This window comes from Flavobacterium sp. (assembly GCF_027490375.1).
Lineage (GTDB): Bacteria > Bacteroidota > Bacteroidia > Flavobacteriales > Flavobacteriaceae > Flavobacterium.
In genome coordinates, this window is the sequence record NZ_JAIXYH010000059.1 from 1 (window position 1) to 112,703 (window position 112,703).

The 112,703-nt window shown below is 39.5% G+C and carries 105 protein-coding genes and 3 tRNA genes; 78 read left to right on the forward strand and 30 right to left on the reverse strand.

All coding sequences use genetic code 11. The features are described from left to right. The first annotated feature begins 525 nt into the window (after positions 1 to 525). The 11 genes from Q0064_RS14740 to Q0064_RS07320 all read left to right on the forward strand — a co-directional run bounded on the left by Q0064_RS14740 (position 526) and on the right by Q0064_RS07320 (position 14,995). Complete coding sequence (locus Q0064_RS14740; protein WP_366094963.1) at positions 526 to 603, forward strand: potassium-transporting ATPase subunit F; 78 nt, start codon at positions 526 to 528, stop codon at positions 601 to 603. Between the two features lie 20 nt (positions 604 to 623). Then, positions 624 to 2,327, forward strand: coding sequence for a potassium-transporting ATPase subunit KdpA (kdpA, locus tag Q0064_RS07275; RefSeq protein WP_298146471.1), 1,704 nt, complete (start codon positions 624 to 626; stop codon positions 2,325 to 2,327). A 6-nt stretch (positions 2,328 to 2,333) separates the two neighbouring features. Then, entirely contained in the window at positions 2,334 to 4,370 is a 2,037-nt protein-coding gene (kdpB, locus tag Q0064_RS07280; RefSeq protein ID WP_298146475.1) for a potassium-transporting ATPase subunit KdpB, read from the forward strand. 8 nt (positions 4,371 to 4,378) lie between these two features. Continuing rightward, positions 4,379 to 4,930: a potassium-transporting ATPase subunit C gene (locus Q0064_RS07285; RefSeq protein WP_298146478.1), complete on the forward strand. Its 552-nt coding sequence runs from the start codon at positions 4,379 to 4,381 to the stop codon at positions 4,928 to 4,930. 4 nt (positions 4,931 to 4,934) lie between these two features. After that, positions 4,935 to 6,011, forward strand: coding sequence for a porin (locus Q0064_RS07290; RefSeq protein WP_298146481.1), 1,077 nt, complete (start codon positions 4,935 to 4,937; stop codon positions 6,009 to 6,011). A gap of 1 nt (position 6,012) precedes the next feature. Then, a complete protein-coding gene (locus Q0064_RS07295) occupies positions 6,013 to 7,137 on the forward strand; it encodes a sensor protein KdpD (RefSeq protein ID WP_298146484.1) in 1,125 nt (374 codons plus the stop codon). Then, positions 7,138 to 8,868 (forward strand): ATP-binding protein, encoded by a 1,731-nt coding sequence (locus tag Q0064_RS07300; RefSeq protein ID WP_298146487.1) that lies wholly within the window; start codon positions 7,138 to 7,140, stop codon positions 8,866 to 8,868. Between the two features lie 110 nt (positions 8,869 to 8,978). Next, the gene (locus Q0064_RS07305; RefSeq protein WP_298146490.1) at positions 8,979 to 9,257 is read left to right on the forward strand and encodes a GNAT family N-acetyltransferase; all 279 of its coding nucleotides are present in this window, start codon (positions 8,979 to 8,981) and stop codon (positions 9,255 to 9,257) included. A gap of 277 nt (positions 9,258 to 9,534) precedes the next feature. Further along, positions 9,535 to 10,602 (forward strand): efflux RND transporter periplasmic adaptor subunit, encoded by a 1,068-nt coding sequence (locus Q0064_RS07310; protein WP_298146493.1) that lies wholly within the window; start codon positions 9,535 to 9,537, stop codon positions 10,600 to 10,602. Further along, entirely contained in the window at positions 10,599 to 13,682 is a 3,084-nt protein-coding gene (locus Q0064_RS07315; RefSeq protein WP_298146495.1) for an efflux RND transporter permease subunit, read from the forward strand. The genes Q0064_RS07310 and Q0064_RS07315 overlap by 4 nt, the downstream gene beginning before the upstream one ends. A gap of 2 nt (positions 13,683 to 13,684) precedes the next feature. Next, positions 13,685 to 14,995, forward strand: coding sequence for a TolC family protein (locus Q0064_RS07320; protein WP_298146497.1), 1,311 nt, complete (start codon positions 13,685 to 13,687; stop codon positions 14,993 to 14,995). A gap of 14 nt (positions 14,996 to 15,009) precedes the next feature. On the opposite strand, the gene Q0064_RS07325 is transcribed toward Q0064_RS07320, so the two are convergent. After that, positions 15,010 to 15,276 (reverse strand): DUF3276 family protein, encoded by a 267-nt coding sequence (locus tag Q0064_RS07325; protein ID WP_298146499.1) that lies wholly within the window; start codon positions 15,274 to 15,276, stop codon positions 15,010 to 15,012. Between the two features lie 893 nt (positions 15,277 to 16,169). On the opposite strand from Q0064_RS07325, the gene Q0064_RS07330 reads away from it, so the two are divergent. The 10 genes from Q0064_RS07330 (at position 16,170) to Q0064_RS07375 (ending at position 26,319) form a co-directional block, all read left to right on the forward strand. Further along, the gene (locus Q0064_RS07330) at positions 16,170 to 18,212 is read left to right on the forward strand and encodes a T9SS type B sorting domain-containing protein (RefSeq protein WP_298146502.1); all 2,043 of its coding nucleotides are present in this window, start codon (positions 16,170 to 16,172) and stop codon (positions 18,210 to 18,212) included. Between the two features lie 456 nt (positions 18,213 to 18,668). After that, positions 18,669 to 19,514 carry a hypothetical protein gene (locus tag Q0064_RS07335; RefSeq protein WP_298146504.1) on the forward strand — a complete coding sequence of 282 codons (846 nt, stop codon included), beginning with the start codon at positions 18,669 to 18,671 and terminating at the stop codon, positions 19,512 to 19,514. Between the two features lie 221 nt (positions 19,515 to 19,735). Continuing rightward, a complete protein-coding gene (locus tag Q0064_RS07340; protein WP_298146506.1) occupies positions 19,736 to 20,323 on the forward strand; it encodes a hypothetical protein in 588 nt (195 codons plus the stop codon). Between the two features lie 802 nt (positions 20,324 to 21,125). After that, positions 21,126 to 21,674: a hypothetical protein gene (locus Q0064_RS07345; protein WP_298146509.1), complete on the forward strand. Its 549-nt coding sequence runs from the start codon at positions 21,126 to 21,128 to the stop codon at positions 21,672 to 21,674. Further along, positions 21,671 to 22,264, forward strand: a complete 594-nt coding sequence (locus Q0064_RS07350; RefSeq protein WP_298146511.1) for a Crp/Fnr family transcriptional regulator — start codon at positions 21,671 to 21,673, stop codon at positions 22,262 to 22,264. Before Q0064_RS07345 ends, Q0064_RS07350 begins: the two co-directional genes overlap by 4 nt. A 309-nt stretch (positions 22,265 to 22,573) precedes the next feature. Next, entirely contained in the window at positions 22,574 to 23,407 is an 834-nt protein-coding gene (locus Q0064_RS07355) for an SDR family NAD(P)-dependent oxidoreductase (RefSeq protein WP_298146514.1), read from the forward strand. Further along, positions 23,404 to 24,321, forward strand: a complete 918-nt coding sequence (locus Q0064_RS07360) for an AraC family transcriptional regulator (RefSeq protein WP_298146517.1) — start codon at positions 23,404 to 23,406, stop codon at positions 24,319 to 24,321. The genes Q0064_RS07355 and Q0064_RS07360 overlap by 4 nt, the downstream gene beginning before the upstream one ends. 343 nt (positions 24,322 to 24,664) lie before the next feature. After that, positions 24,665 to 25,498: a helix-turn-helix domain-containing protein gene (locus tag Q0064_RS07365; RefSeq protein WP_298146520.1), complete on the forward strand. Its 834-nt coding sequence runs from the start codon at positions 24,665 to 24,667 to the stop codon at positions 25,496 to 25,498. A gap of 85 nt (positions 25,499 to 25,583) precedes the next feature. Then, positions 25,584 to 25,958, forward strand: a complete 375-nt coding sequence (locus Q0064_RS07370; protein WP_298146525.1) for a VOC family protein — start codon at positions 25,584 to 25,586, stop codon at positions 25,956 to 25,958. A 7-nt stretch (positions 25,959 to 25,965) separates the two neighbouring features. Next, positions 25,966 to 26,319 carry a TfoX/Sxy family protein gene (locus Q0064_RS07375; RefSeq protein ID WP_298146528.1) on the forward strand — a complete coding sequence of 118 codons (354 nt, stop codon included), beginning with the start codon at positions 25,966 to 25,968 and terminating at the stop codon, positions 26,317 to 26,319. A gap of 296 nt (positions 26,320 to 26,615) precedes the next feature. On the opposite strand, the gene Q0064_RS07380 is transcribed toward Q0064_RS07375, so the two are convergent. The 6 genes from Q0064_RS07380 to Q0064_RS07405 form a co-directional block, all read right to left on the reverse strand. Further along, positions 26,616 to 27,053, reverse strand: a complete 438-nt coding sequence (locus tag Q0064_RS07380; RefSeq protein WP_298146531.1) for a DoxX family protein — start codon at positions 27,051 to 27,053, stop codon at positions 26,616 to 26,618. A 2-nt stretch (positions 27,054 to 27,055) separates the two neighbouring features. After that, positions 27,056 to 27,616, reverse strand: a complete 561-nt coding sequence (locus tag Q0064_RS07385; protein ID WP_298146534.1) for a flavodoxin family protein — start codon at positions 27,614 to 27,616, stop codon at positions 27,056 to 27,058. 100 nt (positions 27,617 to 27,716) lie between these two features. Next, positions 27,717 to 28,325, reverse strand: coding sequence for a Crp/Fnr family transcriptional regulator (locus Q0064_RS07390; protein ID WP_298146537.1), 609 nt, complete (start codon positions 28,323 to 28,325; stop codon positions 27,717 to 27,719). Between the two features lie 37 nt (positions 28,326 to 28,362). Continuing rightward, positions 28,363 to 28,734, reverse strand: coding sequence for a VOC family protein (locus tag Q0064_RS07395; protein ID WP_298146540.1), 372 nt, complete (start codon positions 28,732 to 28,734; stop codon positions 28,363 to 28,365). 149 nt (positions 28,735 to 28,883) lie between these two features. Next, a complete protein-coding gene (gene creD, locus Q0064_RS07400) occupies positions 28,884 to 30,248 on the reverse strand; it encodes a cell envelope integrity protein CreD (protein WP_298146543.1) in 1,365 nt (454 codons plus the stop codon). 76 nt (positions 30,249 to 30,324) lie between these two features. Further along, on the reverse strand, positions 30,325 to 30,768 hold the full coding sequence (locus tag Q0064_RS07405; protein ID WP_298146546.1) for a 2-dehydro-3-deoxyphosphooctonate aldolase: 444 nt from the start codon (positions 30,766 to 30,768) through the stop codon (positions 30,325 to 30,327). A 301-nt stretch (positions 30,769 to 31,069) separates the two neighbouring features. Here Q0064_RS07405 and Q0064_RS07410 point away from each other — a divergent pair, with 301 nt between their 5' ends. Further along, the gene (locus Q0064_RS07410; protein WP_298146548.1) at positions 31,070 to 31,279 is read left to right on the forward strand and encodes a hypothetical protein; all 210 of its coding nucleotides are present in this window, start codon (positions 31,070 to 31,072) and stop codon (positions 31,277 to 31,279) included. Positions 31,280 to 31,314: 35 nt separating this feature from the next. Here Q0064_RS07410 and Q0064_RS07415 read toward each other — a convergent pair whose 3' ends face one another. Then, a complete protein-coding gene (locus Q0064_RS07415) occupies positions 31,315 to 32,490 on the reverse strand; it encodes a proline dehydrogenase family protein (RefSeq protein ID WP_298146551.1) in 1,176 nt (391 codons plus the stop codon). Positions 32,491 to 32,617: 127 nt separating this feature from the next. Between Q0064_RS07415 and aroB the strand changes: the two genes are divergently transcribed. From aroB to Q0064_RS07565, 30 genes are all read left to right on the forward strand, one after another. Further along, positions 32,618 to 33,688, forward strand: a complete 1,071-nt coding sequence (gene aroB / locus Q0064_RS07420; protein ID WP_298146554.1) for a 3-dehydroquinate synthase — start codon at positions 32,618 to 32,620, stop codon at positions 33,686 to 33,688. 287 nt (positions 33,689 to 33,975) lie between these two features. Next, on the forward strand, positions 33,976 to 35,370 hold the full coding sequence (locus tag Q0064_RS07425; RefSeq protein ID WP_298146556.1) for an arginine decarboxylase: 1,395 nt from the start codon (positions 33,976 to 33,978) through the stop codon (positions 35,368 to 35,370). A 19-nt stretch (positions 35,371 to 35,389) separates the two neighbouring features. Continuing rightward, complete coding sequence (locus Q0064_RS07430; protein WP_298146559.1) at positions 35,390 to 36,361, forward strand: deoxyhypusine synthase family protein; 972 nt, start codon at positions 35,390 to 35,392, stop codon at positions 36,359 to 36,361. Between the two features lie 37 nt (positions 36,362 to 36,398). Further along, complete coding sequence (locus tag Q0064_RS07435) at positions 36,399 to 36,800, forward strand: DNA primase (RefSeq protein ID WP_298146563.1); 402 nt, start codon at positions 36,399 to 36,401, stop codon at positions 36,798 to 36,800. Between the two features lie 216 nt (positions 36,801 to 37,016). After that, positions 37,017 to 37,616, forward strand: coding sequence for a Crp/Fnr family transcriptional regulator (locus Q0064_RS07440; protein WP_298146565.1), 600 nt, complete (start codon positions 37,017 to 37,019; stop codon positions 37,614 to 37,616). Between the two features lie 122 nt (positions 37,617 to 37,738). Next, the gene (locus Q0064_RS07445) at positions 37,739 to 38,287 is read left to right on the forward strand and encodes a carboxymuconolactone decarboxylase family protein (RefSeq protein ID WP_298146568.1); all 549 of its coding nucleotides are present in this window, start codon (positions 37,739 to 37,741) and stop codon (positions 38,285 to 38,287) included. Between the two features lie 51 nt (positions 38,288 to 38,338). Continuing rightward, entirely contained in the window at positions 38,339 to 39,358 is a 1,020-nt protein-coding gene (locus Q0064_RS07450) for a hypothetical protein (RefSeq protein WP_298146570.1), read from the forward strand. A 54-nt stretch (positions 39,359 to 39,412) separates the two neighbouring features. Further along, positions 39,413 to 39,805 (forward strand): OsmC family protein, encoded by a 393-nt coding sequence (locus Q0064_RS07455; RefSeq protein ID WP_298146573.1) that lies wholly within the window; start codon positions 39,413 to 39,415, stop codon positions 39,803 to 39,805. A gap of 11 nt (positions 39,806 to 39,816) precedes the next feature. Further along, positions 39,817 to 40,476: a peroxiredoxin-like family protein gene (locus tag Q0064_RS07460; protein WP_298146575.1), complete on the forward strand. Its 660-nt coding sequence runs from the start codon at positions 39,817 to 39,819 to the stop codon at positions 40,474 to 40,476. A gap of 19 nt (positions 40,477 to 40,495) precedes the next feature. After that, positions 40,496 to 41,254, forward strand: a complete 759-nt coding sequence (locus Q0064_RS07465; RefSeq protein ID WP_298146578.1) for an SDR family oxidoreductase — start codon at positions 40,496 to 40,498, stop codon at positions 41,252 to 41,254. Between the two features lie 96 nt (positions 41,255 to 41,350). Beyond that, complete coding sequence (locus tag Q0064_RS07470; protein ID WP_298146581.1) at positions 41,351 to 41,824, forward strand: YHS domain-containing (seleno)protein; 474 nt, start codon at positions 41,351 to 41,353, stop codon at positions 41,822 to 41,824. Next, complete coding sequence (locus Q0064_RS07475; RefSeq protein WP_298146584.1) at positions 41,821 to 42,210, forward strand: DoxX family protein; 390 nt, start codon at positions 41,821 to 41,823, stop codon at positions 42,208 to 42,210. The genes Q0064_RS07470 and Q0064_RS07475 overlap by 4 nt, the downstream gene beginning before the upstream one ends. A 377-nt stretch (positions 42,211 to 42,587) precedes the next feature. Then, positions 42,588 to 43,001, forward strand: a complete 414-nt coding sequence (locus tag Q0064_RS07480) for a DM13 domain-containing protein (protein WP_298146587.1) — start codon at positions 42,588 to 42,590, stop codon at positions 42,999 to 43,001. 4 nt (positions 43,002 to 43,005) lie between these two features. After that, complete coding sequence (locus Q0064_RS07485) at positions 43,006 to 43,905, forward strand: hypothetical protein (protein WP_298146590.1); 900 nt, start codon at positions 43,006 to 43,008, stop codon at positions 43,903 to 43,905. A 17-nt stretch (positions 43,906 to 43,922) separates the two neighbouring features. Then, positions 43,923 to 44,351: a YHS domain-containing (seleno)protein gene (locus Q0064_RS07490; RefSeq protein ID WP_298146593.1), complete on the forward strand. Its 429-nt coding sequence runs from the start codon at positions 43,923 to 43,925 to the stop codon at positions 44,349 to 44,351. Positions 44,352 to 44,498: 147 nt separating this feature from the next. Further along, a complete protein-coding gene (locus Q0064_RS07495; protein WP_298146595.1) occupies positions 44,499 to 45,581 on the forward strand; it encodes a YARHG domain-containing protein in 1,083 nt (360 codons plus the stop codon). Between the two features lie 9 nt (positions 45,582 to 45,590). Continuing rightward, on the forward strand, positions 45,591 to 46,118 hold the full coding sequence (locus Q0064_RS07500; RefSeq protein ID WP_298146598.1) for a hypothetical protein: 528 nt from the start codon (positions 45,591 to 45,593) through the stop codon (positions 46,116 to 46,118). Between the two features lie 2 nt (positions 46,119 to 46,120). Beyond that, positions 46,121 to 46,516, forward strand: coding sequence for a DUF1801 domain-containing protein (locus tag Q0064_RS07505; RefSeq protein WP_298146601.1), 396 nt, complete (start codon positions 46,121 to 46,123; stop codon positions 46,514 to 46,516). A gap of 492 nt (positions 46,517 to 47,008) precedes the next feature. After that, positions 47,009 to 48,652, forward strand: coding sequence for an AAA family ATPase (locus tag Q0064_RS07510; RefSeq protein WP_298146604.1), 1,644 nt, complete (start codon positions 47,009 to 47,011; stop codon positions 48,650 to 48,652). Beyond that, a complete protein-coding gene (locus tag Q0064_RS07515) occupies positions 48,633 to 49,811 on the forward strand; it encodes a UvrD-helicase domain-containing protein (protein WP_298146607.1) in 1,179 nt (392 codons plus the stop codon). Before Q0064_RS07510 ends, Q0064_RS07515 begins: the two co-directional genes overlap by 20 nt. Before the next feature lie 165 nt (positions 49,812 to 49,976). Next, entirely contained in the window at positions 49,977 to 50,606 is a 630-nt protein-coding gene (locus Q0064_RS07520; protein WP_298146610.1) for a hypothetical protein, read from the forward strand. Positions 50,607 to 50,765: 159 nt separating this feature from the next. Further along, positions 50,766 to 51,359 (forward strand): hypothetical protein, encoded by a 594-nt coding sequence (locus Q0064_RS07525; protein WP_298146613.1) that lies wholly within the window; start codon positions 50,766 to 50,768, stop codon positions 51,357 to 51,359. Positions 51,360 to 51,506: 147 nt separating this feature from the next. Next, positions 51,507 to 52,133 carry a hypothetical protein gene (locus Q0064_RS07530; RefSeq protein WP_298146617.1) on the forward strand — a complete coding sequence of 209 codons (627 nt, stop codon included), beginning with the start codon at positions 51,507 to 51,509 and terminating at the stop codon, positions 52,131 to 52,133. Between the two features lie 155 nt (positions 52,134 to 52,288). Next, positions 52,289 to 52,831, forward strand: a complete 543-nt coding sequence (locus tag Q0064_RS07535) for a hypothetical protein (protein ID WP_298146620.1) — start codon at positions 52,289 to 52,291, stop codon at positions 52,829 to 52,831. 203 nt (positions 52,832 to 53,034) lie between these two features. Next, positions 53,035 to 53,355, forward strand: coding sequence for a hypothetical protein (locus tag Q0064_RS07540; protein ID WP_298146623.1), 321 nt, complete (start codon positions 53,035 to 53,037; stop codon positions 53,353 to 53,355). Positions 53,356 to 53,894: 539 nt separating this feature from the next. Continuing rightward, positions 53,895 to 54,791, forward strand: a complete 897-nt coding sequence (locus tag Q0064_RS07545; protein WP_298146625.1) for an AraC family transcriptional regulator — start codon at positions 53,895 to 53,897, stop codon at positions 54,789 to 54,791. A 70-nt stretch (positions 54,792 to 54,861) separates the two neighbouring features. Continuing rightward, the gene (locus Q0064_RS07550; RefSeq protein WP_298146628.1) at positions 54,862 to 55,404 is read left to right on the forward strand and encodes a YceI family protein; all 543 of its coding nucleotides are present in this window, start codon (positions 54,862 to 54,864) and stop codon (positions 55,402 to 55,404) included. Between the two features lie 2 nt (positions 55,405 to 55,406). Beyond that, entirely contained in the window at positions 55,407 to 56,240 is an 834-nt protein-coding gene (locus tag Q0064_RS07555; protein ID WP_298146630.1) for an oxidoreductase, read from the forward strand. Positions 56,241 to 56,448: 208 nt separating this feature from the next. Then, complete coding sequence (locus tag Q0064_RS07560) at positions 56,449 to 56,667, forward strand: hypothetical protein (protein ID WP_298146633.1); 219 nt, start codon at positions 56,449 to 56,451, stop codon at positions 56,665 to 56,667. Between the two features lie 68 nt (positions 56,668 to 56,735). Next, complete coding sequence (locus Q0064_RS07565) at positions 56,736 to 57,038, forward strand: nucleotidyltransferase domain-containing protein (RefSeq protein WP_298146635.1); 303 nt, start codon at positions 56,736 to 56,738, stop codon at positions 57,036 to 57,038. Between the two features lie 484 nt (positions 57,039 to 57,522). Here the strand turns inward: Q0064_RS07565 and Q0064_RS07570 are convergent, their stop codons facing one another. Continuing rightward, the gene (locus Q0064_RS07570; protein WP_298146638.1) at positions 57,523 to 57,975 is read right to left on the reverse strand and encodes a hypothetical protein; all 453 of its coding nucleotides are present in this window, start codon (positions 57,973 to 57,975) and stop codon (positions 57,523 to 57,525) included. A 456-nt stretch (positions 57,976 to 58,431) separates the two neighbouring features. Between Q0064_RS07570 and Q0064_RS07575 the strand changes: the two genes are divergently transcribed. Beyond that, positions 58,432 to 59,616, forward strand: a complete 1,185-nt coding sequence (locus Q0064_RS07575; protein ID WP_298146640.1) for a cytochrome c peroxidase — start codon at positions 58,432 to 58,434, stop codon at positions 59,614 to 59,616. An 87-nt stretch (positions 59,617 to 59,703) separates the two neighbouring features. Here the strand turns inward: Q0064_RS07575 and Q0064_RS07580 are convergent, their stop codons facing one another. From Q0064_RS07580 to Q0064_RS07595, 4 genes are all read right to left on the reverse strand, one after another. After that, positions 59,704 to 60,555: a BadF/BadG/BcrA/BcrD ATPase family protein gene (locus Q0064_RS07580; protein ID WP_298146644.1), complete on the reverse strand. Its 852-nt coding sequence runs from the start codon at positions 60,553 to 60,555 to the stop codon at positions 59,704 to 59,706. 167 nt (positions 60,556 to 60,722) lie between these two features. Then, positions 60,723 to 61,724 (reverse strand): type I glyceraldehyde-3-phosphate dehydrogenase, encoded by a 1,002-nt coding sequence (gene gap / locus Q0064_RS07585; RefSeq protein ID WP_298146647.1) that lies wholly within the window; start codon positions 61,722 to 61,724, stop codon positions 60,723 to 60,725. Between the two features lie 31 nt (positions 61,725 to 61,755). Continuing rightward, complete coding sequence (gene pfkA / locus Q0064_RS07590; protein ID WP_298146649.1) at positions 61,756 to 62,742, reverse strand: 6-phosphofructokinase; 987 nt, start codon at positions 62,740 to 62,742, stop codon at positions 61,756 to 61,758. A 125-nt stretch (positions 62,743 to 62,867) separates the two neighbouring features. Continuing rightward, entirely contained in the window at positions 62,868 to 67,391 is a 4,524-nt protein-coding gene (locus Q0064_RS07595; RefSeq protein ID WP_298146652.1) for a translocation/assembly module TamB domain-containing protein, read from the reverse strand. A 121-nt stretch (positions 67,392 to 67,512) separates the two neighbouring features. Between Q0064_RS07595 and tsaD the strand changes: the two genes are divergently transcribed. Genes tsaD through Q0064_RS07625 form a run of 6 tightly spaced genes read left to right on the forward strand, consistent with a single transcriptional unit; the run spans position 67,513 to position 72,711 of the window. Continuing rightward, complete coding sequence (gene tsaD / locus Q0064_RS07600; RefSeq protein ID WP_298146655.1) at positions 67,513 to 68,535, forward strand: tRNA (adenosine(37)-N6)-threonylcarbamoyltransferase complex transferase subunit TsaD; 1,023 nt, start codon at positions 67,513 to 67,515, stop codon at positions 68,533 to 68,535. Beyond that, complete coding sequence (locus tag Q0064_RS07605) at positions 68,535 to 69,242, forward strand: 16S rRNA (uracil(1498)-N(3))-methyltransferase (RefSeq protein ID WP_298146658.1); 708 nt, start codon at positions 68,535 to 68,537, stop codon at positions 69,240 to 69,242. The genes tsaD and Q0064_RS07605 overlap by 1 nt, the downstream gene beginning before the upstream one ends. Further along, a complete protein-coding gene (locus Q0064_RS07610; protein WP_298146660.1) occupies positions 69,239 to 69,883 on the forward strand; it encodes a DUF4159 domain-containing protein in 645 nt (214 codons plus the stop codon). The genes Q0064_RS07605 and Q0064_RS07610 overlap by 4 nt, the downstream gene beginning before the upstream one ends. A 1-nt stretch (position 69,884) precedes the next feature. Then, complete coding sequence (locus tag Q0064_RS07615; protein WP_298146664.1) at positions 69,885 to 70,973, forward strand: AI-2E family transporter; 1,089 nt, start codon at positions 69,885 to 69,887, stop codon at positions 70,971 to 70,973. Next, the gene (locus tag Q0064_RS07620; protein ID WP_298146667.1) at positions 70,973 to 72,142 is read left to right on the forward strand and encodes a class I SAM-dependent methyltransferase; all 1,170 of its coding nucleotides are present in this window, start codon (positions 70,973 to 70,975) and stop codon (positions 72,140 to 72,142) included. The genes Q0064_RS07615 and Q0064_RS07620 overlap by 1 nt, the downstream gene beginning before the upstream one ends. Beyond that, on the forward strand, positions 72,139 to 72,711 hold the full coding sequence (locus Q0064_RS07625; RefSeq protein WP_298146669.1) for a hypothetical protein: 573 nt from the start codon (positions 72,139 to 72,141) through the stop codon (positions 72,709 to 72,711). The genes Q0064_RS07620 and Q0064_RS07625 overlap by 4 nt, the downstream gene beginning before the upstream one ends. On the opposite strand, the gene Q0064_RS07630 is transcribed toward Q0064_RS07625, so the two are convergent. Continuing rightward, the gene (locus tag Q0064_RS07630; RefSeq protein ID WP_298146671.1) at positions 72,677 to 73,324 is read right to left on the reverse strand and encodes a M15 family metallopeptidase; all 648 of its coding nucleotides are present in this window, start codon (positions 73,322 to 73,324) and stop codon (positions 72,677 to 72,679) included. The genes Q0064_RS07625 and Q0064_RS07630 overlap by 35 nt on opposite strands. Before the next feature lie 50 nt (positions 73,325 to 73,374). On the opposite strand from Q0064_RS07630, the gene Q0064_RS07635 reads away from it, so the two are divergent. The 5 genes from Q0064_RS07635 to Q0064_RS07655 all read left to right on the forward strand — a co-directional run bounded on the left by Q0064_RS07635 (position 73,375) and on the right by Q0064_RS07655 (position 75,424). Beyond that, a complete protein-coding gene (locus tag Q0064_RS07635) occupies positions 73,375 to 73,833 on the forward strand; it encodes a hypothetical protein (RefSeq protein WP_298146674.1) in 459 nt (152 codons plus the stop codon). A 144-nt stretch (positions 73,834 to 73,977) separates the two neighbouring features. After that, positions 73,978 to 74,064 (forward strand) — tRNA-Ser (locus Q0064_RS07640). 4 nt (positions 74,065 to 74,068) lie between these two features. Then, positions 74,069 to 74,143 (forward strand) — tRNA-Pro (locus tag Q0064_RS07645). 17 nt (positions 74,144 to 74,160) lie between these two features. Beyond that, positions 74,161 to 74,234, forward strand: a tRNA-Arg gene (locus Q0064_RS07650). Positions 74,235 to 74,947: 713 nt separating this feature from the next. Continuing rightward, positions 74,948 to 75,424 (forward strand): TerB family tellurite resistance protein, encoded by a 477-nt coding sequence (locus Q0064_RS07655; protein ID WP_298146676.1) that lies wholly within the window; start codon positions 74,948 to 74,950, stop codon positions 75,422 to 75,424. Between the two features lie 71 nt (positions 75,425 to 75,495). Here the strand turns inward: Q0064_RS07655 and Q0064_RS07660 are convergent, their stop codons facing one another. Both Q0064_RS07660 and Q0064_RS07665 read right to left on the reverse strand, forming a co-directional pair. Next, on the reverse strand, positions 75,496 to 77,343 hold the full coding sequence (locus tag Q0064_RS07660; protein ID WP_298146679.1) for a tetratricopeptide repeat protein: 1,848 nt from the start codon (positions 77,341 to 77,343) through the stop codon (positions 75,496 to 75,498). Next, positions 77,340 to 78,083 carry a LytTR family DNA-binding domain-containing protein gene (locus Q0064_RS07665; protein ID WP_298146682.1) on the reverse strand — a complete coding sequence of 248 codons (744 nt, stop codon included), beginning with the start codon at positions 78,081 to 78,083 and terminating at the stop codon, positions 77,340 to 77,342. Before Q0064_RS07665 ends, Q0064_RS07660 begins: the two co-directional genes overlap by 4 nt. Positions 78,084 to 78,227: 144 nt before the next feature. Here Q0064_RS07665 and Q0064_RS07670 point away from each other — a divergent pair, with 144 nt between their 5' ends. Beyond that, positions 78,228 to 80,693, forward strand: a complete 2,466-nt coding sequence (locus Q0064_RS07670) for a LamG-like jellyroll fold domain-containing protein (RefSeq protein WP_298146685.1) — start codon at positions 78,228 to 78,230, stop codon at positions 80,691 to 80,693. 729 nt (positions 80,694 to 81,422) lie between these two features. Here the strand turns inward: Q0064_RS07670 and Q0064_RS07675 are convergent. The 4 genes from Q0064_RS07675 to Q0064_RS07690 all read right to left on the reverse strand — a co-directional run bounded on the left by Q0064_RS07675 (position 81,423) and on the right by Q0064_RS07690 (position 86,508). Next, on the reverse strand, positions 81,423 to 81,797 hold the full coding sequence (locus Q0064_RS07675; RefSeq protein WP_094485152.1) for a PH domain-containing protein: 375 nt from the start codon (positions 81,795 to 81,797) through the stop codon (positions 81,423 to 81,425). Between the two features lie 81 nt (positions 81,798 to 81,878). Then, complete coding sequence (locus tag Q0064_RS07680) at positions 81,879 to 82,235, reverse strand: VOC family protein (RefSeq protein ID WP_298146688.1); 357 nt, start codon at positions 82,233 to 82,235, stop codon at positions 81,879 to 81,881. Between the two features lie 12 nt (positions 82,236 to 82,247). After that, a complete protein-coding gene (locus Q0064_RS07685) occupies positions 82,248 to 83,534 on the reverse strand; it encodes an amidohydrolase family protein (RefSeq protein ID WP_298146691.1) in 1,287 nt (428 codons plus the stop codon). Between the two features lies 1 nt (position 83,535). Continuing rightward, the gene (locus Q0064_RS07690; RefSeq protein ID WP_298146694.1) at positions 83,536 to 86,508 is read right to left on the reverse strand and encodes an amidohydrolase family protein; all 2,973 of its coding nucleotides are present in this window, start codon (positions 86,506 to 86,508) and stop codon (positions 83,536 to 83,538) included. Positions 86,509 to 86,672: 164 nt separating this feature from the next. On the opposite strand from Q0064_RS07690, the gene Q0064_RS07695 reads away from it, so the two are divergent. Then, positions 86,673 to 88,208, forward strand: a complete 1,536-nt coding sequence (locus tag Q0064_RS07695; RefSeq protein WP_298146696.1) for a YifB family Mg chelatase-like AAA ATPase — start codon at positions 86,673 to 86,675, stop codon at positions 88,206 to 88,208. 131 nt (positions 88,209 to 88,339) lie between these two features. Here Q0064_RS07695 and Q0064_RS07700 read toward each other — a convergent pair whose 3' ends face one another. From Q0064_RS07700 to Q0064_RS07715, 4 genes are all read right to left on the reverse strand, one after another. Beyond that, positions 88,340 to 92,296, reverse strand: a complete 3,957-nt coding sequence (locus Q0064_RS07700; RefSeq protein WP_298146699.1) for a PAS domain S-box protein — start codon at positions 92,294 to 92,296, stop codon at positions 88,340 to 88,342. 109 nt (positions 92,297 to 92,405) lie between these two features. Beyond that, positions 92,406 to 93,191, reverse strand: a complete 786-nt coding sequence (locus tag Q0064_RS07705; protein WP_298146702.1) for a hypothetical protein — start codon at positions 93,189 to 93,191, stop codon at positions 92,406 to 92,408. A gap of 70 nt (positions 93,192 to 93,261) precedes the next feature. After that, positions 93,262 to 94,599 carry an aldehyde dehydrogenase family protein gene (locus Q0064_RS07710; protein ID WP_298146705.1) on the reverse strand — a complete coding sequence of 446 codons (1,338 nt, stop codon included), beginning with the start codon at positions 94,597 to 94,599 and terminating at the stop codon, positions 93,262 to 93,264. A gap of 3 nt (positions 94,600 to 94,602) precedes the next feature. Beyond that, positions 94,603 to 95,973 (reverse strand): hypothetical protein, encoded by a 1,371-nt coding sequence (locus Q0064_RS07715; RefSeq protein ID WP_298146708.1) that lies wholly within the window; start codon positions 95,971 to 95,973, stop codon positions 94,603 to 94,605. A 541-nt stretch (positions 95,974 to 96,514) separates the two neighbouring features. Here Q0064_RS07715 and Q0064_RS07720 point away from each other — a divergent pair. From Q0064_RS07720 to Q0064_RS07740, 5 genes are all read left to right on the forward strand, one after another. Further along, entirely contained in the window at positions 96,515 to 96,991 is a 477-nt protein-coding gene (locus Q0064_RS07720; protein WP_298146711.1) for a helix-hairpin-helix domain-containing protein, read from the forward strand. A 205-nt stretch (positions 96,992 to 97,196) separates the two neighbouring features. Continuing rightward, positions 97,197 to 97,787, forward strand: a complete 591-nt coding sequence (locus Q0064_RS07725) for a hypothetical protein (protein WP_298146714.1) — start codon at positions 97,197 to 97,199, stop codon at positions 97,785 to 97,787. A gap of 81 nt (positions 97,788 to 97,868) precedes the next feature. Continuing rightward, positions 97,869 to 98,942 carry a hypothetical protein gene (locus Q0064_RS07730; protein ID WP_298146717.1) on the forward strand — a complete coding sequence of 358 codons (1,074 nt, stop codon included), beginning with the start codon at positions 97,869 to 97,871 and terminating at the stop codon, positions 98,940 to 98,942. Positions 98,943 to 100,220: 1,278 nt separating this feature from the next. Next, a complete protein-coding gene (locus tag Q0064_RS07735; RefSeq protein WP_298146721.1) occupies positions 100,221 to 100,790 on the forward strand; it encodes a DUF2199 domain-containing protein in 570 nt (189 codons plus the stop codon). Between the two features lie 239 nt (positions 100,791 to 101,029). After that, positions 101,030 to 102,025 carry a hypothetical protein gene (locus Q0064_RS07740; RefSeq protein WP_298146725.1) on the forward strand — a complete coding sequence of 332 codons (996 nt, stop codon included), beginning with the start codon at positions 101,030 to 101,032 and terminating at the stop codon, positions 102,023 to 102,025. Positions 102,026 to 102,104: 79 nt separating this feature from the next. On the opposite strand, the gene Q0064_RS07745 is transcribed toward Q0064_RS07740, so the two are convergent. After that, positions 102,105 to 102,284, reverse strand: a complete 180-nt coding sequence (locus Q0064_RS07745) for a hypothetical protein (RefSeq protein ID WP_298146728.1) — start codon at positions 102,282 to 102,284, stop codon at positions 102,105 to 102,107. 415 nt (positions 102,285 to 102,699) lie between these two features. Here Q0064_RS07745 and Q0064_RS07750 point away from each other — a divergent pair, with 415 nt between their 5' ends. From Q0064_RS07750 to Q0064_RS07770, 5 genes are all read left to right on the forward strand, one after another. Beyond that, positions 102,700 to 103,002, forward strand: coding sequence for a type II toxin-antitoxin system RelE/ParE family toxin (locus tag Q0064_RS07750; RefSeq protein ID WP_298146731.1), 303 nt, complete (start codon positions 102,700 to 102,702; stop codon positions 103,000 to 103,002). A 43-nt stretch (positions 103,003 to 103,045) separates the two neighbouring features. Continuing rightward, the gene (locus Q0064_RS07755) at positions 103,046 to 103,372 is read left to right on the forward strand and encodes a helix-turn-helix transcriptional regulator (protein WP_298146734.1); all 327 of its coding nucleotides are present in this window, start codon (positions 103,046 to 103,048) and stop codon (positions 103,370 to 103,372) included. Between the two features lie 620 nt (positions 103,373 to 103,992). Beyond that, entirely contained in the window at positions 103,993 to 105,735 is a 1,743-nt protein-coding gene (locus Q0064_RS07760) for a DUF262 domain-containing HNH endonuclease family protein (RefSeq protein WP_298146739.1), read from the forward strand. A 255-nt stretch (positions 105,736 to 105,990) separates the two neighbouring features. Then, positions 105,991 to 106,455 carry a type II toxin-antitoxin system VapC family toxin gene (locus Q0064_RS07765; RefSeq protein ID WP_298146742.1) on the forward strand — a complete coding sequence of 155 codons (465 nt, stop codon included), beginning with the start codon at positions 105,991 to 105,993 and terminating at the stop codon, positions 106,453 to 106,455. Further along, positions 106,445 to 106,597, forward strand: coding sequence for a hypothetical protein (locus Q0064_RS07770; RefSeq protein ID WP_298146745.1), 153 nt, complete (start codon positions 106,445 to 106,447; stop codon positions 106,595 to 106,597). The genes Q0064_RS07765 and Q0064_RS07770 overlap by 11 nt, the downstream gene beginning before the upstream one ends. Before the next feature lie 315 nt (positions 106,598 to 106,912). Here Q0064_RS07770 and Q0064_RS07775 read toward each other — a convergent pair whose 3' ends face one another. Next, positions 106,913 to 107,599, reverse strand: coding sequence for an RluA family pseudouridine synthase (locus Q0064_RS07775; RefSeq protein ID WP_298146748.1), 687 nt, complete (start codon positions 107,597 to 107,599; stop codon positions 106,913 to 106,915). Beyond that, positions 107,599 to 108,417, reverse strand: a complete 819-nt coding sequence (gene panB / locus Q0064_RS07780; protein ID WP_298146751.1) for a 3-methyl-2-oxobutanoate hydroxymethyltransferase — start codon at positions 108,415 to 108,417, stop codon at positions 107,599 to 107,601. Before panB ends, Q0064_RS07775 begins: the two co-directional genes overlap by 1 nt. A 95-nt stretch (positions 108,418 to 108,512) precedes the next feature. Between panB and Q0064_RS07785 the strand changes: the two genes are divergently transcribed. Next, on the forward strand, positions 108,513 to 108,956 hold the full coding sequence (locus Q0064_RS07785; RefSeq protein ID WP_298146754.1) for a hypothetical protein: 444 nt from the start codon (positions 108,513 to 108,515) through the stop codon (positions 108,954 to 108,956). Between the two features lie 3 nt (positions 108,957 to 108,959). Here the strand turns inward: Q0064_RS07785 and Q0064_RS07790 are convergent, their stop codons facing one another. From Q0064_RS07790 to Q0064_RS07800, 3 genes are read right to left on the reverse strand one after another with little or no spacing between them, the layout of a single operon-like run. Further along, entirely contained in the window at positions 108,960 to 110,384 is a 1,425-nt protein-coding gene (locus Q0064_RS07790; protein ID WP_298146757.1) for an L-serine ammonia-lyase, read from the reverse strand. Between the two features lie 9 nt (positions 110,385 to 110,393). Next, a complete protein-coding gene (locus Q0064_RS07795; RefSeq protein WP_298146759.1) occupies positions 110,394 to 111,665 on the reverse strand; it encodes an adenylosuccinate synthase in 1,272 nt (423 codons plus the stop codon). Further along, positions 111,665 to 112,177 carry a transcriptional repressor gene (locus Q0064_RS07800; protein WP_094485635.1) on the reverse strand — a complete coding sequence of 171 codons (513 nt, stop codon included), beginning with the start codon at positions 112,175 to 112,177 and terminating at the stop codon, positions 111,665 to 111,667. The genes Q0064_RS07795 and Q0064_RS07800 overlap by 1 nt, the downstream gene beginning before the upstream one ends. Positions 112,178 to 112,341: 164 nt before the next feature. On the opposite strand from Q0064_RS07800, the gene Q0064_RS07805 reads away from it, so the two are divergent. Further along, the coding region (locus Q0064_RS07805) for a DUF4140 domain-containing protein (protein WP_298146767.1) at positions 112,342 to 112,703 on the forward strand (362 nt) is incomplete at its 3' end.

Here is a 112,703-nt window from a genome sequence, read left to right on the forward strand (position 1 = left end):
TAGTTATGTGCCTATGTGGTCAGCATTTTACACCACATAGACACATAGGTTTTTTTGCGAGAAGGAGCTAGTTATGTGCCTATGTGGTCAGTATTTTAAACTACATAGACAAATAGGTTTTGTTGCGAGAAGTAGCTAGTTATGTGCCTATATGGTCAGTTTTTCATAGGGCGGGCATGAGGGAGGTTAATTGCAAAACGATACGACCGACCCTTTCAAAATGATAGGGTTTTTACATTAAGTTCTATTATGTGAAATTCCAAGTGGTTGTAATTCATTATTTTATATTTCTGTAGAATAAACGGATAGCTTTTTGCCAAACTCCCAACATTCTAAATTATTTCAAATGAAAAATCGAATTACAATGGTTGGTCGTTCAAAAGCGACTTTTCAAATGTTTCCTTCCAGTTCCTTTCTAAATCTAAAACCCTAAATCATGCCAGTTTTACTTTTCACTACGCTTGGCGTACTTATTTACGCCATTTTGTTTAAATCAATCGACTGGTTCGATAAAATCTAAATCCCATGTTAGCACTTTTCATCATCGCTATAGCCACATTCGTATATATGTGTTATGTGCTGCTTAAACCCGAAAAATTCTAAAAACACTTCAATATAAAATTATGAATTCAGAAATATTTGGAGCGCTTTTAATGTTTGTAGCCGTAGTAATACTTGCATTTCCGCTCGGTAGCTACATCGCAAGAGTTTTTAACTTCGAGAAAACCTGGCTTGATCGAATCTTTAATCCGCTCGACAAAGTAATCTACAAACTTTCAGGTATAAATCCTTGCGTGGAAATGACCTATAAGCAGCAGCTTATAGCCCTATTATCCATTAACGTTACCTGGTTTATCCTATCCATGCTCGTTCTAACAAACATGAGTAATTTACCACTAAATCCAGATAATAATCCTTCCATGTCGGCCGACTTGGCGTTCAATACCGCCATAAGTTTTGTTACCAATACCAATCTTCAGCATTACTCGGGCGAAACCGGACTTTCTTATCTCGGACAGTTACTGCTCATGTTGTGGCAGTTTATCAGCGCAGCCTGCGGTATTGCCATCAGTGCGGCCGTTTTCAAATCTATGCGGGAGCGCAGCACTACAACGCTGGGCAATTTCTATGCGTTCTTCGTACGGAGCAGCACCAGAATTTTACTTCCCTTATCGATTATCGTAGCAACAATCTTGGTTTTTAACGGAACTCCAATGACATTCGATGGAAAAGATACCGTAAGAACTCTCGAAGGTGCCGAACAACAAGTTAGCCGCGGACCTGTTGCTGCTTTCGTTGCCATCAAACAGCTCGGCACGAACGGAGGCGGATTTTACGGTCCGAACTCGGCGAACCCCATGGAAAATCCGAGCTACTTTACCAATATCGTAGAAACTGTATCTATTTTGTTAATTCCGATGGCACTGATAATCGCAATGGGAATTTATGTGAATAAGCGAAAATTCTCTTACATAGTTTTTGGTGTAATGACACTGGGATTTCTGATTTTAGCGCTCCCGTCGGTTTATTTTGAAATGCAAGGAAATAGCGCTGTTGCGGATCTTGGCGTGAGTCAGCCGCTCGGAAGCATGGAAGGTAAAGAAGTTCGTTTTGGTTCTGCAGCATCGGCCACTTGGGCCATTTTCACTACCTGCACCAGTAACGGATCCGTAAATTCTATGCACGACAGCCTAACGCCGTTAACAGGTTCATTCGCGATGTTAGGAATGATGATAAATTGTTTCTTTGGTGGAGTAGGAGTAGGATTTCTCAATTTCTATATCTTCATAATCCTTGCGGTTTTTATTAGTGGTTTGATGGTCGGAAGAACGCCGGAATTTCTTGGAAAGAAAATCGAAACCAAAGAAATGAAAATTGCTATGGTTATTGCCCTTTTACATCCGCTGCTAATCTTAACAGGAACGGCTGTTGCAAGCGCGGTATTTACTTCCGATCCCGAAACTTATTCCGCTTGGCTGGCAAATCCAGGTTATCACGGCTTTAGCGAAATGTTATACGAGTTTACCTCGTCTAGTGCCAATAACGGCAGCGGTTTCGAAGGTTTAGGAGACAACACACCATTTTGGAATATCGCCTGCGGAATTGTCATGCTGTTGGCACGCTATCTTCCTATCATCGGGCCCGTTGCCATCGCCGGAATTCTGGCTTCAAAAAACTACATTCCGGAAAGCGCTGGTACGCTGAAAACAGATACTGCAACTTTTGGTTTAATGACTTTCGCGGTAATCGCCATATTAGCAGCGCTAGCCTTTTTCCCAGCGCTAACTCTTGGTCCACTCGCCGAGTATTTTTCAATGTCTAAATAACGTCTCATGGCAAAAAATGCATCTTTATATGAAAGAGCTTTCTTAATAGAAGCTTTAAAACAATCGTTCATCAAACTCAATCCAATCAAAATGTTTCGCAATCCGGTGATGTTTACCGTCGAAATCGGAACTGCTGTGATGTTTGCAGTTTGTTTGTGGATTATCGCTGGCGCAGAATCTCAAGGCTCATTGGCGTACAATTTAACTGTTTTTGTTGTCCTCTTCCTTACGCTGTTATTTGCCAATTTTGCCGAAGCTCTCGCCGAAGCGCGTGGGAAAGCACAAGCCGATAGTTTGCGAAAAACACGTGCTGAAACGCCGGCAAAACGCTTACGGAATTTTACGAATTCGGATAAAATTGAACTAGAAGAAATTCAATCGTCTGATCTCCAAAAAAATGATGTCTTTATTTCCGAAGCCGGCGATATCATTCCTGCGGATGGTGAAATTATTGAAGGTTTAGCCACAATCGATGAAAGCGCCATTACTGGTGAATCGGCTCCGGTAATTCGCGAGGCTGGTGGCGATAAAAGTTCGGTGACTGGTGGAACAAAAGTGCTTTCCGACAAGATTATAGTGCGTGTAACTACCGAACAAGGCGAGAGTTTTCTCGATAAAATGATTGCTTTAGTGGAAGGCGCAAGTCGGCAAAAAACGCCGAACGAAATTGCGTTAACCATTTTACTTGCCGGATTTACACTCGTTTTTATAATCGTAACAGTAACTTTAAAACCTTTTGCCGATTATGCCAATACGCCAATCACCATCGCAGCATTTATTTCGCTTTTTGTGTGTTTGATTCCAACGACGATCGGCGGACTCTTATCTGCAATCGGAATTGCGGGTATGGATCGTGCGCTTCGTGCTAACGTAATCACTAAAAGTGGAAAAGCCGTAGAAACAGCAGGCGATGTCGATGTATTGCTACTCGATAAAACAGGAACGATTACCATCGGAAACAGAAAGGCAACGCGATTTTATCCAGCAATCGGCGTTTCAGACGATGCTTTTAAAGAAGCGGTAGTTCTAAGTTCATTGGCCGATGAAACGCCCGAGGGAAAGTCGATTATCGAATTGGCAAATGTTAACAAACACGATTTTTATTCTGCCGAAGCTCGTTTTATAAACTTTACCGCCGAAACGCGCAGCAGTGGCGTTGATTTAGGAAACAAACGCATTCGAAAAGGTGCTGCCGATGCCATTCGGAAATTGTGTGAAGCTGCTGGAAATGAATTTCCTAAAGAAATTCTCGATCAAGTGACAGCCATTTCGGCTAACGGTGGTACGCCCTTGGTTGTGTCGGTAAACGAAATTCCTTTTGGTGTTGTAGAACTTCAAGACATCATTAAACCCGGAATCCAAGAACGATTCGAGCGCTTACGCAGAATGGGAATCAAAACGGTAATGGTTACAGGCGATAATCCGCTTACGGCAAAGTTCATAGCTGAAAAAGCGGGCGTCGATGATTTTATCGCAGAAGCAAAACCCGAAGATAAGATGAACTACATCAAGAAAGAACAGGCCAACGGTCGCTTGGTAGCGATGATGGGCGACGGAACCAACGACGCTCCTGCCTTAGCTCAGGCCGATGTGGGTGTAGCTATGAATAGCGGAACACAAGCGGCCAAAGAAGCTGGAAATATGGTCGATTTGGATAACGATCCGACAAAATTGATTGAAATCGTAGAAATTGGTAAACAATTGCTTATGACACGCGGAACTTTAACCACATTTAGTATCGCAAACGACGTGGCTAAGTACTTCGCAATCATTCCCGCTTTGTTCATTATGGGCATTCCGGCTTTGCAAGGGCTAAACATCATGCAATTGCACAGTCCCGAAAGTGCGATTTTATCTGCGGTGATTTTTAATGCCATTATTATTCCTATGCTAATTCCGCTTGCGCTGAAAGGAGTAGCGTACAAACCAATTGGTGCCAGCGCATTACTTCGACGAAATTTATTGATTTACGGACTCGGAGGCGTAATCGTTCCTTTCATCGGAATTAAAGCCATCGATCTTCTTGTTTCACTTTTCATCTAATTACCGTCATGAAAAAATCATTTTTAATAGGGTTACGACTAACAGCCGTTTGTGCCGTTTTATTTTGCGGATTCTACCTATTGTCTATTTTGGGAATTTCAAAATTAGTTCCCGAAGACAAAGCATTTACTAAGAACGAGCATGGATTTTACGAAAACGTAGGTCAAGCTTTTACCAGCGATCGTTACTTTTGGTCCAGACCGTCTGCCGTTGATTACAATGCCGCAGGATCAGGCGGAAGTAATAAAGGACCTTCAAACCCAGAGTATTTAGCTATTGTTCAAGCTCGAATTGATACACTTTTAGTGCATAATCCCGGTATTAAAAAGAGCGATATTCCTTCTGATTTAGTTACAGCCAGCGGAAGTGGATTAGATGCCAATATTTCAGTTCCTGCGGCGCAAATTCAAGTAAATCGCATCGCAAAAGTTCGTAACATTGAAATCGAAAAATTGAAAAAATTGGTCGAAGCACATATCGAAAAGCCGTTTTTAGGTGTTTTCGGAACCACAAAAATCAACGTTGTTAAATTAAACGCAGCACTCGACAAGCTGAAATAAAATCATGAGAAAATTAATTTTACCTATATTTTTGGCGCTAAGCGGAAGTTTGTACTCGCAAACCGACTCCAAATCTTCAAACCTAACATTTAGCGGATATCTGGAAACCTACTACGGTTACGATTTTGCAAACCCAGACGATCATCTGCGTTCAGCGGGAGTGTATTCCCACAACAAACACAACGAAGTAAATCTGAATTTAGGATTTGTGAAGGCTGCGTATTCATCCGAACGCTTACGCGGAAATTTAGCTGTGATGGCAGGAACGTATGCCGATGCAAACCTAGCTTCCGAGTCGCCTACTTTACAGAACATCTTTGAAGCAAACGTCGGAGTTAAGCTATCCGAAAACAAAAATTTGTGGATCGATGCAGGGATTTTTGCTTCGCACATCGGTTTTGAAAGTGCCGTTGGAAAAGACTGTTGGAATCTAACGCGCAGTATTCTCGCCGATAATTCTCCGTATTACGAAAGTGGTGTCAAGGTTTCCTATACTTCCCCGTCAGGGAAATGGTTTGTAAGTGGCTTGTTGCTAAACGGTTGGCAACGTATTCAGCGTGTGGAAGGCAATAACACGTTAGCGTTCGGACACCAAATTACCTTCAAACCCAGTGCGAAAGTTACGCTCAATAGCAGTTCTTTTGTGGGAAGCGATTCACCAGATATTGACCGTAAAATGCGCTACTTCCACAACTTCTACGGACAATTTCAACTCACAGATAAATTCGGATTGATTGCAGGTTTTGATATTGGCGCACAGCAAACAGCCAAAAAAAGCAAAACCTATCACGCGTGGTATTCGCCAGTTTTAATCGGAAAATATGTGCTAAGTTCAAAGTCGACACTCGCTGCACGAGCCGAATATTACAACGATGAAGATCAAGTAATTATCGCTACCACTTCACCAAACGGTTTTCAAACGGCAAGTTATTCCGTAAATTACGATTATCAAATTACGACCAATGCTGTTTGGCGTATCGAAGCACGCGGATTTAGTTCTAAAGATCGGATTTATACCTACGATGACGCTCCAGCTCCGCAAAACTATCTTATTACCACAGCTTTAGCATTTTCTTTTTGATATGACCGAAAAAGATAAAACCGTACAGCATTTCCTTGACTTGATTAAAAAATCTCGGAAGGGAAAGTTCAAAATTTACATCGGAATGAGTGCCGGTGTAGGTAAAACGTATCGGATGCTGCAAGAAGCTAAAACGTTGATGACGAACGGTATCGATGTTAAAATAGGTTTTATCGAAACGCACAACCGCAAAGAAACACACGAATTACTTGAGGGTTTAACACTAATTCCGCGACGTAAAATTTTCTACAAAGGCAAAGAATTAGAAGAACTCGACGTGCAGGCAATCATTAATTTACGGCCTGAAGTGGTTATAGTCGATGAGTTGGCGCACACCAATGTGGAAGGAAGTAAAAACGAAAAGCGCTGGCAAGACGTTCTTGAGATAATCTCCGCCGGAATTAATGTTATTTCGGCGGTGAATATTCAACACATTGAAAGTTTGCATCAGGAAATCAAGGAAATCACGAGTGTAGATGTTAAAGAACGCGTGCCAGACAGCGTTTTGGCTCAAGCCGATGAGGTCGTAAACATCGATTTAACCGCCGATGAATTGATCACGCGACTGAAAGAAGGAAAGATTTATACCGCAGAGAAAATTCCTTGGGCGCTCAATAACTTTTTTAAAAGCGAACATATTTTGCAGCTCCGCGAACTCGCTCTCAAGGAAGTAGCTTCGCAAGTCGAACGAAAAGTTGAAACTGAAATTACCAAACCAAATTCCATAAAACACGAACGCTTTATGGCTTGTATCAGCAGTAACGACAAAACAGCCAAAACTGTAATCCGAAAAACCGCGCGTCTGGCCAATTACTACCACAGCAAATGGTACGTGCTGTATGTGCAAACACCTGCTGAAAGTTCGAGTAAAATACCGCTCGACAAGCAACGACATTTAATCAATCATTTTAAATTAGCGACCGAATTAAAAGCCGACATCATTAAAATTGAAAGTGCTTCGGTTGCCAAAACCATCATCGAACAAGCAGAATTGCGCAAGATTACAACCGTTTGTATCGGAAAGCCTCATTTTAGCTTGCTGCGCATTATTTTGTCGACCAATGTTTTTAATCAGTTGCTTAAGAAGTTGTCTTCCAGCCATATCGATCTCGTTATACTTTCGTAGATGAAAATTAAAACCAAACTTACGTTAGGTGTAGGCCTACTTTTTATTTTGATTGTGGTGTTGAGTTTAGTTGGCGCTCGAAACATCAATGCGCTGAAAACCGACACCGAGTCTATTTTAGATGCCAATTACAACACACTCGAATACTCTAGGAATATGCTCATTTCTTTGGAAGATCGTTCGGAAGTGGCGCTCGATATCTTTGAAACAAACCTTCGAAATCAGGAAAAGAACATCACTGAAATCGGTGAACGCGAGGCAACAAACCTAATTCGCGTCAAGTTTAATGCGTTGAAAAACAGCTCAGAACAAGATATTATTAAAAGTGATATTCGAGCGGGAATTTATGTTTTAATGGACTTGAACATGCATGCCATCGCACGTAAGAGTCAGATTGCCAGCACCACAGCCAACGAGGCTATTACTTGGATTGCGATAACGGGAACGCTTTGCTTTGTAATTGCTTTTACCCTTTTGGTGAATTTACCTTCGCACATTGCCAATCCGATTCGTGAAATTACCGACAGCATTCGAAATATCGCCGCACAGCAGTATTCGCAACGGGTTCGTTTTGAAAGTCATAGCGAATTTGGCCAATTAGCAAAATCGTTTAACACGATGGCCGAAAAGCTCGAGGAGTACAACAACAGTAATTTGGCGAAGTTAATGATGGAGAAACGCCGGATTGAAACACTCATCAATAACATGAATGATCCGGTTATTGGTCTAGATGAAAGAATGCAAATCATTTTCGCAAACGAACAAGCTATTAAAATCTCGGGGTTAAAAACTGCCGACGTCATCGGTAAACCTGCAAAGGACTTAGCAGTTTCAAACGATTTAATTCGAACACTTATTCAGGATTTAGAACTCGCGCAAACCGATACGTACAAGCGTCAAGTTCCCATGAAAATCTTCGCCGAAAACAAAGAAAGTTATTTTGAAAAAGAAACTATTCCGATCGCAATACAACCTACGGGCGAGGCCGAATCGAAGCTAGTCGGTCACGTCGTTTTTCTACGAAATGTAACTTCATACAAAGAACTCGATTCGGCTAAAACAAACTTTATTGCGACGGTTTCACACGAATTTAAAACGCCAATTTCTTCAGTAAAGATGAGTCTGCAATTACTCGAAAACGAACAAATTGGAACATTAAATGCCGAGCAAAAGAATCTAGTCGACAGCATAAAAGACGATACAAACCGACTCCTAAAAATAACGAGCGAATTGCTCAACATTACGCAGGTGGAAAGTGGAAATGTTCAATTAACGCTTATGCCCGAGCAGCCGTCGGAGATTGTTCGTTACGCAATCGATGCTACCAAAACGCAGGCAGAACAGAAACAAATAGCAGTGGTTTTTTCTGATACTGCTGAAAACAGTAAAGTGCTGATTGATCATGAAAAAACCGCTTGGGTGCTTACTAACTTGGTTTCGAATGCCATTCGATATTCACATGAAAATGCACAGGTTACGATTCGCATTTTCCATTCAGCTACTACTTTAGCGATTGCCGTTCAAGATACCGGACAAGGAATCGCTCCACAGTATATCGACAAAATTTTCGACCGGTATTTTCGCGTTCCGGGTACCGAAACAGAAGGTACAGGCTTGGGTTTGGCAATTAGTAAAGAATTTATTGAGGCTCAAGGCGGAAGCATCAGCGTTGAAAGCGATTACGGTTCTGGAAGTACGTTCACAATCCGACTTCAAAAAGCAAGTGTTTGAAAAATGCTGAAAGTCAGCAGCTTAAATCATGGACAGTCATAAATTTCTTTTAACGACGACTTTCGGCTGATTGTTTCTGTGTACTTTTCCATAAATAAATCAATGACAGCATGGAAATAAAACAACACGACGATGGTAAAAAAGGCAAGTTCTTCATTGAAGTTGCCGGAAAAGAAGAAGCCGAGATGACCTATGTTTGGGCGGGCTCGGATAAAATAATTATCGATCATACTGCCGTTTCCGAAGTTCTTAAAGGTCAGAATGCCGGAAAGCAATTGGTGGCAGCAGCCGTAAACTTTGCAAGAGAAAAGCAAATAAAAATTTTACCACTGTGTCCGTTCGCAAAAGCAGTTATTCAAAAAAATGCCGATTACCACGATATTTTATAGCGGTAAGTAAATCTATAACAATCAGAATTTTACTTTTAAATCCTGCGTTTTTATTTTCTATAAAAGAAGAATAATACCTCCGTCTAAACTAATCTTGCAATAGTTAAAAACGATTGCAGCTCAGGTTTAGGCGGATTTTTTATTTGCACCTTTGCTTCACGAAATAGGCCAGCTATTTGAATTTTTTAGATTTAATTAACGTCGCATCTGTAAATTATACAAAATCGGACTGCAAAAAAGCCTGTTTCTTTGCAATCTCAAAAATCCTATCTCGTTTATGAAGATAAAAAACCTTGTATTTGTAGTTCTTGGATTACTTCTTATATATCTTATTGTCAGTAGAATAAATACAAATAAGGAAGCCTATACCGGTTCAAAAGGCGGTGGTCCAAAATCAGATAAACCCATTCCCGTTCAAGCAATTATAGCCGCAGCCGAACCATTTTCAGAACAACTTGCCGTTGCTGGAAACATTGAAGCTAACGAAACCATTGAAATACGTCCGGAAGTTTCGGGTATCGTTACCGGAATTTACTTTGAAGAAGGCAGCAGCGTGCGTGCAGGACAACTCTTGATTAAAATTAACGACGTCGATTTGCGCGCACAACTCGGTTCGGCACAAACAAAAATGAAGCTAGCATCAGAAACCTTGCGACGTGCCAAATTGTTGTTCGAAAAAGAAGCCATCAGTAAAGAAGAGCTGGACGTAGCAAATTCGGATTTTGAAATGGCAAAATCGGCTACCGAACTCATTCGCGCACAAATTCAAAAAACAAGTATTATCGCGCCGTTTTCGGGTAAAATTGGTCTGCGATCGATATCCAAAGGCGCATACGTAACACCACAAACGCTAATCGGAAAATTAGTGCAATCGAATACGGTGAAACTTACTTTCGCCATTCCAGAAAAATACAGTTCGCTGCTGCAGAATAACAGCAACATTCAATTTCGCATTGCTGGAATCAAAGACACATTAACGGCGCGTATTTATGCCATAGAACCAGAAATTGCCACCGAAACGCGAGCCATGAAAATCCGTGCAAAAGCAGATAACAAAACAGGAAAACTGTTTCCGGGAACCTTTGCTGATGTATTGCTCAATATCGGTGAAAACCAAAAAGCAATTTTCGTTCCTACAGAAGCTGTAATTCCAATTCAAAACGGCCAGAAAGTTTTTGTGGCTAAGAACGGAAAAGCCACCGAAAAGCAAATCGAAAGTATTAGTCGCGACAACCAAAGAGTTGCTGTAGCTTCTGGATTAACCGCGGGCGACACAGTAATTGTTTCGGGTGTTATGGCTTTAAAAGAAGGTAGTTTAGTTAAACCAGCAATCGTTATAAAATGAGTCTTTCTACACTAAGTATCCGCCGTCCGGTTCTTACGATTGTACTCAATTTATTGATTGTACTTTTCGGAATAATCGGATATACCTTTCTGGGCATTCGGGAATTTCCTTCGATCGATCCCGCTCAAATTTCCGTACAAACAAATTACGCAGGTGCAAACGCAGATATTATCGAATCGCAAATCACCGAACCCCTCGAGAAAGCAATTAATGCCGTCGACGGTATTCGAAATATTTCCAGTACCAGCGCGCAAGGAACCAGTATTATTACGATAGAGTTCAATCTCGATAAAAACCTAGAAGAAGCGGCAAACGATGTACGCGATAAAGTTTCGCAGGCCGTTCGAAATCTGCCGCAAGATTTAACAGCACCGCCCGTGGTTTCTAAAGCCGACGCGAATTCGGATCCGATTTTAACAATGACGATGAAAAGCGATTCGAAAAACGTGTTGGAACTCACCGATTATGCCGACAACGTTTTAGCGCAACGCCTACAAACCATTCCCGGCGTTAGTAGCGTTCAAATTTGGGGACAGCGAAAATACGCCATGCGATTGTGGATTGATCCTGTGAAATTAGCCGCCTACGGTCTTACCGTTCAAGACGTACAAAACGCATTGACCAGCCAAAATGTGGAGCTGCCGAGCGGGAAATTAACAGGCGCAAACACTGAACTTACCGTGAAAACGCTCGGTAATTTAGAGAAAGAAACCGATTTTGAGAATCTGATTATCAAAAATTCGGGAACGCAAACCGTTCGTTTTGCCGACGTAGGAAATGCCAGCTTGGAAGCCGAAAATCTAGAAACACGTTTGAGTGATTCCGGACAAACCATGGTAGCACTTTCGTTAATACCACAACCCGGAACAAACTACCTAGATATTGCCGAAGCTTTTTATAAGCAATACGAACAGTTTAAAAAAGATTTACCAAAAGGTTTTGAAATCGACGTCGCAATCGACCAAACCTTGTTCATCAAAAAAGCCATCCTTGAAGTAGCCGAAACATTAATCATTGCATTACTTCTGGTAACGCTGGTTATCTATTTGTTTTTCCGCGATTGGGCCATTGCGTTCCGACCGCTTATCGATATTCCGGTTTCGCTAATCGCCACCTTTTTCATCATGTATTTGTGCGGTTTTTCGATTAATGTACTCACTTTATTGGCCATTGTGTTAGCTACAGGCTTGGTTGTTGACGATGGAATTGTAGTTACCGAAAATATCTTTAAAAAAGTAGAGGAGGGGATGACACCCGTGGAAGCCGCTATTAAAGGAAGTAACGAAATTTTCTTTGCCGTAATTTCTATTTCCATAACCTTGGCAGCGGTTTTTCTACCCGTGATTTTTTTAGAAGGATTTGTTGGCCGTTTGTTTAGGGAATTCGGAATCGTAATTGGTGCCGCAGTGCTTATCTCTGCGTTTGTGTCGCTTACCCTAACGCCCATGCTTAATGCCTATTTAATGAAGGGCGGCGAACAAAAACGCAGTAAATTTTATGTACTTACCGAACCCTTTTTCGTGAATTTGAATCGTTCGTACCATCAGAGTTTAGAGGGTTTTATGAAGCGAAAATGGTTGAGCTTCCCGATCTTACTCGGATGTTTAGGATTATCGTATTTATTCTATCAAATCTTACCTAAAGAAACGGCACCGTACGACGATCGGAGTATGATTCTTCTTAACATTACTGGGCCAGAAGGCGCAACCTACGATTACATGGACCGTTCGATGCAAGAAATCGCGAATTTAATCAACGATTCGATTCCTGAAAAGAAAGTGAGTTTAGTTGTTACCTCACCCGGATTTGGCGCTGGCGCTGTAAACCGTGGTTTTGTGCGTTTATCACTACTGGAGCCCGATGAGCGCGGCGATTCGAAAGCGCAAAAAGATATCGCGCAAGATTTAACGAAATGGACCAAGAAATATTCCGACATCAAGACAGCCGTTTCGGAACAACCAACGATTTCCGTGAATCGGCGTGGTGGTTTGCCTGTGCAGTACATTATTCAAGCCAAGAATTTCGATATGTTAAAGGAGAAAGTTCCGGCATTTATGGAAGAAATTTCCAAAGATCCAACGTTTTCCATCACCGATGTGAATTTAAAATTCAACAAACCAGAAATCTACGTAACTATTAATCGCGAAAAAGCCGAATCGCTCGGAATTTCGGTTTTAGATATTGCACAAACCTTACAATTATCGCTTAGCGGGCAACGATTTGGTTACTTTCTGATGAACGGCAGGCAATATCAAGTAATCGGACAATTCGATAAAGCTGATCGCGACACGCCCATCGATTTAGCGTCTATTTATGTGCGAAATGCCAGCGGACAGTTAATCCAAATGGATAACGTGGTTTCGATTGAGGAAAAAAGTAGTCCGCCGCAATTGTTCCACAACAACCGTTACATGTCGGCTACCGTTTCCGCGGGTTTAGCGCCCGGCAAAAGTATGAGCGACGGCATTGCCGCGATGGAAGCCGCGAAAGCAAAAGTACTCGACGATACATTTACAACCGATTTAGGTGGTGAGAGTCGCGATTTTGCCGAAAGTAATTCGAACACCAGCTTTGCATTTGGATTGGCGCTGTTGCTAATTTTCTTGATTTTAGCCGCGCAATTTGAAAGTTTCATCGATCCGTTTATCATCATTTTAACGGTTCCAATGGCTGTAGCCGGAGCACTATTCTCGTTGTGGTTGTTTGGCCAAACTTGGAACATCTTCAGTCAGATTGGAACGGTGATGTTAATTGGATTAGTAACGAAAAACGGCATTTTAATTGTTGAATTTGCGAATCAATTGCGAGAAGAAGGCAAATCAAAATGGGAAGCCATTATGGAAGCTTCGGAATCGCGTTTGCGACCCATTTTAATGACGAGTCTGACGCTTGCTCTGGGAGCCTTGCCGATTGCCATTTCTTTAGGCGCCGCCTCGAAAAGCCGTATGGGAATGGGAATTGTAATTGTTGGTGGAACCATCTTTTCTTTGATTTTAACCTTGTATGTAATTCCGGCCGTGTATTATATGTGGTCACGAAAAAGAGTGATACGCCCAGAATTTCAGAACCTTAAAGATTAAGTATGCGAAAACTTGTATTTGTGCTGTATTTAAGTTTGCTCGGCCTCGCTGTGCCTGAAACTTTTAGTCAGCAAGTTTTGCCTCTAGATAAAGCCGTTGCCGAGCTTTTGTCGGCTAATTTTGAAATCAATATATCGAAGAAGTTAGCGGTAGTCGACTCGCTAAACGTGACCGCCGGAAATGCCGGAATGTTGCCTCAAATTGCCGCTGTAGTTACCAATAACAACACGGTTTTGAACCAAACTCAATCGCAAGCCAACGGAAATGAAATTGAAATCGACGGTGCTAAAAACCTAAACATCAATTACGGAGTTGCGCTCGACTGGACCGTTTTCGATGGTTTTAGAATGTTTTCTCGCAAAAAAGAACTCGCCGAAATCCGTAATCAAGGAACTGCCGAGTTTAAAGCAGCTGTTCTCGACCGATTGGCAGCGCTTTACAATGCGTATTTTACCGTATCGGTGCTGCAAACGCAAGTTGCTACGCTCGATGAGGTGATTCGCGTATCGGAAGAGCGTTTGCGCATTGTTCAAGCTCGTTTTCAAATTGGTAAAGCCGCACGTTTAGAAGTGCTTAACGCCGAAGTTGATTTAAACGCTGACAGGTCGCAACGCCTCGAGTTACAACAAGTTTTGAGCGATACGAAAGTTAGCTTATCAGGCATTTTAGGCCGACGCGATTTTGTAGATTTCACCGTTGAAAACCTACCGCAACAGTTACTTACGTTGGATAAAGAAGCGCTTAGAGCAAAAATGATTGCTGAGAATCCAACTTTGCAACTAGGACAAATAAACAAGCGTATTGCCGAGCAGCAACTTCGACAGGCGAAAAGCTCGCGGTATCCGACACTTAGTGTAAATACGGGTTACAATTTAATCCGAAATCAAACGCCGTTTGGATTCGTTACCGAGTCAACTGGACGAAATTTCACTTACGGTTTTACCGCCCGTCTTAACTTATTCGATGGTTTTAACCAAAATCGGTTGGAGCGCGTAGCTAAAACTCAAGTCGAAATCGCACGTTTGGCGGAAGATCAAGTGCTTGTGCAATTGCAAGCGCAGTTTGATCAGCTTTTTTCTCGCTATCTGTTTGCGATTGAGCGTTTAGGAGTTGAGCGTGAGAACGAAACCCTTGCAGCCCGAAACTTAGAAATCACCGACGATAAGTTTAAGATCGGAACGGTCTCAGCTATTGAATATCGCACTGCTCAAAACAACTTCTCTCAGGCAAAATTACGTTTGGCAGATGCAGCCCTCGACGTCGAGTTACTGGTTGTAGCTATCGAGCAATTGTGCGGAACCTTGAAGGTATAGAAATACCGCAGCAATTACCTTTTTTGAGTTTTCCGTTTCTTTTCTGAATGTCGTTGTTCCGAAATTTTACGTAGGGCGTACTTCGCTTTAGCAAGTTCGTCGGTAAAATTGTCTAAACTCTCAGCAAAGACGCTTAGTCGTTGGTGTTCAAATTGATCATCTACGAGTTTGCTTTCCGAAATTTGCAGGTAAACAATTCCCGATACGGTTTCTTTAATATCGAAGAAAAATGTGCGGTTTGAACGAGAAAAACGAGCGGAGTAGAGTTCCTTTTTTTTCATAATAAATCTATTTGGCGTTTATAAATACAGTTGCAAAATACTAAAAGGTGAGTAGATAGAGAAAATAAAAAGAATGGAAAAAATAGAAAAAATGGAAAAAATAGAAGAAAGCGAAAAATTTCCCCTTTGCGAACTTTGCGTAAATCTTTGCGAACTTTTCGGTTAGCCTTCGACAAGATCATACACTAGCTTTTATTCGCACAGAAAACACGGAACCGCACAGAATTAGGCGGGAAATTTAGCTGTTGAGGAAAACACAGAACGTATCAAATCGCCTGAAAAATTGCACCGCTCTTCGACAGGATCAAGCTCCGACGATACGTGGGTTAGGGCGGGAACATGAAACGTAAAATGGTGAACATCGAAAAGTCTTAATATTCAAATCTTAATACTAAAAAGTCTTTCTTCTCTGCCTTCAACAGGCTCAGGCACCGACGATACGGGGGGTATGTAGGGCAAAAAGATACGTTAGGTGGGAACTCATCGGAGTCTATCCCGATAGCTATCGGGACTAGTTTCCCCAAAAAATGATACGTGAAGTGGCAAACGTCACCACGTCCTTCCACTAAACGCCTAGCCCCGATGGCAGTGGAAAGCCCGTACGAGCGGCAACGTGTGCGCACGCTGTTTTGGTGGCGACCACCGGAAGCCGCAAAAAACCGCAGTGCAAACCGTTGCCGAGCGGCGGACTTGCAACGAACAGCGGGAATAGCTACCAAATAGTCGTAAAATCTTTGGGATTTCCAACAAACGTTAAGTATTTTGTTAATCTTGAACGGGTGATTTCGTTAAACAAGCGGATTTAGGTAATTTTCCGCTCGTAAAATTTTGTTCCTTTACGCGCCTTTAGGTACAACTTTGCGTAAACCGCAGTTTACATGCCAAAAAATCCTATGAAAATTGTATCCGTACTCATATTGCTATTTCTTTCTTTACCGCTAGCGGCGCAAAACCAAGCGCCTGTTTTAGCTGCAACCGGACAAGGAACGCATTGCCGCAACTTTGCCAGTCCGATTGTGCAAACTTTTACCATAACCGATCCCGATGATACGGCGATCGACGCCCTTTACATTCAAATTACGACCAATTACACCGCCGGCGAAGATTTGCTAAGCTTAACAGGTTCGCATCCCAATATCGTTGCTTCTTGGAGTCAGCAGGAAGGCAAGTTAAGTCTTACGGGCATTGGTGGTCCGGCTTTATACACCGATTTAATTGCGGCTGTTTTCGATGTGCGTTACACCAACAGCAATTTATCGGCCAGCGGTACACGTACGTTTTCGATTACTATAGGTCAGGCGAATTACCTTCCCTCAACCGGACATTACTACCGCTATGTAGCACAAGAAAATATTACTTGGCCGCAAGCCCGAAATGCTGCACAAGCCAGTACATACTATGGTTTACAAGGGTATTTGGCTACGCTAGCATCGGCCGAAGAAGCGCAGTTGGCGGGCGAGCAAGCATCGGGAACCGGCTGGATTGGCGCGAGCGATGCCGAGGAAGAAGGCGTTTGGAAATGGGTAACCGGACCCGAAACCGGACAAACGTTTTGGAACGGTGGCCCAAACGGAAGCGCTATTGGCTTTGCTTTCTGGAATGCCGGTGAACCCAATAATGCCAACGACGAAGATTACGCGCACATTACCTTTCCAGGCGTTGGATTGCCCGGTTCTTGGAACGATTTGCGACCTACAGCCGAAACCACTGGAGCATACCGAGCGCTGGGCTACGTAATTGAATACGGCGGTACTCCCGGCGATCCAACCTTGCAAATTGCCACCAGCACCACGATCGATTTACCGGAATTTCCGGTAGTTGCCAACGCCTCGGTTTGTGGCAGCGATTCGGTAATCTTACAATCTACAACGGCTAACACCTTTTGGTTTTCAACGTCTACCGGAGGTACGCCATTGGCCACCGGAAGCAGTTTTACCACGCCCGAATTAACGGCAAGCACCACGTATTATGTGAGTCCGTTTAACGGCGCTTGCACCTCTGCTCCGCGTATTCCGGTTACTGTAACGGTTTTGCCCGAGCCAGCTATTACCGCAGCGCCTGTATTTACCGTTTGCGAACGCAGTGCTGTAACGTTAACCGCTCAGGCTGGGTCGAACACGGTGCGCTGGTACGATTCGGAAACATCGACAACCGTATTAGCCGAAGGCGATTACACGATCAGTAACGCAACCGCAAATGCAACGTATTACGTGGCAGCCTGGAACGGGACTTGTTCGAGCACGCGCATTCCTGTGCAGTTAAGCGTGATTGAAGTTCCGGAAAATGCAACGATCAATCAAACGATTTGTCGGGGCGATGATACGCTTCTTGAAGCAAGCGCAGGAAGTTCGTATGTGTGGAGTACGGGAAGCACGGCGCGGCAAATTCGCATTAGCGAAGGAGGTACGTTTAGTGTAGTTATCACGTTGCCAACAGCTTGTAGTTATGAAGAGCGCTTTGAAGTTACGGCAAACCCGATTCCAGATGTACCCATTTTATCATTTACAGACAACATTTTGCAGTTTAGCCTTCCTAATGTTACTGATTTTGAGTATAGCTTAGACAATTTGAATTTTCAGAATTCAACAGAGTTTGCCTTGGGTCGCGGTGGCGAGTACGTGTTATACATTCGCGATTTAGCGCGCTGCCAGGTGCACGAGTTTCCGTTTGTATGGTTGCGTGCGCCGCGGTTTTTTTCGCCCAACGGCGATTCGTTCAACGATCTGTGGACGGTTGAGGGAATGGTTTTTTACCCCGAATCGAAAGTGCGCATTTTCAATAAGTTCGGTAAGTTATTGTACGAGCTCAACGCGCAAAATCCGAGTTGGGACGGCACGCTTTCTAGGAATCCGCTTCCGGCAAGCGATTATTGGTTCGAGGCTACTTTTGGATCGCGTTCATTACCCATCCGCGGACATTTTAGTTTGCTGCGCTAGTTTTTCAGTGGTTTTGAGAAGCTAATCCCGTTTTTCGCTATAGTCCTCAAAAAATACGCCACGTTCAGTCGGCAGGTGTTGGGCTTCTTGGGTCGCCCACACCCGCCGCTTCACGCAGCCGTCTTTTTTTGCGGGCTGCCGCTGCAACCGGGGCTAGGGCATACGTTACCCACAAATGGTGGAAAAAATACCTATAAGTAGGTAGGTGAGGGAGTGGGGAAGTGCGTATTTTAGCAGAGAAGAAAAAGTGATTTTTTTTGTTTATAACACAAAAGGCGAAAGAAGTGTCTGCTTTAACATATAAAAATACGTATATATTTATTGTCACAATGTGCTGTAAGTAAATAATTTACGAATTTTTTTTAAAGTTGAAATAAATGTGAGAACTTCGCCAATTGTTGAGTTAGCGGTAACCGTATGAAGACGACATTATACATATTAACATTCGTACTTTTGATGACATTTTTTTCGTGCGGACAGCCAAACAAGAAAAAAAATGTTGCTGTGATTACAAATGCTACTTTGCAGACCAACCTTGGCAAAAACGAAAAAGAGCGTTTAGAGCAAAGAAAGAAAATTGAAGAACAAGGCAATTCAGACAGTTTAAGGCTCGACAAAATTCTGCAAGATGCTTTGAAAATTGCAAATCAAAATTTTGGCAAGGACAGTTTTATTGAAAAATATGAAGTTTCAACCGATAGTATTCCCGTAAATGTTGAAATTACTTTAGACTACTACTTTACAAAAGCAAACCCTCACTTAATAATACGAAGAAACGACCCAGGTGCCATTCATATCGACATTTATTCAAAGTGTGACAATAGATTTGAAAAAGTAGTTTCTCACGAGCAGTGGCCAATGACTTACGTGAATGATACAATTAGAGACATAAATGGTGACGGACTTAATAACTTTGTTGTTAACTGGTATGGGGCAAATGGTTGTTGTTTAAAAGCGTTCAGTAATGTTTATCTTTTAAGACAAGACAAAAAAGCATTTTCCGAGAACTTTGAATTTATAAATCCGACCTTTTCACCAAAAGAGAAAATAGTAAGAGGTGTATGTTACGGGCATCCGGGCGAAACAGAAATGTATAAATACAAATGGAATGGAGAAAAAGTAGACACGTTGGAATATGTTTCATATGAAAAAAACGAGAAAGGAAAAACGGGAAAGATTATAATTTCAACAGACAGTCCATATAGTGACAAATTCAAAAAGCTAAAAGTTTTAAATTCTGTGCCGACAGAATATAAGACAATTGAAGGCTATAACTGGTTTACAGGAAACGTAGATGAATAAAAGGCTAACCGCTAACACCCGTAACCCTTGCACAACCCCCTGTTTCGAAAGAACCCCAAGTTTCTCAACCAAACTAGCCAAATGTAAATAGTTTTAAGGCGCTGTTTTTTGGACTGTTGTTACCAATTCTTAAAAATAACTAGGCCTAAAACCGCATCTTTTGAAGTTAAAAAAGGCATTTTATAAAACAGAAATTTTAAAAAATCTAATCAAACGAAAAAATGTTTAAATTCCTAACTTTACTAATATTAGGTTTCTCTTTTTCAATGGTTGCGCAAAGTTCAATCCATAGTGAAAATTATTATTCCTACTACAAAGACCATACTGACTACAAAAAATACCAACCCAAAAAGCTATCGACAGCAAGATTAAATGAACTGGAGGTTGCTGCAATTTTACACCAAGAAATGAAATTAGCGGGGTTTGAATGGCTGAGCCTTTTCAGAATTGTACATTTAGATGACGAAAAGCACATCGTTTCCATTTGTTATTCTGAAAAGTCAAAATTTGGATTTGTTTTTGACGGCTCCTTTAATGCTATTCCCGATAAGAAAGTTCGAGACTTAGCTAAACACAGCAAAAATGACGAAGGATATGAATACGTAGAGAAAATAGTAGGTCTCAAAGGCAACTCTAAATTTATCAAAGTCAGTCAACTACCTGAAAATTTATACCTCATTAGAAGTGATATTTATTGGTATCAAGAAAGTGAAAATGAACCGTTAAATAAAACGATTGTTACTAAAGACATTATAACACAAATTCTAAGGGAGGATATTAGAATCATCTTGAAGTCGGTGAAGAAGTAAGAAATAAAGCTTTTTGTAAGGGCTAAAAAGTGGTTTTTAGATTTGTTTGTACTTTTCCTTTTATCGTAGCAACAACTTCGGCTTGCGATACGGGTTTGCGGGTGATGAATTTGAGGTTTTCTTTAGGTGATAAGTTAATGCTACCATGAGCACCCGCGCTCTCCAAACCCTCCCAACTGTTACGTTACCACATAAAATACGCAAACCTTGAAATCGCACTTCGCTGCCGAGCAACTGCATATACCACCCAAACTGGAGCTAGGGCGCAAGTTATCTACCAATGGTGGAAAAAAAATCTATAAGTAGGAGGAAAGAATATCTAATTTTACGTTATGAAGATAAACTATTTGCATATTTATTATTAAAGCTTTTGTATTTATTTATCCAATTATTTTTTATTGGAGTGCTGTCACTGAATGCTAGTCATTGAGCTTTTAAGTTGCTTTCAATTTAATTGATTGATTAATTCGAAAAATTCGGAGTTAAAGAAGCTAATGAATAGCTTCCTTCAGAGAGTTTATTGCGCAATCATGTTTATATTTTAGAATTACCCGCCGTAGCTCACGAAGCTGGCTACAATGAATATAACCAAGTCGTAATTGATAAGTAGTTAGACTGTACAAAGTAGAATCAGCACCGGTAATTTCCTTTAGCCTGATAGACAGTGTGTAGCGGGGAAGAGAGCCGGAAATTTCTTAAAAGAAAATTTATTGCCAAATGACAATTATATAAAAGTTAATAATAACGAATTTTACAACATTAAGTTATTATTAGCAATATTATGCATATAATTTTTAGATTTATGATCACAACTTCAATGGTAGCAACAACAGCAAGCGGACAAATTCCTTCGAATTGGGTTCAGCACACAGTAGAAGATACAATAAATGTACCTATAGAAATTTATTGGGAATTATCATTCAAACTGAACTTAGAAGAAATTGGTAGTGTGGGAAACTATGATAATTTGCCAAAAATCGTTAAGACAACACCAGTGAGTGGCAACTTTTCAAAAGTTGGAGACAGCAGGCGAGTACACTTTAATACTGGTCAAACCTTGCTTGAATCAATCATCGAATGGCAGAACCCTAAAAGTTTTGCTTATGAATTAACCGAGCTGGAAATAGACTTAAAAAGAGTGGCGAAACGTGCAAGAGGTCATTTCAGTCATCATGCTCTTTCTGATGGTAGAACTAGGATAATATGGACTTATGGTTTTGATCAAAAAAACTTCTTATTCAAGTGGCTAATCAAAAATTACATCAAAACTACCCACCGCTTCTGGATGACAGATACCTTAAAAGAAATAAAACGACAAACAGAAAGTATGTTTAATGAATTGAAGAAATGACAAATAGCGTTTTCATAGATTATCTTCAACAATTTAATTCCCTAAATCAGCAACAAATTGAATTGATTAACTCCCATCTTATCTGCAATCAATACAAAGAAGGGGAGTATTTTTTGGAAGCTGGAAAAATATCCGATCAAGTTGGCTTTATAGTAGATGGAGTTTTCAGAGTTTGTTACTACAGCAACAAGGGTAACGAGATTACTAGATATTTCTTGCATGAAATCAACTTTATCGTTGACTTGAATAGTTATAACAAGGGTATTCCATCTTCAGAGTATATTCAATCAGTAACTGACAGTTCTGTAGTAATACTTAGAAAAAAATCAATGGAAGAACTCTCAAAGACCATAATTGGATGGGATGCTCTACTTTCTAAGATTACTGCTATATCACTATCTGAAAAAGTGGCGAGAGTTAGTTTGATGATCCCACAAGATGCTGCTGAAAGGTACGACTTTTTTTTAGAGAGCTTCCCGAAAATTGCGAATAGAGTTCCTTTGCAGTATATTGCTTCGTACATCGGTGTGACTAAATCGTCTTTGAGCAGACTCAGAAGGGTAAATGTTAAAAAGAGAGCAAGCAAGTAACACAAGGTAAATCATTTGGTGATAAAAGTTATTCTGAGCTTTTAGTAATTCAATAATTCTTAAAATCCTTAATCTCGTTATTCTAATTTCCTTTTTACGTCAATTTTTACATAGTTATTAAATTGTCGACACTGTAGGGCGCAAGCAATTGTTTTCACCATGTTAATAAGGAGACTATTGGACAGCAGACGTGACTTAACCAAATTTTAACATCCATAAAAAGTATACAATAAACCCGCTTTTGTATAATTTGACCACAGAACTACAAACGACTTTTGCGGTGTCATTTAACATTTAAATCTAAGTAAAATGAAAAAAGTAGTTTTAATTACGGGTGCATCTTCAGGAATTGGTAAAGAAACCGCCAAACTGTTTGAGCAAAATGGGTTTCAAGTAATTGCAGTGGCACGAAATGTAGAAAAAATGAAGGACCTAAAATATTTGGGCTGTTCTGTATTTCAAATGGATTTATCTGACGAACAAAGTATTCAAACAGCTTTCAATAAAATTTATGCAGAGTTCAAATACATTGATATTTTGATTAACAATGCGGGCTATGCACAAAACGGCTTCATGGAAGAGCTAATGATGAGCCAACTGAAAAATCAGTTTGAAGTAAATGTTTTTGGCTTAATTCGAGTGACTCAAATGGTTCTACCAAAAATGAGAGAAAAACGTAACGGACATATTATCAATATTGGTTCGGTCGGTGGCGATTTCACAACAGCAGGCGCAGGCGCTTATCACGCTAGCAAATATGCAGTTGAAAGTTTCACCGACGCTTTAAGACAGGAATTGAGTAATTTCAACATTAAAGTATCTATAGTTAAGCCTGGAGGTGTAGAAACAGCATTTGTTGAAAATTCTACCTATCCTGAAGCTATCGTTGGAAATCCTTACGCAAAAATGCGAACCAATTTTTTAAATATGTTGGCAAATATTTTGAAGTCGGATAACAGTTCTTTCCCAATTTTAAAACCAATTGAGGTAGCGAACGCTATTTTAGAAACAGCAAAATCGGATAACCCCAAAACAAGAATTAGAGTTGGAAGAACTGCTAAAATGATGCCGGTAATAAAAATGCTTATGAGCGACAAAGCGTTTGATAAAATGATTATGAACCAACTCGGATTATTAAAATGAGTAAGCATTTCTTAGAAATTAAGTCCATTAGCCAACTACACGAGTTGCTTGGGTATGAAAAACCTAAGCATCCTCTTGTTACGATAATAGATTACTCAAAATTAAAACTGAATAAAGAACACTTTGACATAAAAATTCTGACCAATTTTTACATCATAAGTCTAAAAGATCCTGCCCCTAAATCAGTGCAGTACGGACGGCACTATTATGATTTTGCAGAAGGTACTTTGATGTTCATTTCACCAAGTCAGGTATTTTCGATAAGTGAGTTTGATAAACATGAAAAAACGAGCTATCAAGGTTGGGGCGTATACTTTCATACAGATTTAATTGCAAATTCATCCTTGTATGATAAAATGCAAGATTTTACTTTTTTTTCTTACGCTGTTAGCGAAGCGCTTCACGTTTCCGAAGATGAAAAGCAAACATTAAATAATCTGGTTGACGCTATTAAAAAAGAATACCAGTCGGGCATCGACAATTACAGCAAAGACGTTATAATTACTGGAATTGAACAATTATTGAATTATTCAAAGCGTTTTTACAGTCGACAATTCATTACAAGACAGAAACAGAATAGCGACGTAGTAACGAAATTTGAGAAGCTGCTGAAGCAATATTTTAAAATTGACAAATTAGAAGAAGAAGGTATTCCAAATGTTGACTATTTTTCAAGTAATCTTAATCTTTCATCTAGCTATCTTAGCGATTTGCTCAAAAAAGAAACTGGTAAAACAATAAAAGACTACATTCAATTTGAAATTTTAGAGTTAGCAAAACATCGACTATTAAACTCAAATCAAACAGTTAATGAAATTGCGTACAGTTTGGGTTTTGATTACCCCCAATACTTTAATAGACTTTTCAAATCCAAGATAGGCATGACGCCAGTAGAGTATAGACTGCTAAATTAGCAGAGAAAACAATATAGTACCACGCACCACAAAACCTCTTTGTTTCACAACTATTTTTTCAAAAAGCAAGTACAGATTCCAAAATTCCAGAATTGTTTACGTGTTGTTAAACGAGGTTTGTTTTTAACTGATAGTTTATTTGTAGCTAGCCGTATATATTACCGTTTTTAATTGATCGCAATAAGTTGTAAAAAAGGCAAATTTAGAAGCGGCTATGGCTCGATTTTCTTCGCATCCAGCCTATTTTCGAGAAAAGCAATTATCTTAGTGCAGGTTAAACCTTTCGCTTCATAGCGACGTTTGGCTGTTCGCTAAACGTAAGCTATTATTGTAAAACGACATCATGCGAAAACATATAATGGATTTAAATCCGAAAACATACGAGCCAATTAATCAACTCACAGAGTTCGTTAAACGGTATTGGACATTAGATGGTGAAAAAGAAAATATACCTCTCAAAAACACCATAGTGCCAGACGGAACCATGAAATTGATTTTTCATTATGGCGATACTTACAAGCATCATGCGCAAAATGGCGAGATAACACTTCTACCAAAGTGCTTTTTAATCGGACAGTTAACAAAGCCCTATGTGATTGAACCCGTAGGCGTAACTGGCAGTTTTGTGGTACAATTTAAACCAAACGGTTTTTTGCCTTTTACATCAATTCCAATAAAGGAAATGGAAAATAGGGCAATTCCCCTAGACATTTTATTTGGACAAGAAGGCATAAAACTTAGCAATCAAATTTTAAATGCAAATTCTACAAGCGAAAGAATTCAAATTATTGAAGCTTTTCTATTCAAACAATTAGCTGATAGAAAGTGTATTGACCATATCGTAAAATCAACTGTTGAAACAATCTTAAATACAAATGGACAGTTTTCTGTAAATGAATTTTCGAAAAATAACAACATAAACCGAAGACAATTAGCACGAAAATTTTCTTCAACAATTGGGTTAAGTCCAAAGCAACTTGCAAAAACGATTAGAATTCAAACGACATTGAAGGTATTATTAAATGAAGAGGTTACAAGCCTAACTGACTTGGCCTATGAAAGCGAGTATTTTGACCAAGCCCATTTTATAAAAGAATTCAAGGAATTCACAGGATTGACACCAAAAGAGTTTTTTGGCGACGATCTTAAAATGTCATTGATTTTTGACAAAAAATAGCCTTGTCCCATTTTTACAATTTTGCCTAATTCGTTGATTCTACTTTTGCATTGCAATAGTGCAAAAACTTAAAAATAATAGCAAAATGGCAAATGTAAATCCAGTTGGTTGGTTTGATATCAATGTAGCAAACTTAGATCGGGCAAAAAAATTCTACGAAACTGTTTTCAATGTTAAGCTTACAGATGCGCCTGTTGAATGGGGTAAACAATCATTCTTCCCTTTCAGTCCGGAAAGCCAAGACATTTCAGGTGCATTAGTGGAAAAAGCCGATTTTGTTCCAAGTAGCAATAATACGGTTGTCTATTTTGAAACTGAAGAAATCACCGCAGAAGAACAAAAAATTGCATCAGCCGGCGGAAAAGTAATACAACCTAAAATGAACATTGGAGAGTTTGGCTTTATCTCTATATTTATAGATACAGAAGGGAACATAGTTGGACTTCATTCACGCAATTAATTTTCAAATGCGATACAACACGAATCTTGCAGATAGAGTTAGAGAGTATCTCGCTGAAAAACCAAATCTAGAAATTGAAGAAAAAGAAATGTTCAATGTTTTAAACTTTATGGTTAATAACAAGACGTGTGTTGGTATAAGCGGTGAGAAGTTAATGCTACGTTTTGATCCAAGCCGACAAGAAGAACTTTACGAGAAAGATGGTTATGAGACCATGTTGATGAAAGGCAAAGAATACACAGGATACTGTTACATAAATCCTGATGGGTTTAAAGACAGAAAGGACTTCGAATTTTTCTTAGAATTATGCCTTGAATACAATAAAGTTGCGAAATCATCCAAAAAGCGAAAGACGAAATAAAACAATGAACTACGAGCAGGGTAAATCGGTAGGTAACTGCGCACCACAAAACCTCCTTGTTTCACAACCGTCTTTTCAAAAAACTAGTACACATTCCAAAATTCAAACCTCGTTTAAGCACTGTTAAACGAGGTTTGTGTTATAATCTGTGAAAATTTGATATTATGAATTTTGCAAACACAAAAAATACCAGAATAAAGCACTTTTATTTTCCTGAATTTAAGGGTACATAATACGTACTGTTTTCAACGGAGTTTCCAATTTCCGCAATCAAATCCAACTTGTAACAATAAATTTTAGGCGCTTTTTTTCTGGTCTAAACCCAACTTTCCGCTTCCATTCAACAATAAAGCTAAGGCCAATCCAATTATTAAAAGATGAAATTCGTAGCCTTCTCCTTTCTGGTTGCCAAACCAATTCATAAAAAAGCCGTATGCTATATGCGATGTTAGAATAATGCCGCTGAATAAGACAACGATGGCGGCTGCCCATATTCGAACGGCAAAACCTAACAGTATCGAGATTGCTCCCACAAATTCAATGACGATCACCAAAAACCCGATAATCCACGGCAAGTGAAGCGTTTCTGTAAAAAAGTTCATGGTTCCCGTAAAGCCGTAGCCGCCAAACCAACCCAACATTTTTTGCGCGCCGTGAGGCAAAACAATACCACCTAAGCTTAAGCGGATAATCAAGCCAACATAGTTGTCTGCTGTTTTAAAAATAGCTTTCATTCTTACTTTTTTAAATTTATTTTTTCGTTTACTAGCTCGGCAATCCTCTTTCCAAAAAGTTCTGCCGTGTGCATGTCTTTCGGAGTGTTCACTTGATGATGCGCGTTATCCGACAGCGTCATAAGTCCTAAGTAACTGGCAAGTCCGTTCGGTTCGTCCAACTGAATGTCGTTCTCAAATTTGGGTAGTATTCCCAACGAAATCCAAAGCATGCTGTGCTGTGCTGCGAAAAGTGCGAGTTGCTGTATGGTGTTTAGCTTATCTCCATTCAGCGTAGAGGAATTGGTAAATCCGGCAGCTAATTTGTCTTTCCATTTCTGTTGATACCAAAATGCCCCCGTCGCTTCCATAAATTTCTTGAATTCAGCGCTTACAGTTCCCATGTACGTTGGCGTTCCAAAAACAAGCGCATCGGCTTCGTGGAGAATCTCGAAATTGGCTTGCGCTTCCAGGGTCGAAACCAATTTAGCATCCGCACTGCGCTCGAGTGCTCCCTTTTGGATGTGTTCGGCAACAATCTTGGTGTGTCCGTAGCCGCTGTGGTATACAATTACGATACTCATAAGTAGTTGTTTTAAAATTCACCACAAAGCAACTACGGCGGAAGCGATAAAAAATTAAACTAGTTTAATTTCGAACAGCTACGGTTCAACCTTCTGGGTTTTAACGCTGCGTCAAACGTTTTCGAAGCATACTTAAAAATACGGGAGTGATTCCGAGGTAAGCGGCAACTTGCTTTTGGGAGAGACGTTGTTCTAACGATGGATATTTTTGTACAAAATCGAGATAGCGCTCTTCGGCGGTTAGTGCCAACGTTTGCTGAATGCGCTTTTGTTGGGCGATAAATGCATTTTGCAATAAAATCCTGAAAAAACGTTCAAATTTGGGCACTCTAGCGTATAAAGTATCGAGGTCGGATTTGGATATTTGAAGTATTTCGGTCTCCTCTAACGCTTCGATGTAGTAAGTCGACGGAGTTTGGCTTAAAAAGCTATATAAATCGCCAATCCACCAATCTTCGACTCCAAACATGACGATGTGTTCTGCTCCGAGTTCGTTTAAGGTATAAGTCTTTGTACAACCACAAATAATAAAGTTTTCGGTACGACAAATCTCACTCGGTCGTAAAATGAACTCCTTTTTTTTAAACGTTTTGTATTGTAAAAGGCTTAAAAAATAGTCGACCTCCGTTCGATCTAAATGGATGTGCTTGTTTACATTAGCAAGAATAATTTCGAATTTTGGCGTGATCAAGTGGTTTAATTGCTGCAATCTACTTTTGCGAAAGTAACAAAGATTATGCTGAAATCTACCGGTGCTGGTCAATCAAAATTACATTCCCATCGGGATCCGAAAGAAAAATACTACCCGGTCCGGTCGTTTGTTCGTCGACTTCTGCCGTAAGGCCAATACCACTGGCTTTTAATTGCGACTGAATCGCGCGAACGTCGTCAAACGGATCGGTTTGCTGCCCGTTTTCGTCCCAGCCCGGATTAAAGGTAAGCAGGTTTCCTTCGAACATTCCTTGAAACAAACCGATTAACGCATTTTCGTTTTTTAAGATCAAATAATTTTGCTCGAAACTTCCCGCAAGGACGGTAAAACCCAACTTTTGATAAAATTCGTGCGATGCCGCCAAATCGGTAACGCTTAAGCTAATTGAAAAAGCTCCTAGTTTCATATTGTTTGCGTTTACTCATTTATCACGCCTTTCTTTCGCTACGTTTAAACAACTACAGCAGGCGCAACAAAATGCTTCTTGAAACAAATATAAAAACTTGGAGCCTTTTTTTATGCTAATTCCTAAAAATCAGGCATTTAAATTTTTGATTATTCGTTTTTATTAACTTTTTCGGTCAAGTTTAAATTGTACCAGTCGATCTGACGTGAAAAGTACATCGACAAGGCTAAGATTACGAAAATTCCGATACTTCCAATTAACAACGCATAATCTTGCAGTTGGATGATCACAAAAATGAAAGCATATAAAATAACGAGAATAGCCGATAATAACAGCGTTAATTTGCTCGATTTTAAAATTGCTCGAACGTATCCAGCAATCAGTAACAAGGTGGATAACGCGGAGACAATAAAGGCAAGGTCAAACGATATATGTTCCGATATCGAAAGAAGTAGTGTGTAAAAGACTATCAGCGCAACACCAACCAAGATGTATTGTATCGGGTGGATGAAGACTTTATTTAAAACTTCAATAAAGAAGAAAACTAAAAAGGTAAATCCAATAAACAAGATCGCGTATTGAACCGAACGATACGCTTTTTGATAATTATCTACCGGTAACAGTAGGTCGATTCCAAAAGCAGATGCGTCTAAATCAAATCGACTGCCGGTCCACATTTGCGGATAGTTTCTGTTTAGGTGCAAAACGTTCCAATTGGCTTTAAAACCGTTTTCCGCTACGCTTCTGGAATCAGGTAGGAAAGCTCCCGTGAAACTTGGGTTTGGCCAGGAAGAACTGAGTTTTACATCGGTTACCTTTCCAACAGGAACGAAATATAAATTCTGACTTCCTTTCAGGTCGAGTGTTAGTTTAAAGCGATAGTTTTCTTTCTGTAGCGGATCAACCAAAACAGCAGCATTTATGCCGGATGCAACCACATCTGTTGACGACACGCCCGGATTAAAAAACAACTGTTGATTGTTCCACTGTAATTCAACCTGTTTTTCAATGCCGCGCAAATCATCGATTCCTACAACAAACTCGGCTTTATCTAATTTTATATTTTGTGGTAGAATATCTAATGCGGAAAAGTCGAGCGCTTTAAAGGTTCCCGTAATCTCTACTTTTGAATTGTACACAACGATGTCGTAGATACCGCGGTTTCTCTTCTCCGGATTTATAGTGCCGGTTATTTCAAGGTTGTCGGGAAGGATGTGAATGTAGTCTTTAACAGCAACAATTTTCTCAGTTGTATCTTTTTTAGACGTTTCACGAACATACTTGATGTAAGGAATAGATAAAATAGGCGCAACTAAGGTTTGTGCTCCAGCCCATTTCGAACTTACTTCTTCAATAGCTTGATTTTGCGTTTGTTCGCGCTCTTGAATTAAATTGTGAACCATTGCGGTCGGAACAAGCAAAAGCAAAACAATGATGATTATGGTCGTTATCTTAAAATAAACGTTGTTCTTCAAGCTTTTTTTAGGGGTTTGCTGTAATTGGCTGCTTTCCATGCTGGGAGTTTTGATTTGTTTTGTGAGTTATGCGAGTTCTATTTTTTTACGTGAGTTCGTTAAAATCTACTTTTTGTCATTTTGCTTTAAAACCTACAGGAATTAGAAGATTGCCCGCATCGTACATATTCAAATACAAGACAATTTCTTTTTCAAGGCCCGCATACGTAATTTTATACTTGTCGAGCATGCCGCTGCCATACGGACTATTTTTCGATTCAAATAAACAGCAACTTCCCATTCTAACATAACTGATGGTTTCGCCATTTGGTCCTGTAAGCGAATTGAGGTATTTGCGTTCGTTCGCGGGTCCGTTGCCAACACCTCCAACCAGAATCGGATTTTTCTCGGTATAACCATACGTTTTATCCGTGCTGTATTTTGAAAGTACAAAAGCAGTACCGTCAGTATTCGAAATAGGGAGTTGGATATTCGCAACACTAGTATTTACCGTACCTTTTGTCGAGGTACACGCAAAAAGTAAAGCACTTACGGCGGTTGTGATAAGTTGTCGTCGCATAGTAATTTGTTTTTAGGTTGTTAAAGATAAATCGATTAAAGAAAACAGAATTCTAATTTACACTATAACGACGTAGCAGTTGCAATATTGTGTGCAAAGATTTTGTTTAAGATTTAACTTTAAGAAAGTGAACTACAAATCTTTCTTTGCGCGATACTTTTGATAACTTGCATAGCCTAAGCTAATTACAGAGTGAGCGAACATGCTCAGATACAGATAACCAAGTAGCTTTAAGCCATAAGGATCTGAGAAAAACTTAGCCTGTGAAAGGAAGATTAAAAGCGAGAAATAAATGGCAAAAATGAACACATTAATGCCAAACCAATACCAAAATGTTTTGGGTCTAGGCCATAGGTACAAGCTTCCGAAAATAAAAGCACCAGGCAGCAGTATGCAGATAAGCGTTAAAAACATAAATCAGCGGTATGAGGAACTACATTTACACCAATGGCTACAAGAATATTTGCTTCAAAAGAAATTAAAAGCACTTCACTATGGCGTGTATTTTTAATCATCTGCCAGATGCCTATTAGCAGTAGCAAGCAGCTATCTTCCTACTGTTTTTCTCCGATCGCGCTCTTTCTTTAATAAATTTAATTCGCGACTGGTTTGCCCGGCTACCGAAGTATTTTCTTCTGCACGTCGAATCAAGTACGGCATAACATCACGTACGGGTCCGAAAGGCAAGTATTTCGCTACATTGTAGCCGTGTGCGGCCAAATTATAACTAATGTTGTCGCTCATTCCGTACAATTGTCCGAAAAATACACGTGTATCATTCTTAGCAATTCCGTGTTCGTCCATCAATTGCATTAAGCGGTATGAGCTCGATTCGTTGTGCGTTCCCGCAAAAATTGCCATGTGCTCTAAATGTTCCATCATGTAGTGCACAGCTGCATCAAAATTCGCATCGGTTGCGGCTTTATCTTTGCAAATCGGAGTAGGGTAGCCCAACTCTTCGGCGCGCTTGTTTTCTTTTTCCATGTATGCGCCGCGCACGAGTTTCATTCCAATATGAAATCCGTCTGCTTTAGCTCTCTCGTGCAATTGCTTCAAATACGGAACACGATCATGACGATAAAGTTGTAAGGTGTTAAAAACTACTGCTTTTTCTTTATTGTATTTGCGCATCATTTGTTCCACAAGATCGTCGGCGGCGTCTTGCATCCAACTCTCTTCACCGTCTATTAAAAGCATCACATTTCCTTGATGTGCTGCGCTGCAAACTCGGTCAAATCGTTCAATAACGCGGTTCCATTCTGCCTGCTCCTCCGAAGTTAAGGATTCTTTTCGGCCTAGTTTTTCATACAGTTCGAATCGGCCAAAGCCCGTTGGTTTAAAGACAGCGAACGGTATGGCTTCGCGAGCAATCGCAAAATCTATGGTGCGTAAAGTCATCGCCAAAGCTGCGTCGAATTGGGCTTCGTCTTCTTTTCCTTCCACCGAATAATCTAAAACCGACGCTACGCCTTTGGTATACATTTTATCAACCACAGGCAAACAATCTTGTTCGTTTACACCACCACAAAAATGATCGAAAACGGTGGCTCTAATCAAACCCTCAACAGGTAAATGTGCTTTGATGGCAAAGTTGGTAACCGCAGTGCCAATGCGAACTAAAGGTTCGTTAGCAATCATCTTGAAAAGAAAATACGCGCGGTCGAGTTCTGTATCGGTTTTTAGAGCAAATGCCGTTTCGGTGTTGTCAAACAATTTTTCCATCGTAATTTTTATGCGTCACAAAGATAACGAGAACGTTTGCGTAGGCAATATTTTTATCGCTTTCTTCACGATTATTTAGGGCGATTTCTCTCGGAAATGTTGCAATTTTGTTCCGTAAAAGTAAAAAATGACATTCCTCAACCATTCCGAACCGGTGCACGATATCTTTGAAGGCGAAAACGGCTATGCAGCTTTAAACGCACTCATCGAAAAAAACAAGTATTCTAAAATTGTGCTGTTTTCAGACGAAGTAGTTTATGATTTGTGGGCAGGTAAATTGCTGCAAGAATTATATGCTGCTCAAGACATCCATACCATTGTGATTGAAGCCGGCGAAGAGCAAAAGCAGTTGGAAATTTGTCGGTTTATCTATGAAGAATTAGCCGATATCGAAGCAGACAAAAGTACCTTGATGATCAACTTTGGCGGTGGAGTAGTAACCGATATCGGCGGATTTATCGCAGCGACATTTAAGCGCGGAATCGACTTTGTGAATGTGCCTACTACACTTTTAGGAATGGTCGATGCTGCTTTGGGTGGTAAAAACGGCATCGATTTAGGTGCGGTGAAAAATCAGATTGGAACAACGGCCATGCCGCAACTGGTTCTTATCGATTGCGCTTTCGCGGAAAGTTTAGAACCCGAAGAAATCTTATCGGGCTTGGCTGAGATGATTAAACACGGCGCTATTGCCGACGCCGCAGTTTTTGAACGATTTGAGCAAGCCTCGTCGTTTTCCATGGCAGCCGATAGCCAGAGCATTTTAGAGTCGGCACAGATAAAAATGCGGATTGTTAGTGAAGATCCGTTTGAAAATGGACTCCGGAAAGTTCTAAATTTTGGACACAGTATTGGTCACGCGCTCGAATCGTATTTGCTGGAAAGCAGTGAAGAACGTGTTTATCACGGTTATTGCGTGGCTGCGGGAATGATCATGGAAAGCCATATGGCCTGGCAAAGCGGATTATTAGCAGAAACCGATTTTAAGCGATTAGTTGCCGTGATCGATCGGTTTTTTGATCGCATAATCATTCCACAAAATGCCGTTCCAAAACTGCTGGAGTTGATGCGTCACGACAAAAAAAATAGGGATGGAAACCTGCGCTATGCACCAATTACCGCCATTGGTTTTGCGAAAGATACGTATATAGCTGATTCACAACAAATTGAAAATGCGATACAATTTTATAATTCCTAACATTAAATTAAATAAATGTAAAGAGTGTTACTTCAATATTTTTTTACATTTGCTGCAATGAAAAGAAACGAAAATTTTGCTAGCAAACCGCATCATTGCAAGGATTCACGGCAGTTTAAACGCCGGTTTTTGGATTTAATAGCCACTAAATTTTCTTTATTGCATTTATTTGACAGTTCGTTGCTGCAATATGCGAGTGCCGAATTGCAAATTATCTACGCCAATATTAGGGTTTGAGAAAGCTGTTTTACACAGTTTTATTGTTCAAATCTTAATTTCTCGCTTTCATGAATACAAAATACTTCGACCTTATCAATCAAACGTACTACTTTCCACAAGAAGAGTTTACGCTTAACAAAGACAATCTCCAATTTCACAACATCGATTTGATGAAGTTGGTGGAGCAATACGGTACGCCATTGAAATTTACGTACTTACCGCAAATTTCAAACAACATCAAGCGCGCGAAAAATTGGTTTCGTAACGCTATGGAAAAGAATAAATACGAAGGCAAGTACTACTACTGCTACTGTACTAAAAGTTCGCACTTTGAATATGTGATGAACGAAGCGTTTAAAAACAATATCCATATTGAAACCTCATCGGCTTTCGACATCAATATTGTAGAACGTTTAATGGAAACCGGTAAAATCAATAAAAATACGTTTATCATTTGTAACGGTTTTAAACGCGACCAGTACATTTCGAATATTGCGCGCTTAATTAATAGCGGACACAAAAACTGTATTCCGATTATCGATAATTACGAAGAATTGGATTTGTTGCAAGCCGAAATTAAAGGAAAGTTTAAAATCGGAATTCGTATTGCCGCCGAGGAAGAACCGAAGTTCGAATTTTATACGTCGCGCTTGGGTATTGGGTACAAGAATATTCTGGCTTTCTACAAGAAGCAAATTCAAGACAATAAAAAGGTGGAATTGAAAATGCTCCACTTTTTCATCAATACCGGTATTAACGACAACGCCTACTACTGGAACGAGTTGGTCAAATGTATTAAGGTGTATATCGCTTTGAAGAAAGAATGCCCGTCGCTCGATGGTTTGAATATTGGAGGCGGATTTCCGATTAAAAATTCGTTAGCCTTTGAGTACGATTATCAGTATATGATCGACGAAATCATCAACCAAATTAAAATTGCATGCGACGAAGCTGAGGTTGATGTTCCGAACATTTTTACAGAGTTTGGTTCGTTTACGGTGGGCGAAAGCGGCGGAGCGATTTACCAGATTTTGTACCAAAAGCAACAAAACGACCGTGAGAAGTGGAATATGATCGATTCGTCGTTTATTACTACTTTGCCAGATACTTGGGCCATCAACAAGCGTTTTATTATGTTGGCCATAAATCGTTGGAACGACACCTACGAACGTGTACTTTTGGGCGGCATGACTTGTGATAGCGACGATTATTACAACTCGGAACAAAACATGAACGCCATTTATTTGCCGAAATACAATAAAGAGAAACCGCTTTACATTGGGTTTTTCAATATTGGAGCGTATCAAGAAACCATTGGTGGTTACGGCGGATTGCATCACTGTTTAATTCCGCAGCCCAAGCACATTTTGATTGATCGCGATGAAAACGGCATATTAGCAACCGAAGTTTTTTCGGAACAACAAACGTCAGATCAAGTACTTAGTATACTTGGTTATAAATAAAAGAAATTAAATTTGAGATATGAATAAGGGACCGATTAGCCAGTTTATTACGAAGCATTATTTGCACTTTAATTCAGCTGCTTTAGTTGATGCTGCCAAAGCGTACGAAGCACAATTAGAGAATGGTGCGAAGATGATGGTAACTTTGGCGGGAGCTATGAGTACAGCCGAAATCGGTAAGATTTTTGCAGAAATGATTCGCCGTGATAAAGTACAGATTATTTCATGTACAGGTGCGAACTTAGAAGAAGATATTATGAATTTGGTAGCGCACTCACACTACGAGCGCGTGCCAAACTACCGCGATTTAACGCCGGAACAAGAATGGGATTTGTTGGAACGTGGTTTAAATCGCGTTACCGATACCTGTATCCCAGAACACGAAGCGTTTAGACGTTTGCAAAAGCACATTTATAAAATTTGGAAAGATGCCGACGATAAGGGAGAACGTTACTTTCCGCACGAATTCATGTACAAAATGTTGTTGTCGGGCGTTTTGGAAGAATATTACGAAATTGATTTGAAAGACAGTTGGATGTACGCTGCCGCGGAAAAGAACTTGCCTATTATTGTTCCAGGTTGGGAAGACAGCACGATGGGTAATATTTTCGCCTCGTATGTTATCAAAGGCGATTTAAAAGCCTCGACAATGAAAAGCGGGATTGAATACATGACGTTCTTGGCCGATTGGTACACGAAAAACAGCAAATCGGGCGTAGGTTTCTTCCAGATTGGTGGAGGTATTGCGGGCGATTTCCCAATTTGTGTCGTACCGATGTTGTACCAAGATATGGAAATGCACGATGTTCCGTTTTGGAGCTATTTCTGTCAAATCTCCGACAGTACAACCAGTTACGGTTCGTATTCTGGAGCGGTACCGAACGAAAAAATTACTTGGGGAAAATTAGATATAACAACTCCAAAATTTATCATAGAATCTGATGCTACAATCGTTGCGCCTCTTATTTTTGCGTACTTGTTAGATATGTAAAGTTAAAAAGCAAACGCCCTTTCCTATTTATAAAGCGATGAAAAGAATTATTGTTGATTACTCCAAACTTACAAACGAGATTTTGAATTTGCTGGTCGAGAAATTTCCCGACGGCTACGACGATTCAAACATTATTCGATTTAAAAACCACAAAGGCGAAACCATCGAAGCGGTGGAAGTACGCACGGAAGACACCATTTATTTGGTGAAAATTTCGACTAAATTGGCCGATAGAATGGTGAATTTTGAAGATGAAGAAGATGTAGTAGTGCCGTTAGAGCCAATTAAAGGCATTGATTTGGGCGATGATGCGGATGATGTAGATGCAGACGATGATGCCGACGACGATGTTAACAACGATCGTCCGGAATTTGATGATGAAGACGATTTCGATTCCGATCCGGCTGATGTGGCCGACGACGAAGACGACGAAGAATAATTAGTATAAAAATCCGATGCCAAAAACATCGGATTTTTTTTTGCTTGTACTTTCAGCCAGAACTGCCGAAACGATTTTCGAATGAAGCACAAAAGTTGGAAGGGAACGCTTAATGAGAGAAAAGAATTCAATATTAAACTACTTACTCGCTCACGGCGATTCGAAAATTTTAAAGTTTAGAAATATTGCCTTATTTTTCGGCTTCGATATCGAATTATGATGGAAACACACGCCGCTTTATTGGCGCACTTGCGCGGGAAAATCGACTTTAGCGAGTCGGAATTACTTGATTTCGCATCGTTTTTTAAGCGTACGACTATTAAAAAGCGGCAATTTATTATACAGCCGGACTTCACCGCAAAATACCGAAATTATGTTGTTCAAGGAGCTTTTAGAGCGTATGTAGTTGGCGACTTTGGCGAAGAGCATACCATACAATTTGCCGTGGAAGATTGGTGGATCTCGGATTACAACAGCTATATATTTCAGCAACCCGCATCAATGTTTGTTGTGGCTTTAGAAGATAGTGTTGTTTTGCAAATCGATTACGAGTCGGAACAAATGCTTAAAGCCAAGCACCACAAATACGAGACGTTTTTTAGAATTATGGCCGAACGTTCGTTTGCCGGTTTACAGCGTCGTTTGATTATTAATTTAACTAAAACCGCCGAGGAACGTTACACCGAATTTGAGACAAAATACCCAAATATTGCCAATCGGGTGCCGCAATATGCGCTGGCATCTTTTCTGGGAATGACAACTCAATACTTATCAAAGCTAAGAAACACGCGGGTTCAGTCGAAAAAGTTAATCTAGTTTACTTTTTTTTCTTCACTTAGTTTCACTTGATTTCCTCAACTAGTTGATTGTGTTCAGCTGCCTTGTTGGCGCAACTTTGTCTTGTCAATATCGACATAACATTCTTAAAACAAAGTATTATGAACACAACAGCAAAAAGAACATTTTCAGTTCCACAACGCGAGGAAGTCTCAACCGTTAATCAAGGCATTTTCGACAATCTGCACAAAATGATTGGTTTTGTGCCCAATTTGTATGCTTTTTATGCACACAACGAAACGGCTTTGTCTGATTATCTAGCGCTCCAAAATCGCAAAAGCACCCTTACGGGTAAACAACGTGAAGTAATCAATTTGGTTACGAGTCAGATTAACGGTTGTCGCTACTGCCAATCGGCACACAGTGTATTCGGAAAATATGCCGGATTAAGTGAAGAGCAAATTTTGGAAGTGCGCGGCGGTTCGGCCTCCTTTGATCCGAAGTTGGATGCTTTGGTGCGCTTTACAGCAGAAGTGGTTAGCAACCGAGGTAAAGTAAGCGAAGACGCTAAAGAACTTTTCTTTCAAGCCGGTTATAGCGTTGCCAACTTAATTGATGTGGTGATTGTGGTAGGCGATAAAATCATCAGCAACTACTTACACAATTTGACCGGAATTGAAATCGACTGGCCATTGGCTGATCAGCTTTAATCAGCAATCGCGAATCTAAAAAAATCTAAAAATCTAAAAATCCCAGAAATCATGAAAACTCAAAATTTTATAGCAGCAATTTTATTTGCAACAGCGTCGATTACAGCAGTGGCGCAACAAAACAAAACCGTTAACACTATCTCATTAAAAGGAGATAAATTATTTCCGGAAGGAATACACACCTTACCCAATGGCGACTTATTAGTAGGCGGATTTGGCGACGGTTCGATACAACGAATCGACAGTAAAGATCAGATTTCTTATTTCAGCGCTCCTGGTCAGAACGGTTTGGTAATCGCTGTAGGTATGGCCGTTGACGAGAAAAACAACCGTCTTTGGGTAGCAAACTTCAACTTCAAGACGTCAAGCGGCAATCCGGGCAGCAATTTTAAAGTTTTTGATTTAAAAAGTGGAAAATTGCTGAAAACGATCCCCGAAAACTTTATTGATGGAGCTTTTTTCAACGAAGTAACCTTAGATCCTCAAGGTAATGCCTATGTATCGGATACCTTCGGACCTAATATTTGGAAGACTTCCTTTGCAGACAGTAAGCCCGAAGTGTTTGTGAGCGATCCGTTGTTAAAAAATCCGGCGCCAGACCAACCTTTTGGATTGAATGGTCTGACAATTACACCAGATTCGAAGTATTTAATTGCATCGGTTATGAACCGAACAATAAAAGGAGGCGGAACCTTGGTAAGAATACATTTAGGAACTAAAGAAGTAACACCAATAAAGTTACAAGACGATAATGCCACAAAATCATTTTCAGGATCCGATGGTATGTTTTTTTACAAGGGTCGGCTATTAATGGTTAATGTTTATTCGCAAGCTGGAGCAATATTCTCAGCTCAATTTAACAAAGACTACACTCAAGCCACGCTAACGATACACGACAAATTTCAATCGGTTTACGACAGACCAACTGCTTCTGCGATACGAAACGGCAAATTGTACACGGTAAACAGTCAGTTAAATCACATTATTGACGATAAAGACGGAAAGCTTAACACACCTCCAGTACTGCCATTTAAAGTAGTGAGTGTACCCTTAAACGAATTGTTGAAATAAAAAGCAAAGGCCATTCTGAAGGAAAAAGAGTGGCCTTTTAATGCCCAACTAGCAATGGAAACCACTACTATAAATTCAAAATTTGAGGGAAGTAATTACGCTACTGTCATAAGCAATGGTAAACATCAAATTATTAATGATGAACCCATCGAGGACGGTGGCCAGGATAAAGGACTAAACCCTTATGAGTTAATACTCGCTGGACTCGCAACTTGTACCACTGCAACTGTAAAAATGTATGCTGATCGAAAAGGTTGGAAAATTGGTAAAATGAGCATTACCGCGATCTTAGAAGAGAACAATGTTAGTCGTATCATTAAAACAACTATTGAGATTACGGGGAACATTACTGAAGAACAGAAAAGCAGATTGTTATTGATAGCCAAAAAATGTCCTGTACACAAACTGTTATCAGCGGGTAATCAAATAGAGACAATTCTTAATTAAAAAGACTTAACATGATACTTAGTAACATTCAATCATTAGAAGATCAATTAAACGATTTTAAAGAAAAGTGGATTTCTGAAGTAGATTCGACTGTTTCGGATACTTTTCAAAAAGGTATCGATGAATTAGTTGAAAATCAAATGAGTAGCAACGCGTTGCGTCAAGGAGATTATTCAATCGATTTTATGCTAAAAGATGCAGCCGGAAATACGGTTTCGCTTAAAGAAAAATTAAAACAGGGAAGGGTAGTGCTTACGTGGTATCGCGGAGGTTGGTGTCCGTATTGCAATTTAACCTTAAGAAATCTGCAAAGCTTCATCCCTGAATTTGAAAAACGAAACACCAAATTAGTGGCATTAACGCCAGAACTTCCCGACCATTCGCTGACTACCAAAGAAAAAAATGAGCTGACATTCGATGTGTTAACCGATATTAACAACGAAGTAGCCAGAAAATACGGTTTGGTTTTCAAAGTTAGCGATGAAGTAAATTCATTTTACAAGAAATTCCACGATTTACTGGACTTTAATGGAGGAAGCGGAGATGAATTACCCTTGACAGCTACGTACGTAATCGAACAAAATGGATTAATTAGTTACAGTTTTGTTGATGTTGATTACCGCAAAAGAGCTGAACCAGCAGAAATAGTTGCGCATTTGCAGAATAATTAAAAACCTAAAACGAATTCAGATGTTTCATTTAAATAATTTTAAAGTACTGATTACTGGCGGTAGCAAAGGAATTGGTAAAGCTTCGGTTGAGCTTTTCCTGGAGCTAGGAGCAACGGTTTTATTCACAGCTCGCAACGAAAACGACGTTCGTGACTTAGAAGAAAATTTGCTCAATAAATACAATTCCGTAAAAGGATTGGTAGCTGATGTAACTAACTCGGTCGATATAGAAAAAGTTAAACAATATATCCAAAGCAACTGGGGTTCACTGGATGTTCTGGTCAATAATGCCGGTACGAACTTAAGAAAGCCAACTGTTGACTACACCGAAAGTGAATACCAATTTGTAGTTGATACCAATATCAAAGCGCCATTTATGATGAGCAAATCCTTGTATCCCTTGTTGCAAAAATCGGATTATCCCTCAATCATTAACGTAGCTTCTATTGCGGGTTTATTGGATGTTCGTACGGGTTCTCCTTACGGCATTTCTAAAGCCGGTATCTTGCAATTTACGCGCAATCTGGCAGTTGAGTGGGCGATCGACAAGATAAGAGTAAATGCAGTATCGCCTTGGTTTACCGAAACGCCACTTACCGCCGGATTGTTAGAAGACACCGCTAAAGTACAGGAGGTAATTTCAAGAACCCCGCTACGGAGAGTTGCAAAACCCCTAGAAATGGCCCATGCTATTGCTTTTTTAGCAATGCCAGCGTCATCATACATCACCGGTCAAAATCTGATTGTTGATGGCGGAATGTCGGTCAATGCGCTGTAGCAGACTTAGTCAAAAAAAATAGACGAAAGTGCCTATCAAAAAAAACACTTAAAAAAACATTAATCAATTGTTACACAAATTTAAAGAAGAATAAAAATGAGAAATTTAGCTTTATTATTGTTTGTTGTTGTATTATCTACAACAAGCTTTGCACAATCAGCTGCTAAAAGAAAAGCAGCTTTCAATTTAGAAAATAATGTTGCCATTCAGGGCTATGATCCGGTGGCATATTTTACACAAAAGAAGGCCGTAAAAGGAAAATCTTCGATAGCAACCCAATACGAAGGAGTAACCTATTATTTTGCCACACCAGCCAATAAAGATTTGTTCCTGAAAAACCCCGACCAATACGAACCACAGTACGGCGGATGGTGCGCATATGCCATGGGTGCAACCGGAGAAAAAGTTGAAGTTGATCCGGAAACATTTAAAATTGTTAACGGCAAATTGAATCTGTTTTACAATGCATTTTTTAATAATACGCTGAAATCTTGGAATAAAGATGAAGCCAACCTAAAGGCTAAAGCGGATGCGAACTGGAAAAAAATTATAAAAAAAATAACGATATGAAAACGAATGTAACAACACTGATTGCCAAAGGAATAATAGTGGTAATTTTACTTCAAACCTTATTTTTCAAATTTTCTGCGGCCCAAGAAAGCGTCTATATCTTTACGACACTTGGCATAGAACCTTATGGCAGAATTGGATCTGGTATTGTTGAACTTATTGCATCCATACTAATACTCGTGCCAAGAACAACACTAATCGGAGCTTTATTGGCTTTAGGTACCATGAGTGGAGCTATACTTTCGCACCTTTTGTTTTTAGGCATTGAAGTAAAAGGCGACGGCGGACTTTTATTTATTCTTGCAACCGTTACTTTTGCTTCTAGTTTGTACTTGATTTTTAAGGAAAGAAGCAAAATACCAGATCTTTTAAAATTAAAAATCTAATTTGATTGATCCGACAGTTAACCGGAGCTGTCATCCCGTTACAGCGGTTTTAGTCTATTCACGTTCAAAGAACTCTAAAGTTGGCAAACGCTTGATAAGCAAAAGCACATTCGCTTATCCACGTTTTTTTCCGGTAACGATTTTCCAGCCCCGATGGCAGTGAAAAGCCCGGAAATGCGAAAACGTTGCTGGCGTTGCGTGGCAGCGGCGACCGGCAGGAAGCCAATGCCGAGCGTACGACAGCCGTTTTGGCATTGAGGACTTGCAACGAACAGCGGGAATTGCTGGCCCAAAAAACAAATCGATGGTAAATGTAAGCTAGCCGACATTTTAGCTTGGGGCGCTGCAGTAGTTTTGACCTTAATAAACTTAGTATCATGAGAACATTAGTGCTGATTGTTTGTAGTTTTTTACTTTTTGGCTGTTCGGAAGAAGGCGTACTTACCTCGGGCCGCGTTGCAGAAGAAATTGCACCCGACGCTACGCTGCAATACGCGGGGAATTTTGCTCCAACCTCAGGAATTACCGTTTCTGGTGGTGCGCAAATTTACTTCTCGGAAGGCACTTATAAGTTGCAACTAACGGATTTTTCGATTTCAAACGGACCCGATTTAAAAGTGTATTTATCGCAAGCGGCCGTTCCGAGCAACTTTGTAAATCTCGGCAATTTAAGTGCGCAAACGGTTTATGAAATCCCCAATTCGGTAGTGGTTTCCGACTACGATTACGTACTTATTCATTGCCAACAATACAATCATTTATTTGCGGTAACTGCTTTAACTCAAAACTAAGACTATGAAAAAGTTAATGCTTGTTGCCTTTTTGTTCTTTGGGAGTAAAGCACTGTTTGCCCAAGGTTGTAGCGACGCGGGAATTTGTTCGATTGATAAGGGTTTTGACACAGAAACCGACTCGGTTCGCCATGTGATCGAAACAGCCGTGGTTTACAGTTTGGGAGAAGCCGATGTAAAGTACGTGTCGCCATACGTAGCTTACACGAAGCATTTTTCATCGAAGTTTTCGTTTACGGCGCGCGTTACGTATTCGACAGCTACTGGAAGTTTTGGAACGCGATCGCAATTTGGCGATGCTTTTCTAATCGGAAACTATCGTTTTAAACCGACGAAGCAAAAGCAATGGAGCGCACTTTTGGGATTTAAGTTTCCGTTTACCGCTTCGAATCTGAAAATTAACGGCTATTCGTTGCCGCTCGATTACCAATCGAGTTTAGGAACCATAGATGTTTTGGCGGGAACAACCTTAAAGACAGGTAGTTTCGATTGGCAATTGGCTGTACAAGTGCCTGTGGTGAATTTGAATCGCAATTCGTATTTCAGTGAATACAGCGGTACGACCGATTTTCCGTCGACTAATTTATTCGAGCGGAAACCCGATGCGCTTTTTAGAGCTACGTACACCTGGCAAACGCCTTCGCGGAAGCTGAGTTTTAGACCAAATGTGTTGTTTATTTATCACTTGGGTGAAGATACGTATGAGAATATTTTTAGTGAACGCGTGCCGATTGCAGGTTCAGACGGATTGACCGTAAATTTAAACGGCGCGGCGAGTTATCGGTTAACCCGCAAACAGCAATTGGAAGTGTCGGTGGCGGCTCCAGTTGTGGTTCGAGATGTGCGCCCCGACGGATTGACGCGGAGTTTTGTACTGGGCGTTAGTTACCAATATTCATTTTAAAATTAGAGAAATAAAGTATGAGAAAGTTCATTTTTAAGATGATGCTTTTATATGCATCGTTTTTGCAAGCACAAACCAATCAGAAGAATGGTGTTGCTATCGAAGGTCACGATCCAGTGGCGTATTTTACCCTAAGTAAAGCAGTAAAGGGAAGCAAGCAATTGCAAGCCAAATTTGAAGACGCTACGTATTATTTTGCCACGGCTGAGAACAAGCAACTATTTGAGGAAAATCCGCGCAAGTATATTCCGCAATACGGCGGATACTGCGCCTACGGGATGTCGAATGGATATAAAGCACCCATTCAGCCGGAAGCGTTTACGATTGTCGACGGCAAGTTGTATTTGAATTACAACACAGAAGTTCGCACGGAATGGCAAAAGGAACGAGACGTGCGAATAACGCGAGCCAACGAAAATTGGAGTAAAATGCATAAAGCAAAATAAGCAAAGAAACAGGGTTAATTTTCTATGTGTGTTTGGTTGGGGATTATCGGTTAGCGGTAGTCCCTTTTTGGTTTTTGCGCATTTTTGATCAATCGATTTTTTAAAATATTTGGCTACATTAGTTTATCTAAACTTAGCCTTCATCAGATGACTAAAGCAGCCACTTCTATTTTACTTTTTTTTACGACTTTTTTTTCGTTCGCCAACGATGGTGCTTATTTCGGAAGCGGCAATCATTTAGTTCCGATAAATGAATCAAGTATAAGCGTTAAGAAAGAAATTCTAACCTTGAAAAAGCGTAATAACTTGCAAATGGAAGTCACAGTGTATTACGAGTTCTACAATCCTGGCCAAGGGAAAAATCTAAAAGTAGGATTTGAAGCTTTCGCACCGCAAGGAGATGCTACAAAGATTAATGAATCCAAACGTCATCCTTACATGCATAATTTTACTGTAGAGTTGAATTCTGCCATTTTAGGATACGATGTTTCTTATTTGCCTCGTGAAAATCCGCTGAACGAAGATTCGTTAGGAAAAAGCATGGACTTTCAAACAATTAAAAATCAAGTAAATGAAGGCGAGTTTGATTTTATTTACGTGTATCATTTCGATGCATTTTTAAAAAATGGCTTAAATATTATAAAGCATACTTATACAGTTGATCTTTCAAATTCGGTTGAATATCTTTATTCGTTTAGTTACATACTCACGGCAGCAAAACGCTGGGCGAATAAACAAATCGACGATTTTACCTTGATAATTGACATGGGAGCATTCGAAGCTTTTACACTGAATAAAACCTTCTTTGATCGTGCCGATGAATGGATTTTAAACGGAATTGGACGATTTGAAAACACGACAGCATCTGAAAATCAGCCAGCAGTTAATTTTTACATGCAAAATGGCACATTACAGTTTCAGAAAACCAATTTCAAAATTCAAGGTGATTTGTTTTTAAGTAGTGAAAAACGATATGGATTTACGGAAAATAGCTTTTTATCATTTTCGTATCGGATTCATGAATTTCCGCCTACTCCAAAAACACCTTTGGAACGAAGAATTTATAGAAATTTGCCTTATGCCAGACGAGGTTATGTGTTTAAAAATCAGGAATTAGCTACATTTTACAAGAAGTTTGTTTGGTATATTCCCGATCCCAATTTTATCCCAGATTTTAACGCACTTTCCGAGATCGAAAAAGCATGGATTAACAAACTAGGCAACGAATAATAGTATTTAATGAGCATGATCAAGAAAATTGCCGTTTGTTTCGCGTGTACTTTGCTGGCTGTATTATTGGCTGCGATTTACGGTGCTTTACACGATCAAATTACGTATTCAATTGCTATCGAATATTTTACCGTTTTTAAATTTGATCAGTTTGGTTTTTCAGATTTGGGCATGCAATCACCGCGATTAACAACGGCATGGATTGGCATTTTAGCCACTTGGTGGATGGGACTTATTCTCGGCGCATTCTTGAGTATATTAGGATTAATTCACAGCGATTATAAAACGATGTTTCGGTTCGTGATGCGTTCTATTTACATTACTTTTATAGTTACAATTCTTTCTGGAGTTTTGGGCTACGTCGTCGGATGGTTTGATACCGAAACGTATAAGTCGTGCTGCTTTCCGTACAACATCCAAGATCCGATTAATTTTACTTTAGTGGGCAGTATACACAGTTATGGCTATGCAGGTGCGCCAATAGGTGCAGTGTTGGGAATTCTTTATCAAATAATTATGAAGAAAAAGAACGTATAGTTTTGGCAAACCCACAAAAAATAAAATTCAAATCGGTAGCCGATTTTTTAAAAAGTTTGCCTTCCGGCGAATGGGAAATAGTTGAATTACTTCGCGAATTAATCGTAGAAACCGTTCCAGATGTGCAGGAACGACTCGCGTATAACGTTCCGTTTTACTATCGGAATCGCAGAATAGCGTTTATTTGGCCGGCATCGGTGCCTTGCGGAAATATCAAAGAAGGTGTTGCATTAGGATTTGTAGCTGGTAATGCTTTGTTGAAAACCGATGTAAATGCCGATTCTAAAGTTGAACGTATCGTTTTTAAATCGGTTTCCGAAATTGATCCCGAATGGGTTCGACAACTGTTGTACGAAGCGATTTTAGTTGATGATCAGTTTAACATTGATCGAAAGTAGTGAGCTGCTTTTTATGTTGTAAGTTCCCAACGCTCGGCAACGACTACTTATCCTTAGCCACACCATTTTCGCTTTAATTTTCAGAAGCTATTCCCGCTTTTCGCTGTAGTCCTCAAAAAATACGCTGTTTTCACACGTGCGTCATCCGGCTTCTTGTGGCGCCGTATGCCGCACGGTTCAAACAAGCGTCTTTTTCTCCGGGCTGCCGCTCCATTCGGGGCTAGGAAATACGTTACTAACGTTTGGTGGAAAAAGTGTATATTCGTAAGTGACAAAAGGCGAAACAATTGTACAATTTAACATCTTAAAAATACGCAAAACTTTTTAAACGCAAAGCGCTGTAATTAAATAGTTTATCATCGTTTTTGAAAATTGAAAAAGGTGCATTAACTTCGTCAATTGTCAAGTTGGCGGCAACTGTAAGAACGACCACTAAAAAGCAACTTCGAAGACGAAAAAAAAGTGAATTTAACCAAGACATTGAAATAACAAATGAACATTACTAAGGTCCACATAGAGAATTTTAAAACCTATAAAGGTTCATTTGAACTCACTTTAAACAAAGGTTTAAACATTCTTGTAGGCGATAATGAAGCGGGTAAGTCAACAATAATTGAAGCAATACATCTTGCTTTGACAGGTTTGCATAACGGCAAATATCTTAAGAATGAACTAACGCAATATGTATTTAACAAGGACATTGTTGCTGACTATATTCAAAGCTTAGAAGAAGGTAAACCAGCAGAATTGCCCAGAATACTGATAGAAATATTTATCGAAGGTGAAGAAACCGCAGAATTTGAGGGAAATGGAAGTTTAGGTGAGAAAGGGCAAAAGGTTTGCGGATTCTCGTTTAAAGTTGAATTTGATGAACTAAACTACAGGACAGAATATGAGGATTTGGTAAAATTGGGGGGCATAAAAACACTACCTATTGAGTATTACAATGTTTCGTGGAGTAGTTTTGCTCGTGATGAAAGCATTACAACAAGAACAATTCCTATAAAATCAGCTCTAATTGATTCTTCAAGTAACAAATTGCAAAATGGCTCTAATATTTACATTTCCCGAATTGTGAAGGAGTTTTTAGAATCAAACGAAATTGTTGAAATATCACAAGCCCACAGAAGAATGAAAGAAACTTTTATGGGTGAAGAAGCAATAAAAAAGATAAATGAAAAGATAAAATATGCTTCAAATATTTCAGATAAAAAAGTTGAACTTTCTGTTGAGTTATCTTCAAAAAATGCTTGGGAAAGCAGCCTAATGACATACCTTGAAGATGTACCCTTTCATTATATCGGTAAAGGAGAGCAGTGTTTGGTAAAAACCAAATTGGCGTTAGGTCACAAAAAAGCAAAAGAAGCGAATATCATCTTACTAGAAGAGCCTGAAAATCACTTATCTCATTCCAAACTCAACCAATTAATCAGAGATATAAAAAGTGACAGCGGAGATAAACAAATTTTGATTTCTACTCACAGCAGTTTTGTAGCAAACAAATTGGGACTTGAACACTTGATTTTGTTGAACGACAAGAAAACGGTTAAACTGAATGAACTATCGGTTGACACTTACAAGTTTTTTGAAAAACTGTCAGGTTATGACACATTACGATTAATTTTATGCAAGAAAGCAATTCTAGTAGAGGGTGACTCAGACGAATTAGTTGTTCAAAAAGCATATATGCTTAATAACGACAATAAACTACCTATAGAATATAGAATTGATATTATTTCTGTTGGAACTTCATTTTTAAGGTTTTTAGAAATAGCAGAAAAAATCGGGTCAAAAGTTGCTGTTGTTACTGACAATGACGGAAATATTGAAGCGGTTAAGAAAAAGTATAAAAACTACTTAGGTGAAAATGCCAAACATAACATCAAAATTTGTTTTGATTCAAGTGTTGATGCGGGCGATATGCAAGATTTCAATTACAACACCCTAGAGCCAAAATTACTGAAAGTAAATAGCCGTGATGTATTGAATAATATTTTTGAAACAAACTATCAGAATGATGAAGATTTATTAAAGTATATGAAATCAAATAAAACCGAATGTGCTTTAAGAATATTTGACACAGATAATTCAATAAATTTTCCTGACTACATTTTAGATGCAATTAAAGAAGATTAACAATAAACTAACCATTGCTGCCGCAGGTTCGGGAAAAACGACTTACTTGGTGGAAGAAGCCCTAAAGCAAAAGGAGGGTAAAATTCTTATTACCACATATACACAAGCAAATGAAGCAGAAATAAGAAAAAAAATAGTCGAAAAAAACATATGCATTCCTCAAAACGTAATCGTTCAAACTTGGTTTTCTTTTTTGCTACAACACGGGGTTAGGCCATATCAAGGTGTTTTATTTGAGAAGAAGATAAATGGACTGATTCTAGTAAATAGTCAATCAGGTTTAAAAGCATATAGAAAACCTTGCAAAGAATGTAAGGCTGAAAGTGTTGTTAAAGCAGATTGTTATAAATGTAAAGAACCTATCTTCTTTGGGGAGGATAAGGAATTTGAACAACATTATTTTACCAAAGGCCTTAAAATCTATTCCGACAAACTTTCAAAATTTGTATTTCGTTGCAACGAAGTATCTGATGGAAGTGTAATAGACAGAATTTCAAGAATTTATTCTCACATCTTCATTGACGAGATACAAGATTTAGCAGGTTATGATTTAGAGCTTTTAAAACTATTCTTTGATTGCCCTTCTTCCATTCAATTAGTAGGAGACCCAAGACAAGGAACATATTCAACAAATAGTGCCCCCAAAAACAAGCAATTTAAGAAAGCGAATATTGTAAACTTTTTCACCGACAAAATTGACAACTTAATAAAAGACGATACTTCATTATTAGTTAATTATAGATGTAATGAGAAGATTTGTGAGCTATCAAATAAGTTATTCCCCAATTTTCAGGCGACAACTTCAGGTAATAATGAAATAACAGAACACAGTGGGGTGTTTTTAATTAAAGAAGCGGACGTTGATGAGTATCTCAAAAAATACGAACCAATGCAACTTCGTGAAAATAAAAAGACAACCGTGAACAAAAATTACAGAGTTATGAATTTTGGTGAAGCAAAAGGATTATCATTTGAAAGAGTTTTAATATACCCGACAAGCCCTTTTATTGAATGGCTAAAAGACAATAAGTCTGAATTAAAAGAAACAAGTCGTTCTAAACTTTATGTTGCTATTACAAGAGCACGACATAGTGTAGCTTTCGTCTGTAAAACTAAATTGACTATACCCGGAATATCAAACTATGAGACAGAAAAATAACAGCAGCCGCCAACAGCCTTTTTGCAAAAGCAGGGGTTTCGTGCTTCTATGACAGTGAAGTACTAAATTTAAGCTTTGTGCATCTAATGAAGTTTAGTGCTTAAAATCCCCGCATTCGCAAAGCGGCAAAATGTTACAGGCAATTTTTAACAAACAACAACATAAATGGACAGCAATAACTTCTTCGAATTGATTTTTAACAAGGAACAATTTATCTCCATCTTCACTGTGGTCTTTACTGTTGTGTATGCGTTTGCTGCAACATACCTATTAAAAAGTATTAGAGAGCGAAAGGCACAACGAAAGAACACCTTCATCGAGACTTTCATTAAAGGCATATCCGAAAATACAATTGAGAATTCGGAAGACTTGCTAAATATTTATTCTGGAATAACAAATTTGAGCACGGAAGATTTGACAAATAAGCAAGACTTGAACAGATGGCTTAGAGAGATTTTAGCAAAGTTGGTGAACAAGGAAGTTGGGAAAGATTTTAGTGTAGAACAGACAATTCAAATTAAGTCGAAAATCACTGAATTCATTAAAAGAAATGAAACGACAACACCATTTACAGATTTACCTGACACTGAAAGGAACATAATTAATGACATCAGTACTTACAACAAAGCTGGAGACAAAGAATCAATAAATAGGAAGATAAATGAACTAAGTAGTGTGATAATCACGAGACACGAACAACAAAAGAAAATCGAGAGTTTGAATAAGTGGTCAATTCCACTTGCTGTCATTGGATTAATACTAACAGTCATATTTGGAATCCTATCAATCATATAAAACTGGCTGTAACACGGGTTTGGCAAAAGTGGCGGTTCAGTACTCCGCAGACACATTTGTGGTTAATCAAAGTTTGGTGCTCCGCATCAACAATTGTGGTGAAAATCGCCACCTTCGTCAATCCCGAAAACGTTACACGTCATTTAAATGACCTTTGAAATGAATAAAAAAGATAACAACACCGGAGAGGACAGAGTTGAAAATATTTTTACCAATGAGAGCCTTCCAGCACTATTCGCTGACTCCTTTAGAGAGTTGGATTTGAAATGGAACAAAGTTGAAGGTGTAAACTTTGAAATTCTTGGACGCGTCTTAAGTTGCCACTTAATTATTGAACACTATTTAACAGTGTTTATTGAATTAGAAATTAGCAGCAGACTAAATTTAGACAAACTGCGCTTAACATTCAGTCAAAAATTAAAATTGATTGAAGATAATCAGGCATTAAAAGAAGAAGGTATAATTAAGGGCATTGAAATTCTTAATAGAATACGTAACAAGTTTTCACACAATCTCAAGGTTAAAATTGATGAAAAGGATATTGAATACTTGAAAAAAGTAGTAGATAAAATTTATAAAAAAGAAGGCAAAGAAGTTGACAATAAAATATACTCAGATGTAGCAATTATTGAAATTTTCACTTCTATGACGTGTGCATTTATCGCTGGATATTTGACATATTCTGTTCAAAGACTCAAAGAATTACAGAAAATCCTTGATGTTATAAATGAAAAAACTGGTCGAACAAAATAAACGACCGCATAACAGGCGTTTGGCTCAATGGCGGTTGACCTGGTTAATTGAACACTCTACCTCGCATCAACTTTTGTGGTGTATTGACAGTTATGTACTCCGAAATCCGCCACTGCGCCAGTCGCCAAAACGTTGTGCGTCATTTTAATGAAAGACCTGCTAAACATAATAATTGCCGAAAGACAGACACTTTTACGTGGACTGACAATCTTGTTTTTACTTGTTTTTCCGTTCACTTTCTTGCCGACAATAATTAGTAACGGTTGGACTTTACAACCAATTATTCAAAGAATTCCAGACTCGACACTTTATGCTTTTGGTTTTTCATTTATAGTGGTAGTTGCTTCTGTGCTTCATAATTACAATAACCTCGTTGACAGGAAAAGGATATTTGACAAACCAGCTTTTAAAAAACTTGACTTCTATGGACGACTTGACGGTTTAGGAAGCATAGTAAGCGAACTTGAAACATTCCTTTTAGGTAAAATTGACAAATACTACTACCGACTAAATATCATTGACCCTGACCTAAAGAAATTTAAAGTTGAAATCATACCGTTAATAGACTTCACAGACAACGAAGAATTGAAAGAAATACTAAAAAAGGAGCACAATTTCAGAGAAGACTTGTTAGTTGGACAACTCATAAATCTAACAGAACAAGACCTTGAAAATGAAAATTTACTTTGGGACAGATTATTAAATTTGGACAAAATATTAACAGAATTAGGAGCAGTGGAACTTGACATTAACGAAGATGACCTTGAAGACTAGAGAAGAAAAACGAACGCACAACAGCCGTTTTGCAAAAGCGGGGGTTTCGTGCTTCTATGAAAGTGAAGTGCTTAATTCAAGCTTTGTGCATCTAATGAAGTCTAGTGGTAAAAACGCCTATCTTCGCAAAGTGAAAAAAGGTTATCGGCAATAATATGACGACAGATTACATTAAATATTACGACCTTGAAAATTACGTTCTGACAGACGTTCGGGACAACTTTGACCGTGATGGACATTTGACAGCGTTTGACTTTTTCTGTATTGTGATTTGGAAAGCAAACAGAGCAAAAACAAAAATCGCACAACGACTTTTAAATTACAATCCAGACTTAGAACAAAGCGTTAAGTACTTGACGAGCAAAATTTTCACCGCAACTGACGACAAACAAAAACTTAAAGTTCTCATTGACGACTATAAGTTCCGACTTCCAATGAGTTCAGCAATTTTATCGTTGCTGTATCCAGACAACTTCACAATTTATGATGTTAGGGTTTGCGACACCTTGACTAATTTCAAAGGGCTAAACAACATCACCAATTTTGAAAATCTGTGGTTAGGCTACAAGGACTATATAGACAGTGTAAAAAAATTTGAGCCTCAAAATTTATCACTTCGGGACAAAGACCGTTTTCTTTGGGGCAAATCATTTTTCGAGCAATTAAACAACGACTTAAAAAACGAATTTCAAAAATAAAATATGGAAGATGATAACTTTGGCGAAGCACGCCCGCTAACCACGCATTTGCAATAGGCATGGTTTCGTCTCCGCTTGACAGTTTTATGGTAGCCGAAAGTTCAGTTCTCCGAACAAACTTTTGTACTGAAAAGCCCGGCCGTCGAAAATATGCAAACGTTAGGCGGGATGCGGAAACCTAAACCTTAAAATACAAATTAAAAATGAGTATTGAGAATTACGAAGTAACTAGAAAGATGTTGATACTAACTCCAATCTTTTTATTTATATCAATACTTCTTGGTGGAAATGGACACGGTTATTTTTTTCCAATTTTTGTTCTTTTTCCAACGGCAACTTTTACTTGTATTTGGATGATGAAGTTAACAGTGATAAATTTAATACTTGCTGTTTTTCAATTTCCAGCTTATGGAATAATTATAGACAAAACTTCAAATAAAAAAAGAACCATAATATCATTATTTATAATACATGTTATGCTGACAATACTTATTCTAAAGTTTGCAGATGAAAATTGGAAATAAATGCACGACGCTCCATAAACGCACCCGACCTTAAGGCATATTGCCCAAGTTACTTAAAACGAATTCGCTTTCCCCAAACACCGCTCCGCAGTCTTCCGGCTTTAAGCCACACCATTTTCGCTTTAATTTTCAGTAGCTATTCCCGCTTTTCGCTGTAGTCCTCAAAAAATACGCTGTTTTCACACGTTCGTCATCCGGCTTCTTGTGGCGCCGTATGCCGCACGGTTCAAACAAGCGTCTTTTTCTCCGGGCTGCCGCTTCACTCGGGGCTAGGAAATACGTTACTAACGTTTAGTGGAAAAAGTGTATATTCGTGAGATTATAAACGAAACGAGTGTCCTACTTAATAGATTTAAAATACGAAAGTTTACAAAAGTTTAGCAAACAAAAAAAGGGTTTTTTCCAGTATTTACGCGTGTTTTCACGAATAACGCAGTGATATTTGAGATGAAAACTTTCGTATTTTTGGGAGTTACCTGCAATGCTAAGATCGACCGTGCTAATTTCAACTGACAGACAACAATTTCGACATATTTCGAATGAAAGAACTTTTTGCTCATTATAATATTGGACACTTTATAAACCAACCAACGAACCGAACAGAATTTGAAATAATGCGGTTTGAGGAAATGGACGAACCAGAAGTGGATGACATTCATAAGCATACTTTTTACGAGATTTTATGGACTGAAAAAGGAATTAGCAAACAAACCATTGACTACAAAGAGTATGAAGTTTTACCAAACAGTTTGTTTTTTATTTCACCCAATCAGGTACATCAATTTGAAGAATGGAAACCCCTTCAAGGCGGAACAATATTGTTTACCGAAGATTTCTTTTTGCTAAACCACAATAATAAAGACAAACTTTTTGAATTGAGTTTCTTAGATAACTTCTATGCAAATCCTTGTATTGAACTATCAAAAACAAATTTTGAAGAAATAAAACAAACCATTGACTTAATCATTATCGAACAAAGACGAACCGATAAAAGTCAAGCAATTACACAATCATTGCTGCATATATTATTGACACAAGTTCAGCGTTGCATAGACACTGACACAGAGAAACCACTTTCAAAAAAGTATTTGGTAGTTTACAAACAGTTTAAAAATTTGTTAGACAAACACTTTACAGAAAATAAAACCGTTTCATTTTATGCAAGTCAATTGCATATAACGGCACATCACTTAAATCTTATAAACAAAGAAGTTACAGGCAAAACAGCAAGCGAAGTAATTAGAGCAAGAAGCATTTTAGAAGCAAAGCGACTTTTGACTTTCACCGATAAAACAGTTTCGGAAATTGCTTTTGAACTAAATTATACAGACAGTTCATACTTTGCAAAAGCCTTTAAAATAGAAACGAACCTTTCACCGATTGCTTTTAAAACTGAAATGTCCGAAAAATACCGAACTAGTAAGGTTTCGTCTTAACACCACCCCTAAATCTTAGCTCATCTTTGCATTGTCAATAATGACAAATAACAATTTAAATTTAAATACAATGCAAGAGCAACAAAAATGGGTTTTAGACCCCAGCCACACCAAGGTAGGATTTAGCGTTAGACACTTTGGAATTTCTGAAACCGATGGTTTTTTTAAAAACTATTCTGGAACTGTTAAAACAGAAAAAGAAGACTTTTCTGATTTACAAGTAAACGTAACTGTGCAAATTGACAGCATAGACACCAATGATGCTCAGAGAGATGCACACTTAAAAGCAGACGATTTTTTTAACGCTGAAAAGTTTCCAGAGATGAAATTTGAAAGCACAACATTAGAAAAAACTGCTATTGCAAACGAATACAAAATGCACGGTAATTTAACAATTCGTGACATCACAAAACCAGTCATTTTTGATTTAGAATATGCAGGTACTGTTCCGCAAGACCCATTTGGCAATACAAAAGCAGGTTTCTTCATTTCGGGTAGTATCAACCGACAAGATTTTGGGCTTTCGTTTAATGTTTTGTTGGGTACGGGAAATTTAGCAGTTTCTGATAAAGTGAAAATCAGTATTCCTGTTCAACTTTTAAAAGTAGCATAACTATGAAAAATAAAATTTGGTTTATAACAGGAATTTCAAGCGGTTTGGGTAAAGCACTTGCCCAAACTGTTATTGGCCAAGGCGATTTTGTAATAGGTACATTTCGCAATCAAACACAAGCCGACATATTCAACAATGAACATAAGGACGATGCTTTGGGCTTGATTTTGGACGTTACAAAATCCGAAGAAATTGGAAAAGTATTTGAAACCATCAAACATAAATTTGGTAAAATAGACTTATTGGTTAACAATGCAGGTTTTGGTTTTGCGGGAGCAATTGAGGAAACAAGCAATGAAGAGACGAGAGAAATTTTTGAAGCCAATTTCTTTGGAGCTTTACAAGTTACTCAAATGGCTTTACCCATTTTTCGCGAACAAAAAAGCGGACATATTATTCAAATTTCTTCTCACGGTGGCTTCAAAGCATTTCAGGGTTTTGGAATTTACAATGCAAGTAAATTTGCAGTAGAAGGATTTAGCGAATCCTTGGCACAGGAAATTGCACCATTGGGAATTAAACTGACCATAGTCGAACCTGGACCATTTAGAACAAACTTTGCAGGTGACAATTTCCGTCAAGCAGAAAAAAAAATTGATGACTACAACGAAACAGCAGGAGTTTTTAGACAACGAATAAAAGGAGTTGACGGCAAACAAGAAGGCGACCCAACGAAAGCCTCAAAAGCAATTTTTGATATTACAAATTTAGAAAACCCACCTTTAAGATTACCGTTAGGGAAAATTGCAATTGCATCTTTAACAGCAAAGTTAGATTGCGTAACGAAAGACTTAAACGACTTTAAAACTGTTGCCGAAAGTGTGGTTTATTTATAGGTAAAAAAGAAATCCCAGCAGGTAACAACTTTAGCTATTCCACAACTTTACCCCAACACCCAATTTCTCAAAATCATTCCAAAAACCAACCTACAAAAAGCGGTTTTAAGGCATTCATATTGCCCTTTGCTTTCCCGAAACGCTAAAATTTAAAGGCTAGAAAAAGCTTCTTTTTGCTACGGGAAAGGCGTTTTTCAAATAGGTGGAAGTGAGATTTCCAAAAAATACAGCAAAACCGATAGCTATCGGTTATAAAGATTTATGTGTATTTTTAAACGCTTGCTATCGGTTGTGCCCGCATGCGCCTTGTTCGAAACAAGCACAGCCGTTTGGCTCAATGGCGGGTGAAATTCCAAATTTAGCATGTGGTTTTCAAATGAATTTTTGTGCTATTTTGAAAGTATGTGCTTTTAAATCTGCAACTTAGGTAATTCAAAAAACGTTACGCCCAAAAATGTTTTGGCGAACTGTCCTGAAAAAGGTTATTTTTGACTTATGAAAATTGAGCAACCTAAAATAGACCAGATTCAGGAACTTTGTAAAACAAACAAAGTAAAGACCTTATTTGCTTTTGGCTCAGTGACAAGGGACGACTTTAACGACACATCAGACATTGACCTTGTTGTTGACATCGACGAGAAAGACCCGTTTAAATACACAGATATTTACTTCAACCTCAAGTCAAAACTAGAAGACATTTTTAAACGACAAGTTGATTTGCTCGAAGAAAGAGCGATCAAAAACAGTCTTTTCAGACGAGAGCTTGACAAGACCAAAGTGAAAATTTATGGATATTAAAATTCAGGTTTGGTTGTTAGACATCCCACTCCACAAACCCTCCCGACTTTAAGGCATATTGCCGAAGTTACTTAAAACGTATTCGCTTTTCCCAAACACCCGATTTTCACAAAGAAATCCAGTTTCAAAGAATACTCGTTTAATTACGCACGTTTTCGCGCTAAGGATGGTAGCACAATTTCATTCTTAGCTAGAAATTCTTCTCAAAGTCGTGAGAATTAGCAGAGCACGAGGATTTACATTAGTTATGGAAGGAGTTTAAAATCTTATATTCAATATTCGTGTTTGTAACTTTTATAACTTCTAGGCGAAGTCCTTTTATACCAACAATATTTCCTTCTGATAAATCATATTGTAAATCTTGAGAATATGCAGGTCGTGCCATATTTCCAATATATTCTCGGTAAACAAATTTTAAAGCGTTACCAACTTTTCCATTAAAAACAAATTCTCTTTTAATGCATTTATTACAATCTTGTTCAACTTAAGTTGTTGGTTCTGCTGCAAATCCCTCTATATGTTTTTCCTTAAATCCATTAACTGATTTTGCATAAGGAACGTAAGTTCCTTTAATAGTATCTTTTGAAATACCAATTGTATAACTTGGCATGCTACTATAAGTAATTATCTTAGATTCGTCGTAATAAAATTCTCTACTCTTATATTTCATTCCTAAATAGAGTATATCTCCAACCTTGTAAGGAAATTCTAAAAGCGTTATGCTGAAATTCTTTGGAATGTTTGTTATTCGATAAGCATCTTGAAAGTACTCAATGCCGCTTTCTATTAGCTTTTCTCCTATCTCTGCACTAAGATTTGTATTTAAAGATACGTTAGTATATTCTCTATGTTTCAGACTAACTGCTTTTGCTTGAGCTGTCGAAACATTATTACTAGCTATTAATAAAAATAAACTTAGTAGACTTTTAACTTTCATAACATTATAATGATTACTTCAAATGTAATGAAAACCCCACGCTCCACAAACCCTCCCGACTTTAAGGCATATTGCCCAAGTTACTTAAAACGTATTCGCTTTTCCCAAACACCCGATTTTCACTAAGAAATCCAATTTCACAAAATACTCATTTAATAAGGCAGGCTTTAGCGCAAAACATAACAGCGAAAATACTGTCGCAAGTGTGGGTATTCCTCAAACTCACCAAATTTAACGAAACACAATCGCTTCAAATACAAGGCTTTTCAAACGCAAAAAGATACCATTAAACCTTTTTGAAAAATGCCAGTCTTATTTTAAGATGCTCACAGATAATGAGTCGTAGTGCTGTAGTTTTCAGTTGGCGTTAAGTCGCTGTTTGGCATTTTACGAAATAGTATTCTTTGCAGATCCAAAACAACCAAAAACAAAACCAGTAACCCTTAACCAACCCGTATGTTTAAAAAAACCATTGCCTTATTGTTCCTGGCTGCCGCATTTTCGTGTGGAAGCGATGAAAACAACGAGTATGTTCCTGTAGGAATGTACCCGAATGTCGAAGCTGCTTTTGGAAGCAACGTCGATTTAACTAATCTTGCCAATTACGCCAATCAAACGGTGCCGCCTTACATCACTAAAAGTAATGTGGGAACGAATACCATTACCGATAAAGGCGCCACGCTGGGTAGAGTATTGTTTTACGACAAAAATCTATCTTCTAACAACACCATTTCGTGCTCGAGTTGCCACCAACAAGCCAACGCTTTTAGCGATCTTGCCGTGTCGAGTTCGGGCGTAAATGGCAATACAGGCCGACACTCCATGCGATTGGTTAACAACCGTTTTGCCAACGAAGCAAAGTTTTTTTGGAACGAACGTGCTGTAAATTTAGAAACGCAAACCACCATGCCAATCAAAGATCACGGTGAAATGGGTTTCAGCGGAACGGATGGCGACGAACCTTTCTCGGGTTTAATTACCAAGCTATCAGAAATAGGATACTACAAGGAGCTTTTTAAATTTGTGTATGGTTCCGAAGAAATTACCGAGAACAAAATTCAATTAGCATTAGCGCAATTCATAAAAAGCATTCAATCGTTTGATTCAAAGTACGATGCAGGCAGAGCTCTAGCCGCCAACGATGGTCAACCGTTTACGAATTTTACGCCACAGGAAAATCAAGGAAAGAATTTGTTTTTAGCACCACCGGTTTTTGATGCCACAGGAAACAGAACCGCCGGCGGATTAGGTTGTGCGGGCTGTCATGCTGCTCCTGAATTTGATATCGATCCGAATTCGCGCAATAACGGCATCATTGGTAACATTAGCGGACTTGGAATTGATATTGCCAACACACGTGCACCTTCACTCCGAGATTTAGTTAAAGTAAATGGCGAGACAAACGGACCCATGATGCACACAGGTGTTATCACAACGTTGCAAGCTGCAATTGGTCATTACGGAACCATAAATTTGGCGCCCGGCAACACTAATTTAGATCCACGGTTACGACCCAACGGATTTAGTCAGCAATTACATTTAACCGCTCCTGAAGTTAATGCGGTAATAGCTTTCTTGAGAACGCTCTCCGGAACAAATGTTTACGTAGATCGCAAATGGTCTGATCCGTTTTTGGATTAAGGGACTCATCGTTTTAAAAAAGACCGTTACTTCAAATAAAAAATGCCAGACATTTCCATCTGGCATTTTTACTAATTTTATGTTTCGTTATTTATTTAACGAATGGTATTGGATGAGTCCGTCGATGGGGCGACGCAGTACGTTACCCAATTTTAGGCCGTGTTTGTTTAAGGTTGCTTCCAGTTCGTCGCGGAGGTAAAAAGCGATCGAACCAATGAAGTGTATCGGATATTGTTTTGCTTCTTCGTACTGCAAAATGTAAAACTCTACGAATTTTTCCATCTCTGCATGAATCAATTCCTGGCAAAAATCGCTGTCTTTGTGTTTGATTAAAAACTTCGCGAAAGTTGCCAAATACGCGTTCGGGTTTGGTTCTTTGTACAAATTGTGTTTGATGAAATCGGGATCCACATTGTACTCTTTTTCGAACTCCTTTGCGAGTAACGACGGCATTTTATTGAAGAAATACCCGCGAAGCAGATACCTTCCGAAACGGTTTCCGCTGCAATCGTCCATGGCAATATAACCTAACGATTGTACTTTTTGATGCAACACGTTTCCGTCGAAATAGCTGCAATTACTGCCGGTTCCGAGGATGCAAACCACTGCTTTTTCGCCTTTGGGAGTCGTAGCGTACACGGCAGCGTAGGTATCTTCCTGAACACTGATGTACGCTTTTGGAAAATATTTGGTAAAAACGTCGGCGAGATAGTTTTTCATACGTTCGGTACCGCAACCGGCACCGTAGAAATACAAATGCGTGACGTTGTTTTTGTTGTGTGAGATGTCGAAACGATCGTTCAAACGTTCAACAACTTCTTCTTTGGTAAGCACTTCCGGATTGAGTCCGAGCGATTGCGTGGTGAAAAGAACCTTGCCGTTGTCGTCAATGGCAATCCAATCTGCTTTGGTTGAACCGCTATCTACAAGTAATTTCATATGGTTTTGTTAGCTTTTGGTTTTGGTGCCCTAGCCCTGATTGAAGCGGAAATCTTTTGCTGTGGTGGCGTTTAAGCCACAGCACAAATTGCAGCGAAAAGCAGGAAATAGCTTCTAAAAATAAAAAAACCGACGCAGAAACAAGCGCCGGTTTTCAAATTCGTGATTTATAATTTTGAAATGTGTACTGCCAAGTCGATTAATTTGCTTGAATACCCGTACTCATTGTCGTACCAAGATACAATTTTAAAGAAGGTGCTGTTTAAGCCAATACCTGCTTTTGCATCGACGATTGATGTTCTTGAATCTCCGATAAAATCTTGCGAAACCACGTCGTCTTCGGTATAGCCTAAAATTCCTTTGTAGTTTGTTTCAGATTCTGTTTTCAAAACCGCCATGATATCGTCGTAGCTGGTTTCTTTCGCTAATTTCACGGTTAAATCGACTACAGAAACGTCGGCGTTTGGAACACGCATCGACATACCGGTTAATTTTCCGTTCAATTCTGGAATTACTTTTCCAACGGCTTTTGCGGCACCGGTTGAAGCCGGAATGATGTTAAGCAAAGCTGCACGTCCGCCGCGGAAATCTTTTCTTGAAGGTCCGTCTACAGTAAGTTGTGTAGCTGTTGTGGCGTGAACGGTTGTCATTAAACCTTCTACGATTCCGAAATGATCGTTCAAAACTTTTGCCAAAGGAGCCAAGCAGTTTGTGGTACACGAAGCGTTCGAAACAATGGTATCGGCAGCTGTGGCTTTGGTGTGGTTTACGCCCATTACAAACATCGGTGCATCGGCAGAAGGAGCAGAGATTACTACTTTTTTAGCACCGCCGCGAATGTGTGCTTGAGCGGTTTCTAAAGTGGTAAAAATTCCGGTAGATTCGGCAACGATTTCAGCGCCCACTTCGTCCCATTTCAAGATTGAAGGATCTTTCTCTGCGGTTACGCGAATGTTACGACCATCTACATACAATTTACCGTCTTTCACTTCTACATTTCCTTCGAAACGTCCGTGAACTGAATCGTATTTCAATAAGTACGCCAAGTGATCTACATCTAATAAATCGTTGATGGCTACTACTTCTACGTTATCTCTTTTATAAGCTTCTCTAAAAACAATTCGACCAATACGGCCAAATCCGTTAATTCCCAATTTCACTTTTGACATAGTCTGTTATTAATTTAAATGATGGTTTGTTTTAAGTCGACATAATATCGCTTACGCGGAGGAGTTCGCGGTCGATTTCCGTATGTCCTTTTATGGCTTGTTCTAGTGGCGTGAGTGCTACTGTATCGTTTAGGATTCCTACCATGAAGTTGGATTTTCCTTCGAGTAGCGATTCTACGGCTTTCACACCTAACCGACTAGCCAAAACACGGTCGTAGCACGAAGGAGCGCCGCCGCGTTGCATGTGTCCGAGTACCGAAACGCGCACGTCGTATTCGGGTAAATTCTCTTCTACATAATCTTTAAGTTCGAAAACATTTTTTCCGATTTTATCGCCTTCGGCAATCACGACAATACTCGATGATTTCCCGGAAGCCTTACTTTTCTTTAGCGAATCGAGCAAACGTTCGAGTCCGAGATCTTCTTCAGGAATCAAAATTTCTTCTGCTCCGGCGCCAATTCCGGCGTTAAGTGCAATATGTCCGGCATCACGACCCATAACTTCTACGAAGAAAAGTCGGTTGTGCGAAGATGCGGTATCGCGAATTTTATCGATGGCTTCAACTACGGTATTTAGTGCGGTATCGTAGCCCAGTGTGTGGCTGGTTCCGTAAATATCGTTGTCGATTGTTCCTGGAATTCCCATTACTGGGAAACCGAATTCGGCGTTAAAAACTTCGGCACCGGTGAAACTGCCGTCGCCACCGATAACAACAAGTGCATCGACACCTGCTTTTACGAGATTTTCGTGTGCTTTTTTACGACCTTCTGAGGTCATGAATTCTTTTGAGCGCGCCGATTTAAGAATCGTTCCTCCTTTATTAACGATGTTGTTTACGGAACGTGGCCCCATTTCTTTGAAGTCGCCCTCAATCATTCCCTGGTACCCGCGGTAAATTCCGATACATTCAATATTGTGGTAAGCACAGGTTCTGACTACTGAACGAATAGCGGCATTCATGCCTGGACTGTCGCCACCGGAAGTTAAAACACCAATCTTACGTATTTGATTTGACATTTTTAGGTCTTTAAAAATGCTAAATTAGCAAAGTTCGACCGCTACAAACACGCTAAATTCAGTAATTTAGCAAAGCTTTTGCAATTCAAACGTTTTCGTTAATAAGTTTTTTTAGATTGCCGCTTTTAATCTTCTTTTGATGGGATGGCTTCGCCTTTTGGGCGTTCTTTTTTGCTGTCGGAATTCGAATTATCGTCGGTTCCGTCGTTAAAATTGAGGTAATCGGGTGTTTCAATATCCGAATCGTGGAGGTAATCTGTAGTTCGTTCGCGATCTAACAGTTTCTTTTTGAATATTTTATTGATGAATTCTTTAAATGTGTCGAAATTCACTTCGTAAGTCACACCAATTCCTTGGGTGTATCCAATACCCTCTCCTAGATAATTAATATCGTTTTCGCGGTTAAAGAAGCGCAAATTCATGGTTCCGTCTTCGTTCACGCGGTATTGAACTTCTACATTTCCGACCAAAGCCGATTCGTTGATGCCGCCAATAGGCACACCAACTTTTCCGTTCACGGTGATCCGATCGTTGATTTGCGTCGAGATATTAAATCCGATACTGCCATCGGTTTGCTGCCCCGGCGTTCGTTCGGCTGAAACGATATCCAGACCTACCTTTACTTTATCATCTGAATTTTGGAATAAGTTGTCGAAAATACCCGTTGCCGTTTCGAATAGGTTTTGGGTGAGCGCACTTTGCGTTACGCCGTCTGGAGATAAGAATCCACCGGTTGAAAGCAAGGTAAGTGCCTGCGTTTGTCGGGTATCACGGTCGCTTAGTCGGGTTTCGATTTCCGAACGCAAAACCGAAGATACGGTAGGGAAGGTAATCGAAAAATCGGGTTCCGGACTACTTAAATTACCCGTAATAATGATACCTACGTTTACAGGAACACGTCGATTTACCGACGGATTGTCCAACAAAACTGCTGGATTGGCTTGTGCCGTGTAAACCGCTTCCAAATTTAAACGGGCACGCATCGGATCGCCTTCCCAAGATATCGAACTAAATTTCTTCAGTTCAAATCGCTTGTCGATAATACCGCGGTATTTAAAATTGTACGAACCTTCAGTTACTTGGTAGTCGCCCGTCATTCGGAACTTACCAATAGTATTGATTTCCAGTAGTAAAATTCCGTTTCCTTTAGCACGCATGCCGTGGCCGGTATCTCGATCTAGAATCACTTCAATTTCGGCGTCGGGTGTAATGTTTAAGTCGAAGTTTAATTCTAAGCCTTTGTAACGGCTCACTTCGCCGGTGATTCCCTTTTGTAAGTTGTACTTTTCTTTTTCGGTTAGGAAGTGCATAAAGTTGTTACTTCCTGTTCCTTCGGCGTTGTTGATCGGAATTTTAATTTGCGTTCCGGGTTCCGATTTCGCATTCACATCGATTTGCAAGGCGTCGGTTGCCCCAACAATACTTGCCGAACCATTTATGAATGCGGTTCCGTAGTATGCCGCATCGTCGCTGTCTTTGGTGTCAAGAACGAGCAATTTATTGGCGTTTATTCGCAAATCCATTCGCCAATCTGTGAAATATTTGTGGCGGATTTCTCCGTTTAATCGACCTTCCGTTTTATACTTCGTATCTATTAAGGTGTTGTTTTGGAAAAGAAAACGACCGTCGGCAAGATCGATAAAGCTGTTTTCTCGGAAGTTGTAGTCGGTGTTTAGGTACGGAATCTTAAATCCGGCGTTTTCCAAAAACAAACGGCCGTTCACTTCGGGTTTATTAACCACACCACGCACGTTTGCAGTGCCCGAAAGCTTGCCGCGAATGTTGGAGATCACGTCGCCTCCCAACGGACTAAAAGCTGCGAGGTTGAAAGAATTCAAACGCAAGTCAACATCCATCAAAGTTTGGTCGTTTTCAAAAGCGAGATAGCCTTCGGCATTAAAAGCTTCAACATTTTCGTTTTCTAAAGACGCATCGATGTTAAACTTTTTGAAGGTATTATCGCCTTCAATATCCACGTTTAACTGGCCGAGTTTTTCCTTGTTTACTTCTAAATCGGCGATGCTAATAGAAGCCGTTGGTTCAAAAATTTGTTTGTTTTGTTTGATATTCACTGCGCCATTCAAACGTCCGTTAATGTTCAAGCTGTCTACAGTTGGAATAATCTTACCCAAGTTCACTTCTTCAAACGACAAATTCAAATCCTTATAGGTCGAATCTTTTACAATTCCGACTAAATCCATACGCTGATTTTCATGCGTCATCGACAGTTTTCGGATATCGAACGAACTCAATTTCTTGTCGAAAATAACTTTGTTTTCTTCGTTGTCGCTTTCGTTTAAAAACCACAAATAGTCTTTAAAATGCAACTCCGATTTTTTGATTCCCACCACGTTATTGTTGTCTTTATCGATGGTATGGAAGAAGTTTAAGTTGTAATAATCCTGCGCTTGTTTGCCTCCTTTAAATTCGGTTCGCACACGCATCGTATCTTTTGATGTGACGTTAATTAAGTTAAAATCGGATATTTTATAATACTTAGTTTTTATCGAATCGAGTTCAATAAATGCGTTGTAAAGCGGGTTTTTATTGTCGACAATGACCCGAATTTGCTCGAGTTCATTGTTGTTAATAACCACATTTGGCGAAGTGAAATTGAATTTGAAATCGTTGTTATCGCTGTTGATGCTTCCGCGGAGAAAGGTATTGGTGGCGAGTTTTATTTCGGGATAGAAAATCTCGACGATTTTATTGTAAATACTCAGATTGAATTTCAAATACTGTCCGGGCTTCACTTTAAACGGTTTGTAATTGGTGTACAAACTTCCTACAGCGTTTTGAACCATCGGAACCACGTCTTGAAAACGGAATCTCCCGCTCACTTTTCCCGCAATGATCTCCGGAGAATTCATTTCGATGGTTTTCACGCCATCCGCATCAACCGAGGAGCTGAGTGTAAATGCATCAAACAAGTACGTGTCGTTTTGGTTTTGATACGATGTTTGATTTACCACGATTTCTCCGATAGCGTTATCGAGTGTTGTTCCGGTGAAACTACCTTTAATATCGCCTTTAAAAACAGCAATCGAATCGGTTGTAAATCGCAGTTTTCGCAAATTAGCGAAGTCGATTAAAGCATGGAAATCGTATTTAGGCGTGCGTTTGCTCAAATCGATTGCACCGTCAAAATCCATATACAAATTCGGATCATTAGCGATAATACTACCGCGGTATAACGGACTTTTCAGCTCGCCGTCGACAACGATATTCCGATAATTATAACGGTTGTATCCGAAGTTGCTTATTTTTCCTTTGATGCTGGTATTAACGTTTTTTGAGTTAAAGCCCGAACCGTCGACTTCCGCGGTCATCGATAATAATCCAATGTCGGATTGCCCGATAAATTTCCCGAGTTTAAATTGTTCGAACAGTAAGGTTCCTTTGTAAGTTGCGTTTTGGAAATCGTCTATGCCATTAATTTTGAGCTTTCCAGCGAGTTTTCCGGCAGTGGCATTCATTCCAAAATTCGTATCCAAATTTTTTCGACTCAACCCGATTTTTCCTTTCAGTTGAATCAATCCTAATCGCGCTACTTCTTTGGGCAGGCTTTTTCCAATCACATTCGGAATCAAAGCGCACAAGCTGGCGTAATCCGAAGTAAAGTTTTTGAGATCAGCCGTCATAAAAAACTTCTGATTTTCATCACCAAAACTATTAAGCAACGCTAAATTACCGCTGAGTAGCGTTTTTCGAGAATCTCGTAAATAGGTATTTTTTAGCGTGAAATTGTTGAGCGTTCCTTTAAAATCGGTTCGCAATTCAAACTGATTGTCTGCAGCTAAATCCGAATAAAAGCACTTGATGTCTTTCCCCGATACCGAACCGCGAAGTTTTGGAAGGCTCAAGACAACCTTATTTTCAAAGTCGGCAAATTCGCCGGGTTTAAAATCAAGCGAGGCATTTCCAGCCAGTTCAGAATGGCTTGTTAAGAGTTTGAAATCGCTTAATTTAATTTGAGTTTTTCCGTATTTGAGATAGCCACGAAGATCTTCAACAGTAATGCCTCGGCTGTCTTTAAATGAAAGCTGATTGATTTTTGTTTGCACATCCGGGCCGTAAATCTGAAAGTTACTAATCGATGCTTCTAGTTTAGTGAAATCGACATCCGTTACATTGCGGTTTGCATCGACAACTCGAAAGCGGCCACGCTGTATGTACGCATTTTTAGCTTGAAGCAGAAATTTAGATTTCGAAGGTTTGCCGGTTTCAAAGCGATCCACGAATACGTCTAAATTCGATTTTTTCTCGCCTTTGTAGGTTTTGATGAAGAATTTTAGTGCGTTGATTCGGATATCGCCAAAAATGAGATTTCCGTCGTAGAGTTCGCGTGCGCTGAGGATATCGGTTTGTATTCGGTTGGCGAAAATCAAGGTATCTTTATGATGATCTCGAATGAGCACCGTTTTTAACTTGACACTTCCAAAGACGGTTATAGCGACTTGTTCAACCGAAATATCGGTACTAAAATCTTTGTTGAGGCGTTCGGTTACCAACGCACCAATTTTTGTTTGAACTACAGGTAAAGACAGCACAATTCCGAGTGTTAGCAACAGTAAAAACAGAGCTACTAATACCCGTGCTACAATTCGCTTGGCTCGTTTAAATTGAGATATTTTCTTTTTTTCTTCCAAAAATCTGTCTGCTTATCGCGGCAAAAAGCAATAGAATTTACTGTAAATTTGCGCGCATTCAAATCCGAAAAGAACTGATTTTTTTCGGATAGTCAAATATAAGTCAAAATCCATGCCCTAAATGGCAGAATCAACTGTTTTTACCTTAGCTATTGAAAGTTCGTGTGACGACACTTCGGCTGCTGTATTACAAAACGACAAGGTTTTATCAAATGTTGTAGCCGGACAAAAAATTCACGAGCAATACGGAGGTGTTGTTCCCGAACTGGCGTCGCGTGCACATCAGCAAAATATAGTTCCCGTGGTTGAACTAGCTTTGCGAAATGCGGGAATCACTAAAAATCAGCTAAATGCGGTTGCTTTTACGCAAGGTCCAGGTTTGTTGGGCTCGTTGTTGGTTGGTAGTTCTTTTGCAAAATCGCTTTCGGCTGCGCTGCAAATTCCTTTGTTTGCGGTACATCACATGCACGGTCATATTTTGGCACATTTTATCGACGAGGCGGGTTTCGACAAGCCAACTTTCCCGTTTTTGGCAGTAACAATTAGTGGCGGACATACGCAGATAGTTCGCGTTGACAGTCATTTTTCTATGACTGTGATCGGAGAAACGACCGACGATGCAGTAGGGGAGGCCTTCGATAAAACTGCGAAAATTTTGGGATTGCCTTATCCGGGTGGTCCGTTGATCGATAAATACGCTGCGGAAGGAAATCCAAAGGCGTTTGCGTTCACTAAGTCAAAAATTAGCGGATTAGATTTTTCTTTTTCAGGATTAAAGACACAAATTTTATACTTCATCAGAAAAAAACAAGTAGAAAATCCGAACTTTATTGAAGAGCACTTAGCCGACATCTGCGCAAGCGTACAACAAACCATTATCGATATTTTGATGGATAAAATTACTTTAGCTGTCGCAGAAACGGGAATTACGCAAGTGGCTATCGGCGGAGGCGTGTCGGCAAATTCCGGCATTCGAAAAGCCTTGAAAGCCACAGAATCTGAAAGAGGATGGAAGACCTATATTCCTAAATTCGAATACACAACCGATAATGCTGCCATGATTGGAATTGTAGGATATTACCAGTATTTATCGGATATGCAAGTAAACCAAAACGTTGTGGCGAAAGCCCGAATTCAAATGTAATGCAGTTATTTTACGACGCCGCACTTAACGAAAGCACTGAAAACTACCGTCTGAGTCGGGAGGAAAGTAAGCATTTGATTAAAGTCTTGCGAAAAAAAACCGGAGATTTTGTTCAAGTAACTAACGGAAGCGGATTGTTAGCAACCGCCGTAATTGCCGTTGCTGATGAAAACAAAGCCAATTTACAAATCACTGCTAAAGAACAACTTCCACAGCGAAAAAGTAGTTTTGAATTGTATCTAGCTCCAACCAAAATGACCGATCGCTTGGAGTGGATGTTGGAAAAAGCCACTGAATTAGGTTTTGAAAAATATCAACCCATTTTGTGTGCCCGATCTGAACGTAAAGAGTTGAAAACGGGACGTTTAGAAAAAACTGTGATTTCGGCTATGAAGCAAAGCGGACAAGCTCATTTGCCAAAAGTTGAAGAAATTCAAAAAATTCAGCAGGCAATTGCAAACTGTTCCGCAGAACAAAAGTATATTTGTTATTGCGGCGAAGCTTCCAAAGTTGATTTGTTTACGAGTCTTGAACACGGAAAAAGTGCTGCGGTATTCATTGGTCCGGAGGGCGATTTTACCCCAGAAGAAGTTGCCTTTGCACTCGATCACGGTTTTCAAGTAGCCAGTTTAGGAACAAACAGATTACGAACCGAAACCGCGGGATTGGTTGCCGTTACAACCTTTAATTTGAAGCAATTATCATGAGAAAATTGGTTTTCTTAAGTATCTTATGGACTGTAACCTATTTGGCACACGGACAAGAAATTGCGCTCTTAAAATACGGCGGTGGCGGCGATTGGTATGCAAATCCAACCTCACTTCCCAATTTGATTAAATTTTGTAATCTAAACATAGGAACAAAAATTGCTTCGAAACCACAAACCGTCGAGCTTTCAAGTCCGGATTTGTTTTCCTATCCGTTTATCCATGCAACGGGTCATGGAAATGTAGTTTTTTCCGATGCCGAAATCGAGAATTTAAGAAAATACCTAGAAGGGGGTGGTTTCGTTCATTTTGATGATAACTACGGCATGAGTCAATATTTGCCACAACAAATTAAAAAAGCTTTTCCGCAAACACCTTTGGTCGAACTTCCGGCTTCGCATCCTATTTTTCAGAAACCTTTCGCTTTTCCTGCTGGCTTGCCAAAAATTCACGAACACGACGGAAAAGCACCAAAAGCGTTCGGCTTATTTATCAATAATCGACTTGCATTTTTATTCACTACCGAAACCGATTTGGGCGACGGTTGGGAAAATCAAGAAGTGCATAACGATCCTAAGGAAGTTCGCGAAAAAGCGCTAAAAATGGGGGCTAATATTATTCACTACGTTTTCAACTATTAATATGACAGCCAAAGAACTCAGCAACGGATTACTAAGAACGATTTTTATACTTGCGGGAATCGTAGCTGCATTTTATTTCTTGTCGGCTATTAGTTCGGTTTTAATGTATCTCATTACTGCGCTGGTCCTTACGCTAATTGGCCGACCTTTGTTGCGGTTTTTTAAGAATAAGTTCAAATTCTCGAATAACGTTGCGGTTGTAACTGTTTTGTTTATTTATGTGAGTTTTATTGTTGGTTTCATTGCGCTTTTGGTGCCTCTAATTATCGAACAAGGAAATCATTTAGCTGTATTAAACATTGCCGACATCGAGAAAAATGTAGTTTCCTTAAAGAACGATTTGGTAACCTTTTTGGAAGAACATCACATAAATGCCGCCGATGAGGTAGCAAAATTTAATCCAGCTAACGTTATCGATTTCAATTTTATTCCAAATATTCTTAACAACTTATTGGGCGCTTTAGGAAATATTGGTATGGCTATCGGTAGTACGCTTTTTATCACCTTCTTCTTTTTAAAAGATAAACAGCAAATTGCGTTTAATATTCAGCGATTGATTCCAAAAGATCAGCGCGAGCGCACGGCAAATTCAATCGAATCCATCAACGAAATGCTCAGTAGTTATTTCGTTGCTTTATTGCTGCAATTGGGAATTGTGTTCGTTTTGTACTTTATTGTGTTGATAATTTTTGGAGTTCCGAACGCATTGGTAATTGCTTTTATTTGTGCAATACTGAATATTATTCCGTACATCGGACCATTAATTGCATCAGTTTTAGCAGCCTTGTTAACGATGATGAGTCATTTGGGACAAGATTTTCAAAGCGAAATTCTTCCAACAACAATTTATATTCTTATCGGATTTTGGATTGTTCAGCTGATTGATAACAACGTATCGCAGCCGCTAATTTTTTCAAAAAGCACGAATTCACATCCGTTGGAGATATTTCTAGTTATTTTGATTGCTGGATTTTTAGGAGGCGTTTTACTCATGATTGCAGCGGTTCCGCTCTATACCATGTTAAAAATTATCGCTAAGGAATTTTTTCCAAACAATAAATTTGTTCAAATTCTCACACAAAATATGTGATGACTGAGCAGTTGACCCAAGAAATACGGACGTATATTTTCGAGAATCGTTTTTCCGATTTAGGCAAATTGAGTTTGTCGAAATTTCCCTTTGATGAAGAAAATAAGCATTTTGTATTTCAGCAAATTGCATCGCGACAAAAAGCAGCAAAGAAGTTGCCCACCTACGTAAACAATCCGCTTGTGGTGTTCCCATCGGCGGTTTCTGTCGAACAAACTTCTTCGGAAGCAACAGCAAGTTTTAAAGCCGGGTTGGTTTCGGGCGAGTCGCTACTAGATATTACAGGTGGTTTAGGAATCGATAGTTTGTATTTTTCAAAGCATGTCAAGCACGTAACGCATTGCGAACTTAGCGAAGCATTATCGATTTTTGCAGCACATAATTTCAAGGTTTTAGGAGCAAACAATATTAGTTGTGAACACGCTAATGGATTGGCACATTTGTTCAATAACGACAAGCAATACGATTGGATTTACATTGATCCGGCCCGTCGGGATACAGCAAACCAAAAGGTCTTTAATTTATCGGATTGCGAACCGGATGTGACGCTTTTCCAAGATGATATCTTTAGCCGTGCCAGAAATGTTTTAGTGAAAACTTCGCCCATGCTGGATATTGCTGCTGGTTTACGCGATTTTAAAAACGTTGCAGAAATTTATATCGTAGCAGTTAAGAACGAAGTCAAAGAATTGTTGTGGATTTTAAAATCAGTTGCGCCAGACTCACCGCAGATTTTTGCTGTTAATTTATCAGCAGACGGAATCTGCTCAGAAAAAGTTGAAACCAATACCGATTTTGTACGCTTAGCCGAAAGTTTAAACGGCTATCTATATGAACCCAATGCAGCGCTAATGAAGTCGGGAGCGGTAAATTACTTGAGTAAGAAATACGAAGTTGCGAAACTGGCGGAGTTTTCTCATTTGTTTGTTTCTGAGGAATTACGCGACTTCCCGGGGCGAAGATTCAAAATACAAGAGGTTTTTCCGTACCAAAAAAAGTATTACTCGCATTGGCAAACTAAGAAGATGAATATTAGTACACGAAACTTCTTTGAAACTCCAGAAGCGCTTCGAAAAAAGTTTAAAATTAAAGATGGGGGCGACATTTACACCTTCTTTACCACTTCCTTGGTTCATGGGAAAGTGGTTATTTTATGTGAAAAAGTATGAAAGTATTAGTAACGATTATTGGTTTTTTTTATTTCTCTGTTGTTTTCGGTCAAACCGATTGTAAGTGGGATATTAACGTAACCGACAGTCTTGGGACCTATCGCGAAGCGAAATCGTACCTTGTGCACGAACGTATTTTCGACGGTAAGCAAACTTTTCTTTCCTTTAAACTGTTACAATCAAACGGCACGCCCATTTTGCGTTATGAGCTGATTGAAAAAACAAAAGATTTCAGCAAGGCTGTTTGTTTCGATGCGTCGAGTAGAATATACCTGCAATTACAAAACGGAAAAATTGTAACGTTGCACTACGCCAGTTCCGATATGTGTAGTAATTTGGTTCAAACAGGTACGGCAGAATCGGCACGTATCTTAGCAGCCGATTTTCTATTCACCAAGGGAAGTATCGAATTGTTACGTGAATCGCCTGTGATTTTAATGCGTGTGAAATACACTACAGAAACCACCGACATCATATTGAAAAAGCAATTAAAATCGGAACTTACAGGAAATGAAACTTCACCCGAGAGCTTTTTTAGTTTACATCTACCTTGTTTAGATCTTCCTTAGTCGCGCATAGGTTTGCATTTGAGATACTAAACTTCCGAGATTTACCGTAATTGTAGTGCCACCATTCACTGGGAAGCGGCTTAAAGCCTGCGGATCTCATAATGCTGAACAATTTCTTACGATTCGATTTCTGGATTTCAGTGAGGTTTTCATAAGTATGTGCAGCTTCAGGTCCAAAATAATCGAAAGCAGTTCCCATATCGAGTTCCACTCCGTTTTCATCGATAAGCGTTAAATCAACAGCAGCACCGCGATTGTGAATCGAACCTTTTTTGGGATCAGCCACGTATTCTGGGTTAGGCACCAAAGCAAACATGCGTTCTTGAACTGCTAAAGGCCGGTAACAATCGAACAATTTTAAACGAAGCTTGTATTTCTTCCAGGCTTTGGTAGCCGCTTTTTTTAAGGCTATTGCTGCTTCTTCGCGTAAAAAACAAGTGCTACAATCGTAAACGGCGGCTTTCAGAAAATTGTCGGAATTAGCGTATTTTAAATCGAACAAGAGCTTGTTTTCAGAAGAAGTTACTGCAACAAAAGACGAATCAGACTGGCTGTAAGCACTTGCCGTTAAGAAAAGGACGCAGATTGCAAATCGGATTTTTAAAAAAAACATTAATTTTAGATTTACTAATAACGAAAGTTAACTAATTAAATTAATTAAACATGAGAAACCAAATTTTTATGAGTTTGCTGGCTGTACTATTTACAGTAGGCGTGCAAGCTCAAGACAAAACTGTGAAGCAAAAAGCAACAGAGGCTAAAGCTAAAGCAGAAGGGAAGACAGCCGCAGCTAAAGCAAAGGAAGCAAAATCAGAAGCAAAGGGAGCAGCTGTCAAAGCGAAAACTAAAGCCGAAGCAGCGAAGAAATCCAGCGAAGCCGACTCAAAGAAAGCAGCAGATAAAGCGAAGTCAGCAGCAACAGAAAAGGAAAAAGCAACAAAGGAAAAGATAAAAGCTGAAGGGAAGAAGTTAAAGGCTGAGGGTGCTAAAGAGAAGAAAGCAGCGGCTGATAAAGTTTCGGGAACTTATAACGGTAAGAAGGTATATACCGGACCGCGCGGAGGCAAATACTACATCAACAGCAACGGAAACAAGACGTACATTTCGCCGGAAGGAAAATAGTTGAAGTGTTGAGAGTCAAATTCTTGAGAGCGTTGATGTAGAAAAACAGCAAGTTTTCAGGAAAAAAGATGTCGATAAGTTTGCAAATTATGCGTGAAAGCTTACATTTGCAACCGCTTAAAAACAGAAATGTTTACGAGCAATGGAGAGTTGCCTGAGAGGCCGAAAGGACATGTTTGCTAAACATGCGTACTGGAAACGGTACCAAGGGTTCGAATCCCTTACTCTCCGCTCTCGGGGTGTAGCGTAGCCCGGTTATCGCGCCTGCTTTGGGAGCAGGAGGCCGCAGGTTCGAATCCTGCCACCCCGACAATAGAACCTAGGTTCGGACGCATAGCTCAGCTGGATAGAGCACCTGCCTTCTAAGCAGGCGGTCGAAGGTTCGAATCCTTCTGCGTTCACTACGATTTTAAAGCCACTGTATTGTGGCTTTTTTTGTTTCCGATACTTTAGATTTTTACTTTTTGAAGTATTAAGTATTAAGACAAGAGTATCAAGTATTAAGATTTGATGAATTCACCATTTTACGTATCATTTTGCCCAACTAAATCCACGTATCGTCTGTGCCTGAGCCTTTCGAAGGCTGGTGCGATTTTTTGTTGGCTTGACACGTTCTGTGTTTTCCTCAACGGTACCATATTGCGCAAAATTCTGTGAGGTTCAGTGTTTTCTGTGCGCTTAAAAAGCTAGTACGTGATCGAGTCGAAGGCGGCGTTGTGGACATTGTGAAAAACTTTGAGAAACATTGTGCTCCCTCGGCGCCTGAACCTGTCAAAGGCAACCGCAAAGAACGCGAAGATTTACGCAAAGTTCGCAAAGCGGTTTTTTTGTATTATTAAGATTGGAGTATTGATTATTAAGTATTAAGATTTGATGAATTCACCATTTTACGTATCTTTTTTGAGAAGCTAGTCCCGATAGCCATCGGGATAGACACGAGAAGCTAGACTTATTGACTTTCAGTATTTTACGTTTCATGTTCCCGCTTTAACCCACGTATCGTCGTCGCCTGAGCCTGTCGAAAGCTGGTGCCTGAGCCTGTCGAAGGCTGCGTTTTGTACATTGAAAAAAACTCTGTGAAACATTGTGCTACACTGGAACATGAGCCTCTAGAATGCCAACTTCCCCAATATTTAAATTCCCAAAATATTCAACTATCGCTATCTTTGCAACCTACAATGCCAACCAAATGACCACTCAACAAGAACGTTTGCAACTTCTAGCCGATATGATTGCCTTTTCGGTAGTCGATGGAAAACTTCACGAAAAAGAATATCGCTTGCTATCGTACATAGCCGATATGCTTCATGTGTCGCAAGAGGACTTCAAACAACTTTTTCACGCCGAACCAAAACCCAATGTACTTCGCTCCGAGTTCGACCGCATTCAACAATTCTATCGATTGGCACTACTTATGCATGCCGACGGTGTTTTGCATGAGAAAGAAGAAATTGCCATCTGCCAAAGCGCAATCGACATGGGGTTAAATCCGTCTGCTTGCAAGCGTTTACTTGCGTTAATGAAAAACGCACCAAAGCGAACGCTCGATCCAGCACTTGTTCTCGAAACATTTCGTGAACAACACAATTAAATGGCTTCCTAAAACGATTTTTAGCAATTTTTTAGTTTCAGATTAATGCTCTTTCACTAATGCAAGCTCGCTTACTCTTTATGAGTGATTTTCAGAACCACGCGAGTGCCTGCCGCAATACCGTCTTTGTACAAATCCTCGTACGAGACCGAGTAAGTGGTTTTATCGGTATTTAATAATTCCAATTGCTTGTCGATTGCCGAGGTAGCAAACGACTCATGCTGTACGCTCCTTTCCGTTAGTTCTCTCGAAGCTTTTCTTCCAATGCCGTTGTCGTAAATAGTGCACAACAAGGAATTGTTGGTTTCAGCAAACGAAATTTCTAGTTTTTTTAAACCTTTTTTATGCAACAAGCCGTGTTTCAACGCATTTTCAACAAAAGGTTGTAAAATCATCGGAGGTAAGCTGTCAAAATCCGGATCTAATTCGCTTCCCACATGAATGTGATATTCAAAATCGTCGTTAAAACGCATTTTCTCTAATTCTAAATATCGTTTTAATAATTCGATCTCAGCGCTTAACATAATGCTTCGTTTACCCGAAAAACTCAATATTTCGCGCGTAAGCGTAGTAAAATTCTCCAGCTGTTTGTTCGCTACGACTTTATCGCCATACATAAACAAATGCTGAATGCTGTTCAAGGCGTTGAAAATGAAATGCGGATTCATCTGACTCTTCAAAGCGGTTAACTCGCTTTCTGTAGCTCGTTTTTCTGCCACTAACGTTCGTGTTGCTTCTTCGTAACTGGCACGCAACAATTCATTCTTTTTTCGGTTTTGATATCTTCTGAACAACGCAAAAGCCAATACTGCCAGCAACAAAAAAACAAGAACTAAAATCCAGATCGTGCGCTCTTGCGTCTGATTTTTTAAATCCGTAATTCGTTTTTCTTGCAGCAATCCCTTGATTTTGGATTCTTTCTTTTCCGATTCAAACGCTTCCGATAATCTTGTAATAACTTGTTCTTTTTCAATAGTATACACGCTGTCTTTTTTGCTTTGGTAGAGCAAGAGCGTTTTGTATGCTTTTGCGTAGTCGCCAGTTTCAAATGCTAGTTCGTGTAATTTTTGATAAGCAGTTAGTAAATTGTTCTGATCGTTTATCGGTTTTGAAATAGCAATCGATTCGTTTAGTAATTTGGTTGCTCGGGCGTAATCTTTTTTCTTTTGATAGCACACAGCAAGTTCGGCTAATGGTTGTCCGAGTAAATTCGACGCTTCGTTCTCTTTTGCAATTCGTATCGCTGCTTGCAAAAATGGAATCGCTTTTTCAAACTGATTTTGCTTATAATAGCACGAACCAATATTACTTTTAGCGAGAATAATTCCGAAAGGTATTTTCGCCGACTCGCAAATACGCAAAACTTCTTCGTGACAATCAATGGCTTTTTGGTATTGTAACACATCGCTGTAAGCAATTCCTAAATTGGTTAGTATTGCCGCTCGTTTCGGATTGTCTTTGGAACCATTCTCAAGTAAAATCTTATCTGCTTCTTTGAGCAAGACCAACGCTTTTTCAAATTTCTTGTCGCGCGTATACACCGAAGCCAGATTACTGTTTCCAATAACAATGTTCTCGGTCATTTTTAAACGCGTAGCTAATCGAAGCGCTTGGGTGTAATAGGTAACGGCTTTGTCGTAAATTGCTTGTTGGTAATAGTAGTTTCCAACGCAGTTTAAGGCGCGAATTTCTCCCAACGGATATTTGATCTTTCTAGAAATTTGCAACGCTTTCTGCGCATACGTTAAGTTTTTAGGCTGATTTGCAAAGGTGTTTGCCACACAAAAATCAACCAACAATTCCACGCGAGCACTGTCGGTTAACGTAAGCGATTGCAGCTTTTGTTCGATTTCGTTCGGACTTTGCGCGTTTGAGCTTACAGTTAGCAATACAAAGAGCAGGAAAAATCCGATCCTCATAAGTATAAGGATTTGATTAACAACTCGAAATCGGCTTTTTTCTCTCGCGCAACGGGTATCCATTTATCATTTTCGAATACAATCGAATTCCCGTCTTTACGACTGTACTTTTTTATGTTTTGAAGATTGATTAAATACGAGCGATGACAGCGAAAGAAATGTTCGTTCTGTGTCAGCAAATCGTCAAATTCCTTGATTTTTTTCGTCACAAGATAGCTTTTAGCCAAAGTAACTACGTGCGTGTACGAGCCATCGGCTTCAAAATACAAGACGTTTTTTAAATCTACGAAAGTGAGTCCGTCCGACAGTGGCAACGCAATTTTACTCAAGCGTTGATCGGCAATACTTTCGCGAAGTAGTTGAATCTGACTACTCAGATTTCCAGGCGATTGCTGCAAAACTTTACGACAAGCAGCTTGTAATTTTTCAATGCTGATTGGTTTTAAAATATAATCTACCGCCGAAACTTCGAAGGCACGCAAGGCAAATTCTGCGTAAGCCGTACAAAAAACGGTCTTAAACGGCGGATTTTCAAAATATTCAAACAAGGCAAAACCGTTTTCATTCGGCATTTCGATATCCAAGAAAACAAGGTTAGGGTGTAGGGAATTAATTTTTTTTACCGCTTCTTTTACAGTTTCGGCTTCTCCGATGACTTCAAATTCGGGCGCATGTTCGGCGAGCAAACTTCGTAAAAGCTGCCGGGCATTAGCTTCGTCATCAACAAGCAAAACTGTCATAATTCGCGCGTATGCCGTAAAGTTAAAATTTTTGTTAACGTAAAAAAGCTTCCGTTCGTGAAGTATTTCGTACCGTTCGTGAAATCATCCTAAATACGAGCATATTGCAGTTCTAGTTTTGTGCGAAATTTTATTTGATTTATGATGAAAACACTACTATCACTTTTAGGTTGCTTGCTAGTAAGCTTCGGTTTACAAGCACAACAGCCTGTAGCAAAATTTGAATTTAATAACAGTTTAAGTTCTACAGATAACAGTATCACGTTCAATTGCACAACTCCAGCGTACGGCCCAGCGCGCACGGGTACTTCAGGTGCTTCGTATTTTTTTAACGGCAATTTTAGTACCACGGCAAGCGCTTCAATTCCGGTACTTCCAACTGGTACTGCAGCTCGATCGATTTCTTTCTGGATTAATTTCAATGCACAGTTTGGTCCTGGATTAATAAATATTATGGGTATAGGTAACGGAAGTATCAACGACGCAGGATATTCGTTAGGCATTTTGGGAGGCGGTAATCCTGCATTTTACGCCGATAACGGACAATTTGTCTACGCTAATGCACCAATTACAAACTACGAAGGTAATGTGTGGAATCATTTTACGGTTACCAACGGTCCGGCGGGATTCATTGTTTACCAAAATGGAGTTCAAATTTCAGCAATACCACAAGCGGTTGTTAACTTACTTGGAACGAACTTCTTCCTGGGAATTAGTAACGACAATTCTACTGGAAACTCTTTTTACTTAGATGATTTGGCGATTTACAACACCCAACTTACCGCACAACAAGTTTTGCAAATTGCTTCCGACGCTGCTGCACCAACAATTTCGGTAAACGTGGATCCTGTGGCCGATACTTATGCAATGGCACTTTGTACAGTAGATGCTAACGCAAGCGCAACAAGTATTTTAGTGGAATATGGCACCACAACAAACTTTGGAAGTAGCATTCAAGTAGAAGATCAGGTTACTGGAACTGCCCCGCAATTTATCTCTGTTCCGCTAACCAACTTACTTCCAAACACTAATTATTTTATACGTGCAACGGCACAAAATGCAGTAGGCGCTGCGATTTCAAATACGTTTTCTTTTGTTACAAGTAACTTTATTGAAGATGCGCCAATAATTCAAAACGCTCAAATCACGGCCACTTCCGCAACTTCATTCACCGTTGGCTTTGAAGTAAATCCGAGAGGAACTCAAACGACAGTTGAGATCCGATTTACTAGTTGCCCTGTCGACCCCGCTCAAATCATTGGAATTGCACCGACAACACTCACAATCCCCGCCGGCCAAGGGTTTCAAACGGGTAGCATCGAGGTTACTGGTTTAGGTCCTAATACACAATATGCTTACTCGGTACGTGCGGTAAATAGTATTTCAAGTACTTCTACTGCTTACCAATGCACCACCACCGATTCTATGCTATCGATAACAAACAATACAATCACAGCGGTTACTGCAAATTCAGCAACACTCGCCTTAGGTACTCTTTGTAATTCGTTTACCGTATCGTACAATATCTTAGTTTATGTCGATGCCGGTACTTATAGCCAAGATACAGCTACACTTGTTTTTTCTTTTCCAGGCGTGATTTACGATACTTTAAACAACGTTTCTATTCCAAATCTTTTTCCAGCTACACTTTATACGTATCGTATTGTTTTAGAGTCGAGTATCGGAGAAACGCTTACCGTTGACGGTACTTTTACAACTGCGAACGATCCGAATGCCTTGGCGCCCATTCACGAGTTTAAATTCGATAACTCACATCTCGATACGCTGGGCGATTACGGTTTTCAAACTGGATCTGTAAACGCAAGTAGTTTTGCAACCGACCGTTTTGGAAACGCTTTGTCGGCACTTAAATTAGTTCCAGGAAGTTCGGTTGATGCTACACCGCCAGCATCGCGCCCGTTACCACAAACAGATTCTGCTCGTACTATTTCATTTTGGGCTAATTATTTAACAATCTTAAGTGAAAATAACATTTTTGGATACGGTACAGCTGTTACCAATCAAGGCTTTGGATTACAAGAAAATAGTAATCTGGTAAATGTTTATCTCTGGGGTTCTTCGCTTAACAACACAGCTAATCCAGGGAACATCGTATCAAATACATGGTACCATTATGTACTTACTTACGGCGCCGGACAAATAAAACTATACCGAAATAACGTTTTAATTTTAACTGCCAATCGCAGTATTAATACTCAAGGAAGCACCATGCGTTTAGGACGTTTGTTGAATGAAGGTGCATTTACAGCGGGTACTGTCAACGCGCTAATCGACGATTTGAAAATCTATGATGTTGCATTAACTGCTGCTCAGGTAAGCGAATTGTTTACAAACAACAACTTGAGTACAGGCGAGTTGGTTAAGGCAAAAAATGTGGTAAATGTGTATCCGAATCCAACAAAAGGCTTGGTTGAAATTGCCACCGAACTCGATTTAGAACGTGTGGAAGTTTACCAAATGAATGGCCAATTGGTTTTCGAATCGAAGCAAGCTAAATTCGATGTAAGTTCTTTACCTTCAAATGTGTATGTGTTGAAAATTGTTGATAAATCTGGTGAGATCAGCACCCATAAACTGATCAAAAATTAAAACAGTAGTAGTAGTTTTTTGGGAGAGGCAGTCTGTAAAGGCTGCCTTTCTTTTTTGGTTTAAATGTTTCGAATTAAAATTTGGGCGTTCCGGCGGGTCGTTCCTCCGGCGCCGTCGCGTGCTTGCTGCAATTCAAGCGGCAAAAGTCGTTTCGGCTACGGCTTTAAAAGGGCTTCTGGCGTCGCCTTGTAAAGCCAAGCCGCAATCTCCTTTTGTCGCTTTCATTTTCGCGCCGCCCGCTAACGCAAAAACGTGCACGAACAATCATTCCAGAGAACGAATCGCGAAATCGATTTCCTCCATTCAGGTCGTAATTCAACCAACTCTGCGAGAGTTTAAAACTCTCGCAGAGTTGGTTGAAAATTTCTTTTCCTTTTCACGCCGCTCGGTAACGCAACAGCGTGCACGAACAATCATTCCAGAGAACGAATCGCGGTAACGATACCAGCGCAACCGATTGAGCCGATACCCCGCAGCCGCATGTAGCGCAGCGAAATAGGCGAGGAGTAAAGGCGAAAGCGGGACGGGGCGGCACAAATTTCCACTACTTGCCTGCCGCCGCGATGCGCCCAAATAAAAATTACAAAAGTTTAAAATCAATTATGAAAATGCGTACGACCTAAATTTGCCGCAAAAAAAAAGAATACTACGGCTAGTATTCTTCTCGTATTTACAGAAATCGGCGTAGATTTTAATACCCGAACCGGCCGAATTTAACTATTTGAAAATTTACAAAACGTAGGCGCCAAGAATCTGATACACTTCGTTTATGTTGTTGCCGCCTTTCCCAAATTGCTTGCTAATGGGCTGTGCTTCGCCGCGTACCCAAATTTTCAATTCGGCATCTAAATCCAACAAACCGGCACTTTCTTTACTGAATTTATTGATGTTTTTGTACGGAATGCTCAAGTATTCGGCCTTGCTGCCCACCAATTGTTTCTCCACTAAGATCAGACGCTTGTTCGTGAAAATAAACTGATCTTTTATGATTTTATAGCCTTTTTCGATATGCTCGCCGGCTACGAGTATCGGCTGAAATTCTTTTTCTAAATCGGCAATATTAGCTTCCGAAGCGTTTCCTAAAATGGCATTAAAAATTCCCATGTGTGTATTCGTTTAAGTGTTCAAAAGTAACGTATTTACTCGGGGCATGTTGTGTTTGTTTTTGCGAAATTCTACTATAATTTACAGGCTTTCGCCGAAAGTAAGTAAGTTGTTGTCGGGATCGAGCATCGAAAATTCGGTTTGTCCCCAAGGTTTTGCTTCCAATTTTCCGTTCGGATGAATCGGCACGTTTCGCGATAACAGCTCGTTGTAAAAGCTTTTGATATCGCGTACACGCAGGTAAATTTGTCCGTAATTTTCCTCGGGAACCAAATTTTCAAACAAGAAAAAATGAAGTTCGCAGTCGTCTTTTTCCAAAATCAGATACTCGGGATAGGGCACTGCGCTCACGTCGGTGAATTTCAAGAATTTCTCGTAAAAGTCGCGTGTTTGCGCTCGATTTCGCATCGGAAGTTTCGGGTGAATACTTTCAATCATGGCTAAAACCACTTATTGTTGGTACTTGGTTTTGTATTTCTCGTACAATTTGGTTTGGTGCGTTTGCAGATCGATGGAACGGCCGTCGATGAATGCTTGTGTGATGTTGTTTCCACGCATGTCGAGTGCATCGCCGGTTGAAACCAACAACGTTGCCGATTTTCCTACTTCTAACGAACCGTATTGGTTGTCGATTCCCAGGATTTTCGCAGCATGTAACGTAATTAATTGCAAGGCTTCTTCTTTGCTTAAGCCAAATCCTGCTGCAGTACCTGCCATAAACGGCAAATTGCGCGTGTTCATGCGCTCCATTTCCGAGCTGTTTTCCAAAGCCACGATAATTCCGGCTTTGCGCAAAATGGCAGGCATTGCATACGGTTTTTCAACCGGATCTGTGTCGTGCGAGATTAAACTGTGTACGCGTTCTATCAGTACCGACACCTGATATTTTTTGAGTAAATCGGTGATTTGATCGGCATCGGAAGCACCAACTAAAACAATTTTTTTGATGTTGAGTCGGTTTGCCATTAAAACCGCATCGGTCATTTGCTGTGCTTCATTGGCGTGAATGTAAAGCGTTCCACCATTTTTAAACCAGTTGGCTATAGCAAAATACGGCTCGTTTTCTTGTTCGTTAGTTTCGTTGTGGTAGGCAATTCCGGTTTTCAGATAGTTTTCTAATTCGGCTACTTGCTTGTCGTAATCCTTAGCAACCGATAGTTTTCCGCTGCCGTCCGACCAATCTCTGCCAAAGGTTCGCGGGAAATTAATGTGAAGCCCTTCGTCTTCGTTAATGACGGCTTCACGCCAGTGCCAGCTATCGAGATTTACAATCGACGATTTTCCGCTGATGCGGCCGTCTCTTGGTGTGATTTGCGCCAATAAAATGCCGTTTTGTTTTGCCGTTTCAATTACTTTCGATTCGGTATTGAATGCGATAATACTTCGAACATTCGGATTGTATTTGCCAATTTCAGCCATGTCGTCGCTGGCTTTAACGGCATCGATTTCGAGCAAACCTAAGGTTGAATTGGTCGCGATAAAGCCTGGGTAAATATGACTTCCTTTGGCATCAATCACTTTTTTGAAGCTGTTTTTTGGTGCCGAGTTTGCTGCACCCACGTAGGTTATTTTTCCCTTATCAAAGCCGATAGCGCCACTTTCAATCACTTGTAGCGTACCGGTATGAATGATGGCATTGGTAATTAAAATCGATTCCGATTGTTTGGGTGCGGGTTGCGCTTGTGCTGTAAAGAAAGCAAGCGTAAATAACGAGATATATAGTGTTAACTTTTTCATTTTATGGTTCTAAGGTGTCGCAGTGATAGTGCTTTGGTTCGGTTTTTTTCGGCGGAATGGTAATCATTCCTTTATTTTTCTCTTCCAAAAGTTGACTAAAAATCTTCCCTTTGTCGGCATACATTTGCAAACGAAGTTTTTCAGCTTGTTCGCGATCGAAGTAAATAGTTCCGTCAATCAAGGTTTTTTCTGCCTTAGCGTAAACCGAAAGCGGATTTTCAGACCATAAAACCAAATCGGCATCTTTTCCTACCTTAATACTTCCCACGCGATCGTCGATATGGAGCATTTTCGCCGGATTTAATGTCACAAATTTCCAAGCATCCTCTTCACTCACACCGCCGTATTTCACTGCTTTTGCTGCTTCTTGGTTCAGTCGGCGCGACATTTCCGCATCGTCTGAATTAAATCCAACCAAAACACCTTGTTTGTGCATCAAAGCGCCGTTGTATGGGATGGCGTCGTTAACTTCAAATTTGTATGCCCACCAATCAGAGAAGGTAGAAGCTGCCGCGCCGTGTTTTTTCATCTCGTCGGCTACCTTATATCCTTCCAAAATATGCGTAAACGTATTCACTCTGAAATTGTATTTCTCTGCCAAATTCATCAGCATCAATATTTCTGATTGTACGTACGAGTGGCAGGTAATAAAGCGTTTTCCGTCGAGAATTTCTACTAGAGTCTCTAGTTCAGCGTCTTTTCTTGGAGCTAAGCCTTTGTTTTTGGAAGCGCGGTAATCGGCCCATTCCTTTTTATACGCCACCGCTTTATCGAAATAATAGGCGAAAGTTTGCTCAACGCCCATACGCGATTGCGGGTAGCGCGACGGATTTTGAATGCCCCAATTGCTTTGCTTCACATTTTCACCTAAGGCAAATTTGATGAATCCCGGCTGGTTTGGAAACAATAAGTTTGCGGCATTTTCGCCCCATTTTAATTTTATGATTGCCGATTTTCCGCCAATCGGATTCGCGGAGCCGTGCAAGAGTTGCGATGTAGTTACGCCACCAGATAAATTCAAATAGATGTTTAAATCGGTTGCATCGACCACATCTTGTATGCTTACTTCGGCACTAGAGTTATGGCCGGCTTCGTTTACGCCGCTAGAAACAGCAATGTGTGAGTGTTCGTCGATGATGCCGCTCGTTAAATGTTTGCCTGTTGCATCGATTACTTTTGCAGTGCTCGCGGCTAAATTTTTTCCAACGGCTTTAATTTTTCCGTTGCTTACCAAAACATCTGTTTCAGTGAGTATGCCTTCTTTTTCATTGGTCCAAACGGTAGCATTTTTAAACAACAGGTCTTCTTTCGTTGCTTTACTAGTAAGACCGTAAGCGCCGTTAGGGAAACGCGCCGGCAGTACTTCGTAAGGTTTTGGTGCTTTTTCAGGAGTTGCTTTTTCTGCGGCAGCTGTTTTTTGTAGTGAAAAAGGTACTGTTTTATTATCGAGTAAAACCGCTGTTCCGGCTATATTTTCGGCATTTACTACGTTTGCCGATAGTCGATTAAAATTCGTGGTAAGCGAGTCGGCAGGTTTTAACAACAGTTGCAAACGGTCGCGTGAATAGCTAAGTTTGGAGTTGTATTTAACGCCGGCCAAGTCGGTAACTTCCGAATGTGCTGCTGCCGTAGTTCCAGTGATTTTTACCGTAAATTCCTGATTGTTCATACTGAGTTTGTACGTACCGCGAATGTCGATTTGTTTGCGATCTGCCAGCACGTAGGGAACTCCTTGCGTGTACGTTTCATACCAAACGGTTTCAGGCGTAAATAGCGGACCGTTAGCAACGATGAAATTTGCCTGTTTGCCTGCAGCAATGCTTCCCATTTTCGAATCCAATCCCACTAATTTTGCAGGTGTAATCGTTAGAGCGTCAAGTGCTTGGTCTGGACTTAGTCCGTAAAGTATTGCTTTTTGAACATTAGTTCTAAACTCGTCGGCTTTTTTCAAATCGGCCAAAGTAAAGGCAAACGGAATGTTGTTTTTTGCCAAGGTAGCCGGATTTGCAGGCGCTTGATTCCAATAGAGTAAGTCAGAAAAATCGATTTGGTTGGCGAGGTTTGCATCAGAAACATCGTATGCTTCGGGGAACGACAACGACGTGATCACTGCAGTTTGTGCTTTTTTCAAATCGTCCACAATTAAATAATCCGTTCCGTTGGTTTTAACTATGGTTTTAAATCCGAATTCTTGTTGAAGTTTTAAGGCACGAAGCGCACTTTGATGATCGCGTACTTCGAATATTTTAGGAAGCAACAACTGTTCGTTAAACGCCTGTAAGTCGGCATCTTGAATACCGTTATTTTTCGCCCAAAGCGCGTCGTTATAGAACTGACGTAGCAAAGCAATACTTCCCATCAGCGAGGTCGGATACGATTGTATGGCTGCTGCACTGCGGTCGAAGCTATAAAAAGTAGCTGCTTTTGGATTGAGAATGCGTTTGGCTGAGTTTTCGAGCAGTAAAGAAATGGCAGTTCCGGTACCGCGTGCGATGCCGTCGCGTTGATGTGTAACTACTGTTGAGAATCCATTCTTTAAAAACGACTCTGCTTTCTCTGAATCAAAATTAAACAGCGACACGGCTTGCTGATGCGCTTTGATGTTGTCGTTCCAGTAAAAGCCTTTTGCCGGTAAATCGTAAACAGGTGAGTTGCGGTAGTTTGAATTGGGTTTTGATATTCCGAAATTGCTATAAATATCTATAAATGAAGGATAAACAGATAATCCTTGCAAATCTTCGACGAGGTAATTTTTAGGAACACTCAAATTTTGACCTACTGCTTTGATGATGCCATCCGAAACTAAAATTGTGGCATTCTCAAGCAATTGTCCGTTTCCTGTGTAAACTTTACAATTTGTAAATGCTTGATTTTTTGTGGTTTGAACCTGAGTAGATTCGTTGTTGGGAAAGTAAATTTGACCGTGAAGTGCTACTGGCAGAAACAGCAGCAAAACCTTTAATTTTTTAAACATACTGTAAGATTATCGACCAAATTTAGTAAAATACGGTTGAGTGACCTTGTTAAATGATAAATCTGCTTGAAAACTTCTCTTTTTTAATATTTACGGTTTTTCCGTAAAATTATTTTTCAGCACCTTTTTACCTTCGCTGCATCTAAGCCTAATTGTTTGAATATATGCCTTTAGTTAAAATTTACGGAAGTGCCGTTTTTGGTGTCGATGCAACCACTATTACTGTTGAAGTCCACATGGACAAAGGAATTGGCTACCATTTGGTTGGTTTACCCGACAGTGCCGTCAAAGAAAGTAGTTACCGCATTGCTGCTGCGCTGAAGAATTCGGGCTATAATTTTCCGGGAAAGCGAATAACTGTGAATATGGCACCAGCCGATTTACGCAAGGAAGGATCGGCCTACGACTTAACCCTGGCAATCGGAATTTTAATCGGTTCTGGGCAGTTACAAGCGTCTGAAATCGAACAATTTATCGTCATGGGCGAATTGTCTTTAGACGGTAGTTTACAGCCCATTCGCGGCGCACTGCCCATTGCCATCAAAGCAAAAGCCGATGGATTTAAAGGTTTTTTACTTCCGATACAAAATGCTGCAGAGGCGGCTATCGTTGCTGGTTTTGATGTGTATGGCATTTCTAATTTGTCGGAAATTGTTGGTTTTCTTTCCGGACAACTCAGTTTAACGCCTCAGCAACCTCAAATAGCTGTACCCCAAGAGCACGAATTGGAACGCGATCTCGATTTTGCAGATGTAAAAGGACAGGAAGGAATTAAGCGTTGTATGGAAATTGCTGCTGCAGGCGGACACAACATCATTTTAATTGGCCCACCCGGATCGGGAAAAACGATGCTTGCCAAACGGTTGCCTTCTATTTTACCTGAAATGAGTTTGCAAGAAGCGCTCGAAACCACAAAAATTCATTCGGTGGCGGGAAAGGTAAAGTCGGCAGGATTAATTTCGAGACGACCTTTTCGGAGTCCGCACCACTCGTGCTCGTCGGCGGCTTTGGTTGGTGGCGGTAGTTTTCCACAGCCTGGAGAAATTTCTTTGGCGCATAACGGCGTTTTGTTTCTCGACGAATTACCCGAATTTAAACGCGAAGTTCTCGAAGTGATGCGCCAACCTTTAGAAGATCGTGAGGTTACGATTTCGCGTGCCAAATTTACAATCACGTATCCAGCGTCGTTTATGTTGGTGGCCAGTATGAATCCGAGTCCGGGAGGGTATTTTAACGATACCAACGCTGTGGTGAGTAGTTCTACCAATGAAATGCTGCGGTATATGAGCAAAATTTCGGGTCCGTTACTCGATCGAATCGATTTACATATTGAAGTTAGTCCGGTTCCTTTTGAAAACCTGTCGGATAAACGACCCGCAGAAAGTAGCGCAGCCATTCGCGAACGCGTACGTATGGCGCGAGAACGGCAGCACAAGCGTTACGAATCGGTAATTGACGTGCATTACAACGCGCAAATGTCGACTCGTTTGATCCGCGAATTTTGTGCACTCGATGAGTCGAGCCTGTATTTGCTGAAATCGGCTATGGAACGATTAAACTTATCGGCACGTGCTTACGATCGTATTCTGAAAGTTGCGCGTACGATAGCCGATTTAGACGGATCAGAACAAATTGCACCGATGCACATTGCTGAAGCGATTCAATACCGCAGTCTCGACCGTGAAGGCTGGTTGGGCTAAATGGAAATTAGGTTCGTTTGATGAGGTTTCGAAAAGCAAACAACGGAGAGCAAAGCAATCGGGAACAACAATAGGAGTTTTTTTGGCGGCAGAATTTTACTGAAGTTGCGATCAGTTTTGGAAAAACGATTTTAAAAAATCGGCGTTTTGAGTAGCCAAGTCTGTAAAACGCGTTCGATAGTTCCCTTTAAAATGGGTTTCGATACGTAGTCGTTCATGCCGGCTTCCAAACAACGATCGCGTTCATCTTTTACAGTTCCGGCAGTAAGCGCAATAATCGGAACTTTTTCAAACCGTTTAATGTTTCTTATGGCGTGAGTGGCTTCGTAACCGTTTAACTCCGGCATTTGGATGTCCATAAAGATAAAATCGAAGTTTTGTTCCGCACAGCGATTTACCGCAATGGCGCCATTTTCAGCTTCGACCAGATTGGCATTAGGTAACATTTGCTTCAAAATAGTTTTAATAAGCAACATATTCACCTTGTTGTCTTCAACCAACAGAATTTGAAGGTTCTCATTCGCTAAAGAATCGAGCGATTCTGGAACAACAGGATTTTCAACTACAGTCGGTTTTTCTACGATTTCGATTACTTGTGGCTTGGCAATCTTTACTTGAAGATCGAAATAAAATGTACTTCCGTGATTTATTTCGCTGATGACGTGAAGTTTGCTGTTCATCAAGCCTAAAAGTTGGTTTGAAATACTCAATCCTAAGCCGGTTCCGCCAAATTTTCGTGTCGTAGAATTGTCTTCTTGCGAAAAAGCTTTGAATATTTTGTCTCGGTTTTCTTGTCGAATTCCAATTCCGGTATCGGCAACCTGAAAACGTAACTTGTGTCGGCATGTTTCGCTGGCCTCGAGTGAAATGATTCGAAATGATATGGATCCTTCATTGGTAAACTTCACAGCATTTCCGAGCAGGTTGATAAGAATCTGCTTTAAGCGAACAGAATCTATTTCAATAGATTGCGGCACCTCAGCGTCGATGTCTATGATAAAGTCGAGTTCTTTCTGATTGGCTTCATAAGAAATCAAATCCCGCACTTGGTCGACCATTTCCCGCACATCGGTCGGATGGAAGTCGAGGTCTAATTTTCCTGCTTCGATCTTTGAAAAATCCAAGATGTCGTTAATGACATCGAGTAGGGAAGAGGCCGATTGATTGATGGTTGCCATGTACTGCTTTTGTATGTCTTGCAGATTGGTTTTCATCAGTAAATCGGTAAATCCGATAATGCCGTTGAGTGGCGTTCGAATTTCGTGCGACATATTAGCGAGGAATTCCGACTTTGCTTTGTTGGCAGCTTCAGCAAAATCACGTGCTTCCAAAGCCAACTCGGTTTGTTTCCGACCACTAATGTCGATGATAATCGATTCGATGAAATGTACCGTCGAATTAATTTCAATAACTCCACCGTATTCCTCTACCCAAATGTAATCGCCGTTTTTCTTACGCAAACGGTACGTGACGCAAAAAACAGTTTTTTCAGCGACAGCTTTATTAATTTCATTGTTGATTTCTGTCAAATCATCGGGATGGCATAAGTCGGTTATTTTTAAACCGTTTCGTAAAAAATCATCTTTACTGTATTGGCTAAGAGTTGTAATATGATCGTTGATAAAGGCAATCGGTCGGTCGCTACTATTTCGTGCCAGGTAAATGGTTCCGGGCATGTTTGTAGCTAACAACTTAAATTTCTCTTCCGATTCGTAGATCAGGCGCTCGGCTTCATAGCGTTCCAGAGCGTTACTAATGTTATTGGCTAAAGTTTGAAAAATCGAGATTTCGTCTTCAGTCCATTCGCGTTCTTTACTGCAATCGTCGAAACCAATGAAGCCAGAGAAAAGTCCGTTCTTAAAAATGGGAAGTATTAAAATCGATTTGATTTCATTCTGCAACAGCACAGTTTTGAGGAATCCATCTTCCATTTGTTCTGGATAGGACTGGTAAATCTCGTTGCGCTTCAGCGGTTCGGTGATCTCCTTTAAATTTTGGTGCGTGAACTTTTGGACTGGCGTAATCTGTAACGTTATTCCGGGTCGTCCCCACTTGTACGTTTGCGAAATTAAGTTTGAAACGGGATCGTTTCCATAGAAATAAATATGATCGGCATCAGTTGTTTTTCCGATGATTTCGAATGTTTGGGCAAACATATCTTCGGCGTTCTTGTTGTTCAAGAATACTTCGGTACACTTTGCCATAGCGGTTAGTAGGTCGGAGCGATACGCCAACTTTTCCTCGATATCTTTCCGCAGTTGCGCTTCGATTGCCAACGAGATGATGTCGGAAACCGAGCGTATAAAAGCAATATCTTCGTTATCGAACACGTGCTTGGTAATGGTTTCGAAGCACAGTACACCAACGATTTTTCCGTTTCGAATAATCGCCGCGTCAAGGAGCGATTTGATATTTTTTTCTTTCAAATACTTATCACGAAAATCGATCGTATGTGCATTGGTTAAGGCATCGTTTGCAATGATTAGATTGAGTTGTTCGAGTGCTTGAAAGTAATTGGGTGCTTGTGCTCTTGTGATGGTCCAACCTTTTGAAAACGAATTCGTTTCGGCTTCAAACAGACATTGGCACGTTATTTTTTGCGAAGTGAAATCCCAGTAACTCACGTGCTGTACGTTAGCTTCTTGCGATGCTTTTCTAAGAATAAATTGCAATATGGCAGTCAGATTTTTGTGCCGTAAGTAATTGTTCAGCGAAAGCTTAGTGATTGTTTGGCTGTAGCGTTCTATTTTTTGCTGACGCAGAATTTCACTGTCTTGAATACGTTTTAAATCGGTAATGTTTCTTGCAATTCCTGAATAGCCAATAACTTTTCCGCTCACATCGCGTCGGATGGTGATTTTCTGACTGATCCAAATTTCATCGCCGTTCTCGTTGATGATGGGAAGTTCAATAGTGGGGAATGTTGCATCCGAGTCGACCAGATAGTCGTAAAAGTGCGACATCTTTTTTCGGTAATCGGCTCGAATGTACTGTGTGTATTTTTTGCCGATAACTTTTTCTTTTGTTGCGCCTAGTAACCGAAGTGCAAAAGCATTCAAGAAGGTAATATTTCCTTGGTTATCTACTTCAAAAATGGCATCGATAGCATTTTCAATAAGCGTTTGAAATTTATTTTGGATGTCTATTTCACTAGTTACGTCTTGCCCAATTCCGATTATTAAGTTGTCGTCGTATTTTTTATCTTTCCATTGAATGATTTTTGTGGTTCCGTCGGCGCACTTTAACTTTCTCAAATACAATCGCTCGTCGATGTAGTTATCGTGATAACGCGCGCCAATGAATTCGGGATCTTCGGTAAGTCGCCAGAAATTCATACCCATAACTTCTTCAGGTTGATAACCTAAAATGGTTTTTATCGCATCGTTTGCATATACAATCTCACCTTCAATGTTTGTTCCTAATACTAAAGACAATCCCTTATTTACAATTGCGTCTGCGAAAAGCAAACCATTCACAGAAGCAGCCTGTTCTTTACTGCGTAGGTATTGAATGATGGTTATTCCGAGAAAGGTAAAAAGCGATATAATCAACTTTTCTTCCGAAAGAGATCCAAGAAGATACAAACAGGTAAAGCTGGCCGAAAGGAAAAAAAGAAGAATAACGTGAATTTTCGTATTTCGAAAAATAAACGGCGCGCCTAAAATTACAGCTAATAAGGTTCCGAAATTGAGCAGGCTGTTGCCGTTTGTGGTAAAATTGTAAATGTATAAGCTCAATAAAACTACATACGCTAGTCTGGTAAACGACTTGATAAAAACATTGGTTTGTGGCCGAACATACATGACTAAACTGAACGCCAGCAGCAATACGCCAAAACTGAGATTTACTATAAATTGATAAGTTGGGCGTAGCGAAAACAGGTAAAGAAAAATTTCGCCTCCACTTATGAGCGCGCCAAATAGAATGTTATAGGTTTTAAACCGACTAAAATCTTGCTTCTTTCTTTTGAGTTTAAATACCGGTTTATCAAGCTTGATTAAATTCTTGATTAATAAGTACGAAATCACACACATTGCTAAATACAATGGCACAATTTCCCACCAATTATCTACGGTATTTGTATTCAAGCTCTAAAAATTATGCGTAAAAGTTACAAATTTTAACAGTATTTAGCAATTGTCAGTATAAAAAAAGCTGCCCAATTAGGCAGCTTCATTTTTATTTTCGTTGTGTATATTAGTATGAGTCCTCTCCAATCTGCGATAATTCATCAACATTTTCGATTCCAACTGCCAATTTATAAATATTGTATTGCAACGCATTTATAAGAGACATGGTAAAGAATATACCGATACATAAGCCAATCACACCAAGTATTGCGATAATTCCAACAACAATTATAAGAAATAAAACCGTGAAGAATTTTCTTCCGCAAACAGATATACTTGCTTTGATAGCTTCTATTGCATCTAATTTCCCAAAAATGATGAAAGGAATAGAAATAAATGTAAGTAAAGATAATAGGGTTGATAAGGTACCTGCAATAAATGTACTTATAGAATCTGTTTGAGTAGACAATAGTTGACCAACAATCGATAATCCTTGAGATGCTAAGTTAATTATAACAGCACTTAATATTAAGTCTTTGAGATGTACACTTTTGAAGTGTTCAAATGCTGTGTTAAAAGAGTAATCCTCTCCGCTGTCGGCATTGTGCGCAATTTGAATTAATCCGGCAGTAATGGGTGTAAATAGTGCTGCTACAATAACTGTAAAAATCAAGGTCAACAACATTAGCGGTGTCTGATTGTCGAGTGATTGCAGATTAACTAACTCTTGGGCTATGTTTGTAGTCCCAAAAATTAACACAAAAAGACCTCCATAAATAGTAGCTCCTACAATTCCCAACAAGATTAATATTCCACCGGTGAGCAAGGCAATTTTTTTCCAGGTATTAAAAGTTTGCTCAAGAGCTTCTCCAAAACTTAGTTGGATGGGTTGATTAGCGTCGAATTTACTCATAAAAAATTAGTGTTAGTTGTTAATTAATTCCAAATATCGGTTTATTAGTAGCAATTTCCGAAGCTTTGTTTCAAAATAATTTCAACAATTTTTTCAAGGTTGTGAGTTTTCCTTTATAAGGCGGATACCGAAGAGGAATATCCAGCCACGAACCTCGACGAACAATCGGCTTTCTATGCGAAAAAGTCTCGAAAGAATATGCACCGTGATAGGTACCATATCCCGACTCGCCAACACCGCCAAAAGGCAACTTATTGTTGGTAAACTGAACCAAAGTATCATTAATACAAATTCCACCAGCGGAGTACTGTCTCGTATATTGGTCGATAAAAACTTCCGAATTCGAAAAAATGTAAAAAGCAAGTGGTTTTTCAAGTCGCGTGAGCCATCTCTCGAGTTCTTGTTGCGAACGATACGGAATAATCGGCAAAATGGGTCCAAACAATTCGTCGGTCATGATCGAACTGTTTTCATCCGATACCGCTACTAGAGTAGGTTCGATATACAAATCGAATTCGTCGGTCCGACCGCCGTGTAAAATCTCAACACCTGTTTCGAGATAATTACTCAAACGCAAAAATTGCCGTCTATTCACAATGCGTCCATAATCCGGATTACTTTGAATAGAATCTCCAAGCATTCGTTTGATCTCAGCTTTAAGACGATCTACTAAAGCATCTGATATTGAACTGTCTACCAACAGAAAATCGGGTGCTATGCAGGTCTGCCCGTTGTTTAGAAACTTGCCCCAGACAATCCGGCGGGCGGCCAATTCTAAATCAGCTGAGCCATCAACAATACACGGATTTTTTCCGCCCAGCTCTAAGGTTATCGGCGTCAGATGTTTTGCTGCCGCTTGTGCAACCAGTTTACCGGTATGAACGCTGCCTGTGAAAAAAATGTAATCCCAACGTTTCGCGAGTAAATCGGCTGCAATTGCTGCATCGCCTAATACGGCAACAGCCTGCTTTACATCAAAGTTCTCTCGAATGATCTTCGAGAGCAGCAAAGCTGTTTTTGGCGCGTATTCTGAAGGCTTTAGAACAATGCTGTTTCCTGCTGCTAGAGCAGATATCAATGGAACCATCGACAATTGAAACGGGTAGTTCCATGGGGCTATAATTAATACTTTTCCATAAGGTTCGGCAAGCAAATAATCGCGCGACGGAAAATTAATAAGCGCCGGACTAACCCAACGTTTTTTACTCCATTTCGGGAGTTTTTTTATCGTTTCGGACAAAACCGCATGCACATAACCAATTTCTGTAGCAAAGGCTTCAAATTCCGATTTTTTTAGATCGGCATGTAATGCAGCTACGATTTCCGATTCATGTTTTTCAAGATAGTTGCGAAGCTGTTCTAGTTTTGCAATGCGTTCCGATATCGATGGATTAAAAGAATGTTTCATACACTACAATATACCAAATCGAGAACCGATGAAAAAGTCGGCTTGCTTTGAATCGTTCGACAAGGCAGTCAGTATCGAATTAGAGCCTAAGAAAAATCCGCCCAAACGCAATCCTAAACCGGCGGTAGTTCCACTAATTTCATTAAAATTCACGGGTATAAAACCTTCAAACATTCCCGTGGTAAATCGCGGCGTAATGGAAAGCATATTCTGCGACAAAATTTGATCGTTTGCTCCCTCATCGTTCAGGCGTTGTACCATAAAAAGAGTCACCGAAAGCTTGCTAATGATCTGGTAGTCGGCATATAAGTTTAAAATTGTTGGTAATTTCACTTTAAAATCGCGCGATTCGTTTTCCAGCGTAAAGTCAACGCCATTTGCACCGTTGTTCGCAATCAATATGTTTTCGATATCACGCAGACCGTCAATCGATTCGAACTGGTTTAAATCTAATCCCAGTCCGTTAACCGGATTAGCATCGTTCACGGAAAGCGAATACGTTCTCGTTGCATTGTTGTCATCTTTAAAGGTCATGCTTCCAATGTTACAAACTGAAGCACCTACTTTTAATTTGTACTTATTGTTAGCGCCTTTCCATTGGTAATCCACACCGATGTCGGTAGCTACACCATTCAAACCTCCCCAAAGGGAACTAAAGTAGTCGCTCGCATCGGTAAATTCGTTAGCGAGTGAGCCCGAATAAGCAATGTTTAGTTGAGCTGCCGCGTTGTTTAAACGAACGTCGCCTGCCGTATTGGTTATGGTTCCTTGAAAAGCCGACATCCCCAAGTTTGCATAGCTTCCTGGAAACAAGAGTTTTAAGGAAATACCTGCGTTAATTTGATGATTTTTCTTGTCGTATAATTTACGGGCAGCACTAAGAGCAAGTTCGCCCCACACCGTACCCGTAATCCGTTGGTTTTCGCTGTTCGAAATGGTACTGGCACCTAAAATACTATTTAGGGCACTGTTGGTTAAGGCATCTCCCAATTCGGTATTAACATTGCTAATGTTTGCCCGAATGTGCGAACGTGTAGCTACGCCAAAACCCCAGCCAAAAGCACTAAAGCCTGCACTTGGCCCCATTATTTGCGTGTTAATGTCAAAATCAACAGCTTCTCCTCCAGCAAAAATTAGGTCTTCAACATTTTTTCCCTCAATTAAATCTGAGAAGCCCACTTTGTTATTGCTAGCATCAAGGCTAAATGCAAACAGCTGAATGTCAACGGTTCGGAATAAGTTTGCGAGTTCTGATGGATTCGCGCCGGCATTTAAAATTCCTACGCGTCTCGAAGACGAAAAGCCCGAAAAATGCTCTTGAGCATAAGAAAATGAGCATGCGCAGCAAAGAGCAGAAAAGATAATTTTTTTCATAATCAAGTCAGTTAGTTGGTTAAAGATAGAAAACTAATTTCATTTTTATCAGATTCTCTATTTAAAATAGTCGAGTTTTTAGCACTCATTGCTTCGTTATTTGGGCAGCCCCCACAAAAAAACGTCCGTACGGAAGGCAACTGCACGTGGGGCCGCGTCGTCGCTCATACTCCTCGCCCTGCGCCCGAACCCCGGACGCAGGGCTGTGGGGTAATCCGCTCTGCCGCTGCTGCGAAATACGTTGCCAACGTTCGCTGGAAATTACCTGCGAATCGCCCGTTTTTTGGATTAATAAACCAAAACCTGAATTCGATTAAAACTAGAAATCATAGTACAGCTTACCAATCATCTAAAATCAACAAGCGTATTTAAAATCAAAACGTTTTAAAAGGGATAAATCAACCCACTCTGCGAGAGTTTAAAACCCTCGCAGAGTCGGTTGGCCGTTATTCTTGCGGTTATCTCTAAAAATGCAACAGTTTGCACAACCGAAGAATTTTTACAGCTGATGATATCGACTATTTGTTGACCTTTGCAGGGGATGAAAACTAAAACCAACATAAAACTTCCGCTAACAACGGAAGAGAAGGCCAGTTTGAGACAGCAAAAAATCAGAATTGCTGACCTGGCTGGTTATGCAACCTATCAAATAGAAGCAATTCTACAAGTACCTACCGCAAGAGCTAAAGAAATTTATGCTTTGGCAACCTTTCAAAGTATTCCATCAATAGGTATCAAGTTTGCCGAGGATTTAGTATTTCTGGGCTTCTATTCACTTGATGAATTCAGAGAAAAAGATGGTGCTAAACTTTTCGATGCCTACGAACAAAAAGTAGGCTATTGGGTAGATCCCTGCGTAGAAGATCAATTTAGACTAATCGTGTATTTTGCAAGAACTTTCGACACCACAAAAACCTGGTGGGATTTCACCGATGACCGAAAAAAGTTTCGCGCAGAACACGGCTATCCCAGAAACCGACCTCAAAAAGCTTGGTTTGAAGTTTTTGGAAATGAGTAAGAAGAAAAATAGAAGTTTTTTATTGCGATAACCGAAAATCAACGGCTGATCTGTCGCTATCATCCTGGATGAAATGAATCTAACTCTTACTGCAATGTCCTCTTTTTTGAAAAGTCGAGAAAATATAGTTTCTTAGCGATTTACTAAAGTTTGTTTCGCAAAGCCGAGCTAACTTTGAATTTTAATTAGATTAAAATTATAAGTTATGAAATTTTTCTTAAGACTAAAGCATTGGCAGTTGTTTTTACTGCAGTTCGCAATTCCTTTTTGTTTCTATATCATTTTGACTTTCACATTCATTTTTACAAGAAACTTCACTATCATGTTTAGTGTATTTCCATTTTTAATGTTGGTAGTTCTATTTTTTCTCCACGGATGGATCTTTACTTCTGTGGTTAATTTACATCGAAAATTGCCCGAAACAAGTTCACTGCGTTTGAATCGTTTCAAGTTCTTTTTCTTCTTTCCATTGGTTTACATTTTAGCTTTATTTTCTTTAATGGGAATAGTGTTTAGCGGCGATTTGCGTGTATTCGAATTATTGCCAGCTGGAGCAGTTCTTCTAATTATTCTTATACATCTGTTTGCCATTTTCTGTAACTTTTATTGTCTTTATTTCTTTGCAAAATCTTTGAAATCAGTTGAATTACAAAGAGAAGCTCGTTTTAACGATTATGCGGCCGAGTTCTTTTTACTTTGGTTTACTTTCGTTGGGATTTGGATTATACAGCCGCGAATAAATAAAATCTTTGATCCGAGTGCTGCTGCGGTAAATCATGCAGAATTAGGTCAATAATTTTTGAGTTTTGCAGTTAGGATTACTTAAAGGCTGTCATGCACTTATGTTTGAGTGTTTTTAATTTAAACGATCATTGTTATGAAAACAAAAGCATTTGTTTTGTTGGGTTGTGTGCTTTTTCTGAATAGTTGTAAAAAGCAAGAGACTAAGACACAAGACGATTTTCTAATGGAAACAAAAAAATCGACGGATAAGAAATTTCCATCGGTACAAAGTCTAGAAAATTACAAACAAACAAAGGTTTTAGCAACTTTAGAAGATTCTCTGCAACAGGGTTTTAACTCGGTTTACTGCGTCTCACTTTTATATGCTTGGGATGAGCTCAAGAAAACGCTTAACGAGCCTATTGTTGTTGATCCGAAAGCAACGGAGCTATCAGCTTTAAATCGTTCGAAGTCACAGCAAGATGTACGTAGTAGGAAAGATGTTACCTTCACAACTGATTTTAATGATTTTGGAGTAAAAGTGTTTGCAAACTTTAAAAAATCTTTGCCATTTGCGTATGAATTTATAGATTTCAATACCGAATATTATCGTGAAAAAGAACGATTGAAATTCAATAATACTGCGGTCGAATCTTTCGGAACCATTGGATATTATTTCCCAGTAACTACTAGCACAGAAGTTTTGTTTTATAGCTCCGACAATGATTTTGCAATTAAGCTAAAACCAAGAGATTACAGGCATGAAATCGTCCTTTATATGCCAAATAAAAGATATAAATCGATGGAAAGCTTGCTGTCCGATTTCGAGTTGAAACTACAGCAAGGTCTTAAAGAAAAGAGCGACAAGGAAAAAGCATGGAAGTTTGAAATAAATGGTGAAGACGAGTTATTTATACCAAAAATCAGATTCAATATTGCAGCCAATTTTAGTAAGCTCATAGGTTCTAGATTTTTGGCCCGTGGTAAAACTTATTTTTTGAAAGAAGTTACCCAACAGAATGCTTTCTTTCTCGATCAAACAGGGGCAGGAATTGAGTCGATTGTTGAAATGGAAGCGCCCGCGTGCGAAGAAGCTCTAGCGAAAATCCCGCCAAAGCAAAAGCTGCATTTTGATAAACCTTTTTTCTTGATGATAAAGAAGAAAGCAAGCAAGCGACCTTATTTTGCGTTATGGGTTGCAAACACTGAGCTATTAGTGAAAGAATAGCGAAATAGCTACCATGGTTCACACGCGCTCCAGAAATTTGCCCGAAATACGCTTGTCGAAGGCTAACCGTAAGTATCAAGATGGGAGTATTAAGTATTAAAACTTTGATAAGATCACCACTTCATGTATCATCTTTCCGCCCGAACCCACGTATCGTGGGTGCCTGAGCTTGTCGAAGGAGTAAGTTTTTTAGAAGTTAGAAGCTAGACACGAGTCCCGATAGCTATCGGGATAGACTCGATGAATTCACCACTTTAAGTATCGTTTTGCCCAACTGAACCCGCGTATCGTTGGTGCCTGAGCTTGCCGAAGGTTGGTGCGATTTTTTGGTGGCTTGACACGTTCTGTGTTTTTCTCAACGGTACCTTATTGCCCAAAATTCTGTGAGGTTCAGTGTTTTCTGTGCGATTAAAAAGCTGGGTACGTGAGCTCGTCGAAGGCGGAATTTTGATGCGTTCACCACTTGACGTGTCTTTTTTGGGAAGTTAGAAAATAGAAGTTAGAAGTTAGACTGCGCGACGTTTACTATTTAACGTATCATCTTCCCACCCGAATCCACGTGTCGTCGCCTGGAGCCTCAGCCTGTCGATTTTTGGTGCCTGAGCTTGTCGAAGGCCAATCTTTCAATCTTTCAATCTTTCAATCTTTCAATCTTTTAATTTTTTAATCTTTCAATCTTTTAATCTTTTAATTTTTTAATCTTTTAATTTTTTAATCTTTTAATCTTTGCGAAGCTCCCTCCGTCTGTACGCTATAGTCCGCAAAAAATACCGTTTGTTCACTTTGCAGGTTTTGGGCTTCTTGGGTCGCCCGCACCTACAGGTTCACAATACGGTATTTTTCTTACGGGCTGCCGCTTCCATCCGGGCTAGGAAATACGTTACTAACGTTTGGTGGAAAAATATCTAAAAGCAGGTAGTTTTGGGTGGTTGCAACTGCTTACGTTTGCAAACAAAACCCAAATAATAATGCTGTTTTTTAAAATGTGTTTTTTGGAGATTTTAAGATTAAAAATAACGTTTTCGCTAAGAAATACAAATTTTTAGTTGGTTACGTTTTAGACTATAAATTTTGAAATGCCAACTACAAATTTAACATATCAAAAAAGCGAAATTTTTCCAATGCTTGCTAATTTAATAAAAACATGTTTTTTGCCATGTTTAAAGGGGTTTACTCAAAAATAGAATCGAAGTTTGATGTAAAAACTTTCGTATATTTGAGAGTTGGTAGCAATTTTATCAAGACACATTCCGTTTCAAAATTTGACAGAGAAAAGTAATGATAGAAACTATAAAATATACTTGTAGCTGTTGTGGGAAAGAACACGAAGAATGGCCAGCATTAGTTTATATTTCGCCTACAAACTATGACACATTATCAGAAGAAGACAAGAAAAATATTGGAGAGCTTGACACAGACTTTTGCGTTATTGCACACAGCGACCAAACAGACAGATTTATTCGCTGCACTTTGACACAAAAAGTTATTGACTATTGCGAAGACCTTGAATATGGACTTTGGGTTTCGTTGAGTGACAAAAGTTTCCAAGATTATTCAGACAACTTCAATAATGAAAATCACGAAACAAAATATTTTGGTTGGTTGAGTAATGACTTACCTGACTATGACTTTAGTGTCGGTAGTATTCCAACAACAGTTTTTACAAGGACAGGAAATAATCGACCAGAAATTGTTCCACATCAAGATTTTGACCATCCATTTGTAAATGACTATTACAATGGTATTACAAAGACAGAAGCCGAAAGACGAATAAAAGAAATGCTCAAAACAATTAGTAACAGAGACAGTAAGACAACACAAAGAAAACCTTGGTGGAAGTTATGGTAGTTTTTCGTCTCGGTGGACGAAAAACTGCTACCAACAAGAGGTTTTGTGCAAGTGTGGCTTGACGTAAGTAAGTTCAGCAGCAAATCAATATTGAGCAAAAGTTCCAGCTCGACAGAACGCTATTGAGCAAAAGAATAAATCATCAACTGAAACCTATAAATTTAGCTGACGTTTACAGGCAGACGGAATTCTATTCCCACACCTGCACAAAGCCTTGAACGTTATACGCAAAATTACAAATGAGCTACGTAATAAAAAGAGAAAACTTATTAATTGGTGATATATTACTGATTAAAACAAATGACAGAACTTGTGAAAAAATTAGAGAATATTCGAAAAGTAATTTTTCTCATGCTTTAATATACAGAGGAAATAGTTCGTGCTTAGAATCTAATGCTTTAGGTGTAGCATCAGTAAATCCACAACGATTATTATTTCAAAATATTGATGATTTATGTGTACTTCGATTGAAGGATTTATCATTATTACCAAAATTAGAAATTGGATTAATAAATTCTAGTTCTAAAGTAGGAATGGGTTATTCTTCTAGAAGAGAGCTAATGAAATCATATTTAGAAACACTTGAAAAAGCCGAAGAAGAAAATAGACAATTTTGTACTCGTCTCGTTTCTCAGATTTATTTTGAGTCTGGTATAGATATTGTTCAAAATCCAGACTATTGCTCACCAAAAGATATTGAAAACAGCGAACTTTTAGAAAAAGTTGACGACATGCTTAAAGAAGCATCTCTACAAGAAATTGAGTTGGCTCAAGAAGAAAATAATATTTTATCAATTCAAACTGACGCACTTTTTACAATATTTGAAAAAATACGAGAAATTTCAAATGTTGATATTCAAACATTTGATCAAATTGACGATTTTCTTATTCAGAATCCAGAATTTGATGAAGCATTTAATACTATTGTTAAAGATTCCAAATATTTTGATTTAGGTAATCTTGAAAAAGAAAAAAATATTCTAATGTATAATCCGGAAACATTTTTGAAATATTATGGAGTTGAACAATGTGTTCAAGTTTCATTAAGTCAAATTCAAGGTGAAAAGCATAGAATAATAAATTTCTCTCTTGCAATCAAAAAGTATACTGAACTATATGATCAAACAAAACTTCAATATTTTAAATCTCACATTGATTGTTACATTCAAAATTTAGAATTATCTAAAGAAAGATTATTTGTGTGGGAAACAATCATAAATAAATTCTGCGTATAACAGCAGTAACCGTTGCACAACTATCATCTTTCGCCAAAATATAAAAATTGCAAATCAAAACGAGCTCAAATAGGACGTTTTAAAGTGCGCTCGTTCGCAAAATAGCGTGTGGTTTTAAAAAATAACTAAGCCTTAAAACGCCTTTTTTCGCCTCAAAAAACAGCCATTTTGTAAAACCGCAAAGCTTTTCTCTCTTTTGTGATATAACTTTGGCTATTGCCGCTGGTTTTTTGGTTTTGAAGGTCAGATATTTCTTCAAGTTATAGGTTAAACTAGCATCAAGACGTGTTTGTTGGCGTTTTCAATGCCCCTGGTATTTACGCGCTTCATATTTCTTAAGTGTACCAGCGTCCCCGCTCGCGCGGATTTACTTCGACTGTTCGGCTAGAGCTTCGTGTGCAATCCGTACTCCCAAGTTTTGTTCGGAAACGCTTTCCTGGTAACGCTTTTCGCGGCCCCGATAGCAACGAAATGCCCGCAAAGTATGATAAGCGAACGCCGCTGTTTAAGCGTATTCTTGAAAAGTGCTTCGAAGTTTGCAATATGTACTTTCCTATACTTGGAAGTTGCGAGTAACCTTAAAAAAGCGACACTAGAAAAAACACACTAAAAACAATGTTTCTAAATTTAGAAACATTTACGTAACTTTGTAACGTCTAATAAGGCAATGTTAAATGAGATTTTTCGAAACAAAATTTTTAGAAGAAGTAAACGAGTTTATTTCGCAGCTCGACACTAAGACCAGAAAGAAAATTATTTACAATATTGATCTTGCTGAACAGACTAACGACTCCAAACTTTTTAAGAAACTTCAAAATGACATTTGGGAGTTTAGGACAAAGTTTGCAGGACTTCAAATCAGACTTCTTGCATTTTGGGACAAGACAGATACTAAAAAAACTTTGGTGATTGCGACCCATGGTTTTGTGAAGAAGGTTGATAAAGTTCCGGCAAATGAAATTAACCAAGCCATATAACTGAGAGACCAATATTTTAACAGCAAACAAAAAAAGTAATCATATGGCAACTAAAGAATTAAAGACTTACTCGCTTGCCGAGATGAAAGACAAGTATATCGGTGAAGTCGGTACACCATCACGCGACGATTACGAATACGAGCTTCGTATGGACGTTTTAGGAAAAATGATTAAAGCCGCAAGACAAGAAAGAAACTTAACGCAGGAAGAACTTGGCCGACTTGTTGGAGTTCAAAAAGCTCAAATATCAAAACTTGAAAGCAGTGCCAACAGTGCGACTATTGACACCATTATTAAGGTGTTTAAAGCATTAAAAGCAGAAATTAATTTTAACGTAAAACTAGAAGACAATTTTGTTAAACTAGCTTGACAGAAAAGAAAGGCAAACCCTATGCTCCGCAAAGTTTCCCGACTTTGAGTTTAGTATAAAAGTACGCCAGCTTTAACCACGCGCTCAGCAAAAATCTCTCGACTTTGAAGCTGGTATGAAAAGTACCCCACTCCGCAAATTTTCCGCTTCCCGCCATATTGGTACGAAGCAACTTTTGGCACACCTGCGCCGTCTATCTGCGGACATTTTATTTGGTGCATTAGTTTTTTTAGGGTTTAGAAGCCAATCCCGTTTTCCGCTATAGTCCTCAAAAAATACGGCGCGTTCACACGACCTGTTGTGGGCTCCTTGCGTCGCCACAACAGTCGCGGTTCACGGAGCCGTATTTTTCTCCGGGCTGCCGCTGCAACCGGGGCTAGGAAATACGTTACTAACGTTTAGTGGAAAAAACGTATATTCGTGAGAGATAAAAGATGAAAGGAGTGTTTAATTTAACGTGTTGGAGAAACGAAAATTTGCAAAAGCCATCAGACGTAGAAGATGGTATTTTTCATTAATTTTCCCGTGGTTTCACGAATAACAGGCTCAAATGAGATATAAAAAATATCGTATATTTGGGAGTTATAGGCAATATTATAAACACTTGATAGACAAATAAAATGGATTTAAACGCTTATACTCGTACGATTAGTACTTTATTCTCAACTAATGTAAAATATGTTGTTCCAAGATTCCAAAGGGAATATTCATGGACAAAGGATGAGGTTTCAGAACTATGGCATGATGTAATTAATAATTTAAATATAAAGGATGACAAGATAGTAAATCTAGAATATTTCATTGGTTCATTGGTTTTGATTGGAGAAGATAAATCATCTGAGATGCTAATAGTTGATGGTCAGCAGAGACTAACAACAATAACAATTCTGCTTTCAGCATTAGTAGAAACTTTTAAAAGCATTGGACAAAATGATTTCGCTCAAGGAATCTATAGCACATATATTGAAGGTAAAGACGTTAGATTCAAACCTTTTTTTAAATTAGAAAATGAAAACCCTGCACCATTTTTACAAGAATCAATACAACATATTAGTAAAAAAGAAAATCAACCTCAAAATAAAGAGGAAAAAACTCTTTGGGATTCATACTTATATTTTATCAATAAGTTAAAATTAGAAAACTTAAAAAAAGATATAAAATTTTGGAATGATATTCCAGGGTCAATTGACCAAAAACAATTGGCAATTCTAGAAGCAGTTCGAGACGAAATACTACTTAATCTAAAAGTTATTTATATCACTGTAGCAAATGAAGATGATGCATACATGATATTTGAAACACTTAATGCAAGAGGAAAAAATTTATCATCAGTAGATCTTATAAAAAATGATTTATTTAAAGTGTTAAATAGTACTCATCCTGATGATACAGCAAAAAGAAATTGGAAACAAATTCAACTAAATCTATCCTCAAGAGCAACGAAAATCAACTTTGAGACATTTTTTAGACATTTTTGGCTTTCAAAATACAATTTTGTTACAGAATCGAAAATCTATAAAAATTTTAAAATTGAAAGTAATAAAGATTCTTTTAATCATTATGATTTTATTGTGGATTTAGGAAAGGAGGCAGATATTTATAATTTAATTGCAAATCCTTTAAAGACTGATTGGCCTGATCAAAATGATGCTACTGTTTTTAATAGTTTAAATGCATTGAGTTTATTTCAAATCACACAAATTAGGACGTTTATTCTAGCTCTGATAAAAAAAAGAGTCGATCGATTAATAAATCATTCAGATTTTTGTAAAATATTGAATGAAATGGAAAAATTTCATTTCAAGTATTCCGGTATATCTTCTCTGAAAATGAACATTTTCGAAGGTAAATATTCAAAAACAGCTAGAGATATTAGAAAAGCTACGACCAAACAACAATCAAAAGAAGTTATTGATCAATTGCTATCATTTTATAAAGAAAAAGAACCAAGCTTTGATTCATTCAAACAAAAATTTTCTGAATTAAAATTTACAAATCAATATACACGTGATAAGAAGTTAATTCAATATGTTTTTAGCAAAATTGAAAATTCTTATAGGCAAACAGATGAACTGTCAATTAATAAGATATCTCTAGAACATATAGATCCGCAAACAAATGCAAATGGAAATTATGGCTGGTTAGGCAATTTATTACCAATAGATAAGCAATTAAATGAGCAGTGTGGAAATAAAAGTTTTATTGACAAATTACCCATTTATGAACAATCTGATTTAAAAGTAGTTAATGAGTTTCTTAAAAAGCATAAATCAAAAATAAATTGGGATGAAACAAATCAAAATGATTGGTTTGATTTTTTAGCAGATGTTGCTTATAATCAAACATGGAAACTAGAAATGTAAATACTGCCGCTGACCCCTGCGCTCCGCAAAGTCTCCCGACTTTGAGGTTATTTTAAAAACCACACAAACTTTAAATTAACTTTAAAAAGGTAAACCATTGCCCGTAACGCAAATCTAATTGCACTTAAGTTAAAAACCCTCGTACCTGAGTTTACAGTTGTCGTGAATCGGTGAAAACGTTGGGCGTACGGTTGTGGAAATACAATCAGTGTTCAAAACGTTCCTACATGAATATATTTTAGTTAAATTTGAAATATGAATAAGCCTAGATTGTATTTCGATACTTCCGTATTCGGTGGGATTTATGATATAGAATTTCAAACTGAAACAGAGATGTTGTTTAAAATGGTTCAAGCAGGAGAAGTTATTTGTGTTTATTCTGACTTGACTGAATATGAATTAGAAACGGCACCTGAAAAGATAAAAGCTCATTTTCTGAATCTTGAAAAAAAGTCAATCGAATTTGTTGAAATAACGGAAGAAATAAATCAATTGGCTGAAGAATATGTACGAGAAAAAGTAGTAGGAGCAACAAGCATCGATGATTGCAGACATATTGCTTGTGCAACAATTAATAAAGTTGACTATTTGGTTAGTTGGAATTTCAAACATATCGTTAATGTTTTTAGGATACGCGGATATAATTCAATTAATCTTAAAAATGGATATATGCAAATTGACATTCGCTCACCTAAAGAAATAATTACTAATGAAAACTAAAGCAAAAAAAATAGAGAAGGAATTTGATACGGTTAAGTTCTTTAGAGCAGTTAAGGAAAAAATCGCCGAAGAAACTAATGGAATGTCCTTTAAAGAATTTAAAGAATATTTGAGTAAACGTAAATTGAATACCACAAAATAAAAGCCTACGCCCAATAGCCAGGGTTTCCCTTGCTCCGCAATTCTATCTACTTAGAAATTAGTTTAAAACACACCAGCTTTAAACCAACTTTAAAAAGATAAACCATCGCTCGTAACGCAAATCTCAATATACGTATTTTAAACACGTATTTCCGGGTGAGCGACAGCAGCGGTATCCTTTTAGGCGTTACGGAATTTCCAGTATTTTTCGCCTAAAAGATTTAGCGGATGGCGCGACGGCGGTTGGGTGATCCGTTTGCGAAGCGGTATGATTGCACCGCCGGCACCCCCAAAAAAAATCAGTAAAGCAAAATAGCTATCCCTCGAAAATATCTCCATCGGGATAGGGTGCGCGAATTTTCACTTCGGTTTTGGCAACGGGATGCACAAATTGCAATTGCCGCGCATGTAAACTGATGCCGCCGTTGGGGTTCGAGCGTTTGGCACCGTATTTTAAATCGCCTTTAATAACCATACCACAGGCAGCCAATTGTGCACGAATTTGATGATGTCTGCCCGTTTCTAAGTGTATTTCCAACAAACTGTAATTGGTAAATGCGCGAAGCAATTTGTAATGCAAAACGGCTTTTTTACTGTTAGTGACCTCTTTTTCAAAGGCTCTGCTGGTATTGTTTTTTTCGTTACGAACCAAAAAATGCGTTAACGTAGCGGCTTCCTGCTGCGGCTTTCCTTCGATTAAACAATGGTAAACTTTCTCCGTTTCGCGACTGCTAAAAAGGGCATTCATCCGAGCTAAAGCCTTCGAAGTTCGCGCAAAAACAACCACGCCCGAAGTAGGTCGGTCTAATCGATGCACCACACCCGCAAATACAGCCCCAGGTTTCTGATATTTAGCAGCAATGTAGTTTTTTACGGCATCTAACAAGGTTTCGTCGCCGGTTTTATCGCCCTGAACTAAGTCGCCACAACGCTTGTTAACCGCCACCAAATGATTGTCTTCGAACAATACCTGCAAGTTCGAACCGTCTGCAGCCGTTTTCATTAATACTGTTCTCCGGCGTTTGGAAAATCAACCGACTTCACATCTGAGACGTACTGCGAGATTGCTGCTGTCATTTGGTCGTATAGGTTGAGGTAGCGACGTAAAAATCGAGGTGAAAACTCATTATTCATGCCCAACATATCGTGAATAACAAGTACCTGACCATCGACATCGCTTCCGGCACCAATACCAATTACAGGAATGCTGATGCTTTCGGCTACGCGTTTGGCAAGCTCTGCCGGGATTTTTTCGCACACTAATGCAAAACAACCCAACTTTTCGAGCATGATGGCATCCTCAATGAGTTTTTCGGCTTCGGCATTTTCTTTAGCACGTACGTTATACGTTCCGAATTTATAGATGGATTGTGGTGTAAGTCCTAAATGTCCCATTACGGGAATTCCAGCGTTCAAAATTTTCTTGATCGAATCTTTAATTTCGCGTCCGCCTTCCAACTTTACCGCATGCCCGCCGCTTTCTTTCATGATGCGAATGGCCGAACGCAAGGCTTCTTTCGAATCGGACTGGTAGCTTCCAAAAGGTAAATCTACGACGACTAACGCACGATTGATGGCGCGTACGACCGACGAAGCGTGGTAAATCATTTGATCCAAGGTAATCGGGAGTGTGGTTTCGTGACCTGCCATGACGTTACTCGCCGAATCGCCAACTAAAATTACATCGATGCCAGCCGAATCAACGATTTTCGCCATGGTAAAATCGTAGGCAGTGAGCATGGATATTTTTTCGCCCTGACTTTTCATTTCAATCAGCGAACGGGTGGTAATTCGTTTGTAGTCTTTTTTAGCAACCGACATAGCACAAAATTTAAGTCGCAAAGTTAGCTAAATCGCGATACTATAGTCATCAAATTTCACGCTATTAAGATATATTTGCCGAAAGTACTACTACTATGAAAAAGTTGTTTTTGTTTGCTGTTTTGTTTGCGAGTTCGGCTTCGTTTGCGCAGGATTCGGCTAGTCCGGAGAAAATTGTCGAATGGTTTTTTTCGGGTTTGAATCAGAAGACACCCGCAATCATGCGTCCGTTATTGTTGAATGAATCCGTTAACTTCGATACGTTGATGTATATAAATGGTGAACCCAAGGTTGTTTCGAGAACGGCTACCGATTTTTTGAATGAGTTTTCGAATATTCCTGAGAACATCAAGTTAGAGGAGCGAATTTCTAACGTAATTGTTCGTAATTACGGACAAACTGCCGACGTTCACATGGATTACGATTTTTACGTAAATGATGCGTTACAACACAGCGGTCGAAATTATTTTTTTCTTGTTGCTGTTGACGGTCAATGGAAAATTGCGCATACGTACGATACGCGAAAGTCTGCAAAATAATAATTAGCAGTCGGCAATATTTACAGCCACTGCCAAACCACCTTCTGAAGTTTCTTTGTATTTGGAATTCATGTCTTTGGCCGTTTGCCACATGGTATTGATGACCTTATCCAAAGGAACTTTTGCATTTTTAGCATCGGTTTCTAGTGCGAGCTCTGCGGCGTTAATCGCTTTTATTGCGCCCATGGTATTTCGCTCGATGCACGGAATTTGTACCAGACCACCGATCGGATCGCAGGTTAATCCCAAATGATGTTCCATGGCAATTTCTGCTGCCATGAGTACTTGCTCGGGTGATCCGCCCATTAATTCGCATAACGCAGCTGCAGCCATGGCCGATGAAACGCCAATTTCTGCCTGACAGCCACCCATTGCTGCCGAAATCGTTGCGCCTTTTTTGAAAATACTGCCTACTTCGCCGGCAACCATCAAGAATTTCTTTACTTCATCGTCGCCTGCTTGGTGGTTTTCGATAACCATGTAGTACATCAACACGGCAGGAATTACGCCCGCCGAGCCATTTGTAGGAGCTGTAACCACACGACCTAAAGCCGCATTAACTTCGTTGACAGCCAAAGCAAAGCAAGATACCCACTTTAAAATTTGGCGAAATTTAACTTCGGTTTTACGAATGGTTTGCAGCCATTCTTGTGGGTTATTGTACTGTCCGTTGCCCATTAAATTTTGATGCATGTCAAAGGCGCGACGCTTAACGTTTAAACCGCCGGGTAAAATTCCGTCGGTATGGCAGCCAATATACATGCATTCGAGCATGGTGTTCCAAATACGGAGCAACTCGCTGTGCACCAGTACTTCCGGGCGCATAGAAATCTCATTTGCATACACAACTTCCGATATTTTTAGTTGATTCTCGCTGCAATAATGCAATAATTCAACTGCGGTATCAATCGGGTAGGGGAATGCACAGGTAAAATCAGTGCTGTTTTCGTTGTTTTGCTCTTCTTTCACAACAAACCCGCCACCAATCGAATAAAAAGTTGATGCGTATGCTTCGCCGCTTTCTTTAAATGCGGTGAATGTGAGGCCGTTTGCATGAAATGGAAGGAAGTTCTTATGAAATACGATATCTGTAAGAAATGAAAATCCGATTGTTTTTTCATTTCCCAGCTGCAAAGTCTGGCTGTTTTGGATGTCTGCAATGATACTTCCGATGTTTTCAACAGGAATGTACTCCGGGTCTTGGCCGCTCAATCCGAGCATAACTGCTAAATCTGTTGCATGCCCTTTGCCGGTTAGAGAAAGTGAGCCGTATAAATCGACTTTCACGGCGAAGGTTTCTGCGAAGAATCCGTTTGCGTGAATTTCACTTAAAAACTTTTCGGCAGCACGCCAAGGCCCAAGTGTGTGCGAGCTTGAAGGCCCGACACCAACTTTGAGCATATCAAAAACAGAAATGCACTTATCCATGACGCAAATTTAGCGCGAAATCGTTTGCGTACGGTCGGGTCCTACCGAAATAATTTTAATCGGAACGCCAACTTCAGCTTCGATAAATGAAACGTAGTCTTTTAATTCGGTCGGTAAATCGCTGTATTCGGTAAGTCCAGTAAGGTCGGCATGCCATCCTTTGAAACTTTTGTAAACCGGACTCACGTTTTCTTCTTCGATGTTGTAGGGTAGGTGGTCTATGATTTCACCGCGATAATTGTAAGCTGTACACACTTTAAGCTCCTCAAAACCAGAAAGTACGTCGCCTTTCATCATCATGAGTTGAGTAACGCCATTTATTTGAACTGCGTACTTTAGAGCAACGAGATCAAGCCAGCCGCAACGACGTTTACGTCCAGTAACCGAACCGAATTCGTTGCCAATTCGCGCCATAGTTTCGCCCACTTCGTCGAAGAGTTCTGTTGGGAAAGGTCCGCTACCTACACGTGTCGTATAAGCTTTGAAAATTCCGTAAACGTCTTTGATTTTATTTGGAGCGATTCCCAATCCGGTACAAGCGCCGGCAGCCGTTGTATTCGAAGAAGTTACAAACGGATACGTACCGAAGTCAACGTCGAGTAAACTTCCTTGTGCACCTTCGGCTAAAATCGATTTGCCGTCTTTAAGCGCTTGAAAAAGATACGCTTCGCTGTCGATGAATTGTAGTTTTTTTAATGTTTCGATGGCTTCAAAAAATTCGTTTTCCATTTCAGCCAAGTTGTATTGAATGGAAACGTCGTAGAATTTAATCATTGCCTCGTGTTTATCGGCGAGATTTCGGTAACGTTCTTTAAAATCGTCGAGTTCTAAATCGCCGATTCGCAAGCCATTACGTCCGGTTTTATCCATGTACGTTGGTCCGATGCCTTTGAGTGTCGAACCAATTTTTGCCTTGCCTTTTGAGGCTTCGGATGCCGCATCTAGCAAGCGATGTGTCGGTAAAATCAGATGTGCTTTGCGCGAAATGATCAGTTTGTTGTAAATGTCAATTTTGAATTGTTCCAAACCTTCGAGTTCTTTTACAAAAACCACGGGATCGATAACAACACCGTTTCCGATAATGTTGACCGCGTTCTTGTGGAAAATTCCGCTTGGGATGGTTCGTAATACGTGCTTGATTCCGTCGAATTCGAGCGTGTGTCCGGCGTTTGGTCCGCCTTGGAATCGAGCAATAATATCATACTTTTGGGTGAGCACGTCGACAATTTTTCCTTTGCCTTCGTCGCCCCATTGCAAGCCTAACAGTAAATCTACAGACATTAGTTGATTGGGTTATATTCAGTTGTGTTGGGAAGATTCTCTTCCGTAGTTGTTGCGTTTTGAGATTTACGAGTACCGTAAAAATAGAGGGAATGATTGGAAATCTCCACGTCGAAAATCTCTTCAATCGTTTTTTTGATGGTTTGAATGCGCGGATCGCAAAATTCGATTACTTCGCCGGTATCAGTCATAATGATATGATCGTGTTGTTTGTCGAAGTACGATTTTTCAAAATACGCCTGCGATTGTCCGAATTGGTGTTTGCGCACCAAGCCACAGTCGAGCAATAATTCGATGGTGTTGTAAAGCGTAGCGCGACTTACGCGGTAGTTTTTGTTTTTCATTTTGACGTATAAGTTCTCGATGTCAAAATGCTCCTGACTGTCGTAAATCTCTTGTAGAATAGCATAGCGCTCAGGAGTTTTCCGGTGCGCGTTTTTCTCGAGATATTTTGTAAAAACGTTTTTTACAATCTCCTGATTCTTGCTGTTGTCTTCGCTTATGAGTGTCATAGTGGCAAAGATAGTAAAATTGAATTTTAGATTAAAGTGTCGAGTTTCTCTCTGTTTACTCAAAAAACCATAAGATTTTCGTTGTTTATTTTCTTTGTTTTGATGACAAAAAATAACGACAAGGGTGATGGTATTTTTTCTACCTTGCGTTAAAACTTTTGTCTATGAGACTTTCTTTAAACTGTATTCTTCTGTTTGCCCTGCTCTCAATTCACACTGCATTTAGTCAAGATGTGCCGCCAAAAATTAATTCTGAAATTAAATCAGTAAAGGTTTTTACCTCGGGCGCTCAGGTAACACGTACCGCTCAAATTCAGCTTATTGCAGGGAAAAATGCTGTGGTTCTAACAGGATTGAGTCCGGAGATTGAAGAAAACAGTGTTCAAGTTACTACTCCGGATTTTGCAAGTGTAGCTTCGGTGAAAGTTCAGCTAGACGTTTTGTCTTCGAAGAAAGTGCGCGATGAGGTTAAAGCTTTGGAAGATCGATTGGAGCGATTGCGAAAACAGCGTAACGACCAACAAGA

What these genes read in the sequence shown, in the direction of transcription:
- Q0064_RS07295 (WP_298146484.1), top strand. Translation starts at nt 6,013, where the DNA reads ATGACCGAAAAAGATAAAACCGTACAGCATTTCCTTGACTTGATTAAA.
- Q0064_RS07785 (WP_298146754.1), top strand. Translation starts at nt 108,513, where the DNA reads ATGAAAAAGTTGTTTTTGTTTGCTGTTTTGTTTGCGAGTTCGGCTTCG.
- Q0064_RS07405 (WP_298146546.1), bottom strand. Translation starts at nt 30,768, where the DNA reads ATGCGACGACAACTTATCACAACCGCCGTAAGTGCTTTACTTTTTGCG.
- Q0064_RS07565 (WP_298146635.1), top strand. Translation starts at nt 56,736, where the DNA reads ATGAAAATTGAGCAACCTAAAATAGACCAGATTCAGGAACTTTGTAAA.
- Q0064_RS07290 (WP_298146481.1), top strand. Translation starts at nt 4,935, where the DNA reads ATGAGAAAATTAATTTTACCTATATTTTTGGCGCTAAGCGGAAGTTTG.
- Q0064_RS07515 (WP_298146607.1), top strand. Translation starts at nt 48,633, where the DNA reads ATGCAATTAAAGAAGATTAACAATAAACTAACCATTGCTGCCGCAGGT.
- Q0064_RS07775 (WP_298146748.1), bottom strand. Translation starts at nt 107,599, where the DNA reads ATGAAAACGGCTGCAGACGGTTCGAACTTGCAGGTATTGTTCGAAGAC.
- Q0064_RS07425 (WP_298146556.1), top strand. Translation starts at nt 33,976, where the DNA reads ATGAATACAAAATACTTCGACCTTATCAATCAAACGTACTACTTTCCA.
- Q0064_RS07665 (WP_298146682.1), bottom strand. Translation starts at nt 78,083, where the DNA reads ATGACAGTTTTGCTTGTTGATGACGAAGCTAATGCCCGGCAGCTTTTA.
- Q0064_RS07375 (WP_298146528.1), top strand. Translation starts at nt 25,966, where the DNA reads ATGCGATACAACACGAATCTTGCAGATAGAGTTAGAGAGTATCTCGCT.
- Q0064_RS07670 (WP_298146685.1), top strand. Translation starts at nt 78,228, where the DNA reads ATGAAAACACTACTATCACTTTTAGGTTGCTTGCTAGTAAGCTTCGGT.
- Q0064_RS07705 (WP_298146702.1), bottom strand. Translation starts at nt 93,191, where the DNA reads ATGAGTAAATTCGACGCTAATCAACCCATCCAACTAAGTTTTGGAGAA.
- Q0064_RS07675 (WP_094485152.1), bottom strand. Translation starts at nt 81,797, where the DNA reads ATGGGAATTTTTAATGCCATTTTAGGAAACGCTTCGGAAGCTAATATT.
- Q0064_RS07410 (WP_298146548.1), top strand. Translation starts at nt 31,070, where the DNA reads ATGAACACATTAATGCCAAACCAATACCAAAATGTTTTGGGTCTAGGC.
- kdpB (WP_298146475.1), top strand. Translation starts at nt 2,334, where the DNA reads ATGGCAAAAAATGCATCTTTATATGAAAGAGCTTTCTTAATAGAAGCT.
- Q0064_RS07580 (WP_298146644.1), bottom strand. Translation starts at nt 60,555, where the DNA reads ATGAAATTACTTGTAGATAGCGGTTCAACCAAAGCAGATTGGATTGCC.
- Q0064_RS07460 (WP_298146575.1), top strand. Translation starts at nt 39,817, where the DNA reads ATGATACTTAGTAACATTCAATCATTAGAAGATCAATTAAACGATTTT.
- Q0064_RS07770 (WP_298146745.1), top strand. Translation starts at nt 106,445, where the DNA reads ATGAAAACTAAAGCAAAAAAAATAGAGAAGGAATTTGATACGGTTAAG.
- Q0064_RS07685 (WP_298146691.1), bottom strand. Translation starts at nt 83,534, where the DNA reads ATGAAAAAGTTAACACTATATATCTCGTTATTTACGCTTGCTTTCTTT.
- Q0064_RS07695 (WP_298146696.1), top strand. Translation starts at nt 86,673, where the DNA reads ATGCCTTTAGTTAAAATTTACGGAAGTGCCGTTTTTGGTGTCGATGCA.
- Q0064_RS07755 (WP_298146734.1), top strand. Translation starts at nt 103,046, where the DNA reads ATGGCAACTAAAGAATTAAAGACTTACTCGCTTGCCGAGATGAAAGAC.
- Q0064_RS07500 (WP_298146598.1), top strand. Translation starts at nt 45,591, where the DNA reads ATGAGCATGATCAAGAAAATTGCCGTTTGTTTCGCGTGTACTTTGCTG.
- Q0064_RS07415 (WP_298146551.1), bottom strand. Translation starts at nt 32,490, where the DNA reads ATGGAAAAATTGTTTGACAACACCGAAACGGCATTTGCTCTAAAAACC.
- Q0064_RS07735 (WP_298146721.1), top strand. Translation starts at nt 100,221, where the DNA reads ATGATAGAAACTATAAAATATACTTGTAGCTGTTGTGGGAAAGAACAC.
- Q0064_RS07380 (WP_298146531.1), bottom strand. Translation starts at nt 27,053, where the DNA reads ATGAAAGCTATTTTTAAAACAGCAGACAACTATGTTGGCTTGATTATC.
- Q0064_RS07680 (WP_298146688.1), bottom strand. Translation starts at nt 82,235, where the DNA reads ATGATTGAAAGTATTCACCCGAAACTTCCGATGCGAAATCGAGCGCAA.
- Q0064_RS07495 (WP_298146595.1), top strand. Translation starts at nt 44,499, where the DNA reads ATGACTAAAGCAGCCACTTCTATTTTACTTTTTTTTACGACTTTTTTT.
- gap (WP_298146647.1), bottom strand. Translation starts at nt 61,724, where the DNA reads ATGTCAAAAGTGAAATTGGGAATTAACGGATTTGGCCGTATTGGTCGA.
- Q0064_RS07445 (WP_298146568.1), top strand. Translation starts at nt 37,739, where the DNA reads ATGAACACAACAGCAAAAAGAACATTTTCAGTTCCACAACGCGAGGAA.
- Q0064_RS07310 (WP_298146493.1), top strand. Translation starts at nt 9,535, where the DNA reads ATGAAGATAAAAAACCTTGTATTTGTAGTTCTTGGATTACTTCTTATA.
- tsaD (WP_298146655.1), top strand. Translation starts at nt 67,513, where the DNA reads ATGGCAGAATCAACTGTTTTTACCTTAGCTATTGAAAGTTCGTGTGAC.
- Q0064_RS07655 (WP_298146676.1), top strand. Translation starts at nt 74,948, where the DNA reads ATGCCAACTTCCCCAATATTTAAATTCCCAAAATATTCAACTATCGCT.
- Q0064_RS07340 (WP_298146506.1), top strand. Translation starts at nt 19,736, where the DNA reads ATGTTTAAATTCCTAACTTTACTAATATTAGGTTTCTCTTTTTCAATG.
- Q0064_RS07720 (WP_298146711.1), top strand. Translation starts at nt 96,515, where the DNA reads ATGAAAACTAAAACCAACATAAAACTTCCGCTAACAACGGAAGAGAAG.
- Q0064_RS07555 (WP_298146630.1), top strand. Translation starts at nt 55,407, where the DNA reads ATGAAAAATAAAATTTGGTTTATAACAGGAATTTCAAGCGGTTTGGGT.
- Q0064_RS07615 (WP_298146664.1), top strand. Translation starts at nt 69,885, where the DNA reads ATGACAGCCAAAGAACTCAGCAACGGATTACTAAGAACGATTTTTATA.
- Q0064_RS07315 (WP_298146495.1), top strand. Translation starts at nt 10,599, where the DNA reads ATGAGTCTTTCTACACTAAGTATCCGCCGTCCGGTTCTTACGATTGTA.
- Q0064_RS07305 (WP_298146490.1), top strand. Translation starts at nt 8,979, where the DNA reads ATGGAAATAAAACAACACGACGATGGTAAAAAAGGCAAGTTCTTCATT.
- Q0064_RS07710 (WP_298146705.1), bottom strand. Translation starts at nt 94,599, where the DNA reads ATGAAACATTCTTTTAATCCATCGATATCGGAACGCATTGCAAAACTA.
- Q0064_RS07690 (WP_298146694.1), bottom strand. Translation starts at nt 86,508, where the DNA reads ATGTTTAAAAAATTAAAGGTTTTGCTGCTGTTTCTGCCAGTAGCACTT.
- Q0064_RS07765 (WP_298146742.1), top strand. Translation starts at nt 105,991, where the DNA reads ATGAATAAGCCTAGATTGTATTTCGATACTTCCGTATTCGGTGGGATT.
- Q0064_RS07345 (WP_298146509.1), top strand. Translation starts at nt 21,126, where the DNA reads ATGATCACAACTTCAATGGTAGCAACAACAGCAAGCGGACAAATTCCT.
- Q0064_RS07355 (WP_298146514.1), top strand. Translation starts at nt 22,574, where the DNA reads ATGAAAAAAGTAGTTTTAATTACGGGTGCATCTTCAGGAATTGGTAAA.
- Q0064_RS07620 (WP_298146667.1), top strand. Translation starts at nt 70,973, where the DNA reads ATGACTGAGCAGTTGACCCAAGAAATACGGACGTATATTTTCGAGAAT.
- kdpA (WP_298146471.1), top strand. Translation starts at nt 624, where the DNA reads ATGAATTCAGAAATATTTGGAGCGCTTTTAATGTTTGTAGCCGTAGTA.
- Q0064_RS07435 (WP_298146563.1), top strand. Translation starts at nt 36,399, where the DNA reads ATGAAAAGAATTATTGTTGATTACTCCAAACTTACAAACGAGATTTTG.
- Q0064_RS07545 (WP_298146625.1), top strand. Translation starts at nt 53,895, where the DNA reads ATGAAAGAACTTTTTGCTCATTATAATATTGGACACTTTATAAACCAA.
- Q0064_RS07550 (WP_298146628.1), top strand. Translation starts at nt 54,862, where the DNA reads ATGCAAGAGCAACAAAAATGGGTTTTAGACCCCAGCCACACCAAGGTA.
- Q0064_RS07450 (WP_298146570.1), top strand. Translation starts at nt 38,339, where the DNA reads ATGAAAACTCAAAATTTTATAGCAGCAATTTTATTTGCAACAGCGTCG.
- Q0064_RS07740 (WP_298146725.1), top strand. Translation starts at nt 101,030, where the DNA reads ATGAGCTACGTAATAAAAAGAGAAAACTTATTAATTGGTGATATATTA.
- Q0064_RS07525 (WP_298146613.1), top strand. Translation starts at nt 50,766, where the DNA reads ATGAATAAAAAAGATAACAACACCGGAGAGGACAGAGTTGAAAATATT.
- Q0064_RS07365 (WP_298146520.1), top strand. Translation starts at nt 24,665, where the DNA reads ATGCGAAAACATATAATGGATTTAAATCCGAAAACATACGAGCCAATT.
- Q0064_RS07760 (WP_298146739.1), top strand. Translation starts at nt 103,993, where the DNA reads ATGGATTTAAACGCTTATACTCGTACGATTAGTACTTTATTCTCAACT.
- Q0064_RS07335 (WP_298146504.1), top strand. Translation starts at nt 18,669, where the DNA reads ATGACATTTTTTTCGTGCGGACAGCCAAACAAGAAAAAAAATGTTGCT.
- Q0064_RS07440 (WP_298146565.1), top strand. Translation starts at nt 37,017, where the DNA reads ATGATGGAAACACACGCCGCTTTATTGGCGCACTTGCGCGGGAAAATC.
- Q0064_RS07635 (WP_298146674.1), top strand. Translation starts at nt 73,375, where the DNA reads ATGAGAAACCAAATTTTTATGAGTTTGCTGGCTGTACTATTTACAGTA.
- Q0064_RS07465 (WP_298146578.1), top strand. Translation starts at nt 40,496, where the DNA reads ATGTTTCATTTAAATAATTTTAAAGTACTGATTACTGGCGGTAGCAAA.
- Q0064_RS07520 (WP_298146610.1), top strand. Translation starts at nt 49,977, where the DNA reads ATGGACAGCAATAACTTCTTCGAATTGATTTTTAACAAGGAACAATTT.
- Q0064_RS07475 (WP_298146584.1), top strand. Translation starts at nt 41,821, where the DNA reads ATGAAAACGAATGTAACAACACTGATTGCCAAAGGAATAATAGTGGTA.
- Q0064_RS07795 (WP_298146759.1), bottom strand. Translation starts at nt 111,665, where the DNA reads ATGTCTGTAGATTTACTGTTAGGCTTGCAATGGGGCGACGAAGGCAAA.
- Q0064_RS07575 (WP_298146640.1), top strand. Translation starts at nt 58,432, where the DNA reads ATGTTTAAAAAAACCATTGCCTTATTGTTCCTGGCTGCCGCATTTTCG.
- Q0064_RS07660 (WP_298146679.1), bottom strand. Translation starts at nt 77,343, where the DNA reads ATGAGGATCGGATTTTTCCTGCTCTTTGTATTGCTAACTGTAAGCTCA.
- Q0064_RS07455 (WP_298146573.1), top strand. Translation starts at nt 39,413, where the DNA reads ATGGAAACCACTACTATAAATTCAAAATTTGAGGGAAGTAATTACGCT.
- Q0064_RS07360 (WP_298146517.1), top strand. Translation starts at nt 23,404, where the DNA reads ATGAGTAAGCATTTCTTAGAAATTAAGTCCATTAGCCAACTACACGAG.
- Q0064_RS07535 (WP_298146620.1), top strand. Translation starts at nt 52,289, where the DNA reads ATGACGACAGATTACATTAAATATTACGACCTTGAAAATTACGTTCTG.
- Q0064_RS07395 (WP_298146540.1), bottom strand. Translation starts at nt 28,734, where the DNA reads ATGAAACTAGGAGCTTTTTCAATTAGCTTAAGCGTTACCGATTTGGCG.
- Q0064_RS07610 (WP_298146660.1), top strand. Translation starts at nt 69,239, where the DNA reads ATGAGAAAATTGGTTTTCTTAAGTATCTTATGGACTGTAACCTATTTG.
- Q0064_RS07320 (WP_298146497.1), top strand. Translation starts at nt 13,685, where the DNA reads ATGCGAAAACTTGTATTTGTGCTGTATTTAAGTTTGCTCGGCCTCGCT.
- Q0064_RS07715 (WP_298146708.1), bottom strand. Translation starts at nt 95,973, where the DNA reads ATGAAAAAAATTATCTTTTCTGCTCTTTGCTGCGCATGCTCATTTTCT.
- Q0064_RS07730 (WP_298146717.1), top strand. Translation starts at nt 97,869, where the DNA reads ATGAAAACAAAAGCATTTGTTTTGTTGGGTTGTGTGCTTTTTCTGAAT.
- Q0064_RS14740 (WP_366094963.1), top strand. Translation starts at nt 526, where the DNA reads ATGTTAGCACTTTTCATCATCGCTATAGCCACATTCGTATATATGTGT.
- Q0064_RS07285 (WP_298146478.1), top strand. Translation starts at nt 4,379, where the DNA reads ATGAAAAAATCATTTTTAATAGGGTTACGACTAACAGCCGTTTGTGCC.
- Q0064_RS07325 (WP_298146499.1), bottom strand. Translation starts at nt 15,276, where the DNA reads ATGAAAAAAAAGGAACTCTACTCCGCTCGTTTTTCTCGTTCAAACCGC.
- Q0064_RS07570 (WP_298146638.1), bottom strand. Translation starts at nt 57,975, where the DNA reads ATGAAAGTTAAAAGTCTACTAAGTTTATTTTTATTAATAGCTAGTAAT.
- Q0064_RS07630 (WP_298146671.1), bottom strand. Translation starts at nt 73,324, where the DNA reads ATGTTTTTTTTAAAAATCCGATTTGCAATCTGCGTCCTTTTCTTAACG.
- creD (WP_298146543.1), bottom strand. Translation starts at nt 30,248, where the DNA reads ATGGAAAGCAGCCAATTACAGCAAACCCCTAAAAAAAGCTTGAAGAAC.
- Q0064_RS07330 (WP_298146502.1), top strand. Translation starts at nt 16,170, where the DNA reads ATGAAAATTGTATCCGTACTCATATTGCTATTTCTTTCTTTACCGCTA.
- Q0064_RS07790 (WP_298146757.1), bottom strand. Translation starts at nt 110,384, where the DNA reads ATGGATAAGTGCATTTCTGTTTTTGATATGCTCAAAGTTGGTGTCGGG.
- Q0064_RS07510 (WP_298146604.1), top strand. Translation starts at nt 47,009, where the DNA reads ATGAACATTACTAAGGTCCACATAGAGAATTTTAAAACCTATAAAGGT.
- Q0064_RS07470 (WP_298146581.1), top strand. Translation starts at nt 41,351, where the DNA reads ATGAGAAATTTAGCTTTATTATTGTTTGTTGTTGTATTATCTACAACA.
- Q0064_RS07540 (WP_298146623.1), top strand. Translation starts at nt 53,035, where the DNA reads ATGAGTATTGAGAATTACGAAGTAACTAGAAAGATGTTGATACTAACT.
- Q0064_RS07800 (WP_094485635.1), bottom strand. Translation starts at nt 112,177, where the DNA reads ATGACACTCATAAGCGAAGACAACAGCAAGAATCAGGAGATTGTAAAA.
- Q0064_RS07385 (WP_298146534.1), bottom strand. Translation starts at nt 27,616, where the DNA reads ATGAGTATCGTAATTGTATACCACAGCGGCTACGGACACACCAAGATT.
- Q0064_RS07530 (WP_298146617.1), top strand. Translation starts at nt 51,507, where the DNA reads ATGAAAGACCTGCTAAACATAATAATTGCCGAAAGACAGACACTTTTA.
- Q0064_RS07490 (WP_298146593.1), top strand. Translation starts at nt 43,923, where the DNA reads ATGAGAAAGTTCATTTTTAAGATGATGCTTTTATATGCATCGTTTTTG.
- aroB (WP_298146554.1), top strand. Translation starts at nt 32,618, where the DNA reads ATGACATTCCTCAACCATTCCGAACCGGTGCACGATATCTTTGAAGGC.
- Q0064_RS07480 (WP_298146587.1), top strand. Translation starts at nt 42,588, where the DNA reads ATGAGAACATTAGTGCTGATTGTTTGTAGTTTTTTACTTTTTGGCTGT.
- Q0064_RS07300 (WP_298146487.1), top strand. Translation starts at nt 7,138, where the DNA reads ATGAAAATTAAAACCAAACTTACGTTAGGTGTAGGCCTACTTTTTATT.
- Q0064_RS07485 (WP_298146590.1), top strand. Translation starts at nt 43,006, where the DNA reads ATGAAAAAGTTAATGCTTGTTGCCTTTTTGTTCTTTGGGAGTAAAGCA.
- Q0064_RS07430 (WP_298146559.1), top strand. Translation starts at nt 35,390, where the DNA reads ATGAATAAGGGACCGATTAGCCAGTTTATTACGAAGCATTATTTGCAC.
- panB (WP_298146751.1), bottom strand. Translation starts at nt 108,417, where the DNA reads ATGTCGGTTGCTAAAAAAGACTACAAACGAATTACCACCCGTTCGCTG.
- Q0064_RS07750 (WP_298146731.1), top strand. Translation starts at nt 102,700, where the DNA reads ATGAGATTTTTCGAAACAAAATTTTTAGAAGAAGTAAACGAGTTTATT.
- Q0064_RS07625 (WP_298146669.1), top strand. Translation starts at nt 72,139, where the DNA reads ATGAAAGTATTAGTAACGATTATTGGTTTTTTTTATTTCTCTGTTGTT.
- Q0064_RS07370 (WP_298146525.1), top strand. Translation starts at nt 25,584, where the DNA reads ATGGCAAATGTAAATCCAGTTGGTTGGTTTGATATCAATGTAGCAAAC.
- Q0064_RS07725 (WP_298146714.1), top strand. Translation starts at nt 97,197, where the DNA reads ATGAAATTTTTCTTAAGACTAAAGCATTGGCAGTTGTTTTTACTGCAG.
- Q0064_RS07605 (WP_298146658.1), top strand. Translation starts at nt 68,535, where the DNA reads ATGCAGTTATTTTACGACGCCGCACTTAACGAAAGCACTGAAAACTAC.
- pfkA (WP_298146649.1), bottom strand. Translation starts at nt 62,742, where the DNA reads ATGTCAAATCAAATACGTAAGATTGGTGTTTTAACTTCCGGTGGCGAC.
- Q0064_RS07350 (WP_298146511.1), top strand. Translation starts at nt 21,671, where the DNA reads ATGACAAATAGCGTTTTCATAGATTATCTTCAACAATTTAATTCCCTA.